Raw genomic sequence first — 111,724 nt, 5'->3', positions numbered from 1 at the left:
CGGTCGGCCGGTGCGTCGGCAGCGGCACCACGATCCTGCCCTGCACGCCGGCGACGTCGGGGCCCGCCACCGCCAGGTCCTGCTCCAGGGCGGCGGCCCAGCGCTCTGGCACCACCACGTCGTCGTCGAGGAAGGCGACCCACTCCGTCCGCACGCTCCGCCAGCCCACGTTGCGGGCGGCGGCGGGGCCGCGGCCGCCGGTCCTGAGCACGCGCACTCCCGGTACCGGGTCGGTTCCGAGGTCGAGGGCCGGGTTCGGTTCGTGACCGGGCCCGGGGAACGGGCGGTCGTCGACCACGACGACGTCGACCGGCTCCGGGCCGCCGGCGCAGGCGATACGCAGCGAACCGAGCAGTGCGGGCAGCTCCGGGCGGCCGACGGTCGGGACCACTATGGAGTAGGACGGAATCACGCGGCACCTCCCGACGGCCGCGGGGACGCGAACAGGTCCGCCCGCCGGACCAGGTGCGGCCCGAGCACCAGGAGGTCGACGGGCGCTGAGCCGAAGAGCTCGAGCGCGTGGCGAGGGCTGTCCACCATGGGGCGGCCGGCGGTGTTGAGGCTGGTGTTGACCACTACCGGCAGCCCGGTGCGGGTCCGGAACGCCCGGAGCATCGCCTGGAGCCGCGGCTGCGTGTCGTCCACCGTCTGGACGCGGGCCGTGCCGTCGACGTGGACCGTCGCGGGGATCCGGTCCCGCCACGCAGGTGCCACCTCGTGGACGAACAGCATGTAGGGGCTGGGGATCGGGCCGCCCGAGAAGATGTCCGCCGCGTCCTCGAGGAGCACCATCGGCGCCACGGGCCGGAACTGTTCGCGGCCCTTGACCACGTTGAGACGCTCGGTGTTGGAGCGGGGGCCCGGGTTGGCCAGGAGGGACCGCTGCCCCAGCGCTCTCGGCCCGAACTCCGACCGGCCGTCGAACCAGGCCACCATCCCGTCGTCGGCCAGCACGCCGGCCACCTGCTCCGGCAGGTCGGCAGGTGTCGTGAACGGCACGCGCGCTGTCCGCAGCGCCTCGGCCAGCTCGTCGTCCGACCACGAGCGCCCCAGGGCGGCCGAGGCCATCGGCACGGTCCGCACACCGGCCTCCGCGGTGAGCTGCAGCGCCGCGCCGAGAGCGGTGCCTGAGTCGCCGGCGGCGGGCTGGACCCAGACGTGCTCGAACGGGGTTTCACGCCACAGCCGGGAGTTGGCCACGCAGTTCAGCGCGGTGCCGCCGGCCATGGTCAGCGTGCTGTCGCCGGTCTGCTCGTACAGCCCCGTCGCGAGGTCGACGAGCAGCTCCTCCAGCCGCACCTGGACGGACGCGGCGAGGTCGGCCTGGCCGGGCGGCAGACCACCGGAGCCGCCGGGCTCCTGCAACGTCCCTGGCCTGGCGGGCTCCGTCCAGCGCGACCAGTCGGGTGCCTCGGCCACGAACCCGCCGTCGGGCGTGGTGTGCAGCAGCTCGCGCAGCTCGGGCAGGAACCGCGGGGTGCCGTACGACGCGAGCGCCATCACCTTGTACTCGTCGCTGGACCGCAGGAAGCCGAGGTGCTCGGTGAGCGACTCGTAGACGAGGCCGAGCGAGTGCGGCAGCTCCTGGCTCGCGAGCACCTCCAGGCGGCCGTCGGTGTACCGGCCGGCGAGGTACGAGGAGCGTTCGCCCCGGCCGTCGAGCGACATGACGCTGCACGTGCGGTAGGGGGAGGCCAGGGCCGCCGACGCGGCATGGGCGACCTCGTGGGGCACGAAGCGCACGGTGGCAGGGTCGAGCCCGGGGAGCGCGGTGGCGATGAACTGCGGGGCGCGCTCGGCGTACCGCCGCCGCAGCCAGTCCCACGGGTCCGGCAGCCCCATCTCGTCGGCCGGTTTGGCGAGCGCCGGGTCGAACGAGTACGCGACGGCGTCCAGGTCCTCCGGCGCCAGCCCGCCGACGTCGAGGCACCAGCGCATCGACTGTTCCGGTAGCTCCCAGGCCGCGAACGGGACGGGACGCTTGCCGTGCTTGCGCCGGGTGAACCGTTCTTCCTCGGCTGCGGCGAGCACGTGACCGTCGACGACGAGTGCCGCGGACGGGTCATGAAAGAGGGCGTTCACGCCGAGAACTCGCACAGTGACCTCCACGCGTGGTCGTCACCGGGCTTCTTCCGGTCCTCCTACGTTCTCCGGCCGGATGAGCACTCGCATCTCGAACCGCTGCTCGGCGGACCTGCCCGTGCCCACGGGGCATCTGCGCAGGTCAGCGCCGTGCGAGGTCTTCCGTCGCAGGGCCCTCGAGCAGGGCGCCGTCCGCCGCGAACCGGGAGCCGTGCACGGGGCAGTCCCAGGACCGCTCCTGGTCGTTCCACCGCACGACACCGCCGAGATGCGGACAGATCCTGGACACGTGCACGGTCCCCGGCCGGCCGCCCGACGGGCGGACCGCCGCACAGGCCCAGCCGGCGGTCTGCTCGCCGAAGGTCGCGGCGGTGCGGGCCGTCGGCCTGGCCGGGCGAGCCAACGGTTCGAGCGTCGGGCCCCACTCCACCGGGTCGTCGAGGAGGCGACCGGCGAGCGCAAGGGCGGCCGCGGCGCCGCTGGTGAGCCCCCACTTGCCGTACCCCGTCGCGACGAGCACCCGGTCGTCTCCCGGCACCACGGGGCCGACGAGCGGCAGGCCGGTGTCGCTGGTGTAGTCCTGCGCCGCCCACGCGTGCCGTGGCGCGCCGACGGGCAGATGGGCGCGGGTCCACTCTTCGAGCGCCGCCAGCCGTCGGTCGGGGTGGGCTTCCCTGCCGACGGTGTAGCCCTCGCCGCCCACCATGAGCAGCCCGTCGGCCATGCGCAGCGAACGCACCGGCGATCCGGCCGTGATCGACATGGTGTCGGCGAAGCCGGGCGGCAGCGCACCGGGGTCCGCCACGTCCCAGGTGGTGAGCAGGCTGCGACCGGCCTCCAGCCGCAGGAACAGGCCGCCCAGGCGGCCGGGCGGGGTGCCGGTGGCCAGCACGACGCGGTCGGCGAGCACGGTGCCACGGTTCGTGCGCAGCGCGACGCCCGAGCGGAGCCTGCGCACCTGCCGGACCCGGACGCCGTCGTGCACCGGTACGCCGCGGGACCGCAGACGGGAGCTGAGCGCCGAGAGCATGCGCAGGGGGTCGACCTGGGCCTGGCCCGGCAGGCGCACCGCGCCGTAGGACCGCACGGGGTACGGCGGGTCCTCCTCCCACTGCACCCCTGCGAGACCCTGGCGCGCGCAGATCGCGAGCACCGCATCGATGTCGGCCGCCTGTTCGGGTGCGGTCGCCACGGTCAGGTCATCGCGGTTGTCGACGGGCACGGCGAGGTCCTCGAGAGTGCGGCGCAGCCACCCGAGGCCCGCGAAGCCCGCAGCGAGGAAGTCCCGCACGACGTCGTCCCCGTACCGCGCGATCTGCGCGAGCCGGGTGCCCTGCAGCACCGACAGCTTGCCGGTCGAACGGGCGGTGGTGGTGGTGCGCGCGGAGCCGGCGTGGAGGACCGCGACGTTCGCTCCGCCCTCGGCGAGCAGCTGGGCCGTCAGGACGCCGGTGAGCCCGGCGCCCACGACGGCGACGTCGGTGCGCAGAGGGCCGGGGGCCAGGATGTTCGGTGCGCCTCCGCGTGCGGTGCCCGGCTCCGTCGTCATGTCGTGGGGAGTCTCGCTCACGGTGCACCTCCGGTGCCGGTGGTCGGTCGCAGTGGGCGATCTCAGGCTGGCACGAGGGCTTGGCACTCGCAGCGCGCCGACACCACGGGATGTCCCCGCCGGGCTGTCGAAGCAGGAGAACCGCTCTACAATTGACGGCGCGGAGTCATGAAGCGGCTCCCAGTCCACATCGGATCTGGGAGGTTGAGATGTCCTCTTTCAAACAGCCCGCGCTCAGTGTTGTGGACGGTGCCGGGGGAGATGTCGCGACGGAACCACCGAGCTTCTCGGCGGGCGACCTGGCACATGCTCTGGGCCTCGGCACCAACCTGCTGGTCGGCCGTTTCCGCGTCGACCTCTCGTCGGGTAGCTGGTGGTGGTCCGACGAGATCTACACCATGCACGGTTGGAAGCGGCACGAGGTGGAACCAGGCCTCGAGGCGCTCAGTTCCCGAAAACATCCGGACGATCGGAGCCGGGTGGTCCGCGCCGCCACCGAGGCGTTGCGGCTCGGCCGGCCGTTCGCCTGCTCACACCGGATCGTGGACCGCAAGGGTCGGACACGGTCGGTGGTCGTCATCGGTCAGGGCTCGCGGGGTGGCTCCGGCCACTCGCCGGAGCTGATCGGGTACGTCGTGGATGCCACGCCGGTCCAGAAGGAGGCGCTGGCCCGGCGATCGTCCGCCGTGGTGACGAGGGCCTTCGTGAGCCAGGCCGTGATCGAGCAGGCCAAGGGCGTCATCATGGCCGTTCGCGGGGTCTCCGAGGAGACCGCGGAGCGCCTGCTGCTCGAGGCCGCGGGCCGGGCGGATATCCCGCTGCGCCTGGCGGCGGACCAGGTCATGACCAGGCTGCGGGTCGACCGCGAGCCGGCAGGCGTGACGCAGGCAGTGCTGGCGCGCGTGCTCGACGGGGTCGAGCCAGTGGGCAGGCCACGCGGGCACGACCCGCTGCTCACCCGGCGGCCGCGCAAGGCGGCGCGCTGAGCGAGGATCCGGGGCTGGGCCGGTCAGTGCGCTGAGCGGCGGGCGGCGAGCCGCAGGGCTGCCTTCGACGCGCCCTTCGCCGCCAGGCGCTTCGCGAACACCGCTGTCCCTGCGGCGACCGCAGCGAACACGGTGGCCTGCACCAGGTCCAGCTCCGGGTCGTCCGGCTTGTTGGGGGCGTCGTTGCCGGTCACGCCCTTCCAGATCATGCTGACTGCCTTCTGCGCGGCCCAGCCGGCCGCGAGCGTCAGGGCAAGAGTGCCGAGCTTCTCGGCGAGTGTCTGTTCCGTCTCAATCTGGGCCACCTTCACACCGTAGCCCCCGATGGGCCAGTAGGCTGCCTGGAAACGACAGGGGAGCGCCCGACAGCGCTGAGAGTGCGGAAAACCGCAGACCCTTGAACCTGATCCGGGTCACACCGGCGGAGGAAGTCGAGGCATGATGTTGCGTCTTTCCGGTGCCCACGGGGGCACCATCCATGCTGGACCGGTCGCCGGAGCGCTCTCCGTGGCGCTGCTGCTCGCCGGCTGCGGTGGTGGCGGCTCCGGGAGCGACGCGGGTGACCCGTCGGCGTCGGGCACCGTGACCCTCGTGACCCACGACTCCTGGGCCCTCGACGAGAAGCTGGTCGACCGGTTCGAGCAGGAGTCCGGACTGACCGTAGAGGTCAGCGCGGCGGGCGACGCCGGAACGCTGGTGAACCAGCTGGTGCTCACCAAGGACGCCCCGCTCGGCGACGCCGTGTTCGGCATCGACAACTCGTTCGCCTCCCGCGCGCTGGAGGAGGGCGTGGTCGAGGAGTACACGCCGGAGGGCCTGCCCGACGGCGCGGAGCAGCTCGGCGCGGCGCTCACCCCGATCGACCAGGGCGACGTCTGCGTGAACGCAGACGAGGCCTGGTTCGAGAAGTCCGGCCTCGAGGTCCCGAAGACCCTGGACGACCTGGCCGACCCGAAGTACCGCGACCTGCTCGTGGTGACCAACCCTGCGACGTCGTCCCCGGGGCTCGCGTTCCTGCTGGCGACGATCGGGGCGTTCGGCGAGGACGGGTTCGAGGACTACTGGACGTCCCTCGCGGACAACGGCGTCAAGGTCGCCGACTCGTGGGAGGACGCGTACTACGTGGACTTCTCGGGTGCGGGCGAGGGCGGCGAACGTCCGCTCGCGCTGTCGTACGCGACGTCGCCGGCGTTCACGGTGAACGAGGACGGGTCCGAGTCGACCACGAGCGCCCTGCTGGAGACGTGCTTCCGGCAGGTCGAGTACGCGGGCGTGCTCGCAGGGTCCGACAACCCCGAGGGCGCGCGGGAGCTCGTCGACTTCCTGCTGACGGAGGACGTCCAGTCCGCGCTGCCCGAGTCGATGTACATGTACCCGGCCGACTCCTCGGTGGAGCTGCCCGCCGACTGGCAGAAGTTCGCGCCGCAGGCCGACGCGCCGTTCGAGGTGGACCCCACCGAGGTGAGTGAGCACCGCGACGAGTGGATAGAGCGGTGGACCGAGACAGTGCTCGGCTGAGCCGGCGCGGGGCGGCGCCGCTGCTGTGGGCGGCGGCGGTCGCCGTTCCGCTCGGCTTCCTTGCCATCTTCTTCGCCTGGCCCGTTGCCTCGCTCGTCGTCCGCGGCTTCGTGCCCGACGGCGTGGTCGACCTCACCGGCTTCACCGAGGTGGTCCTCCGTCCGCGCACCTGGCGGCTCGTCGGGTTCACCCTGGCGCAGGCCGTGCTCGGCACCGCGTTCTCCGTGCTGCTCGGCCTGCCGCTCGCCTACCTGCTGTACCGGCGGTCGTTCCCCGGCCGCAGCCTGGTGCGCGGGCTCGTGACCGTGCCGTTCGTGCTGCCTGCCGTCGTGGTCGGCGTCGCGTTCCGCACCCTGTTCGCGCCCGGCGGCATCCTCGGGTTCCTCGGGCTGGAGGAGTCGCTGGCCGGCATCGTCGTCGCGCTCGTCTTCTTCAACGTGTCCGTGGTGGTGCGCACCGTGGGCGGGCTCTGGGAGCGCCTCGACCCGCGGACCGAGCAGGCCGCCGCCTCCCTCGGCGCGAGTCCCGCGCGGGTGTTCCGGACGGTGGTCCTGCCGTCCCTCGCCCCGGCCGTTGCGTCAGCGGCCTCGGTGGTGTTCCTGTTCTGCGCCACGGCATTCGGAGTTGTCCTGGTGCTCGGCGGTGCGCGGTACGGGACCATCGAGACCGAGATCTGGACCCGCACCACCCAGTTCCTCGACCTGCGGTCGGCCTCGGTGCTCTCGATCATGCAGCTCGTCGTCATCTCGGCTGCCCTCGCCATGTCGGCAAGGGCCCGCAGCCGCCGCGAGGCCGCGTTGCGCCTCGTGTCCGCAAAGGGCTCGGCCAAGCGGCTGTCCTGGCGGTCGCCACGGGACGTGACGATGGCGCTGGTGGGCGCGGCGATCGTCGTCGGGCTCATGGTGCTGCCGCTGGCCGGACTGGTGGCCCGGTCCTTCCGCGAGCCGGACGGGTCACTCGGCCTGGGGAACTACGTGGCCCTCGGGACCACGGGAGAGCGGAACGCGCTGGTGGTGACCGTCTGGGAGGCCACGGCGACGTCGCTGCGAGTTGCGCTGACCGCGACGGTGATCTCCCTGGTCGTCGGAGGGCTCGTGGCGCTCGTGGTGTCCCGGCGACCACGGTCCCTCGGCGCGCGCCGCGCCGTCGGGACGCTCGACGGGCTGTTCATGCTCCCGCTGGGCGTGTCCGCCGTGACCGTCGGCTTCGGGTTCCTCATCACCATGGACCAGCCAGTGCTCGGTGTCGACCTGCGGACCTCCGGGCTGCTCGTCCCGGTGGCACAGGCGGTCGTCGCCGTCCCGCTCGTCGTGCGTACCGTGCTGCCCGTGCTCCGGGCGATCGACCCGCGGCTGCGCGAGGTCGCCGCGGTGCTCGGGTCCGGGCCGGGCCGCGTGCTGCGGACGGTGGACCTGCCGATCGCCCTGCGGTCGGTCGGGCTGGCCACCGGGTTCGCGTTCGCGGTGTCGCTCGGTGAGTTCGGCGCGACGTCGTTCCTCGCGCGGCCCGACGGCGCCACCCTGCCCGTCGTGATCTACCGCCTCATCGGACGGCCAGGGGCGGAGAACTACGGGATGGCGCTCGCCGCGTCGGTGGTGCTCGCAGTCCTGACCGCGACGGTGATGATGGTGGCGGAGCGGCTGCGCGACGAGCGCGCCGGAGGGGAGTTCTGATGGCAGGGCTGGACGTCCGGGACCTCTCGGTCCGGTACGGGGTCACGACCGCGGTGGACCGGGTGTCGCTGACCGTCGCGCCCGGCGAGGTGGTCGCGCTGCTCGGACCCAGCGGGTGCGGCAAGTCGTCGCTGCTGCGCGCGGTCGCGGGGCTGGAGCCGCTGGCGGAGGGCCGCGTCGCCTACGACGGCGAGGACCTCGCCGGGGTGCCGGTGCACAGGCGCCGGTTCGGGCTGATGTTCCAGGAGGGCCAGCTGTTCCCGCACCGGGACGTGGGGCGGAACGTCGCCTACGGGCTGGAGACCCAGGAGCTGTCCCGGGCGGACCGGGAGGCCCGGGTGGCCGCACTGCTCGACCTGGTGGGGCTCGCCGGCTACGAGCGGCGGTCCGTGCTCACCCTGTCCGGCGGGGAGCAGCAGCGGGTGGCCCTTGCCAGGGCCCTGGCCCCGCGCCCCCGGCTGCTCCTGCTCGACGAGCCGCTGTCCGCGCTCGACCGCCGGCTCAGGGAACGGCTCGCGGGCGAGGTGCGCGCGGCGCTCGTCGAGACCGGGACGACGGCGGTGTTCGTCACGCACGACCACGCCGAGGCGTCGGCGGTGGCCGACCGGGTCGGTGTGATGGACAGGGGGCGGCTGCTCCAGGTGGCCGCGCCGGACGAGCTGCGGACCGCCCCGGCGTCGGACCGGGTGGCGGAGTTCCTGGGGCTGCGCGGGTAGGTGTACCCGGCCGTGACGTTGGTGACGTTCGGGGACGGGGTGCTTCTTTCGTAGGCCGCTCTCCGGGAATACAGCGGCTCCGCGGAGTGCGTTGCGCTGGGTAGACGTTGTCTACTCTCGGCAACGCACTTCGCCCGCGAGATCTTATCCCCGGCCCCGCGCGGTCCTCCCGCCCCCACCGGCGGATACCGTGCGTCCATGGCTTTCCACGAGACTCCCACCCGGCCCGACATCGATCCGCTGCTCGCCGACCTGCGGACGCTGGTCGAGTGCGAGTCGCCGTCGTCGGACCCGGTCGCGCTGGGCCGGTCCGCGGACCTGGTGGCCCGGCTCGGCACGGCGCACCTGGGCGTCGAGCCCGAGCGGCTCGGCATCCACCTGCGCTGGCGCCTGGGCGGACCCACACGCGTGCTCGTGCTGGCACACCACGACACGGTCTGGCCCCTCGGCACGCTGCGCACGCACCCGTTCGGCATCGCGGACGGCGTGCTGCGCGGCCCTGGCAGCTTCGACATGAAGACCGGCCTGGCCATGGCGCTGCACGTGCTGGGCTCCCTCGACGACCGGACCGGGGTCACCCTCCTGGTGACCGGCGACGAGGAGCTCGGCTCGCCGTCGTCCCAGACCCTCATCGAGGACGAGGCACGCGGCGCGGACGCCGCGCTCGTGCTGGAGGCCTCGGCCGACGGCGGTGCGCTCAAGCTGGAGCGCAAGGGCACCTCCATCTACCGCGTGCTGGTGAAGGGCCGGGCCGCGCACGCGGGTCTGGAGCCCGAGAAGGGCGTGAACGCGTCGGTCGAGCTGGCGCACCAGGTGCTGGCGGTCGCCGCGCTGGGTGACCCTGCGGTCGGCACCACCGTGACGCCGACGGACGCCACGGCGGGCACCACGCGCAACACCGTCCCGGCCGAGGCGTCGTTCGCCGTCGACGTCCGCGCGCGCACGGTCGCCGAGCAGCAGCGGGTCGACGCCGCCCTGCGTGCCCTCGCACCCGTGCTGCCCGACGCGGTGGTCGAGATCGAGGGCGGCATCAACCGGCCGCCGCTCGAGGGCGCGCTGTCCGCCGACCTCTTCGCCCGCGCGTCGCGGATCGCCGCGGCGGCAGGGCTGCCCGCGCTCACCGGCGTAGCGGTGGGCGGGGCGTCCGACGGCAACTTCACCGCGGGCGTCGGCACGCCGACGCTGGACGGGCTCGGCGCGGTCGGCGGTGGTGCGCACGCCGACGACGAGCACGTCCTCGTCGACCGGATCGCCGACCGGACGGCACTGCTCCGCGCACTGCTGACAGATCTGCTCTCACCCCGCTGACTCAACGGTGCGTCAGGGGCGGCCAGGCGGGCCGAAGCCCGTCGTGCCCCACGGGCTGGCCGGCGGGCGGGGCTGCCGGGCCACGAACGTGGCCCGCGCCTGCTGCATGAGCCACACCAGGTACTGCCGCTGCTGCTCCAGGCCGTGCGGGTCGAGGTCACGCTGCGCGCCGGCCCGCTGATGCAGCAGGGCGAGCTCGGTAGCGGCCTGCTGGTAGTCGGTCATGGCGCGCTCGGACCTCTTGCCGCCCACCGACCTGGCCCACCGGCGGGCCGCCCGGCGTCCGGGCAGGGTCGACAGCATCCGCAGGTCGTCCGGCGTCACGATGCCGACCGGCCCGTACAGCGGCAGGTAGTGCCCGATGAGCTGGACGATCCGACGGCGGTCTCGCGCGAGGACCACGATGACCCCGATCAGTACGGCGAACCCCACGAGGTACGCGCCGGCGAGACCGATCAGGCCGAACTTCGTCGAGCCGTTCCACAGGCTGTGGAGAGCCATCGCGCCGAGCAGCCCGTACAGCGGCGCGGTCCGGCGGATCCGGCCCGGACCGGCCAGGGCCGCCACCGCCACGCCGATACCCGTCATGGCCGTGCACAGCGGGTGCAGCAGCGGAGAGACGATGGCCCGCAGCACGAACACGTAGCCGAGCTGGTCCACCTCCACGGCGTCGATGAAGTACTGGATGTTCTCGGTCGCGGCGAAGCCGAGGCCCACCATCGCGGCGTAGATGACGCCGTCGGTGGGCCCGTTCAGCTCCTGCCGCCGCCACCACAGCATGCTGAACAGCACCGCGCCCTTCAGCAGCTCCTCGACCACCGGCGCGCCGAACGTCGCGACGACGTACCAGCCCTCCTGCTCACCCGTGAGCTCCGTCTCGGTGAGCAGCGACAGCCCGAGCGTGTTCAGGATGCTCGCGAACAGCGCTGCGACGCCCGCACCCCACAGGAACGCGAAGATCAGCGCGTTCGGCGGCTCCGGCTCCAGCCGGTCCAGCGCGAGCACCAGCGGGAGCCATACGGCCACCGGCAGGACGGCGAGCAGCAGTCCGACGACGAACGACGCGCCGCCCGTCACGGCGTCGAACGTCAGGATGACGAGCAGGCAGACGGAGGCGAAGACGATCCCGAGGATCACTCCGATCGAAGCCCGCCCGGGCGCGCGCCCCTGGAGGATCGCACTGGGATCGATGGCCATGCCAGGGACCCTACCGACTCGGCCGCCGACGCGACGGGCGACAGACTGCCACCGCGCACGGTTACGCTGGCGCCCGTGCCCCAACGTGTCGCTCTCGAGCTCGCTGTCCAGGATCCGGCCGGGGCGGTGATCGCTGCCGACGTCGGTGCCCGGCGCGTCGAGCTCTGCTCCGCGCTCGGTGCCACCGGTGGCATCACCCCGAGCGCCGCGCTCGTCGAGGCGGTGGTCGAGGCGGCGGCGGTGGTGCCGTCGTCGGACGCCGCGCCGATCCTCGAGGTGCACGTGCTGGTGCGGCCCCGGCCCGGCGGGTTCGTCTACTCGCCCGCCGAGATCGACCTGATGCTCCGCGAGATCACCCTGGCGGGCGACGCGGGGGCCGACGGCGTGGTGCTGGGCGCGCTGACGCCGTCCGGCGCGGTCGACGAGGCGCGGATGCGCGACCTGATCGCCGCGGCCGAGGACGCAGAGGTGACGTTCCACCGGGCACTCGACGTGATCGCCGACCCGCTGGCCGCCCTGGACACGCTGGCCGAGCTCGGCGTCGCGCGGGTGCTCACCTCGGGCGGCGCGGCTCGTGCGAGCGCAGGGCTGGACCGGCTGGCCGCCCTCGTGGAGCGCAGCGCGGAGCTGGGCATCGAGATCATGGCGGGCGGCGGCGTGACGCCGGCGGACATCCCGGCCCTGCTGGGCACCGGTGTGGACGCGGTGCACCTCTCGGCGAAGCGCTCGGTGGTCGACGCAGGTGGACCCGGCGGCGGGGGCGCCGCGGGCTACGAGGTGACCGACCCCGAGCTCGCCAGGGCCGCCGCCGTCGCGCTCGGTCTGCCGGCCGCGACCTAGCCCGGGCGACCGGGCGGGTGTGATACGTCTCGCACCTGCCCGGCGACCCGGTCCCGTTGGGCCACACCGCACTACGGTTGTCCTATGACCTCAGAGCCAGCCCGTCTGCCTGTCGATGCCACCACCACCACTGCCTGGGGCTCGCTCACCGAGCTCTCCAAGAACCTCCAGCCGGATCTGCGTGGCTGGTTCGCCACGGACCCGGCCCGGGCCGGCCGCCTGACCCACCAAGCCGCAGACCTGCACGTGGACCTGTCGAAGAACCTGGTCACCGACGAGGTGCTCGCCTCGCTGCTCGCGCTGGCCGACGAGGTAGGGCTCACCGAGCGCCGCGACGCGATGTTCGCGGGTGAGCACATCAACGTCACAGAGGACCGCGCGGTGCTGCACACCGCGCTGCGCCGCCCGTCCGACGAGCCGCTGACCGTCGACGGCCAGGACATCACGGCCGACGTCCAGGACGAGCTCGCCAAGGTGTACGCCTTCGCGGAGAAGGTCCGCTCGGGGGAGTGGACCGGCGTGACCGGCGAGCCCGTCCGGACGATCGTGAACATCGGCATCGGCGGCTCCGACCTCGGGCCCGTCATGGCCTATGAGGCGCTCGAGCCGTTCGTGCAGGACGGCCTGGAGGTCCGGTTCGTCTCCAACATCGACCCCACCGACGTCGCGCAGAAGACCGCCGACCTCGACCCCACCACCACGCTGTTCATCGTCGCGTCGAAGACCTTCGGCACGCTGGAGACCCTCACCAACGCGCGGCTCGCCCGCGACTGGCTGTGGCGCTCGCTCGTCGCCGTCGGTGCCATCGAGGACTCGGAGGAGGGCCGCGCCGACGCCGTCGCGAAGCACTTCGTCGCGGTGTCGACCGCCCTGGACAAGGTGGAGTCGTTCGGGATCGACCCCGAGAACGCGTTCGGGTTCTGGGACTGGGTGGGCGGCCGGTACTCCGTCGACTCGGCGATCGGCACGTCGCTCGCCGTGGCGATCGGGCCGGACGCGTTCGCCGAGCTGCTGGCCGGCTTCCACGCGATGGACGAGCACTTCCGCACGGAGCCGCTCGAGAAGAACGTGCCCGTCCTGATGGGCCTCCTCAACGTCTGGTACGTGAACTTCCGCGATGCGCACACGCACGCGGTGCTCCCGTACGCGCAGCAGCTGCACCGGTTCCCGGCGTACCTGCAGCAGCTCACCATGGAGTCCAACGGCAAGTCGGTCCGCTGGGACGGCACGCCCGTCACGTCCGACACCGGCGAGGTCTTCTGGGGCGAGCCGGGCACGAACGGGCAGCACGCGTTCTACCAGCTCATCCACCAGGGCACGCGGCTCATCCCTGCCGACTTCATCGCGGTCGCCAACCCCGCGTACCCGCTGACCGACGCGGTCGGCGACGGCGGCGCCGTCGCAGCGGGCGCCGACGTGCACGGCCTGTTCCTCGCCAACTTCTTCGCGCAGACCAAGGCCCTCGCGTTCGGCAAGACGGCGGACGAGGTGCGGGCAGAGGGCGTCGCCGAGGAGCTCGTCTCGGCGAAGGTGTTCGGCGGCAACCGGCCGACGACGTCGATCCTCGCCCCCGCCCTGACCCCGGCCGTGCTGGGCCAGCTGATCGCGCTCTACGAGCACATCACGTTCGTGCAGGGGGTCGTGTGGGGCATCGACTCGTTCGACCAGTGGGGCGTGGAGCTCGGCAAGAAGCTCGCCATGGAGATCGCCCCTGCCGTTGCCGGTGACGAGGCTGCTCTCCAGGCGCAGGACCCGTCGACCGCGGCCCTGATCGCGAAGTACCGCGAGCTGCGCGTCTGAGGTTCGGTCGTGCGGGTGATGGGCGGGACGCCGGGGGGAGTCCTGCCCATCACACGTTGCCGGGAGCTGACGGGCGCCGAACCGCAAGTTGCTCGTCACCGGCGGCGGTCTGGGGGGTGCCGAACCGCAGGTTGGTGGTCGTCGGGTGGTCTGGGGGGTGCCGAACCGCAGGTTGGTGGTCGTCGGGTGGTCTGGGGGGGTGCCGAACCGCAGGTTGGTGGTCGTCGGGTGGTCTGGGGGGTGCCGAACCGCAGGTTGGTGGTCGTCGGGTGGTCTGGGGGGGTGCCGAACCGCAAGTTGGTGGTCAACGGGTGGCCCGGGGGGTGCCGAACCGCAAGTTCCGCTTCTTTCTCAATGCCGAGCCGAACGAAGATGGTCGATCCGGGCGCTGATCGACACCTGACTTGCGGTTCGGCGCGGTCGGTGACGGGCAACTTGCGGTTCGGCACCGAGTTGGCCGTTTGAAGACAGGCAACTTGCGGTTCGGCCCGGTCGATGACGGGCAACTTGCGGTTCGGCATCCCCGGAACCGCATAGCCGCAGTGCCCGGCCCGGGCACCGGATGGAGCCGCCCAGCAGGCCTGAAGAGGTCACGTCGCCGCCCGGGTTGTCGGCGGGTTAGAGGATTCTCATCCCGATCAGGGGGCTTTGGTGGGTGGCGGCTGCGAGGATTGCCGGGTGAGCACGCACCTCGACCTGTTGACCGGTGACGCCGCCGCGGGGCTTCTCGATGCCGCCGTGGCGACGGCCGGTGGCGAGCTCGTGGACTGGCGGGTGCGTCAGGTGGACCATCGCCCGGGTTCGACCACCACCGTGGCGTACCGCGCGACCGTGCGCTGGGACGGCGTGGAGCGCTCCGAGACCCTTGGCGCCAGCGTCGGTCGCGCCAGGGACGGCCGCAAGCCCGGCGTGGTCACGCTGTCCGACGGCGACGCGACGGTCGCGGTATGGCGGTTCCCCGGCGACCCGGCACTGCCCGCGCTGCCCCGCGCGTTCAACCCGTCCGCCGTGGAGCAGCTCCTGGCCGGCCTGGGAGTCGGCCCGGCGGAGCGCGCGCACCCAGAGCTCAAGGTGCGGGCCTATCGTCCGACCCGCCGCGCGGTGATCGAGGCACGGGCCGAGGCGGCCCGCGTGTTCCTCAAGGTGCTGCGGCCCCGCAAGGTCGCGGACCTGCACCAGCGCCACACGCTGCTGTCGCGGGCAGGCCTGCCCGTCCCGCGCCCGCTCGGCTGGTCCGACGACGGGCTCCTCGTGCTGTCGCCGCTGCACGGCACCGAGATGCGTGCCGCCGTCCGGGACGGGGGGCCCATCCCGTCGCCGCTCGAGGTGCTGGACCTGCTCGACCGGTTGCCTGCCGAGGTGCGTGACCTGCCGAGGCGCCCGGCCTGGAGCGAGTCGGCCGAGCACTACGCGGGCGTCATCGGGGCGGCGCTGCCCGCGGAGGCCGGCCGGGCCGCCGACCTGGCCGGCGGCATCCGGGCACGTCTCGCGGAGCGCGGCACCGGCGCGGACCCCACGCACGGCGACCTGTACGAGGCGCAGATCATGCTCACCGACGGCCGGATCACCGGGCTGCTCGACGTCGACTCCGCCGGTCCCGGCCACCGTGCCGACGACCTCGCGTGCCTCGTCGCGCACCTGGACGTGCTGTCCCTCGTGCACGGGTCGGACTCGGCACAGGCCAGGTACGCGGCGCGCATGCGCAGGCTCGCCGCGGACTACGCGGAGGGGTTCGTCGCCGCGCCGGGCGGCAGGGGAGCGGACCGGAGCGACCTGGCCGCACGCGTCGCCGGCGTCCTGCTCTCCCTGGCAACGGGTCCCCACCGTGTGCAGGAACGCGGGTGGCAGGCCGCGACCTCACGCCGGCTGGACGTCGTGGCCGGCTGGCTCGACGGGTCGCGGCTCGCGCCGTCCGGCTCGGGTCGCGCATGAGCCTGCGCAGACCGTCGGTCCGGGCAAAGGTGGTGACGGTGGTCGTGGCGGTGACGGCCATCGGGCTGCTCGCCACGGGCCTGCTCACCCACGCCATCCAGTCGCAGCAGATCATGGACGACATCTCCGAGGACTTCGACCAGGAGATCCGCGAGCTGCAGCAGCTCGCGGAGAACGGCGTGGACCCGGAGACGGGCGCCGAGTTCCACGGTGCCGGGCGCCTCATGAGCGTCGCCATGGAGCGGAACGTGCCCGGTACCAACGAGATGTTCGTGAGCTATCTGGACGGCAGGCACCAGCAGTCGAACCCGCCCGCGATGGGCCGGTTCGTCGAGGAGAGCGCGGAGGTCCAGGCGGCTGTCGAGAGCCTCACACCGCAGTCGGAACGGACCGTCCAGCGTGAGATCGACACGGAGATCGGCCGGGTGTGGTTCGTCGTCGTGCCGGTGACGGTGCCCGACCGGGACGAGGTGGGCGCGTACGTCATGGCGTCCGCCCTGGACCGGGCGCTCAGGGCGGAGACCGACGTCATGCGGACCTACGCGATCGTCTGCAGCGTCGCGCTGGTGCTGCTGGGGGTGTTCGCGTGGCTCGTGGTGAGCCGGCTGCTGCGCCCGCTGCGGCAGCTCAGCTCCACCGCGACCCGCGTGACCGAGACCGACCTGTCCCAGCGCGTCCCCGTGGCCACCGACGACGACCTCGGCGAGCTCGCCGGCGCGTTCAACACCATGCTCGACCGCCTGTCCACGGCCATCGAGACGCAGCGCCAGTTCCTGGACGACGCCGGGCACGAGCTCCGCACGCCGCTGACCGTCCTGCGCGGCCACCTGGAGGTGCTCGACCCGGACGACCCGGCGGACGTGCGCGAGACCAGGGACCTCCTGCTCGACGAGACGTCCAGGATGGGGCAGATCGTCGAGGAGCTGGTCCTGCTCGCGAAGGCGGAGCGGGCCGACTTCGTGACGCCGGTCCCGATGGACCTGGGCCGGCTCACCGACGACGTGCACGACAAGGCGCGCGCGCTGGGCGCGCGGCGCTGGGTGGTGGACGCCCGGGCCGACGCAGAGGTCGTCGCCGACGCGCACCGGCTCACCCAGGCGGTGCTGCAGCTCGGCGACAACGCGGTGAAGTTCACGGGCCCCGACGACGAGGTGGGTATCGGCACGCAGGTGGTCGACGGTCCGTCCGGCCGCCAGGTGCGGCTCTGGGTGCGCGACACCGGGCCAGGCGTGCCGCCCGACGAGGCCGACCGCATCTTCGACCGGTTCGCGCGCGGCAGCACGACGGGCGGCGCGCCCGGATCAGGCCTCGGCCTGGCGATCGTCCAGGCCATCGCGCAGGGCCATGGCGGCGACGTAGCGGTCGAGCGGTCGGACGGCGGCGGGGCGCGCTTCGTGATGACGTGGCCCGCCGACGGCGGAGCGTCGCCGGGCACGCAACCCGCGGCCAGGAGTGCGGCGACGGAGGAGGCAGGTTGAACCAGATCCTGATCGCGGAGGACGAGGAGCGCATCGCGCAGTTCGTCCGCAAGGGGCTCAAGGCCCACGGGTTCCAGCCCACCGTGGTGTCCGACGGCGCGTCGGCACTCGCCCACGCCATGTCCGGCGGCTACGACCTGATGGTCCTGGACATCGGGCTGCCCGTGCTGGACGGGTTCACGGTGCTGCAGCGCCTGCGCGACGTCGGCTCCACGCTGCCCGTGGTGATCCTCACGGCACGGGACTCGCTGTCCGACCGGGTGGCCGGCCTGGAGGGCGGAGCCGACGACTACATGTCCAAGCCCTTCGGCTTCGACGAGCTGCTCGCCCGGATCCGGCTGAGGCTGCGGCGTGCCACGGGGGAGGCTGCGCCGTCCGACCGGCTGGAGCACGGCGACGTCGGGCTCGACCTGCGCACGCGCACCGCCACCGTGGCGGGGCGCGAGGTGGAGCTGTCGGCGCGGGAGTTCGCGCTCGCGGAGGTGTTCCTCCAGCACCCGGGCCAGGTCATGTCGCGGGAGCAGCTGCTGTCACGCGTCTGGGGCTACGACTTCGACCCGGGCTCCAACGTGGTGGACGTGTACGTGCGCTACCTGCGCAAGAAGCTCGGGGTGGACCGGATCGAGACGGTGCGCGGGGCGGGCTACCGGTTCAAGGGCTGACGCGCAGCCGGGGGCCCGGGCGGCCCCCGAGTACATGAGAGGCGTCTCATCCAGATCTCCTCGTCACCTCATGCTGGCGTCGCAGACTGATCTCAGGAGGCACCCGGAGGGGGTGCCGCGAGACCGGAGGTCACAGAGATGAACCCCTCGACCATGAAGAAGCGCTGGGCCATCGTCGGGGCAGCCGCAGTGATCGGAGTCGCAGGTGCGACCACCGCAGCGGCGCTCAACGACCCGGCCCCGCGTGCCGAGTCCTCCGCGGCGGTCGCGCTGGACAGTGGGGCGCCGTCCGACGGCGGTGCGGACGCGACCACCGCTGACCCCTCGCCGGAGTCGGCTGACTCGCCGAACGAGTCAGCCCGCGACACCCCCGGCTCAGCCCAGTCGGCGGACTCGCCGGGCGATGCGAACTACGACCCCTCGCCGGAGTCGGCGGACTCGCCGAACGAGTCGGCGCACGACACCCCGGGCTCGGCCCAGTCGGCGGACTCGCCGGACGACTCGAACTACGTCGGCGACCAGGACGACGACACCCCGAACGACGCGGACGACGACCAGGACGACGACCAGGACGACGACGCGGACGACGACGGCCGGGACGACTGACCGCTGTGGGACACCCCCGCGACCCGCACGAGGCCAGGTGGCCGGCAGCTCCACTGCCGACCACCTGGTCTTTTGCTGTGGAATGCGTACAAAGTCGTAACCCGTCCCGCCTACACTGCGCGCGTGACCCGTACCCACCATCGTCCGCGGATCGCGATCTGCGGCATGGCCATCGAGTCCAGCACGTTCTCCCCGCACCGCTCGGGCTGGGAGGCGTTCACCCTGCTGCGCGGCAACGAGCTGGTCCGGCGGTACCCGTTCCTCCGGGACGGCGCTCCCCTGCGCCGGGAGGCGGAATGGGTGGGCATCCTGCGGGCAGGCGCCCTTCCGGGCGGCGCGGTCCCTGCCGACGTGTACGAGACGATCCGCACCGAGATCGGCCTGGCGCTGGAGGCGCAGGGCCCGTTCGACGGCGTGCTGCTCGACATCCACGGGGCCATGGCCGTGCTCGGGTACACCGACGCGGAGGCGGACCTCGCGCGGGCGGTGCGCACCGCCGTCGGGCCGGGCTGCCTGGTCTCCGCCTCCATGGACCTGCACGGCAACGTGTCGCGGGAGCTCGCCGAGATCGTCGACCTCATCGCCTGCCACCGCATGTCGCCGCACGAGGACGACGACGAGGCACGCGAGCGCGCGGCCACCACCCTGCTGCACCGGATCGACGGGGCGGGCCGGCCGCGCAAGGCCTGGGTGCCGATCCCGGTGCTGCTGCCGGGGGAGAAGACGAGCACACGGCTCGAGCCCGCACAGGGCATCTACGAGGACGTGGCGCGGGTCGGCGCGCTGGACGGCGTGCTGGACGCCTCCGTATGGGTCGGCTACGCCTGGGCGGACGAACCGCGCTGCCGGGCCACCGTGGTCGTCATGGGCGACGACGACGCGCTCATCTCCCGCGAGGCCGAACGGCTGGCCCGCCGGTACTGGGACGCCCGCGACGAGTTCGAGTTCGTCACCCCTGCCGGTACCTACGAGGAGTGCCTGGCAGCGGTGCTGGCGAGCGACGCGCGGCCGTTCGTCCTGTCGGACTCGGGAGACAACCCCATGGCCGGCGGCGCTGGCGACGTCACCTGGACGCTGGCGCGGCTCCTGGCGGAGCCGGTCTTCGCCGTTCCGGCAGAGGCCGGCGGCCGGAGCGCGATCTACGCGTCCCTGCCCGACCCCGAGGCGGCCCGCGCGGTGGCCGACGCCGGGGTGGGCTCGGTCGTCGAGGTGACGGCCGGCGCCAGGGTCGACGACGGCCCGCACGGCCCCGTGACGCTGCGGGGCGTCGTCGAGCACGTACGCACCGACGACCCGCTGGCAGGGAAGGTGTGCGTCGTGGCGGCCGGCGGGCTGAAGGTCGTCCTGACCGAGCGCCGTCGGCCCTATCACCTGGAGTCGGACTTCACGGCGATCGGCCTGGACCCGCGCGGCACCGACGTCGTGATCGTGAAGATCGGCACCCTCGAGACCGAGCTGTACGACATGGCCGAGGACTGGATGCTCATGCTCACCCCTGGCGGCGTCGACCAGGACCTGCTCCGGCTGCGGCACACCAGCCTTGGCGGACCGGTGCACCCGTTCGACGACGACGAGGCGTTCGGCGAGGGCCCTGACCTGACCCCGACGCTCCTCTGACGAAGGAACGGGTCAGAGCGCGCCCTGGAACGTCGCGCAGCCGCCGGCAGGGACGAACCCGAGCGCGACGTTGATCGCCAGCATGTGCGGGTTCTCCTCGTTGTTCCAGGTGTAGATGCGCCGGGACCCGGGCCGCAGCCGAGCGTGCTCGCGCAGGTTCACCGCCTTGACCAGCATCCCGAGCCGGTGCCCGCGGTGCGCCTTGAGCACGACCGTCGCCTGCTGGTCGGAGTGGTCGGGCTTGAGATCGTTCCACTGCAGCATCGTCATCGCGACGAGCTGCCCGGTGGCGACGTGCTCAGCGGCCGTCACCACGTACTGGTCGCCCTTCGCGGCGATCGCCGCCTCCTCGCCGCGGATGCGCTCGGCGTCCCAGACGTCGGCCTCCATGTCGAGCCCGCCGCGGGGCTCGTCGTCCGCCAGGGCCTGCTCCAGCGCGGCGTACTGCTCGATCCACTCCTCCGGCGTCGGCGCGGTCCAGGTATGGACCCGGTACGCGTCGCCGGCCGCGGCGCTGGACTCGGCCTCGAACCGCGCCACCGCCTCGGGCGCGACCGGCAGGTCGACGCGCGAGCGGCGTTCCACGATCTGCAGGTCCAGGCCCTGCTTCCGAGCCAGGTGAACACCCGGCAGGCCGGCGGAGACGTGCCCGTTGCCCGACTCAGGGGTCAGCACCTCACCCTCGGGCGGCTCGGCGCCGAAGTCGACCGGCGCGAGGACCGACGTCCGGCCCTCCGCCCGAGCCGTGGTGCGGAGCCACTCCGCCAGCGCCGTGCCGATGCCCTGCCTGCGGTGCTCCGGATGCACGACGATCAGACCGATCGCGAGCTCCGGGTTCGAGCGGACCTGGAGATTCAGGACGGCGTTCCCCACCACCTGCGGGCCGTCGGGCGCGTCCACGACGGCGAGCCGGCGCAGCTTGCGCACGTAGCTCTGGTTGTTCAGCGCGACCATGATCCCGACCGGGGTCGGCGCGGCGTCCGCGTTGCCGAGATCGGCCAGCTCCGCAGCGGCGTGCAGCTGGGCCATGCCTTGGTATGCCCACGCCTCGGGGTCGTCGAGGGAGGAGATGCGGGGCGCATCCATCAGCCGCCACGTCGACGTCGTCGGGGCGGGTACTGCGGAGGGTGCGGTCATGGACCAAGGGTGCTCGCGGGGATCGCGGGGCGCACGGTTTTTTCGCGCGACCCCCGATACCGTGACCGCATGACGAAGAGGGCGGACCCCGGCATCCCGGCGGCACCGGCGGCGGTCGTCCGGAAGCTCACCCTCGAGCAGAAGGCACGGCTCTTGTCCGGCGCCTCCTTCTGGACCACGGCGGAGGTCCCGGGCGTTCCTTCGGCGTTCCTCGCGGACGGTCCCCACGGCGTCCGTCGGCTCGCCCCCGACGTCGGCGACATCGAGGGCGCCGTGCCCGCCACCTGCTTCCCGCCGGCGGTGGCGCTCGGCAGCACGTTCGACGTCGGCCTGGTCCGGCGCGTGGGCGAGGCGGTGGCGGAGGAGGCGAAGCAGCGCGGGGTCGACGTCGTGCTCGGTCCCGGCATCAACATCAAGCGCAGCCCGCTGTGCGGCCGCAACTTCGAGTACGTCGCCGAGGACCCGCTGCTCGCCGGCGAGATCGGTGCGGCGCTCGTCACCGGCATCCAGGGTGGCAGCGTCGCCACGAGCCTCAAGCACTTCGCCGCGAACAACCAGGAGACGGAGCGCATGCGCGTCTCCGCCGACATCGACGAGCGCACCCTCCGCGAGATCTACCTGCGCGGCTTCCAGCGCGTGGTCACCACCGCACGGCCCGCCACGCTCATGTCGTCGTACAACCGCATCAACGGCACCCACACCGGCGAGGACCGCCGCATCACCACCGACATCCTGCGCGGCGAATGGGGCTTCGACGGTCTCGTCATGTCCGACTGGGGCGCCGTCCACGACCGCATCGCGGGCATTCGTGCGGGCCTGGACCTGGAGATGCCCGCCGCGGGGGAGGACCGGGTCAAGGAGATCGTCAGGGCCGTGGGGTCAGGTGCCCTCGACCTCGCCGACGTCGACCGCTCGGCAACCCGGGTGGTCACCCTGGCGCTCGCGGCGCAGACGGCGCGTGGTGAGGCAGGACCAGGTGAGGCAGCCCCTGGTGAGGGAGCGCCGCCCGCCGAACGTGGGCACGAGCCCGAGGCCTGGCACGACGCCGCGCACCACGCCCTGGCGCGCGAGGCGGCGAGCCGCGCGGTGGTGCTGCTCAAGAACGACGGCGGCCTGCTGCCGCTGACCCCGCGGACACGCATCGCGGTGGTCGGCGAGCTCGCCCGCACGCCGCGCTACCAGGGCTCCGGCTCGTCCCAGATCGTCCCGACCCGGCTCGACGACGCCCTCGCTGCGATCGAGGACTCGGCCACCGAGGTCGTCTTCGCGCCGGGCTACGAGCTCGACCCCACCGGCACGACCCGCCGGAGGCGTGCGGTCGGGAGGTTCTGGAAGCGATCGGCCGACGCCGCCGAGGCCCTGGCCGCCGACGCGGTGGCGGCCGCCCGCGACGCGGCAGTGGTGATCTTCTTCGCGGGGCTCCCGCAGTCGGCCGAGGCGGAGGGCCGCGACCGCCCGGACCTCGAGCTCCCGGCCGTCCAGCTCGACCTGCTGGACCGGTTGCTGGAGGTCAACCCGCACGTGGTCGTGGTGCTGTCGAACGGATCGGTGGTTCGCCTCTCGGGGTTCGCGGACCGGGTGCCCGCGATCGTGGAGGGCTGGCTGCTGGGCCAGGCCGGTGGCGGTGCGCTGGCCGACGTGCTGTTCGGGCGCGTCAACCCGTCCGGCCGGCTCGCCGAGACCATCCCGCTCCGGATCGAGGACACCCCGGCGTGGACCAGCTTTCCTGGCACGGGCCTGCACGTCACCTATGGCGAGGGCATCTACGTGGGCTACCGCTGGTACGACGCGCGCGACCTCGCGGTGCAGTACCCGTTCGGCCACGGCCTCTCGTACACGACGTTCGCGTACTCGGGTCTGGCGGTCTCCGGAGACAAGTCCTCGGCCGACGGCGGCGGCCTCACCGCCCGCGTGACCGTCACCAACACCGGCGAGGTCGCCGGCCGTGAGGTGGTGCAGTGCTACGTGTCCCTGCCGGGCTCCGCCGTCCCGCGGGCCCCGCGTGCCCTCGCCGCCTTCGCCGTCGTCGACCTGGCGCCCGGCGAGTCCCGGGAGGTCGAGCTGCCGGTGGCCCGGGACGACCTCGCGTACTGGGACGTCCGCACCGACCGGTGGCGGGTCGAGGGCGGCGCCTACCGCGTCGAGGTGGGCGCCTCGAGCCGCGACCTCCGGGCGACCGCCGAGGTCGAGGTTCCGCCGGACGGCTTCGTCGCGCCGCTCACGGCCGAGTCCTCGCTGGGCGAGGCGATGGCGCACCCCGTCATCGGCCCGACCGTCACGGGGATGCTGCACGGAGCCGGCCTGTCCGACGACGTCATGATCATGACCAGGGCGATGCCCCTGGACCGTCTCCCGTACCAGCCCGGATCGGGCGTGACGCACAAGCAGGTACGGCAGCTGCTCGACGTCGCGAACGGCACCGGCGGCCTCGTGAACCGTGCGGCCGCGAAGGTGCTGGGCCTGGTCGGACGCCGACGGAGGACCGGCCGACCGAGGTAGGGCCGTGTCGAGACCGGTCGCCCGCTGCAAGTTCGGTCGGTTGCAAGGTGCGGCAATTGAGATCGGTCGCATGACCTGAGATCGGTCCAACGATGGACCGATCTCAGGTCAAGCGACCGAAGCAAGCAACGCGTCATGACGGAGGACCGAACTCAGAGTCGCGACGACCGGTGGGGCTCTCCGCGCTTGGGCTCTGCCTGCATGATCTGGAGCGTAGAACTTGCAGGGTCTGGAGCGTGGACCGGGCAGGGCTCGTAGGGTGGAGAGGCGGGCCACCTGCGCAGGCGGGGGTCATAGGCGCTTCTGGAGGGCCGCCTCCGCGCCCGACGGGCGGAAGCCCAGTGCGACGTTGATGCCCAGCATGTGCGCGTTCTCCTCGGCGTTGAACGTGTGCACGCGCTCCGTCTGCGGGTACCGTGCGGCGAGCTCGCGCAGGTTGACCGCCTTGACCAGCATGCCGAGCCGGTGTCCGCGGTGGGACCGCACCGCGATCGTCTCCTCCTGGAACACGAACGCCGGCTTGCCGTCCTGCAGCAGGAACGACGTGCCGGCCGCGATCTCGCCCGTCGGGACGTGCTCGACGAGGGTGACCAGCAGGCGCTGGCCGCTGTCGGCCCTGTCCTGGAGGTAGACCCGCACCCGCTCGGCGTCCCACGCCTCCTCGCCGAAGTCGAGCTCGCCCTGCGGCACGTCCGTCGACATCCGGGCCATGAGCTGGGCGTATCCCTCGTGCCACTCCTCGGGGATGCCCTCCCAGGTGTGCGTCCGGTAATCGTCGCCGGCCTTCGCACGCGCCTCCGCCTCGAACTCCGCCAGCGTGTCGGGGTCCACCGGCAGGTCGAGCCGCGACATCCGCTCCACCTGCTCGATGGTGTACCCACGGCCGAGCGCGAACCGGACCCCGGCGGTGTCGGCGGGCAGCCGTCCGGCGCCGGTGGCCGGCACCAGCGCTTCCTCGTCGGCGGCAGCCTCCCGCGGCGACAGCGACCAGCTGAAGAACGTGGTCCGTCCGGAGTCGGCGGCAGCATCTTCGGCCCGCGCCGCGAGGGCCGTGCCGATACCTTGCCGCCGGTGGTCCGGATGGACCCCCACGTAGATGTCGGCGGTGTGCGTGTTGTCCTTGAGCGCCATCGCGAGGAACGCGAAGCCGACGACGTCGTCAGCGGTCGGCGCTCCACCGCCGGGGCGGTCGAGGACCGCGACGAACCGATGCTTGCGCGAGTACTCCTGGTGCAGCATCCCGCTGACCATCTGCTGCGCCGGGCGGGCGAGGTCGTCGTAGCCAAGGGTCGCGGTCTCCACCGCCCGGTCGACGGCGGCCATCCCGTGGTACGCCCAGGCGTCCGGGTGGTCGGCGGACGGTACCGCCGCCACCTCGAGGACGTGCCACGTCATCGGCGCCGGCGTGTGTCCGGTGGGGGAGGTCATGCCACCAGGGTGCCCCCGGCCCGCCGTCGGCGGCGAGGTAATTTCGGCGGCCGGGGCACCCGGGTCAGGCGGCTACGGAGATCGCCTGTCCGACGGCGGTGCGGTCCGTCAGTGCGTCGAGCATCGCCAGGGCGAGGTCGGGGCGGGCGATCGTCCAGGCCCAGCGCACGTTGCCGTCCCGCCGTGCCTTGTAGCTCCCTGTGCCCGGCCGGTCCTGGAGACGCGGCGGTCGCATGATCGTCCAGTCGACGTCGCTCGCCCGGATCACCTGCTCCATCGCCTCCAGGTCCAGGTTCACCTCCGCGAGGGCCCGCATCAGGATCGGTTTGGCGACGTAGCGGGAGAGCGGGTCGTCGCCGTCGATCAGCCAGCCGCTGGCGCTGATCGCGACCAGCCGGCGCACACCGGCACCGTCCATGGCCGCGAGGACGGCGGTGATGCCGTCCCGCAGGACGTGCGCCGACTCGCCGGGCACCGGCCCGAGGCAGCTCGCGACGGCGTCGACACCCTCGAAGGCGGAGGTGAGCGCGGCGACGTCGGACGCGTCGGCGACGCGGACCTCACCGGGCGGGTCGGGCAGCCGGGCCGGGTCACGCACGACGGCGACGACCTCGTGCCCGGCCGCCGCGGCGGCGCGGACGAGCTCGCGGCCGGTGCGGCCGCTCGCTCCGACGACAGCGATCTTCATGACATCTCCTTGGTCCGGGTGGTGCGACGGAAGGGGGTGAGTGAATACTTACTAACACAGTGTCACCCGGCAGGAGCACTGGTCAAGGGAACGGGGCGAGAATGTCTGGCATGAGCACACGGGAGCGGATCCTCGACGCGGCGGCGCTGGTGATGCGCGAGCAGGGCGTCGCGCACGCCACGACCAAGGAGATCGCGCGGGCGGCCGGCTGCTCCGAAGCGCTGCTGTACCGCCACTTCGACGACAAGCAAGGGCTGTTCATGGCGGTCCTGCAGGAACGGCTGCCTGGCTTCGCCCTGCCCGACTCCGCTGTCGGTACGGGAACCGTCGAGGCGAACCTCGCGCGGCTCGTCGCCGGGCTGCTCGACTTCTACGTCGACAGCTTTCCGATCTCGGCCTCGATCTTCTCCAGCAGCACGCTCCTGGCGCGGCACCGGGAGGCGATAGCCGCGCACGGCGCAGGGCCGCAGATCCCGCAGCTGCGGGTGCAGGCCTACCTGGAGGCGGAGCGTGGAGCCGGCCGGGTGCGCGCCGACGCGGACCTCGAGGCTGTCTCGCGCCTGCTGGTCGGTGCCGCGCTGCACCAGGCTTTCCTCGCCGTGTTCTGGGACGACGGGAGCGCAGGCGAGCCCGGCCTGGGCCGCCGCCTGGTGGCGCCGGTCCTCCCGGGGCTGCTGACGGCCTGACTACGCGGCGGGCGGGGGAGCCGTGCTCGCGCGCTCGACCAGCCGGGTGGGCAGGCGGGTGTGCTTGCTCGCCGTGGTGCCGGACTCGAGCATCGCGATGACCATGCGGAGCGCCTCGGCGCCCATCTCGTGCAGGGACTGGGCGATGGTCGTCAGCGGCGGGGTCGATGCGGCGGCCTCGGGGATGTTGTCGAACCCGATGACCGACAGGTCCTCGGGAACGCGCAGCCCCAGCTCCTGGGCCACCTCGATGACGTGGATGGCCGACAGGTCGTTCGCTGCGAAGACGGCGGTCGGCCGGTCGGCCCGTTCGAGCAGGTCGTGCGTGGGGCGGTCGGACCGGTCCGGGCGGTAGCCGCCCTCGAGCACCAGGGTCGGGTCGGGCGTGAGGCCTGCGGCGGTCATCGCCTCGACGAAGCCCAGCTCGCGCAGGCGGGCCGACTCCAGGTCGGCGCGCCCGCCCAGGTAGCCGATGCGGGTGTGGCCGAGGGCGATGAGGTGCTCGGTGGCGGTGCGTGCACCGCCCAGGTTGTCGGAGTCCACGGTGGCAGGTCCGGTGGGGCCGGTGTGCGGGTCGATCGCGACGATGGGGACGCCCTCGTGCACCGGGAGCGCGAGCGTGGGCGTGACGATCACCACGCCGTCGATCAGGGTGCCTGCGAGGCGCGACAGCGAGCGGCGTTCCCAGCCCACGTGGTCCGAGCGTCCGGCGTCACCGCAGTAGGCGAGCAGCTCGTAGCCCGTGCCGTTGATGGCGGCGGAGATGCCCTTGAGGAGCTCCGTGCTGAACGGCTCGAACTCCGCGACGAGCACGCCGATCACGTTGGTCTGCCGGCGGCGCAGGCTGCGTGCGACGAGGGACGACTCGTATCCGAGGTCGGCGACGACGCCGAGCACCCGCTCCGCGGTGGCCGCCGCCACGCCGTACCGGCCGTTGACGACCTTTGACACGGTGGCGACGGAGACGCCGGCGACCCGGGCGACGTCGGTGATGGTGGCGCGGCCGGTCGCACGTTCCTGGGTGGCGAAGGGGGCCGGGGTCTCCGGACCGCTCGTCACGCTGTCACCCGGTCCGGCGGTGGACCCGGGTGAGCCTGTCCCACTGTGCACGGAAGCGAGAGTACCCCGGGCAACCACGTGTGTCTGGTGGTGGCGACCGTTTCGAAATCGATATCGAAACCGATTGACGAAACCCGCGGCCGACTGCCACAGTCCTGACTGACGGACCTGTCGTCCGTCAAACGGCAGCCTCCTGCCGACCGTCGATGACGACTTACAAGGGGTTCCACAATGATGAGGAAGATGCGCGGAGCAGCGCTCGTCGCGCTCGGCAGCACCGTCGCACTGCTCGTGTCCGGCTGCGTCGGCGCCGGCTCCGAACCGGACGGCGGCGACTCCAGCGAGAACGCCGATGCCCAGGAGTTCACCTGGTGGCACAACTCGAACGGTGGTGACGGCGAGGAGTACTACGCCCAGGTCGCCGCTGACTTCGAGGCGGAGACCGGTGCCACGGTGAACATCCAGGCCATGGAGCACCAGGACATGCTGACCAAGCTCCAGGCGGCGTTCCAGTCCGGCGACGACGACCAGATCCCGGACGTCTACATGAGTCGCGGTGGCGGCGAGCTCGCCGCAGAGGTCGAGGCAGGCCTCGTCCGCGACCTCACCGAGGACTCCGCCGACACGATCAGCACGATCTCGAACTTCACCGACCAGTACACGCTGGACGACAAGGTCTACGCGCTGCCCTACTCCATCGGCCTCGTCGGCTTCTGGTACAACAAGGAGATCTTCGAGGAGGCCGGCATCACCGAGGTGTCGCCGAGCCCGACCATCGAGGAGTTCAACGGCTACGTCGACAAGCTGAAGGACTCCGGGGAGACCCCGCTGGCCGTCGGTGCCGGCGACAAGTGGCCGGCCGCGCACTACTGGTACTACGGCGTGGTCCGGGAGTGCCCGTACGAGACCGTCGAGGCGGCCATCGACAGCGCCGACTACTCCGACCCGTGCTTCCTCAAGGCGGGCGAGCACGTCGAGGACATCATCGCGAAGGAGCCGTTCAACAGGGGCTTCCTCACCACCCCGGCGCAGACCGGCCCGACGTCGGCCTCCGGCCTGCTCGCTACCGGCAAGGTCGGGATGGAGCTCGCCGGTCACTGGGAGCCCACCACCGCGAGCGACCTCACCGCGGACGGCAAGGTGCCCGACTTCCTCGGCTGGTTCGCGTTCCCGACGTTCGAGGGCCAGGCGGGCGACCCCGTCGACCAGATGGGCGGCGGTGACGCGTGGTCGGTCTCGTCCGCAGCGCCCGACGTGGCGGTCGAGTTCGCCAACTACCTCCTCACGGACGAGGTCCAGCAGGGCTTCGCCGAGCGCGACATGGGCCTGCCGACCAACCCCGCCGCGACCGGCTCGCTCACGAACGAGACCCTCGCGCAGCTCATCCCGGTGCGTGACGGCGGTGGCGTGACCCAGCTCTACCTGGACACCCGCCTCGGTCAGTCCGTCGGCGGTGCCATGAACGACGAGATCGCTCTCCTGTTCGCCGGTGAGTCGGGTCCGCAGGACGTCGTCGACGCCATCCAGACCGCTGCTGAAGCGGAGCAGTGAGCCGGTGACGTCAACAGCCCGGGGCGGGCGCGACAGGGTGAACCGTGCGAGGGTGAGCTCGGCGTGGCGCAAGCGCCTCGAGATCGCATTCTTCGTCACGCCTGCCCTGGCGCTGTTCGCACTCTTCGTGATCTGGCCGATCATCACGGCGGTCCAGCTGTCGGTGTTCCGCTGGAAGGGCTTCGGCCCGCTGGTCGACTTCGTCGGCCTACGGAACTACCTGACGGTGCTGAACGACGACGTCTTCGTCGACGCGGTGGTCCACAACCTGATCATCGTCGGCGGCTCCATCGCCATACAGCTCCCGCTGGGCCTGGCCATCGCGTTGCTGCTCAACCGCAAGATGTGGGGCCAGGGTCTCCTGCGCACGATCATCTTCGTGCCGTACGTGCTGGCAGAGGTCATCGCCGGCGTGGTCTGGTTCCAGCTGCTGCAGCCGCAGTACGGCGTCATCGACAACCTGCTCGGCTCGATCGGGCTGGAAGCCCCCGAGCAGGGCTGGCTCGGTGACCCGGACCTCGCGCTGTGGACCGTGCTGGTCGTGCTCACCTGGAAGTACCTCGGCCTGGCCGTGATCCTGTTCCTCGCGGGCCTGCAGAGCGTTCCGGAGGAGCTCTACGAGGCGGCCCAGCTCGACGGCGCCACGTGGTGGCAGGTGCAGCGCAGGATCACCGTCCCGCTGCTCGGCCCGACCATGCGCACCTGGGCGTTCCTGTCGATGATCGGGTCGCTCCAGCTCTTCGACATGGTGTGGATCCTGACCGGCGGCGGCCCCGCCAACTCGACGACCACGATGGCGACCTACCTCATCAACCAGGGCACCCAGAGCCAGAACTTCGGTATCGCGGGGGCCGCCTCCGTGATCCTGTTCGTCATCGCGCTCATCATGGCCGTCCTCTACCAGCAGCTCGTCCTGAGCCGGGACACGCGGCCCGACGTGGTGACGCGGAAGAAGCGGCCCGACGTCGTGACGCGGACGAAGAAGACGAAAAAGGTGATCCGGTGAGCGCTCCGAACGCGCACGTCCTGATGCGCGCCCCCAGTACCCGTGGCCGGACCCGGAAGGGTCGTTCCTTCGGGGGTGGGAGCCCGCTCGTCTACGCGATCTCCCTCGTGGTCGTGGCCCTCACCCTCGGGCCGGTGCTCTACGGCGTGCTGGGCGGTTTCCGCACCAACGCGCAGATCGCCGAGGACCCGTCCGGACTGCCGAGCCCCTGGGTGCTCGACAACTACGTCGGTGTCCTGACCGGCGCCAGCTTCTGGCAGTACGCGCTCAACTCCACGGTCGTCGCGGTGCTGACCACTGCGATCACCGTGGTGTTCGGGGTGATGGCCGCCTACCCGCTCGCCCGGTACGAGTTCAAGGGCCGCGAGGGACTGTTCATGGTCTTCGTCGTCGGCCTGCTCTTCCCCGCCACCGTGGCGATCGTCCCGCTGTTCATCCTCATCACGCAGAACCTCCAGCTGGGGAACACGTGGATCGGCGTGGCGCTGCCGCAGGCGGCGTTCGCCCTGCCCGTGACCGTCGTGATCCTGCGGCCGTTCCTTGCGGCGCTCCCGAAGGAGCTCGAGGAGGCGGCGCAGCTCGACGGCACGTCCCGGATCGGCTTCTTCTGGCGCATCCTGCTGCCGCTGTCCGGTCCAGGGATGGTGACGGTCGGCGTGCTCGCCTTCGTCGGGTCGTGGAACGCCTACCTGCTGCCGCTGCTCCTGCTGCAGTCGGACATGCGGACGCTCCCGCTCGGTGTCGCCGACTTCTCGTCGGAGCACGCGTCGGACACCGCGGGCGTGTTCGCCTTCACGACCCTCGCGATGATCCCGGCCCTGGTGTTCTTCCTCGCCATGCAGAAGCGGATCGTCGGCGGCCTCACGGGAGCCGTCAAGGGTTGAGCGGGCGGAGCCGCCGCGCAGGCAGGTCACGCTCCGGGCGGACCACGTTTCAAGCAGGGCTGACACAAGCAGGTCTAGAAAGGAAATCGATGACGGAGCTGCCGGTGGCACTTCAGGGGATGCCCGAGGTGTCGGAGCGCGTGCGCGCGCTGCACGCACAGATGACTCTCGAGGAGAAGCTGGCACAGCTGGTCGGGTACTGGCTGGACCAGGGCGGCAACGTCGTGGCACCGATGCAGGGCGAGATGGCCGGTGTCCGCGCCTCCTCCTCGCTCCCGGAGATCACGAAGAACGGCCTTGGTCACTACACCCGCGTGTACGGCACGCGGCCGGTCGACCCGGTCGAGCGGGCCGCGTGGCTGTGGGGCGAGCAGCGGAGGCTGAAGCGCGAGACGCGTCTCGGGATCCCTGCCCTGGTCCACGAGGAGTGCCTCACGGGTCTGGCCGCCTGGCAGGCGGCGACCTTCCCGACGCCGCTGGCGTGGGGAGCGTCGTTCGACCCGGACCTCGTGGCCGACATGGGCAGGGTCATCGGTGAGTCCATGCGCGAGCTGGGCATCCACCAGGGCCTGGCTCCCGTCCTCGACGTCGTCCGTGACCCCCGCTGGGGCCGCGTCGACGAGTGCATCGGCGAGGACCCGTACCTCGTCGGCACGGTCGGCACCGCGTACGTCCGCGGGATCCAGGGCGCCGGGGTGCACGCGACGCTCAAGCACTTCGTCGCCTACTCCGGGTCCAAGGCGGGACGCAACCACGCCCCGGTGAGCGCGGGCCCCCGCGAGATCGCCGACATCTACCTGCCGCCGTTCGAGATGGCTGTGCTCGACGGCGGGGTACGCAGCGTCATGGCGTCGTACAACGACGTCGACGGCGTGCCCATGCACTCGTCGCGCGAGTACCTCACGGACCTGCTCCGCGAGCAGTGGGGGTTCGACGGCGTGGTGGTCGCCGACTACTTCGGCGTCGCGTTCCTGAGCGTCATGCATGCCATAGCGGCCGACCGGGGCGCTGCTGCCGCAGCGGCTCTCGAAGCGGGTGTCGACGTCGAGCTGCCGTCGGGCGACGCGTACCTCGAGCCGCTCGCCGCGCTCGTCATGGACGGGACGGTGCCGGTAGAGGTCGTGGACCGGTCGGTGCTGCGCGCGCTCAAGCAGAAGGAGGAGCTCGGTCTCCTCGAGCCCGACGCGTTCGAGGACGCGCCGCCCGCCGTCGTCGACCTGGACTCGCCCGAGCACCGCGACGTCGCCAGGCGTCTCGCCGAGGAGTCGGTGGTGCTGCTCTCGAACGACGGCGTGCTGCCGCTCGGCGGGTGGGACGACAAGCCGGCCCGCGTGGCGGTGATCGGCCCCAACGCCGCCCGTCCGGAGGCGCTGATGGGCTGCTACTCGTTCGCGAACCATGTGCTCGCGCACTTCCCGGGAGTTCCGGCAGGGTTCGACATCCCGTCCGTCGCCGACGCCCTGGCCGAGGAGTTCGACCGCGCGGGCCTGCCGGCTCCCGAGCTCACGTTCGCGGAGGGCTGCGCCGTCGAGGGTGACGACACGTCAGGGTTCGCCGAGGCCGTCGCCGCGGCCGAGGCTGCCGACGTGGCGGTGGTCGTCGTGGGTGACCAGGCCGGGTTGTTCGGCCGCGGCACCGTGGGCGAGGGCAACGACAGCGAGTCGCTGGAGCTGCCCGGGGTCCAGCGCGAGCTCGTCGAGGCGGTGCTCGCAGCGGGCAAGCCCGTCGTCATGGTGATGATCACCGGCCGTCCCTACGCGGTGGGCTGGGCGCTCGATCCCTCGGCCGACGAGGCAGGGGGCAGGCGGCCGGGCGCTGTGCTCCAGTCGTTCTTCCCTGGCGAGGAGGGCGGCACAGCGCTCGCGGGTGTCATCTCCGGCCGGGTGAACCCCTCCGGGCGGCTGCCCGTGTCGCTCCCGCGCTCCACCGGCTCCCAGCCGTACTCGTACCTGCACCCGATCCTCGGCGGGGCGTCGGAGGTGACGGCCACCGACTCGACGCCGGTGCGCGCCTTCGGGTTCGGCCTGTCGTACACGACGTTCGCGCGCGAGCTGGTCTCCGTCGACCCGGCCGTCGAGGCGGGCGGCAGGTTCAGCGCCGTCGTGACGGTCACGAACACCGGTCCGGTGGCCGGGTCCGACGTCGTGCAGCTCTACGGCCACGACGTGGTGGGGTCTGTCGCGCGACCCACGGCGCAGCTGCTCGGCTACCACCGGGTCACGCTGGAGCCGGGGGAGTCCACGACCCTCACGTTCGACGTGCCGACCGCTCGGTTCGCGTTCACCGACCGCAGGATGGTGCGCGTGGTCGAGCCCGGTGACGTCGAGGTGTGGGTCGGCGCGCACGCGGCCGACAGCGTTGTCAGGGTGGTGGCAGAGGGTATCGCCGACCTGAACGAGCCGAACGACGCACCGGTCGTGGACCCGGTCGCAGGCACGGTCGTCGCACCACCGGCGGCCCGCAGGGTGGTCACGATCACGGGCGACGTCCACGAGGTCACCACGTCCGACCCCAGATGGGTCGTCACGACGACCGACTGACCGTCCCGCTCGCTGAGTGCTGGGTATGTGCGGGTCTCGCGGCCGCTACGGCACAGATACCCAGCACTCAACGAGCTGGTGCGGTGGGAGGATGGCCCGATGCGCATCGATGTCTGGCTGTGGGCGGTGCGACTGACCAAGAGCCGGTCGGTCGCCGCCGACCTGTGCCGCAGCGGCAAGGTCCGCATCAACGGCAAGGTCGCCAAGGCCTCTGCGTCCGTCGCCGTCGGTGATCGGGTGACGTGGCGCGACCCCCTGCGAGACCGCGACATCGAGGTCGTGGAGCTCCTTCCCAAGCGGGTCGGCGCGCCGATCGCGGCCAAGGCCTACCTGGACCACAGCCCTGCGCTGCCGACGCGCGTCGAGCGGGAGGCGGTGGGCCTGCGTGACCGCGGGGCCGGGCGCCCCACCAAGCGTGAGCGGCGCGAGATCGACCGGTTGCGCGGTCGGCAAGAACCCTGAAAATCACCCGGGTGAGTTCTCGGCACTTTCGGACATTTTCCTGAGCACTGGCGATACCTTCACGGCATATTCCCTGCCTCGTGCAGGTCCAGTGCGCTCTGGTCCGCCGGGCGCCCCAGCCTGGAGAACCTATGCATCCTCGCGCCCCACGTCGTACCGGGACCCTGGCCGCGGCCACCGTCCTGGCCCTCCTGGCAGTACCGAGCGCGGCCGTCGCCGCCCCGGATCCCGGCACCGATCCGGCCGCGGGCGGCCCGCGCAGCAGCCACGCCCCGCAGGCGCGCCCCGGCGTCGACCCGGTCGACAAGATCACCCCAGCGGCCACGAAGGCCTTCCGCGCCCGGGGTACCACCGACTTCTGGCTGCGGTTCGCCGACGAACCGGACCTGACGGCGGCCAAGGCGATCACGAGCTGGAGCGAGCGCGGCGAGTACGTCTACGAGACTCTCGTCGCGACGGCGGACGCCGCGCAGGAGCAGGCGATCGCCGAGCTGGAGAGGTCCGGCGCCGAGTACACCTCCTACTGGGGGACCAACGCGATCCTGGTCGAGAACGGTTCGCTCGACCAGGCGGTGGAGCTCGCGGCGGACGCGGAGGTCCTGGAGGTGCGGCCGACGACACTGCACGCGCTGGACGAGCCGGAGGCCACGGACGTCGCGGCGCCGGACGCGGCCGCGCGGTCGACCTACGGCATCAAAGCGATCAACGCGGACGAGGTGTGGAACCTTGGCTTCACCGGTGACGGCATCGTCGTGGCGGGCCTGGACTCCGGCGTGGACCGCACCCACCCAGCACTGTCCGCGCAGTACCGCGGCGCCTCGTCGGGCAGCAACTACAACTGGTTCGACGCCGCGGGGGCCGGTGAGGCCGTCCCGCTCGACGACGACGGGCACGGCACCCACACGATGGGCACCATGGTCGGCACCGACGACGGCGCGATGAACATCGGCGTCGCGCCTGGCGCGCAGTGGATCGCGACCAACGGCTGCGCCGACCAGTGCGCGGACGCGGCGCTCATCGCGTCGGGGGAGTGGCTCCTCGCGCCCACCCGCACCGACGGCACCGGTGCCGACCCGGCCCAGCGGCCGCACATCGTGAACAACTCGTGGGGCCTGTCCCTGTCGAGCGACCCGTTCATGGAGGACGTGATCGGCGCCTGGGAGGCGGCGGGCATGTTCAGCACCTGGGCGAACGGCAACGAGGGCGAGTTCGGCTGCGAGTCGTCCGGCTCGCCGGGCTCGCGGCAGGCGTCCTACTCGGTGGGCGCGTTCACCGTCGACGGTGAGATCGCCGACTTCTCCTCCCGCGGACCGGGGCAGAGCGGCACCGTGAAGCCCGACATCGCAGCACCTGGCGCGGGCGTCCGGTCAGCCGTTCCCGGTGGTGGCTTCGCACAGTGGTCCGGTACGTCCATGGCGGCGCCGCACGTCGCGGGCGCCGTCGCGCTCCTGTGGGAAGCTGTGCCGGAGCTCGTGGGCGACGTCGCCCGCACCCGCGCCATCCTTGACGGCTCCGCGCAGGACGTGGCTGACACGTCCTGCGGCGGCAGCACCGACGACAACAACGTGTGGGGCGAGGGCAAGCTCGACGTCCTCGCGGCTTACGAGCTGGCGCAGGACGAGCGCTTCACCGAGACGCCGGCCCCGGAGATCGGTGAGCTCGCCCCGCAGGTGGGGGGCATGCTGGCCGTCGAGCCGGACCCGGTCTGGAACCCCGCCGCCACGTTCACCTACCAGTGGCGTCGTGACGGCAAGATGATCTCGGGTGCGGACAGGTTCGTGTACCAGCCGCAGCCCGCGGACGCCGGAGCCCGGATCACCGTCACCGTCGTCGGCTCGGCCGACGGCTACATCCCGACCGCGGTGACGAGCGAGCCGACCGGGCCGATCGCCAAGGGGGCACTGAGGACCAGCGCCCCGACGATCTCGCCGACGGCCCGCGTGGGCGAGACGCTCTACGGGCGTTCGGGCACGTGGACCTCCGGCACCACGTTCACCTACCAGTGGCTGGCGAACGGGACACCGATCGCTGGGGCCACCGGCTTCACGTTCGTCCCCACGAGCGCGCACCGGGGCAAGCAGCTCACCGTCACCCTCACGGGCAAGCGGGCGGGCTACGTGTCCGACACCCGCACGAGCCCCGCCGTCACGGTGGGCTACGGGGCGTTCTCCACGAGGTACCCCCGCATCATCGGGGACACCACTCCCGGCCGGACCGTGAAGGCCTCGACTCCCCAGTGGGCGCCCTCGCGGAGCACGACCAGCTACACGTGGAAGATCGACGGCAACGTGATCCGAGGGGCGACGGGGTCGTCGTTCACGGTCCCGTCGAGGTACGCGACCGGTCGCGTGCTCACCGTCTCGGTCAAGGGCCAGCGCGCCGGATACACCGCCAAGTCGCTCGAGTCGATCGGCTACAAGGTCGGCAAGCCGTTCACGAAGAGGCCGTACCCCAAGCTCAGCGGCTCCGCGCGGGTCGGGTCCACGCTGACCCTGAGCCCGGGTAGCTGGAGCCCCTCCGCCTCCCTGTCCTACCGCTGGTACGCCTCTGGCGAACCGATCAACGGCGTGACCGGGAAGACCTACCGGCTCAAGGGCAGCGACTACGGCAAGAAGATCGTGGCGACCGTGACCGCCCGCAAGCCGGGTTACGCGACCACCTCGCGCACCAGCAGCCAGACCGTGGCCGTCGGCAAACCGAGCGCGACCATCCCACCGGACGGCGGGTACCTGGTGGGCAGCAACAGCGTCCCCGCGGGCACCTACGTGGCCGCCGCGGGATCGCGGATGTGCACCTGGGAGCGAGGCTCCCGGTCGACCATCTGGGGCCTGGACTTCGGCTCCGGCCAGCGCATCGCGACGGTGAAGCCCACCGACTACTACTTCTGGTCCGACAGCTGCGGTAGCTGGGCCAAGTACTACTCGGGCATGACGGAGCCGAGGACGCGCACGTCCAACGACGGCGTGTACGTGCTCGGTGACCAGCTCCAGCGCGGCACGTACGTGACGACGGGCCCCGCCGACGAGGACGCGGGCTCCTGCTACTACGCGATCATCGAGGAGTTCATCGGCAAGCCGAACGGCAGCCACCTCGCCGAGTCGGGCAGCGTGACCGACGCGCAGACCATCACGCTGCCGGCCGGCGTGAAGGGCTTCGAGACCGCCAACTGCGCCTGGCAGCGAGTGAGCTGACCTGAGCCGACCCCCGCTGGCGTCAGGCGTGCAGACCACCTCGGTGGTCCGCACGCCTGACGCGTCAGGACGGCCGGTAGCCTCGCCCGCATGACGACCGCAGACCGCCTCACCGCACTCCTCGAGAAGCACCCCGTCTGGGACGGCCACAACGACCTCCCGTGGGAGCTGCGTCAGCAGTCGTCCTACGACCTGGATGCCGTCGACATCGCGCAGCGCCTCACGACCACCCACACCGACCTGCCACGCCTGCGCGACGGCGGCGTCGGCGCCCAGTTCTGGTCCGTGTACGTGCCGTCCAGCCTCGTCGGCGGCGCGGCGGTCACCGCGACGCTCGAACAGATCGACTGCGTGCACCGCATGGTGCGGAAGTACCCGGAGACGCTACGGCTCGCCCGGACCGCCGCCGACGTCGAGCAGGCGTGGAGCGACGGCCGGATCGCCTCGCTCATGGGCGCGGAGGGCGGGCACTCCATCGACGAGTCCCTCGCTGTGCTGCGCATGCTGTACGCGCTCGGCGTCCGGTACATGACGCTCACGCACAACGACAACGTGCCGTGGGCCGACTCCGGCACCGACGAGGAGGTGCTGGGCGGGCTCTCCCCGTTCGGTGAGGACGTGGTGCGCGAGATGAACCGCCTCGGCATGCTCGTCGACCTCTCGCACACCTCGGCGGGCACCATGCGGCACGCGCTGCGCGTCACCTCGGCCCCGGTCATCTTCAGCCACTCGAGCGCGCGCGCCGTCTGCGACGTCCCCCGCAACGTGCCCGACGACGTCCTGCGCGACCTCGCCACCAACGGCGGCGTCTGCATGGTGACGTTCGTGCCGCAGTTCGTGTCGCCCGCCGTTGCCGAGTGGCGAGCGGCCGGCGCGGAGGAGGCCGCCGCCCAGGGCATCAAGAACACCGACATCGGGGCGTTCGAGCCGTTCATGGCGCGGTGGCGGGCCGCGCACCCCCAGCCGCGCACCACGCTGTCCGACGTCGTCGCGCACGTCGAGCACGTCCGCGAGGTCGCGGGCGTCGACCACGTGGGCCTGGGCGGGGACTACGACGGCACGCCCACGCTGCCGGAAGGCCTCGAGGACGTGACGGGCTACCCCACCCTGCTGGCGGCGCTCGCGGAGAACGGCTGGTCCGACGCCGACCTCGGCAAGCTGGCCAGCGCGAACATGCTGCGCGTGCTCAGGGACGCCGAGCTGGTGGCTGCGCCGACCGAACGCTGACTCAGCCGGGGAGCTGGACCACCTTGCGCTGGAAGCCCAGGGCCACCTTCTGCAGGGACTCGAGCGGTTCCTGCTCGTTGTGGTAGCTGATCTGCCGCAGCATCGAGCCGGACGAGGCGAGCAGCGCGACGATCACGTCGCGTGCGTCCTCGCGCGTCTCGAGGGCCTCCTGCAGCAGGTCCTGGACGTGAGGTGATCTGAGGCCGTCTTCCTCCGGATCGAGCAGAGCTGTCAGGAGCGCAATCGACAACGAGCTTCCGTGGATGCTTGCCATGGTGGTCTCCCCCCGTCGGGGCCCGGGGTTCCCGGGCATCAGGCCCCCGCGGGCAGGCCCGCGGGGTACTCGTCCGATGCCCCACCCCCTGTGGCCTCGGTCGTGCACCCTTGTGTACCGCAGGTCAGAGCGTCGCGCCTGTTGACAGGGGCGAAACAGGGTCGACGACGGCGTGTCGTGCCGCAGGGGTGTCGCAGCCCCACGGGCCGCCCCTCGTCGACCGGGTCCGCTCAGCCGTGCAGGATCAGCTGGAACAGGACGTGGTCCTGCCACTGCCCGCCGATCTTGAGATAGCTGGGCGCGAAGCCGATCCTCTCGAAGCCGAGCCGAGCCAGCACCGCCTGCGACGCCTCGTTGTGCGGGAGCGTCGCCGCCTGCAGGCGATGCAGACCGAGCTCGTCACGTGCGTGGACCACCAGCGCCTCGATGGCGCCCGTCATCAGGCCCCGGCCGGTGAACCGGGCGTCGAGCCAGTAGCCGACGTGCCCGTTCTGGAAGGCGCCGCGCACGATGTCGGTGAGGTTCAGCCGGCCGACGATCTCGCCGTCCGCCTCCAGCACCGTGTGCAGCGCGCGGCCCGTCGAGTTCTCCAGGACCTGCGCCCAGAGGCGGTCCTTGTGCCACTCCTCCGTGTAGAACTCCTCGGGCCGCGCGGGGTCCCACGGCGCCAGGTGCTCACGGTTGCGGGCGTAGCCGTGGGCGAGGGCCGCTGCGTCGTCCTTGGTCAGCTCGCGCAGCGTGACGTCGTCGGTCAGGGCGATCTCGAAGGGCATGGCGAACACCATAATCCGGCGCCGGTCGCCCTTCCGTCGCGGGAACCATCCGAGCCCGGTGGAGGTTGAGTGAAGCAGGCTCAACTTTGCGGGTCCGGGCTTGCTTCTTCGCGATCTCCGGCTTAAGTTGAGTGCAGAAGACTCAACCTGTCGTAGGAAGGTAGCAATATGGCACGCGCAGTAGGTATCGACCTCGGCACCACGAACTCGGTGGTGTCGGTCCTCGAAGGCGGAGAGCCCACCGTCATCGCCAACGCGGAGGGCTCGCGGACCACCCCGTCGGTGGTCGCGTTCTCCAAGACCGGCGAGGTCCTCGTGGGCGAGGTCGCCAAGCGTCAGGCGGTCACGAACGTGGACCGCACCATCTCGTCGGTCAAGCGCCACATGGGCACCGACTGGTCCCAGGACATCGACGACAAGAAGTACACGCCGCAGGAGATCTCCGCGCGCATCCTCGGCAAGCTCAAGCGCGACGCCGAGGAGTACCTGGGCGAGCCCGTCACGGAGGCCGTGATCACGGTCCCCGCGTACTTCAACGACGCCGAGCGCCAGGCCACGAAGGACGCCGGCCAGATCGCCGGCCTCGACGTCAAGCGCATCGTCAACGAGCCCACCGCCGCCGCCCTCGCCTACGGCCTCGACAAGGGCAAGGAGGACGAGCTCATCCTGGTCTTCGACCTGGGTGGTGGCACGTTCGACGTCTCCCTGCTCGAGGTGGGCAAGGACGAGGACGACTTCTCGACCATCCAGGTGCGCGCCACGTCCGGTGACAACCGGCTCGGCGGCGACGACTGGGACTTCCGCGTCGTCGAGCACCTCATCAAGCAGGTGAAGAACTCCTCCGGTGTCGACCTGTCGAAGGACAAGATCGCGCTGCAGCGCCTCCGCGAGGCCTCGGAGCAGGCCAAGAAGGAGCTCTCGTCCGCGACGAGCACCAACATCTCGATGCAGTACCTCTCGATGAGCGAGAACGGCCCCATCCACCTGGACGAGAAGCTCACACGCGCTCAGTTCCAGCAGATGACCCAGGACCTCATCGACCGCACCAAGGCCCCGTTCCACGCGGTCATCCGCGACGCGGGCATCTCGGTCTCCGACATCGACCACGTCGTGCTCGTGGGTGGCTCCACCCGGATGCCCGCCGTGACCGAGGTCATCAAGGAGCTCACGGGCGGCCGCGAGCCGAACAAGGGCGTGAACCCGGACGAGGTCGTCGCCGTCGGTGCAGCCCTCCAGGCCGGCGTCATCTCCGGCGACCGCAAGGACGTCCTGCTGATCGACGTCACTCCGCTGTCCCTCGGCATCGAGACCAAGGGTGGCGTGATGACCAAGCTCATCGAGCGCAACACGGCCATCCCGACCAAGCGCAGCGAGGTCTTCTCCACGGCCGACGACAACCAGCCGTCCGTGGCGATCCAGGTGTTCCAGGGCGAGCGCGAGTTCACGCGTGACAACAAGCCGCTGGGCGTCTTCGAGCTCACCGGTATCGCACCGGCCCCGCGCGGCGTGCCGCAGATCGAGGTCACGTTCGACATCGACGCGAACGGCATCGTGCACGTGTCCGCAAAGGACCGCGGCACGGGCATGGAGCAGTCGATGAAGATCACCGGCGGTTCGGCCCTCCCCAAGGAGGACATCGACCGCATGGTCAAGGACGCCGAGACGCACGCCGAGGAGGACAAGAAGCGTCGCGAGGACGCGGACACCCGCAACCAGGCGGAGACCTTCGCGTACTCCATGGAGAAGCAGATCGCGGACAACCGCGACAAGCTCCCGGCCGAGGTCGTCACCGAGGTCGAGGCGGACATCGCCGCGGTGAAGTCCGCGCTCGAGGGCGAGGACGCCGAGGCCGTGAAGACCTCGTACGAGAAGCTCGGCGCGTCGTCGCAGAAGATCGGCGAGGCGCTGTACTCCGCCGAGCAGCCTGCGGCGCAGGGTGCAGACGGCGGCCCGCAGACGGCGAACGCTCAGTCGGCTCCTGAGGAGGACGTCGTCGACGCCGAGATCGTGGACGATGAGGACGAGCGCAAGTGACCGAAGAGAACCCGCAGGGAACCCCTGAGCCGGATGGCTCGGGGGAGCACCCCTTCCAGTTCAGGGACAAGCGCAAGGTGAACAACTCCGGCGAGCAGAGCCGGCCGGCCGAGCCTGTCGCGTCGGACGACGCAGCGGGCGAGCCCGCGTCGACGGACGAGGCAGCCTCGGCGGCCGAGTCCGCAGAGGCCGAGCAGCAGGCCTCCGGCGACCCGCTGGAGGGGCTCGACTTCGAGCCGTCCGGTGACGCGGCCGAGGCTGCGGCCGTGCTCAAGGCTCAGGCCGAGGCCGCTGAGCACCTCGACGCGCTGCAGCGTGAGCGAGCCAGCTTCACGAACTACCGCAACCGTGCGCTGCGCGACCAGGAGGCGGCACGGAACCGCGGCGTGCAGGACGTGCTGGCGGCGCTGCTGCCCGTTCTCGACGACATCGAGCGCGCCAAGCAGCACGGTGAGCTGAGCGGCGCCATGGCGGCGATCGCGGAGAAGCTCGACCAGAACCTGCAGAAGTTCGGCGTCGAGCGGTTCGGCAAGGTGGGGGAGGAGTTCGACCCCAACCTGCACGAGGCCCTCATGCACTCGACCTCCGCTGACGCGACGTCCGCCACGGTGAACCTCGTGGTGGAGCCGGGCTACAAGATCGGCGACAAGGTGGTCCGGGCGGCACGAGTGGGCGTCGTCGGACCGGAGTGATCTCCCGGTGGCCGAGCTCGTCGAGGCCCAGGCCTCGACGAGCTCGGCCACCGGTAATCGACGCGGAAGGAGGTGCCATGACCGGTCAGGACTGGATGGAGAAGGACTTCTACGCCGTGCTGGGCGTGCCGAAGGACGCCGACGACGCGGCCATCAAGAAGGCCTACCGCAAGCTGGCGCGCCAGTATCACCCCGACCAGAACCAGGGCAACGCGTCTGCTGAGACCAGGTTCAAGGAGATCGGCGAGGCCTACGCGGTGCTGTCCGACCCGGAGCAGCGCCGCCAGTACGACGCCGTGCGTGCCATGGCGGGTGGCGCACGCTTCTCCGCGGGCCCCGGCGGCGCCGGTGCGGGCGGCTTCGAGGACATCATGGGCGCCATGTTCGGTGGCGGCCAGGGGGCGGCCGGGCGGGGCGGACCACGTGTCCGTTACACGCAGGGCGGGAACGCGGGGCCGGGCTTCGAGGACATCCTCGGCTCCATGTTCGGTGGAGCAAGGCCCGGCTACGGTTCGGCGGGCCCCACGGGGTTCACCGCGCCGACCCAGGGCGCCGACATCGTCGCGCAGGTCACCCTGCCGTTCCGCGCGGCGGTGGAGGGCACGACCGCCGAGCTGGAGGTCAACGGCCGCACCATCACGGCCCGGGTCCCTGCGGGCATCAACGACGGCAAGAAGCTTCGTCTCCGTGGCAAGGGCAAGCCGGGTGTCGGCGGGGGCACGCCAGGCGACCTGGTGGTCACCGTGCACGTGGCGCCCCATCCGGTCTGGACGCTGGACGGGCTCGACCTGCGCATGACCGTGCCCGTCACGTTCGCGGAGGCAGCCCTCGGCACCACCCTGAAGGTGCCGACCCTCGACGGTGCGACCGTACGGCTGAAGGTGCCCGCTGGGACACCGTCGGGCAGAGTGCTCCGCGTCAAGGGGCGTGGTGTGCAGACGGCGACCGCGAACGGCGACCTGCTCGTGAGCGTTCAGGTGGTCGTCCCGCAAAAGCTCAGCAAGAAGGCGAGACAGGCGCTCGAGACGTTTGCCGCAGAGAGCGACGGCGAGGACGTACGCGCAGGGCTGGCCGAACGGGCGGCGGAATGACTGTCGGCGCGGTGGGGCATATGTCCCACCGCGCCGAGGTCGGTTAGCCTGCCCGCACGTATAAGCAGAGCGAACGAGACAGGGGGAGGAGTGCATGGTTGACGACGACGCACCCGTGCTCACCGTCTCCAAGGCCGCCAGCCTCGCGGGCATGCACCCGCAGACGCTGCGGCAGTACGACCGCCTCGGCCTGGTGGTGCCCCGGCGCACCCGCGGCAGGGGCCGCCGGTACTCGCGCCGGGACGTGGCGCGTCTGCTCCAGGTGCAGCGGCTCGCGCAGGTCGAGGGCATCAACCTCGCAGGGATCAAGCGCATCCTCGACCTGGAGGCGCACGTCTCGGTGTTGGAGGAGCGCCTGAGTGACCTGCTGATGCGGGTCCAGGAGGAAGGCCGCGTGTTCGCTGCCGGCCCGGACGCCGGCGACGTCGTAGTGGTGCAGCGCGGGCAGCGGGTTCGCAGCACGGCGATGCGGGTCGACCTCGAGCACCGCGCCGTCGGCGGCGGCGCGGTAGTGCTCTGGCGGCCGTCTCCGCGCCGCGAGGGTTGAGCGTCCTCGCTGCGGACCGTAATTTCGGCAACGCAATTCTTTCGTTAATCGAGAAATACGGGCAGAATAGGTAAGGCATTCCTTGCTCTACGGGTTCTGCATTTCCGGAATAGGATCGGCCTATCGGAGATGTCTCAGCGCACCACGCGAGGAGTGAGCCATGAGCACGCTGATGGAAATGCCCGAGGTAGCCGAGTGCTCGATCGACGGATGCGGCTACAACCACGACCACGGCTGCCACGCAGGCGCCGTGACCATCGCCGGGCACAGGGGCGACGCCTCCTGCGCCACGTTCATCCCGCTGAGCACCAAGGGCGGTCTCGAAAAGGTCATCGCCCACGTCGGTGCCTGCCAGCGCGGTGAGTGCACGCACAACGACAACCTGGAGTGCAGCGCCCCGTCGATCCGGGTGGGTGCGGGTCCGGACGACCCGGGGCACGCCGACTGCCTCACCTTCCAGGAGGGTTGACGGGACTTTTTCCGGAAGCCCGTCCTGGAGGGCTGACCGGCCCGGTACGAAGCAGAGCGCCTGCTCGACGTTGAGCAGGCGCTCTTGCTGGGTGAGTTCGGAGGCCTCAGCGGGTTCGGAAACCTCAGCGAGCCAGGTGGTCGAGCAGCAACAGCGCGTCGTCGTGCGTGCCGGGCAGGCGTTCCACCCATACCCGGGTCGGCCTGCGTACCTCTGTGGTGAGGCCGAGCACCTCGGCGTTGCGCTCCACGACGCGGCGCAGCGACTGGCCCAGCTCCGCGGTCGTCGGGCCGCGCTCGCACAGCACCACGAAGGTGCCGTCGTCGACAGCGGCCATTGGATGGCCCTCGCCGAAGACCTGGTGCAGGGTGCGGCCGATCGCCGCGGAGCGCGCGAGCCGTTGCCACGTGTCGAGGCTGTCGAGGCCGACGTCGAGCACGAGCAGGCAGTGGGAGGCTCCAGCGGTCGTACCGCTGCGCTGCGCCGTGCCGTAGGTCTCGCGCAACCGCTCGCCCAGGTACTCGCCCGTCGGTAGGCCGGTCGACGGATCGTGCGTGGCCACCTGGTACGGGACGCGCTCGCGTGCGCCGACCCAGCCGATCGCCGCTGCGCGCAACGCCCCCACGTCGGTAGGGCGGCCGAACGCGGCGTAGAGGCACGCCACGTCGTCCAGCGCCTCGGTGATGCCCGCGCCCACGTCCGCCCGGGCAGCTCCCAGACGTTCTGCGGGCGCGATCACTCCACGGCCCTCTGCCAGTGCTTCGGCAAGCGCTTCCGCGGCTGGGTGCTCCCAGTCGTTCGGCCGGATCCAGACGGACGCCAGACTGGTAGCGCGCCACCGCTCACGCAGGTCATGCACACGCACCCGCGCCTCCTGCTGTGACTCGCTCATGATGAAGGAACCCTCACGGGGATCAATCATGACGCACCTTCAGGGGTGGTGTACCGCACTTCACCCGACGGTCACCCAGGAAATGTTTTTTTCAGCCCCTAGAATCGCGGTGTGGCTCTATAGTCTTTGGCAGGACACGGCCGAGAGTCTGGGTAGACGTGAAGCAAGCCGAGAGCAGCACGGGGGGAACCCCAAGCGACGCGGAACTGATCCTGCAGGTCAGATCAGGTGACCGCGACGCTTTTGGCGTGCTCTACGAGCGCCACGCAGGGGCAGCACGAGCGCTCGCGCGGCAGTACGTCTCACCAGCGGACGCCGACGATGTCGTCGCGGACGCCTTCAGCAAGCTGTTCGAGATGCTCCGTCGTGGCGCCGGGCCCGACACCGGGTTCCGTCCGTACCTGTACACCGTGGTGCGCCACCGGTCGTTCGACGTGTCCCGCGGCGCTGCGCGCACCCGCCCCAGCACGGACGACGAGATCGAGTCGGTGCTCGGCCGGGTCGCGTCGGAGGAGGACCCGGCGCTCGCCGGCTTCGAGCGCAGCGTGGTCTCCAAGGCCTACTTCGACCTCCCCGAGCGGTGGCGCGAGGTGCTCTGGTACGTCCTGGTCGACGACCTGAAGCCTGCGCAGGTCGCGCCGGTGCTGGGGCTCAGCCCCAACGGTGTCTCCGCCCTGCTCTACCGGGCCAAGGAGGCCCTGCGAGCCGGGTACCTGCAGCAGCACCTGACGCACGCGCCGTCGGACACCTGCCGCACGGTGAACCCCCTGCTCGGCGGCTACGTGCGTGACAGCCTGTCCAAGCGGGAGACCGCGAAGATCGACGAGCACCTCGCGACCTGCGGTACCTGCAGCGCCCTCGTGCTCGAGCTGCACGACGTCGCGCACGGCATGAAGACCGTCATCGCCCCGCTGGTGCTCGGTGCGGGCGGCCTCGCCCTCGTCGGGGCCGGTGCGCCGATCGGCGGCCTGTTCGCCGCGGCCAAGGCGGGCGCCGCGGCCACCAGTGCGCCGACGGCTACCGCGACGGTGGGCGCTGCCTCGACCGGCACGTTCTCTGGCGCGGTGTCGTCAGCGGTCTCGGCCACCGCCGGTGCCGTCTCAGCGACCGCCGGTGCGGTCGCATCCGCCGCTGCGGCCGCTTCGGGCGGCAGCATGGCGGCCGGAGCGCTGGCCGTCGCCGCCGTCACCATGGTCGCGGCGCTGCAGATCACCGCGCCGGCCGACGCGGAGCCGGTGCTCGCGGACAAGGTGATCACGACGCCGGACGGTCGGGAGCTGCCGGGCGTGGAGGACATCAACGGCAAGCCGGTCCTGCCGACCGACATCGAGCCCGGCGAGACCACGAGCACGTACCTCGTCGTCGAGTACGCGGACACCTCGAAGCCGCTGGCCGCACGGCAGCCCCAGCAGCTTGCACTCACCGTCAAGAACACCGGCGACACCCCGACGACGGGTACGCAGCTGGAGATCACGCTCCCCACCGGACTCACCGTGACGCGGCCGGACGGGCCGTTCGGCACGGGTGTCGGCGGCCGGCTGGCCGGCTCGGTGGAGCCGACCGAGGGTACGGAGGCGGGTGCTACCCCGCCTGCCGCTGCCACCGGAGCAGGCCCGGGCACGGCAGGCACGAGCGAGCCACGGTCCGACGTCGACGGCAGCACCGAAGCCGGCGCCGCCTCCGACGGCGAGACACAGGCCACGCCGAGCTCGTCGCCCAGCGCACCTGCCACCGTGGGGCAGATTCCGGACGACGGACCGGCCGCCTGCACGCCGACGGAGCAGGCGAACGTGCTGCACTGCTCGCTCGGCGAGGTAGCTCCGGGCCAGCACCACCACGTCGACGTGACCGTGCAGGCCAACTCCGGCGGCGACTACCCGGTCGGAACCGCGGTCTGGGCCGACGGCGTGGAGCGCCGCACGACCAACCTTCCGGGCCGCACGGTGGCGCCGTTCGGACCCGAGCTGTCCGCGGCGAGCGACGATGTCTCGCTCGCGAGTCCCGGTGTTGCCGCGCTCCCCATCCGGGTCACCAGCACGGGTGACCGGGCGGTGCCCGCCGGCTGGTCGGTCGAGGTGACGTTGCCCGAAGGCGTGAGGCCCACCGCCTGGCAGCACGAGCTGTCCTGCACCCCCGGGGATTCGTCGAACGTCTGGCGCTGCACGCCGCTCCCCGGGTCGGCCGCGGGCGCGACCGTGCTGGAGCCGGAAGTCACCCTGGACACCATGCTGAACATCACGACGGCGGCCGCCGCGCCGTCGGCGGGGCCCACCGTGCTGGGCGCCGCGAACCTGCGCCCGCTCGTCCCTGAGGGCAACTCGTACTCCGCCACGGCCACGCTGGCCGCGACGTCCGCCTGGGCGAATGCCAGTGCCGGCGTCAAGGACGTCGCCGCCTCCTGCCTCGCCAAGGGGGGAGCCGGCACCGCCAAGGCCGTCGTGACCGGTACCTATACCAACACGACGCAGCGCACGGTGCGCGTCGCGCTCGAGGCGGCCGGTGGCAGCGATTCCTCGGGCAAGGACGTGCCGCCTGGTGCGTCCACCCAGCTCACCGTGCCCGACGGTATGCGGGTCCCGTCCGGCCAGGCGGCCTTCGTGCTCGCCACGGTGGTGGACGGGCAGACCTACACGACCAGGGTGCCGGCCGGTGACCACAAGGGAGCGGACTGCTACTCGCCGTCGTGGACCACCGAGACGAGTGCGAAGACCTACAACGCGGGCGGCACCGTGGGCGTTGAAGGCACGGTGACCAACACGTCGGACGAGTCGATGACCGCCGTGATGGTCGTCCCGGTGGGTGACACCACCATGGAGTCCCCGGGTATTCCGGTGGCAGCCAATGGCACTGTGAGCTTCACGGTGAACACGAACCGCAAGCAGCTGGACGCAGGCGACGTCACCTTCCGGCTCTCGCGAGACGGGGTGGACTCCGACGGCGACCAGCCCGCCGACCCGGTCGTGCCCAAGGTCAACCCGAAGGCGCCCCACGGCGGGGCAAAGATCGCCCCGATGGCCGGCGAGGCTCCGGTGAATGCCGGGGTCTGTGAGTTCGACGTCGAGCAGGACCACTCGGTGCAGACCTTCGCCTTCACCGCTGACAACTCCGGATCGACCCTGCCCGTGAAGTTCCACGTGGGCGATCTGACCAAGACCGTGGCCGCCGGAGCGGTCGAGGAGATCCGGTTCCCGGTCGTGTGGGGTACCGAGACCGCCACCCTGGAAGCGGCGGGCAAGCAGCTGAGGACGATGCCCGTCTCGTTCGAGTCGTGCGCCCAGGTCTCCTGGCCGGAGTCCGTCACGGTCGACACGGCGGCGCAGTGCGCCGACCAGCGCGTCCTGCTCACCGCTACGGTGGCCAACGGGAGCGGTCGCGACTGGCTGGGCGTGCTGACCCGCGAGAGCAGCGGCGAGGTCGGGCCTGAGCAGCTGGTCGTTGCGGGACAGGCCACGACGCTCGAGCTCACGCGCGAGACCGCGATCAGCCGCGAGGGCAACGTCACCGTGCGGCTCACCCGTCAGCTCGAAGGTCGCGGGTACACGGTGGAGCGCTCGTTCTTCGTCGACGGCAAGGTGTGCGTCGGCAACGTGTGCGAGCCGAAGCCGGCGGCGAGCGCTGCCGCAGTGGCCGGGGCGCAGCTGCCGCGCTGGCCGTGGTTCGGGGAGTGCACCGACCCCACCGCCGACGAGGCGTGACGCCCTCGGCTCAGGCGATCCCCAGAGCGCCTGAGCCAGCGGCTCAGACGATGCCGTACAGGCGGTCGCCCGCGTCGCCGAGACCGGGCACGATGTAGGCCTTCTCGTTGAGTCGCTCGTCCACCGCTGCGACGACGACCGACAGGTTCAGACGGTCACCCACGTGCTCCTCGAGCGCCTTGATGCCCTCAGGGGCGGCCAGCAGGCAGACCGCCGTCACCTCGCGGGCGCCGCGCTCCAGCACGTAGTCGATCGCCGCGACCAGCGTGCCGCCGGTGGCGAGCATCGGGTCGATGAGGAAGACGTGCCGCCCGGTGAGGTCGTCGGGCAGGCGGTTGGCGTACGTGACGGCCTTGAACGTCTCCTCGTCACGTACCAGGCCCAGGAACCCGACCTCCGCCGTCGGCAGCAGCCTGCTCATGCCGTCGAGCATGCCGAGGCCGGCGCGCAGGATCGGCACCACGAGCGGCGGCGGGGACGCGAGACGGGTGCCCGTCATGGTGGTGACCGGCGTCTTGACCTCGTGCGGCTCGGTAGCGATGTCACGCGTGGCCTCGTAGGCCAGGAGCGTGACGAGCTCGTCGACCAGGAGACGGAAGGTGGGCGAGGCTGTGGTCTCGTCCCGCAGGACGGTCAGCTTGTGGGCGACCAGGGGGTGGTCGACGACGTGGAGGCGCATGGGCCCCACGCTACCGGGCACTGCCGGGCCGAGGCCGCGAGGCGCCTCGAAACGTTGCCAGTCCCACACCGTCGTCCCTCACCGAGTTGTCGGGCGTGTGGGTCACTAGGGTGACCTGTGTGTCTGACTGGTCAGCGGGACTGAGCGCCCTGAGCGTCGCCGAGCGCCGTGCGCACTGGGAGAGCTGGATGGACGCGGCCCTCGACGAGGCTCGCCGTGCCCTCGACACCGGCGACGTCCCGGTCGGCGCGCTGGTGCTCGACGAGGCGGGCCGGGTGATCGGCGTCGGGCACAACGAACGGGAGGCGACGGGGGACCCGACCGCCCACGCGGAGGTGCTCGCGATGCGGGCCGCCGCGGCGACCCGCGGCGAGTGGCGCCTGACCGGCTGCACTCTCGTGGTGACCCTTGAGCCGTGCCCGATGTGCGCGGGGGCGCTGGTGCAGGCTCGCGTCCAGCGGCTCGTCCTCGGCGCGTGGGACCCGAAGGCGGGCGCCACCGGGTCCGTCTGGGATCTGGTGCGCGACCAGCGTGCGCTCCACGAGGTCGAGGTGCTCGGCGGCCTGCGCGAAGCGGAGTGCGGGGCGCTGCTCCGGCAGTTCTTCGAGGTCCGGCGAGGCTGAGCCGAACCCGTCAGACCTGCGGCAGCGCGGAGTGCAGCTGGTCGAGCAGGGTACGCAGGCGGAGCAGGTACAGCCGTTCGTTCGCCAGGCTGGACAGGTTCGCGCCGGCGTCCTCGTTGTCCTGGTACTTGATGAGCATGAGCTCGAACTCCGTGAGGTCGCGGCGCCAGTTGTACCCCTGCACCTGCTCCCGCCAGCGGTGCAGCTGCCCGACGAGGGGGCTGTCGGGAGTCCTGCTGAGCACGCCCGAGGCGAGCGCTGCATCGACGGCGGACAGGGCGAGCCGAGGGCTGACCGAGAGCGCACGCCGGCCGCCGGTCCGCAGCCCGGCGAGGCGGCGTTCGACGATGGCACGGTTCTGCTGCAGCTCGAAGACCACGGAGGCGACCACCTCGGAGCGCCGCTCGGTCTCAGCGTTCTGCCGCTCCACGATCAGCCCGGTGACGCCGGCGAGCAGGGTCAGGGAGTTGACCCAGGGCTCCCACTCCGGGCCGACGCCGAGTATCCACAGGATGCCGAGCACGAAGGCGATGCCGAGCAGGGCATAGGTGGTCGCGGCGACGACGACGCGCCGTCGGCGGGCCCAGCGGCGGCTCGACCAGGCGACGCGAACCTGTCGCCGCAGCAGGCGCAGCCGCGGCCGCACTAGTTCCACACGTCGAACGTCGGCAGCTCGACGGGTGCGCTCTCGTCGTGGGCAAGGAGGCGTAGCTCCAGGCCGAAAGGGTTGTGGCGCTGGGTGTGCCGATACCGCTCGCGCTGTACGTGCGTGGTGCGCAGGCCGGCGCCGGCGACGAGCTGGTCGATGCGCTCCGTCGTGTACTTGCGGGTCGTGTACAGCCGGATGGTGTCCTGCGGCTTGAGGCGGATAGGACGGCTGCCTGGGATGAGCATCCGGATGGCCTCCGTGCCGACGTTCTGCCAGTACACCTTCAGCAGGATGCTCTCGTCCTCGACAGAGCCGGTGAACCGGATCTGCTCGAGGTCGATCTTGAGGTCCGTGTTGTAGCGGACGGCGCTCGCGACGAACTCGACGAACCCACGGGTCTGGCGGTACTCGGCCTCGGCGTCGTGCACGGCGGTGGGGGACAGGCTCTCCGTGGTCGCGAACTCCACGAGCATCCGGTCCTGGGGCCGCAGCACCCGGGCCACGCCCTTCAGGAACTCCATGTCGTCGTCGAAGTTGGCGACGGTGTTGCCGACCAGCGAGTAGAGGATCGACTCGTCGCCGACGAGGCGGTCGAGGAACAGCTTGAGCTCCTCGAGGTTGCCGTCCAGCGAGAGGTCGATCTGCAGGCCGAGGGAGCGGTCGAGGGGGAAGTGCGCGTCCCGGACCGCCGTGCGCGAGCCGGTCCGGAGCATCTCTGCGCTCATGTCGACGGGGATGTAGAGCATCGACGGGTGGGCGCGCCGCATCGTCTCGAGGAACATCCCGTCCTTGGCGCCGGTGCCGACGCCGAGGCTGACCAGGTGCACACACTCGTCCGTGACGAGCGGTGAGATGGTGCGCCACTGCCTGCGGAACATCTCGGTGCCGACCTTGATGACCATGTAGGTCGGGTCGTTCGAGGCGTTGAACCACGCGATGGTGGGGCCGATCCCCCAGTAGGCGTATCCAGAGGGGACGCGTTTGCCGTCGCCGGTGCTCGAGTGACCGTCGTCGAGGTACTGCGCCAGGGTGGCCAGCTTGTCGGACTGGTCCTCGCCGACGAGGGTCACGGACCACGCGAAGTCATCGCCGGCCAGGGTGCTGTCGATCCTTGATATCGCTGAGTCGCCCACGCGCTCCCCTTGTGCGTCGATGCAAAGAGATCCCAGGTTAGCGGGATGCCGCCTTGTGCGAAATGGAACACACAGCGGGGCCGACGGGCCACCGGCGACATACCCTCGTAAGCGTGTTCCCTCAAGCCCGACCCACCACGTGGAACCCTGAACCCGTCGACGTCGCCCGCACCACCGTGGACGACGCCGTCGAGGTGCTCACCGGTCTGCGGTTCACGGCGCTCACGGGCGCCGGGATCTCGACCGACTCCGGCATCCCCGACTACCGCGGACCCGACTCCCCGCCCCGCAGCCCGATGACCTATCAGCAGTTCGTGGGGGACGCGGAGTTCCGCAGGCACTACTGGGCCCGCAACCACGTGGGCTGGCAGCACGTGAACCGGTCGGTGCCGAACGCGGGGCACCGGGCGCTCGTCCGGCTCGAGGAGCGCGACATCCTCGCCGGGATCATCACGCAGAACGTGGACCTGCTGCACGAGGACGCGGGCTCGCGCAACGTCATCGACCTGCACGGACGCTATGACCGCGTGATCTGCCTCTCCTGTGGCCGGGTCATCTCGCGTACCCACCTCGCCGAGCGGCTCGACGCGCTCAACCCGGGCTTCCTCGAGTCGGTCGGCGATGTCGCGGACATCGAGATCGCGCCCGACGCCGACGCCGTGATCGAGTCCACCGCGCACTTCCGGCCGGCGCCCTGCGAGTTCTGCGGGGGAGTGCTCAAGCCGGAGATCGTGTACTTCGGCGAGAACGTGCCCCGCGAGCGGGTGGAGCGGGCGTTCGAGCTGGTGGACTCCGCAGACGCGCTGCTCGTCGCCGGCTCGTCCCTGACCGTGATGAGCGGCCTGCGGTTCGTGCGGCACGCCGCCACCGCCGGCAAGCCCGTGGTCATCGTGAACCGCGGGATCACCCGGGGCGACAGGTACGCGACGGTGAAGATCGAGTCGGGCACGAGCGACGTCCTGGAGGAGCTGGACCACCGCCTGTAGTCGGCTGTGGGCGCGATCGTTGTGCCTAAATCGGGCAGGTAGTCGCAACGATCACGCCCACGACGAACGACGGCGGGCGGCGGCAGGTGTCAGTGGGCGGCGAGGTCCGTGATGCCGGCGTGCCCCGTGGGGGACAGTGTCAGGACGCGTTCGCCCGGATGCAGCCGCACGTCCTCGCGGTACAGCTCGGCGAGCTGGTCGGCTGCCTCGTCGTCCCCGGCGTCGGCGGCGACGAGCAGGTAGGCGAGCTCGTCGGCGACCGCGTCGAACTCGGCGTCGGACGTATCGGTCCCCGGGAGGCCCGACTCACGGATCCAGGTGCCGACCTGCCGGCCGCCCGCCTCCTGGAGGTCCGGAGCGCCGAGCTGTGGCCCCCAGATGTCCCAGAGCAGCAGCTCGTCGCGGTGCCGGTGCGCCACCTCGAGCAGCACGTACTGCCGGACGAAGTCCTTGCCGGACAGGTGCGGCGCGTCCGGTCCGACACCGTACCTGTCCGCGTCGGCGGTACCGGCGCGGATCGCCAGCCACGCCTCGGCCGCCGTCTGGAACGGCGACTCGGGCCCGGTGGGCATGTCGTGGACGTCGAAGTCGAAGTCCTCCTGGCCGAGCTCCGGGTCGAACCGCACCCAGCGCTCGCCGTCCCAGCGTTCACCCACCACGTGGTCGCTGTTCCAGCCGGGCGTGAAGTACGTGGCGAACCCGATCCGGGACCGTGCGGGAATGCCGTGCGTGCGCAGCACACCGAGCGAGATCAGGGTGTGGTCGCGGCAGCATCCTGCGACCTGCTGCGCGAGCGTGCGCGGCCCGTCGAGCGGGGCACGCGCCTCGGCGGCGTCCAGGATCGACGTCAGCCAGCGCCGGTCCGGGTCGGCCTTCTGCGCTTCGGTGAGCGCTGGACCGTCGGCCCGGTAGTGCACGACGGCGGAGCACGCGAACCGGTGCAGCGCATCCGGTTCGGTGCTCAGCTCGCTGAAGAATCCAGCGTGGGTTCCTGGGTTCGAGTACGGACTGTGGTCCGAGTAGTCGAAGAGCGTGGGCGCGGGCATCGGTGTCCTCCCTCGGCGGTGTCGGAACACTACCGCGCGTTCGGCGGTATTCGACAGGTTAGTCGGGGCCGGGGCGTCGAGCTCCGTTCAAGGAGCGGGGAAACACCGATAGCGATCGCCTCTTGACGTGCCAATTCACCCGGATCACACTGTTCTACAACCTTGTAGAAGCCGGAGCGACGACGGTCCGGCCCCGAAATGTGAGCGCTCACAATCGGGCCCCGTCGCTGTGGCACGTACCGGACGGAGGCAACGATGCACCAGTTCCGAGCACGACCCACCCGCAGCACCCGGCGCCGACAGGCGACCATCGCGCTCCTCGTCGCCGCGGGGCTCGCGATCAGCCCGGCGGCGTCGGGCAGCACGGTCGCGGCAGGCGGCCCGGCCAGCGCTGCGGCGACTGCGACCGCGACCGCGGCGACCGCGCAGGCGGACTATCCCAACCCGGGTGTCGTCACCGGAAGCACCGGTGTGCACGACCCGGAGGTCGCCAAGTCACCCGCCGGCAACTACCTGCTCGCCCACACGGGCGACGGGATCACCCTGAAGACGTCCGCGGACCGCACCCAGTGGAACAACGCCGGCGCCGCCTTCCCGAACGGTGTCCCCTGGGCGCACACGTACACGAACGGCAGCAACCACGTCTGGGCGCCCGACATCACCTACGTCAATGGCCGCTACTACCTGTACTACTCGGCCTCGACGTTCGGCTCGAACCGCTCGGCGATCTTCCTTGCCACCAGCACGACGGGCGCCCAGGGCTCGTGGACGAACCAGGGACTCGTCATCGAGTCGCGGACGTCGGACAACTGGAACGCCATCGACCCGAACCTCGTCATCGACCAGTCCGGCCGCTGGTACCTCAGCTTCGGCTCGTTCTGGTCGGGCATCAAGATGATCAGGCTCGACTCCTCGACGGGCAAGCGGTCCGGGACCGAGTTCCACAGCATCGCGAGCCGGGGCGGCGGTGCCGTCGAGGCGCCGACCATCCACTACCGGAACGGTTACTACTACCAGTTCGTCTCGTTCGACACCTGCTGCCAGGGCGCGAACAGCACCTACCGCGTGATGGTGGGCCGCTCGACGTCGGTCACCGGTCCCTACGTCGACCGCGCCGGGACCCCCATGAACTCCGGCGGTGGCACGGAGATCCTCGCGAGCCACGGGAGCATCAACGGCCCTGGCCATCAGGCGGTGTTCGCCGACAGTGACGCCGACGCGCTGTTCTACCACTACTACACGGACAGCGGGGCGTCGCGGCTGGGCATCAACCTGCTGGCCTATGACTCCGCAGGCTGGCCGTACGTCTACTGACCGACGGAGCTCTGACGGCTGAGTGCTGGGCACGCGCGGGTTCTTGCCGCTGGTGCCCAGCACTCAGTTCGCTGGGAGTTGTTCAACAACCTAGATAGTTCTGTCGGACACCGCTAGCCTGGTTGTGCAGCGAGATCTGCCCGCCCGCGCCGGAGGATGACCGACATGGCCGAACCGACAGTGCAGCAGCAGCCCGTGGGGCACCGCCTCGGCCTGCTGGTCCGAGCGGTTCCCCGGCTCCGGCGGAAGGCCCGCACGGAGGTGGGGCCGCGTGATCACGCGCCTGACCTGGATCAGGCGCCGGTCCGAGCGGGGGTCCTCTCCCTGCACCTGGACCTCGTGGTCGTGGACGACGACGGCGCCGCTGCCGTCCTTGAGCGCGTCCTCGACGTCCTCCGCCCCGGCGACCGTGTCTACGTCGTGGGCCCTCCGGCGCCCGCGGAGCCGCGGGTGGACGACCGGCCCTTCACCATCTGGGCCTGATCGTGCCCGGCCCCGGCTGGATGCTGGACCGGCACGTGACCGTCGCGCGCGCAACCGTCGCTGCCGTCACCTACGGGCTGCTGGCCGCCGCGTTCGTGCTCGGCGTCCTGTGGTTCGTGCTGCCGGGGGAGCCGCGCTGGGAGCCGGCGGTCAACTCGCTGACGCTCGTGGCGGGCATGACCGGGCTCGTCGTGGAGCGGCTGAGCAGCGAGGCGGAACGACACGCTCAGGTGCTCGCCGCGATTCGCCGCGAGCTGGAGCGCAACCGGTCCGTCCTCGCGGACAACGAGTTCGCTCGGGCCGAGGACCACCGTCCACGGGCCGTCTTCGCGCGGCTCGCGGTCTCCGCCGTCGATGCGGCGCTCGTCTCGGGCGCGCTCGACCGGCGCAAGGACACCACGCTCGTGATCGGGCTGCACCGTTGGCGCGACACCGTCCAGGGATTCAACCGGCGACTGGACCTCACCGAGAACATGAGTGTGCTGGAACGGCAGTCGTCCGGGGACCGAGAGATCTGGGACGCGGCGATGCGCCTGCGGGGCGGGTACGTCTCGAACACAAGGCAGCAGCTGGACGAGCTGTTGGCGGTGCTGCCCGTGCGGTGAGCCTCGGGGTGGCGGTTGGAGCTGCGGCTGCGGCTGCGGCGCCGGGCGGGTGGGGGCGGGATGCGGTGCCCGGTGCCCGATGCCCGGTGCGGCGTCGGCCAGGCCCCCCTCCGCGGAGAAGGGTGCTCCGCGGGCTGTGTCACGCACCGTAGACAATGTGCACTGTCAGCAACACTGCACGTCGCCGAACTGTCAGGCAGGGTCGCCCGGTGTGCGTCGGGAGTACGCGGCTGCGACCGTCCGCTCCGACTGGACGAGGTACTCGTCGAGCTCCGCGGCGGCCGCCGCGCTGTCTCCGGCGAGGGTCATCTCCAGGATCCGCGCGTTGCGGGCCACGTAGGGGGCGTGCAGATACTCCGGGTTGGCGAGCAGGCCGAACGCGAGGCGCAGCTCCGCCGAGACGGTGGCATAGAGCCGGTCGAGGTGCTCGCTGTCGCAGAGGGCGACGATCCCGCGATGGAACTCCATGTTGGCCGTTCCGGCGGCCCGCCAGTCCTGCTCGTCGCGAGCCCGTTCGGCGCTCTCGACGGCCTTGCGCATGATGTCGGTCGCGGGATGACCGGGTATCGCGCCGCGCAGGGCCTGCCCCTCGATCATGCGGCGCACGCGGTAGATGTCCAGGATCGACGCGAGCGTCGGGACGGCCACCATCACGCCGGCGTGCGGACGCCGGACGAGCAGGTTCTCGTGCGTCAGTACCCGGAACGACTCACGGAGCGTGTTGCGCGAGACCGCCAGGGTCTCGGCGACGGCCTTCTCCGAGAGCCGCTCGCCCGGCCTGGCCTTGCCCGTGATGATCCACGAGCGGATCGAGGCCGCGGTGCGCTCGACGAGATCGCCGACCTTGGCCTCAGCGTTCTCTGCCGCAGTGTCGGAAACGGGTTCTGCGTCAGCGGTCGTCGCCATGAGGTCACTCTACGGTCGGGTGCGCGTCGCCGGATGAAGTGGCGCGGCCGGAGGATCTAGCAGGTCCGGTCGTCGGACAGCAGTCGGGCAAGGGGGCGCTCGCGGCCGTGCGACGGCGCCTTGGCGGTCGATTCGTGGAACCGGGCTTCGACCAGGTATCCTGCTACGGCCCGCTGCTGTTGTGGTGGGCAAAGGTAGCGTGTCCGAGCGGCCTAAGGAGCACGCCTCGAAAGCGTGTGTGGGTGAAAGTCCACCGTGGGTTCAAATCCCACCGCTACCGCACCCCGAGTGATGAACGAGCCCCCGACCAGCGCAAACGTTGGTCGGGGGCTCGTTCGTGGGTGCGCGCCCCCATTAACTCCCGTCTCCCTGGTTGGCGTCGGCCACACTGGCAGTCCGGACGTGCCGGCGATCACGCATCTGGCGCATCATCGTCGTGGGAGATGACTCGCGCAGGCAGCGTCGGGAACAGCACCGAGGGCCGTGGGATCGGGGCGTCAACCTCCAGTTTGGGCGGATCGACGACGAAGTCTTTAACGGTCCCGACCCGTCCTGCAGCCCAGCCCCACAGTTCCACGCCTACCACGGTCGGCCGGGCTTCGATGATGTATTTAAATGGAAGTTCCTGACGTTTCAGATCTGCGGTAGACCCATACTGGAATTTCGCGATCAGCCCGTGTTCGGTCAGTCCCCATACGGCATGGGACAGGAGTTCGTTCTTTGGGAGCGGTTCGGCTTCGTCCTGTACAGTGTCGATGAATTCCTCGAGGTCGAGCACCATTCGAGCATTGTCCCGCTGGTCAACGTCGCCGAGATTGATGTCGTCGCGCCCAGCGAGTTTGATCGCCCATTCCCGATAGAGAACGTAGTGAGCACGCAGTTGCAGTGAACTCATGCGCCCGATCAGGCTCGACCAGGTCACAGCCCGATCGTCGCGGCCACTGGGGGTACGGCTGCTAGCCAGAACGCCGCTGAGGTACTCCGCCATCAGTTCGTCATCGCTCAGCGTGCCGTCCTCCAGAACGCGATAGGCGACCCGCGGCGGCACCGATCCAGTGCGCCCTCGAGATTTGGCCTCCGCCTTGGAGAGTATTCGCGCGGCACGTGTGGCGCGCTGGCGCCCAACGGCCTGGCGGAGTTGCTCGCCATACTCGTCGGCGGCCGGTCCAAGTAGCCGGATCAGCAGATTGCTTGCGACTTTGGCCGACTCGTTCGCGTTCGCGTCAGCAGCTTTAGCGAGGCCACCAGCAATGATCGGGTCCATCTCGTCTCCTCGTCCGTTATGGCCGATTGTCCCTGGTTGGGTGCTCAAGCGCTCGGCCTGGAGGGAATCCGGCCGAGCGCTTGAGGTGGCTGGCGTCGGCCGCGAGCGGGCCCACCACCGGCCGCACCTGGTCTTGTCGAACGTTCGCCAACACCGCGCAATGCGACTGGCGATCGTGGTGCTGATGACCAGCACCGACAAGCCCTGGCCGACCCGCGTCGGGTAGCACCCGGCTCCTACGCGATCTGCGAGCAGCCACGCACCGTTTCCCTGGAACGTGTTACCCGCCACGACCCGACAGGACACGACACCACCGCCGTTGCTTCCATCCTCCGCACCCTGATCGACCCCACATAGCCTGAACTGACGATGCCAGCGGACCCGGCCTGGCGGGGATGTGCCTGGACATCCGCTTGACGATCTCTCTCCTGGGCAAGAACTCGCGCAGGCCCAGGTAAGGTCCCGCGCATGTCGCGACTCCCGCAGACTCGGTCCGACCTCTCCCGACCACAGAAGCTCGAGCCCGACGACGTGGTCGCGCTCGTCTCACCGGCCAGCTGGAGCGAGGAGTCGTGGCTCGAGGAGAGCATCGCGACCATCGAGTCGTGGGGGTTCAGGGCGCGCGTCGGACGGCACGCCACCGACCGGCTCGGGTACCTCGCCGGTGGCGACCGTGAGCGCGCCGCAGACCTCAACGCCGCGATCCAGGACCCGGAGGTCAGGGCCATCCTGTGCCTCCGAGGCGGTTGTGGAAGCCTCCGACTGCTCGCAGACGTCGACGCCGATGCACTCCGGGCGGACCCCAAACCGATCATCGGGTTCAGCGACATCACCGCGCTGCACCAGGTGTGGCACCGGGCCGGCGTGCCGTCGGTCCACGGCGCCGTTGCCGGGACTCGTAGGGACACCGTCCGGCAGCTGCTGGTCGGCGAGCGTTGCGAACCGGTGCGCAGCGACCGCGGCCAGTTCGGCGCTGAGCTCACCACCACCGGCACGGCCGCCGGGCCGTTGTTCGGTGGCAACCTCGACATGCTGGCCCGCGGCGTCGGCGTCGTCGACAACGACCTCGAGGGCCATGTGCTGCTTCTCGAGACTCACCGGGAGGTCGGGCTTGGGATGGTCGACCGCGCAGTGACCCAGCTGCTGCTGTCGGGCACGCTCGCGGGAGTCTCGGGTGTCGCGGTGGGGACGCTGGAGGGTTTCGAGGACTACCGGGACCGGGAGTGGACCGTCCTGGACGTCCTGCACGAGCGCCTTGGCGTGCTCGGAGTGCCTGTCCTCGGCGGGCTGCCGCTCGGGCATCTCGAGAGCCCGGTGTCCGTACCGCTCGGCGTCGACTGCGTGCTCGACGCGGACGCGGGGACGTTGACCGTCGCCCAGCTGACCGCCTGACCTGCGGTCGAGGGGTCTGGCGTGCCGGCTGTCCACAGGACCACCGACACCCTGTGCACCGCGCCGAACCAGCTCAGCCCTGAGGGGTGCGCCAGAGCCACCGCAGCGCGTCCGGCAGGAGGACGCCGGCGTGGTTGGGACTGTGCCCGCCGTCGCCGAGGACGAGCCGGAGGTCGTAGCCGGCTTCGGTGAGGGCTGCGGCGACCCGCAGGTTCTCCGCGAGCCAGTTGTGATCGGGCTCGTTCCAGCGCAGATCACGGTGACCGGCCTGCATGAAGATCCGGAGCGGTTTGCGCAGCGTCGTGTGGATCAGTGCGGGGTAGTTGTTGCCGCCTGGCAGCTGAGTGAAGCTGGACAGAAAGCCGGCCACCCGACGAAACCGGTCCGGGTGGTGCCAGGCGACGGTCAGGGCGCAGTTTCCGCCGCTGCTGCCGCCGACGATGCCCCAGCGTTCCGGGTCGTCGCTGACGGCGAAGCGCCGTCGGACCTCGGGGATGATCTCCTCGAGGAGGAAGGCGCCGTACCGGCCGTCGAACGCGTCGTACTCGGCGCTGCGGTTCGTGCGGCCGGTGGGATCCTCGATGCTCTCGAAGACGCCAGGATCGACGAACACACCGATCGTGACCGGGATGTCGCCGTGGTGGACGAGGTTGTCCAGGACTATCCCGCCGCGCACGTCGCCGTCGGGGTCGAGGTACCACCAGCCGTCCTGGAAGAGCACCAGCCCGGCAGGTTCGGCCGGGTTGTAGGCGGCAGGCACGTGGATCCAGACCTTCCGGGTCGTCCCGGGGTACACCGTGCTGTCCCAGCACAGCTCGACCGTGAAGCCGCGCAGGACACCGGGCCGGCGGGCCGAGTCGGGCCCGTACTCGTACCGGACGTCCTCCTGATCCAGCGGGAGCGGCACAAAGGGAACGTATGCGGGCACACGGCAAGCGTAGGCCGGTCGTCGTCCGCGGGGGAATAACCCATGGTGACCTGCGTAGATGTCTTGCGCGCGCACCCGGTCATGGGCTGGACTTGGACCGCGCCCACCGGCGCTTGCTCCTGCGTCACTGATCGAGCACCACACCCCATGCCGGCAGCTCAGAAGGAGAACCACGATGACGGAGAACGAGACCCTGCGCGCGGAACGATTCGCATTGGGCCAGGCGGTCCTGGATACCGTGCACGGGGACGCCGGCCACGGGGTCATCGACTCCCTCGCCGACATCGCCCCAGAGCTCGGCCACCAGATCGTCGCGTGGGGCTACGGGGACATCTACTCCCGACCCGAGCTGGAGCCGCAGCAGCGTCAGCTCGTGACCCTCGGGATGCTCACCGCGCTCGGCGGGTGCGAGCCGCAGCTCGAGGTGCACGTCGACGCATCGCTCAACGTGGGCCTGACCCCGCAGCAGATCATCGAGACGTTCCTCCAGAGCGCCGTCTACTGCGGTATCCCGCGGGCCCTGAACGCCGTAGCGATCGCCAAGAAGGTGTTCGCCGAGCGCGGTCTGCTGCCCCTGGCCTGACTCGTGCCCCGCGGCCCTGGCGTCCCGTCGATCCGGGTCAGGGCCGCGGGAGAGCCGCCGCGTCGCGGTGCTCGACCAGGTCCGAGCGCTCCCGCCGGAGCCGGTCGACACCCCAGGCGCCGAGCGGTGCCAGAGCGGTGTTGAGGGTGTGGCCGTGCTCCGTGAGCGAGTACTCGACGCGCGGCGGCACCTCGGCGTGCACCTGACGATGCACGAGGCCGTCCGCCTCCATCTCGCGCAGGTGCTGGGTCAGCATCTTCTCGCTGACGCCGGGGAGCCCGCGCCGCAGCTCCGCGAACCGGCGCACGCCGTGCTCGTCGAGCTCCCAGAGGATCAGGCCCTTCCACTTGCCGCTGACGACGTCGAGCGCGGCGTCGATGCCGCAGATGTACGGGCCGCTGCGGGGTGCCTTCGTCATCATGCTCCTCCCACGTACCAATTGGTAAGTACCCCAGTAATTAGTGGGTACTTCCCTGATGCTACGTCGCCCGCAGAGCATGGGGAGGTACCCACCTACCGAGGAGTTCTTGATGACCCAGCCCGAAGGCACCGGCGTCACGGTGCTGGGCCTGGGCGCGATGGGTAGCGCCCTCGCCGCCACCCTGCTCGACGCCGGTCACGCCGTGACCGTCTGGAACCGCACCCCCGACCGGGCCGCCGAGCTGAGCGCGCGGGGCGCCGAGGCGGCCTCGGCCGTAGGCGCTGCCGTCGACGCCCACCGCCTGGTCGTCGCCTGTCTCCTTGACCACGCCTCCGTGCACGAGACCCTCGACCCGGTGATCGCAGGAATGCGGGGCAGCTCGCTGGTCAACCTGACGACCACCACACCGAACGAGGCGCGTGAGCTGGCCGCGTGGGCGGCAGGGCACGGCGTCGGCTACCTCGACGGCGCGATCATGGCCACCCCGCCGATGATCGGCGCCCCGGAGGCCTCGATCCTGTACAGCGGCTCCCGGCCTGTCTTCGACGCCGCACGTCCGGTGCTCGACCGCTGGGCGACGAGCACCTACGACGGCGAGGACAGCGGTCTGGCCTCGCTCTTCGACCTGGCGATGCTCTCGGGCATGTACACCATGTTCGCCGGCTTCCTCCACGGTGCCGCGATGGCCGGCACCGGCGGCATGAGCGCCACCGATTTCGCGGCGCGTGCCACACCGTTCCTCAGCGCGATGACCATGGGGTTCGCGCTCGACGCCACGGTGATCGACGGCGGCGACTACACCGTCCCCGGTCAGCAGAGCCTGGAGTTCACCGACCTCAGCCACAGCCACATCGTTCGGGCGAGCGAGGAGCAGGGCGTCAACCCCGCCCTGATCGCCGCGGTGCGGGAGCTGATCAGCAAGCAGATCGCCGCGGGACGCGGGGCCGAGGGCTCCGCAAGGCTCTACGAGAGCTTCCGGGCCGACAGCACCGACAGCACCGACAGCACCGACAGCACCGACCGAGTGGAGATCCTTCGATGAGCACACCAGTCACCCTCATGGGCCTCGGCCCGATGGGCCAGGCCATGGTCCACTCCCTGCTGCGCGAGGGGCACCCGGTCACCGTCTGGAACCGGACACCGAGCCGCGCCGCCGACGTCGTCGCGGCGGGCGCGACCCTCGCCACCACACCCGCCGAGGCCCTCGCCGCGAGCAAGCTCGTGATCCTGAGCCTCACCGACTACCAGGCGATGTACGACATCCTCGGCCCGGCAACCGAGGCGCTCGCGGGCCGCACGCTCGTGAACCTCAGCTCGGACTCCCCGGACCGTACCCGTGCGGGCGCCGCGTGGGCCGAGGAGCACGGCGCCGGCTTCCTCACCGGCGGCGTCATGACGCCCGCGCCGATGGTGGGCACCGAGGCGGCGTACGTCTACTACAGCGGCCCTGCGGAGCTGCTGGAGGCCGACCGGGAGACCCTGGCGGTGATCGGCACACCGCAGTATCTCGGCGAGGACCCCGGGCTGGCTCAGCTCATGTACCAGGCCAACCTCGACGTGTTCCTCACCTCGCTCGCATCCCTCCTGCACGCCACAGCGCTGCTCGAGTCGGGCGGGATCAGGGCGACGAGCGCGATGCCCGAGCTGATGCGGACCTTGGCCGGGATCTCCGAGATGCTCGAGGTGGGTGGGAACCCCGGCGTCGAGATCGAGGCCGGGGAGTATCCCGGCGATCTCAGCACGGTCACCATGATGGGCGCGACCGCCGACCACGTCGTCGCCGCCAGCGACGCGGCGGGTGTGGACAGCGGCCTGCCCGCCGCGGTCCAGGCGTACTACACCTGGGCCCGGGACAACGGGCACGGGAGCGACAACTGGACCCGGATCATCGACGCCATGCGGCCGCAGGGCGGCTCCGGCGCAACGTCGGCGGCCTGAGGCGTCGCGAACGCGGGCCCGGCGCACCGGGCCCCGCGGCGCGCGCCACGGTGTGACCGCCGGACGATCCGGTCAGCCCCTGCCGATCCGACGGCGGGGGTCCAGGCCGGAGTCGGCGAGGCTCGTCACCATGCCGCCGGGCGTGAACGCCCGTTCCGCCCGCAGGTCGTGGACGACGGCCCGGAGCAGGCCAGGGAGGAAGTCCCGCCCCCTGCGTACGCACCAGGGCAGCCCTGCCCTGAGGAGCCAGACCAGCCGTTCCGAGGCCGACGGCGGGTCGGGCGCCGCGGGAAGCCGGGCGGCGAAGGCTTCGACCCGCGCCGCGCCGTCGGTCCCGGCCGCGCCCTCGGCAGGTGAGGACGGGGCTGTGTCCGTGACAGAGGTGGTCACGGACACAACCCCGTTCTCGTGCTCCGGAGACAGCCGAGCGAGGGCGCTCGCAGCGGCCAGCGCCAGTCCGCGGTGCCCGGCCGGCGACGGGTGCACGCGGTCGATGTGCCAGGCCTTGGCACCGGACGGGGCGATCGCTCGTGCGGCGTCCACCACGACCACCCGCCCGGACGTCGGGCTCGGTCGATCGCTCCAGCTCCGCGCCGATGCCGGTCCCGCGCCTCGAGACCGGTCCAGCGGTGGACCGGCCGGCGAGCATCCGGCCGGTCCCGGTGCCATCTCGTCGCACGGGACCGACGTCGTGGCCGGCTCACCCGACCGGACGGCTGCAGCGACCTCGTCGACCGCCGCGTTGACCAACGCGACCCGACGCCGCATGACGTGCCGCACGAGGCGCGGGCTGATCTCGAACAGGCCGATCAGGGGGAGCCGGACGAGCACGACGTCGGCGCCGGCGCGGCACAGCTCGGTGACGCACCGCTGCAGGTCCATGAGCGTGAGCCGGGCGTCGAAGTCGCTGCGCAGGACGTCGTTGCCGCCGACGAGCACGGTCGCCAGCCGCGGCCGCAGTGCCAGCGCGGCATCGAGCTGCTGACCGACGACGTCGTGGGAGCGGGCGCCGCTGCTGGCGAGGTTCGTGAACGCCTCCACCCCGAGCACGGCGGCGAGGTGCGCCGCCCAGCCGGAACCGTGCACGGCGTCGGGCCCGACGGTGTCCCCAACGCCCACGGTGATCGAGTCGCCGAGGGCAACCAGTCCGAAGGAGCGCTCACGTCCCGCCGGCGGCGTCATCTCACCGTCGCCCCACAGGGCCCACGTGGATCGGGTCCGTCGGGTCGGCGGCTACCGGGGCGGGTCGTGGGCGTTCGAGGCGGGCCAGCTCCGGGAGCACGGGGTCGGGGGTCAGGTCGAAGGCCTTGCGGGAGTGCAGCTCGATCATCGCGTCGCCGGTGGCGCTCCAGGGGAAGAGCTCGGCCCGGGCCCGGGCAGCCTTGCGGCGCCCGTCCACGTCCCGGTCCAGCACCTCGTGCAGCGCCAGGGCGAGCGCCGCGGCGTCCGGCGCGGCGGCGGCGCCGGCTGTGCCGACCACCTCGGGCAGGGCGCTCGACGAACTGCAGACGACCGGTGTCCCGGACGCCAGCGCCTCGAGCGCCGCGAGCCCGAACGTCTCGATCGGCCCGGGCGCGACCACGACGTCGGCGCAGGTCAGCAGGGTTGCGAGGCGGTCACGGTCCGGGATGAACGAGAGGAACCGGTGCGGCAGGCCCGCGACCTCCGCCCGATGGCGCATCTTCTGCAGGAGCGGTCCCGAGCCCGCGACGACGAGGCGCACGGGGCGCCCGTCTCGCATGAGCTGCGCTGCTGCGTCGACGGCGAGGTCCGGCCGCTTCTCGGCGGACTGACGGCTCGCGAGCACGATGAGTGCCGTGCCGGGCGGCGCGTACTGGGCGCGGGCCGCGTCCGAGTACCGGTCGGGGCGGAACCGCTCCAGGTCCACGCCCAGCGGCACGCGGTACAGCGGCGGGAGCGTGGCCGCCCGGGTGCGGGCGGCCAGGCGCTCCACCTCGCCCGCTGCGAACTGGGTGGTGGCCACGAGGCGGTCGAACCGGGTGAGCGTTGCGAGGTTGTACCGGTCGGCGAGTGCCGGCGCCACCGCGGCGCCGAGCGCCGCCGCCTGACCGCCCGCCGCCGCGCCGGGGATCCAGGACCGCAGCACGCCGTCCACGCGCTCGTGCAGCATCATGAGCGACGGGATGCCTGACTCGCGGGCCCAGTCGCCAAGGCCTGCGAGGGTGGTGCGGTCGCTCACCTCGAGCCGGTCCGGCGCGAGCGTCTCGAGCAGGCCGCGCATCTTGCCCGGCTGGACCACCGCGCGGTACCCGCCGGAGAACGGCACGAGCGGCGCCGCGAGGCTGACGACCCGGACGCCGTCCACGAGCGCTACCCCGTCCCGCTTGCTGGGCACGACGAGCACAGGTTCGTGCCCCCGGGACAGGTACTGCCCGGCCATGGCGTGCATCGCGGTTCGGATACCCCCGGAGCGAGGGCTGTAGAAGTTCGCGACGTGGACGATTCGCAAGTTATACCTCCGCTGAGCCGGCTCTCGCGTGCACCCGGATCGCGTCGTCGTAGTGCCCCATGAGCTCGGAGCAGATGTCGTGCCACGTGCGGCCCTCGGCTCGCTCGCGTGCCGAGGTGCCGAAGGCGCGCCGCTTGCGTTCGTCGCCCACCAGGTCGGCGACGCGGGCGCGGAGCGCTTCGTGGTCACCTGGAGAGTACAGCCAGCCGTCGTGGGAGTGCCTGACGATGTCCAGCGGGCCGCCGGCCGCCGGCGCCACCACCGGAACCCCGCTGGCATGGGCCTCCTGCAGCGTCTGACCGAAGGTCTCCAGCTCGCCCGGGTGGACGAACACGTCGAGGCTCGCCATCGCACGCGACAGCTCGGGTCCGCGCAGCAGCCCGGTGAAGTGGGCGGCAGGAAGGATCTGCCGCAGGTCCTCCCGCTCGGGTCCGTCGCCGACGATCACGAGGCGCACGCCCGGCAGGTTCTGCACCACGCGCAGCGCCTCGACCTGCTTCTCGGCCGCGAGGCGGCCCACGTAGCCGACGAGGATGTCGCGGCCTGCGCCGACCTTGCGGCGCCACGCCTCGTCCCGGAACCGCGGGTGGAACACCTGCGTGTCGACCCCCCGCCCCCACAGCCGCAGGTTGGGGATGCCGTGCTGCTCGAGCTGGCGCATGGTCGCGCTGGACGGCGCGAGCGTCATCGTCGCCCGTTCGTGGATGTCCTTGACCCGCTTCCACAGCAGCGGTTCGAAACCGCCCAGGCCGTAGCGCGCGGCGTAGCCGGGTACCTCGGTCTGGTAGACCGCGACGCTCGGCAGCCCCAGCCGCTCGGCGGCGAGGATGCCGCGCCAGCCGAGGATGAACGGCGATGCCAGGTGGACGACGTCGGGCGCGAACGTCGCAAGGGTCCGCTCGGTGCGCCACTTCTTGCCCACGACGAGCCGGACGTCCGGGTAGCCGGGAAAACCGATCGAGCCGAGCTCGACGACCGGGGCGCCGCTGACGAAGGGCGGGACATGACCGATGGAGGCGTCGGCATCGGGCGCGAGGACCATGGCCTGGTCCCCTCGCTCATGCAGGTGCTCGAGAACCCGCAGGACGGAATTGGTGACCCCGTTGACCTGCGGGAGGAAACTCTCCGCAACGATGGCTACTCGCACGTTACGAACCTGCCGGTCGTCGATGTCCGGACGAAGTCTTCCGTGCGGCGAGTCGGGGAACGGGTGGCGTCGAGACGGTTACCGCTACACACGATGTCACGTTCCTGACCGTAGCGGAGCCACCAGGTCCCTGGCATGGGGAACACCCCTGAACAGACCCTTAGTCTGCGCTGTGGACCGGCTGACGGCTCCGGACCACCTGGACGAGCCGTATGACCGCTCCGACGAGCAGTGCCACGAGCAGCGCGTTGCGCACGGCGCCCACTGTCGTGGCCAGCGGCCAGCCGCCGAGGAACTCGCCGTACCGGAGCGGATAGAGCTCCATGGTGAGGCGTGCGACGAGGAGGGTGCCGAGAGCGGGCAGGAACCAGGTGCGGCGGGTGCCCTGGCTGCGGCTGCCGAGGGCGATCGCAGCGGCCATCGGCGGCCCGATCCATGCGATGAACTGCGGCGATCCCACCTTGTTGAAGACGATGAGGGCCAGCAGCTCCGCCGCGGCCCCGAGGAGGAGGACGTCGCCGACACGGTCCGGCCGGCGCCGGGCGGCCCACCAGGTGAGCGCCGCGAGCAGGACCGCGGCCACGGGGAGCGCGACGTCGAGCGCCTGCGCGACGGCGTCGGCACCCTCGCCGAGCACCTCGTAGGTGTAGATGACGTCGTCGTACTCGACCTGGACCGAGGAGTCCCAGAGCCTGGCCACGGTGAACGGGGTGGCGGCGACGGCCTCGACCTGCAGCTGGCGGTCGCCCTGCTCGCCGAACACGTCGAGCACGTTGTCCTGCCCGCCGCCCGCGAAGGCGACGCCGACGACCACCGCGCACACCGCGGCGCCGGGTAGTACGACGTTGCGCAGGAACGTCTTGGCGTTCGACGCCGTCGCGGCCAGCGCGAGAGCTACCGCGCCAGGGGCGATCTTGATCCACGCGCCCACGGTGGCCAGCGTCATCGCGAGCGCGGGCCGGCGGGACGCGACGAGGAGCGCGACGAGGATGATCGGTGCGAGCAGGCCGTCCAGCCGGCCGATCCAGATGGGCCCGAGCGACACGAGGAAGGCCAGCCAGAACCAGACGGCGGCGCGGCCGTGGGGGCGGGCCCGGCCGAGCAGCAGCACCGCGATGGCGTTGGCGGCCGTCACGAGGCCCATCCAGACCCAGTAGTAGCCGTGCGTCGAGTCGGCGAACAGTGCAGGGATCGCCATGGGCGCGAGGGCGCCGATCGGGTACACCCAGTCGTAGTTGAAGACGGGCCACCACCCGACGTCCATGCCGTTGCGGACCCACCACTCGTACAGGTTCACGTCGCCGAAGATCTGCTGCTCGAAGACCCAGGCCTGCAGGATGATCCAGGCGTGAGCCAGGACGAACCCGAACCACAGGGCCGGCCAGGAGGAGAGCACACGGGTGACGGACCGCAGGATGTCCTTGCCCACGGCCTTGGGCGTTGTCGAAATGTCTGACGCGCTCGGCACGGCCACATCCTTGCACTGATCCGGGACAGCGTCGGCGACCGGGCGGCAAGCGTGCGAATTCGGGCGTCCGCGCGCTAGAGTTCGGGTACCCGAACTTTCTGGAGAACAGATGACCCGCACCGTCGCAGGGCCTCGTGCCGGCCGCACCCGCCTCATCGTCCTGCTGGGCCCGGCCTTCGTCGCGGCCATCGCCTACGTGGACCCGGGCAACGTGGCCGCGAACCTCACGGCAGGGGCCCGGTTCGGCTACCTGCTGGTCTGGGTGCTCGTCGCGGCCAACGCGATGGCAGTGCTCGTGCAGTACCTGTCGGCCAAGCTCGGCGTGGTGACCGGCAGGTCGCTGCCGGAGGTGCTGGGGGAGCGGCTGTCCCGCCCTGCCCGCCTCGCGTACTGGGTGCAGGCCGAGATCGTGGCGGCGGCGACCGACCTCGCGGAGGTGATCGGCGGTGCCATCGCGCTCCACCTGCTGTTCGGCGTGCCGCTGGTGCTGGGCGGGATCATCACGGGAGTGGTCTCGCTCCTGGTCCTGGCGGTGCAGCAGCAGCGAGGGCAGCGGGCCTTCGAAGGCGTCGTCACGACGATGCTCGCGGTGCTCACCGTCGGTTTCTGCGCGGGGCTGTTCTTCTCCCCGCCCGACCCGGCGGCCATGCTGGCCGGCCTGGTGCCCCGTCTGGCCGGTGCGGACTCGGTGCTCCTGGCGGCCTCCATGCTCGGCGCCACGGTGATGCCGCACGCCATCTACCTGCATTCCTCGCTCGCCAGGGACCACCTGCACGCTCCGGCGACGTCGACGCCACGGATCCTGCGCGCCACGCGGATCGACGTCGTCCTGGCGCTGATCCTGGCCGGGAGCGTGAACATCGCGATGCTCCTGCTCGCGGCAGCCAACCTGCCAGGCAGGGAGGGGACGGACACCATCGAGGGTGCGCACGCCGCCATCGCGGGTGCGCTCGGGCCCGTGGTGGGCGTGCTGTTCGCCGTCGGGCTGCTGGCCTCGGGGCTCGCATCGACGTCCGTCGGCGCGTACGCGGGGGCGGAGATCATGTCCGGCCTGCTGCGGGTCCGCGTCTCGCTGCTCACCCGCCGCGTGGTCACGCTGCTGCCTGCGATCATCCTGCTGATGACCGGGATCTCGCCCACCTGGCTCCTCGTGGTCAGCCAGGTGGTGCTGAGCTTCGGCATCCCGTTCGCGATGATCCCGCTCGTGCGGCTCACGCGGGACCGCGAGCTGCTCGGCGAGCACCGCAACGCGCTGACCACCCAGGCGCTGGCCTGGGTGGTCGCGGGGGTGATCGTCGCGCTGAACGTCACGCTGCTCTACCTCACCTTCGCGAGGTAGGGGCTGGCTACCGGTCGAGGTACGCGACGTCGCCGTTCGAGCTGCGGACCTCGACCGTACGCTCGGCACCCGGGTCGGTCGGGCCCTCGATCGTCTCGTCGCCGTTCGACGTGCCCATCGTCAGGGCAACGGGTTCGCCGTCGCCGATCACTGTGATGTCGCCGTTGCTGGTCTCTGCGGCGATGTTGCCGCCGACCGCCGAGAGCTCGACGGACCCGTTGCTGGTGTTCGCCGAGGCGTCCCCGGTCACCGAGTCGACGGTGATCCGGCCGCTGCTGCTCTCCGCGGTGACGGTGCCGTCCACGCCGACCACGGAGACCTCGCCGTTCGACGTCCAGGCCTCGACGTCGGCCTGCGAGGACGCGATGTCGATGTCGCCGTTGCTGGAGCGCGCGGACAGCGGCCCGGTGAGGTCGGCCGTCTCGATGTCGCCGTTGCTCGTGTCCAGGGAGAGGCCGCCGGCCAGGCCGCTCGCGACGACGTCGCCGTTCTCCGTCCGGATCACGACCTCGGTGCCGGCGGGCAGGGTCACGTCGAGCTCGCCGGAGCAGCGGGGCAGCGCGATGGACCATCCGCACCGGTGCGTGAGCTCGAGGCGGCTCGCGGACTCGTCCGCAGAGTACGCGGGTCCGCGGAGGCCGCTGTGCGCTATGGCGTCCACCTCGATGTCCCCTTCGGCGGCATGGACGGTGACGTCGCCGTCGGCCACGAGCTCCACGGAGTCCACCCACTCGTACGACCGGTGGGTCGTGGTCGTCTCGGACATCGTCAGGTCGACGAGGAACAGGGCGCCGAGGCCGACCACCACGACGGCGATGACCACACCGACCGCGGTCAGGACGCGCCCGGTCACGCTCCGGCGCCGCGGGTCCTGCGGGTAGGCGGCGTCCTGGGTGTAGGGCCCTGGCTGGGCGTTCGGCCCGGGCGGCCCGATGGCGTCAGCGGGTACCGGGGTGCTCTGGGGCTGTGGCTGGTTCATCAGCGGGATCCGTTCTGGTCGAGCCAGCGCAGCACGGCGAGCACCCTGCGGTGGTCGTCGGTGGCCGGCGGGAGGCCGAGCTTGTTCAGGATGTTGGTGACGTGCTTCTCCACGGCGGCCAGCCCCACGACGAGGCGGTCCGCGATGGCGGCGTTGGAACGGCCTTCTGCCATGAGCGCGAGCACCTCGTGCTCACGCCGGGTCAGGACGTCGAGGTCGGAGCCGGGGTGCCTGGCGATGATCTGGGTGACGACCTCCGGGTCCACGACGGTCCCGCCGCCGGACACCCGGGTGACGGCGTCGAGGAACTCGTCGACGTCGGCCACGCGGTCCTTCAGCACGTAGCCGAGGGCGCGTGCGCCACGGGCGAACAGCTCGGTCGCGTAGCTCTGCTCCACGTACTGCGACAGCACGAGGACCGGCAGGTCCTGGTGCAGGCTGCGCAGGTGCACCGCGGCGCGCAGCCCCTCGTCGGTGTGCGACGGCGGCATCCGGACGTCGGTGATCAGCAGGTCGGGCAGCTCGGTGTCGGGCATCGAGAGCGCCCGGACGAGCGCGTCCGCCGTGCCGTGCCCTGTCACGGTGTGCCCCTCGGCGACCAGCAGCCGGGTGAGGCCGTCCAGGAGGAGGACCGAGTCCTCCGCGATCACGATGCGCACGGTACCTCCACGGTCAGACGGGTGCCCTTGCCGGGCGGGCTGTCGAGCTCGAACGTGCCGTCGAGGGCGGCGACGCGGCCGCGCAGACCCTCGAGCCCGCTGCCGGGCGACAGCTCTGCGCCGCCCCTGCCGTCGTCGAACACCGTGATGCGCAGGCGGGACGGACGGTCCTCCGGCACCAGGCTCGCCTGCACCCCCGCGGAGTCCGCCCCGGCGTGCTTGGCGACGTTGGTCAGGGCCTCGGCGACCACGAAGTACGCGGCGGCCTGTGCGGCGGATCCGGCCGGGGTGAGGTCACCGGTCACCTCCACGCGGACCGGGACCGGGCTGCGGCCCGCGAGCGCGGAGAGCGCTGCGTCCAGACCACGGTCGGCCAGCACGGCGGGGTGGATGCCACGGACCAGGTCGCGCAGCTCCGCGAGGGTCTCCTTGATCTCGCGGTGCGCGACCTCGAGGGCGGCGACGGCGTGCTCGGGGTCCTTGTCGGCCAGCCGGCGGGCCACCCCCAGCTCGACCCCGAGGGCGACGAGGCGCTGCTGCGCGCCGTCGTGCAGGTCGCGTTCGATGCGGCGCCGCTCGGTGTCGGCGGCCGAGACCGCCGCCGTGCGGGACTCCGTGAGGACCACCGCCCGTTCGCGGGCGGTGTGCGCGGCGGCCTCGGCGAGGCGTGTCTCCTGCTCGGCGACGGCGGCCCTGGCGCGGGCGACGTCGGCGGCGGACGGGCCGAGCAGGTTCGCCGCGAGCCGCACCACGAGGTACGACCCGTACTGCGCGAGCGCGGCACCCGACCACACGAGCACGACAGCGCCGGAGAGCGCTCCGGCAACCGTGAGCGGCCACGAGAGGCCGGACCATTCCGCGAGGGCGCTGCCCTGGCCCAGCGGCACGAACACCACCGCGGCGACGGCTGCCGCGAGGAGGGCCGTCGCGACCGGGAAGAACACGGTGCTGACGAGCATCGCCAGGAAGGCGTAGAGCGTGGCGGCCCAGCCGCGGCCGTCGCGGATCGGTGCCGAGAGCCTCGACCAGAAGCCGCGCCGTGCGCGGACCGGGGGCAGCGGGGCGGGGATGGTGACCCCGGTCTGGTTGGCGAGCCGGGCACGTTCGGCCGTGCCGAACCAGCGCGCGGCGACCAGGAAGAAGGCCAGCAGCGGCACCCCGATGCCGAGGGCCGGGACCAGGCCGGACGAGACCACGACCATGATCCACAGGATCAGGCCGCCCGTGAGGTGCCACATCCAGCCGACGGCAAGGGCCGCGAACGCGCGGCCGGTGGCGGCGTCGTACGGGGCTCGGAAGAACGCCCGGCCCGAGACGAGCGCGGGCGCGACCCGGTCCTCGATGGAAAAGGGCTTGGGTGGAGGTGTCGGGCCGTCGTCGCTGGTCATGGTCATGACACTAGGCCGACGCGTGACCCGGCAACATGTTGTGGCCCCACGGGCACGGGGTGGGGTTTCCCCTACCTCGTGCCCGCCGCGGTGGGTGGGTCAGGCGAACGCGCTGGTGCCCGTGATCTCGCGACCGATGATCAGGGCCTGCATGCTCTCGGTGCCCTCGTAGGTGTGCAGGGCCTCGATGTCGGCGAAGTGCCGCGCCACGCGGTTCTCCAGCAGGATGCCGTTGCCGCCGAGCAGGTCGCGGGCGATCGCGGCGACCTCGCGCGCGCCGCGCGTGCAGGTGTACTTGGCGAGCGAGGCCTGCGGGCCGGTGAGCTGCTCCGCCTCGTCGAGGCGCGTCATCTGCTTCACCAGCAGCTGCATCTGCGTGAGGATCGACAGCATCTTGGTGAGCCGCTCCTGCACCATCTGGCTCGCCGCGAGCGGCCGGCCGAACTGCGTGCGCTGCTTCGAGTAGGCCACGGCCGTCTCGTAGCAGGCGATGGCCTGGCCGACGGCGCCCCACGCGACCCCCAGGCGGGTCGCGAACAGGACGCGGCCGGTGTCCTTGAAGGAGCGGGCCTTCGGCAGGAGGTTCTCGGCCGGGACGAACACGTCGTTCAGCACGATGTGCGCCTGGTGGATGGCGCGCAGCGAGATCTTGCCCTCGATGGTCTTCGCGTCGTACCCGGGGGTGTCCTGCGGCACGATGTAGCCGTGCACCTGGCCGTCCTCGCCGCGCGCCCACACCACCGAGATGTCGCCGATCGAGCCGAAGCCGATCCACTTCTTCTCGCCGTTGATGACGTAGCCGTCGACGCCGTCGCGGGTCTCCTTGACGGCGGAGGTCTCCAGTCCCACGGAGTCCGAGCCGTGCGTGGGCTCGGTCAGCGCGAAGGCGCCGAGGATCTCGCCGCGGGCCATGGGGCCCGCGTACTTCTCGATCTGCTCGTCGGAGCCGAGCATCACGATCGAGCGCAGGGCGAGGCCACCCTGGACGCCGCAGATGGTCGTGACCGAGCCGTCGCCGCGCGACATCTCCATCGCGGCAAGGCCCTCGGCCATCTTGGAGATCTTCGGGTAGCCGGGCACGTCCACGCCGTCGCGCAGGAAGTCCAGCTCGGCCATGCGCTTGACCAGGTCCATCGGGACCTCGTAGCGCTCCCAGTAGCCGTCGATGACGGGCAGCACCTCGTCCTGCACGAACTGGCGGACGGCGAGCTGCCACGCCCGCTCGTCGTCGCTCACGTCGGCGAAGGCGCCGGCGAAGTCGATGTCGAGCGGTTGCGAGAGGTCGTAGTCGGGCGCCGTCACCCCGGGAGTCTGAGTCATGCCTCCCATGGTGCGCCGGTACCGGATCTCAGGTCAAGCGATACTACGTCTCACGCGGGCCCGGTCCCGGCGTGGCGGCAGACACGCCCGTCGGTCCACGGCTGCGGCCTGGTGCGCACCCGTTCGCCCGACGCAGCGGCGCGGCGCACCTCGAGCTGGAGGTACTGGTCCTGCGCGGCCTCCGCCACCGAGTACGGCGACGGCGCCCCGCGCAGCACGTGGTCGGCCATGTCGGCGACGATGCGGGCGATCGAGAGCTCGTCGTCGGGCAGCCGGGCCGGGCGGAACGCGTTGCGGTACAGCCACTCGCCGTCGAGCGTGTAGCCCCGCAGGAACATCCCCTCGTGGCTGCCGGCCCCGCCGGCCGACACCCGCTCCAGCGTGGAGCGCCGGGGCTGTCCGTCCGCACCCACGTGGCGCACGACGTCGTCCCGCAGCTCGCCGTGCTCGCCGCGGACCAGGAACGCGGGGGAGCGCACCCAGGAGCGGTACTGCGCGTCGTCGAACTCGTAGGTGCCCAACCGGTCGCCGAAGTCCAGCCACGCGGTGGCGTGGACGGTGTCGACGAGGGCCAGGTCCTCGGGGTCGCCTGCGCGGCTCGGGCTGGGCAGCACCCTGCGCGCGTCGCGCCGGGCGGTGATCTCGGCGTCCTCGAACGTCACGCCCAGTGCCCGGCGCAGCACGCTGAGGCCGTGATAGTCGTGCGCCACCGCGACGTGCGCGTCCGTGACCCGGCCGAGCAGCCCTGACCCGGCGACCGCGAGCTGTGCGCCGACCAGCGGTTCCAGGTGGTACTGCTCGGCGACGTGCACGCAGGCGCCGTCGTCCACGAGCCGCTGCAGGGCCGCCAGCTCCTCGACCGTGCCGGCAGCGGGCGTCTCCGTCAGCACGGGGACGCCCGCTGCGGCGAGGTCACGGATCACCGGCTGAGCGGCACCGGCGGGCAGGGGCAGCAGGACGACGTCGGGCCGGCCGCCGGCGAGCAGCTCGGGCACCGAGGAGTAGGCGGGCGCCGGACGGCCAGGCAGGCCGGCGGCAGGCAGGCCGCGCGCCGCCAGTTCCACGCGGTCCTCCGCGTTGCGGGTGGCGACGCCGGCCACCTCGAAGTGGTCAGGCAGCGCCTGCAGCACGCGCAGCATGGTGCGGGCGCGGAAGCCCGAGCCGACGATCCCGATCCTGGCGGTGCGGTCCTGTGACGTCACGAGGGCCGACGGTACGCGATCAGGCCGCTGCGGCTACCGGGCCAGGCTGGTCGTGACCAGCGCTCTCGCGGCGGCTGATGCGCCACCACGCGAAGAACCCGAACAGCGTGAACAGGCCGTAGACCAGGTACATCATGGCGGTCGCCCAGTATCCCGCCGAGAACAGCAGGGGAACGCCGACCAGGTCGACGGCCACCCAGACCAGCCAGAACTCGACCCAGCCCTTTGCCATGCCGTACGTGGCGAGCACGGAGCCCATGAAGATCCACGCGTCGGCCCAGACCGGCTCGTACGAGCCGAGGGTCCGGAAGAGCGGAGTGAGGAGCAGCGTGCCCGCCAGCATCCCGGTGACGATGCCGACCCGGGCACGCCACGACGCCCAGCGGGGGTGCACCGCGACCGTGCCGACGCCGCCCAGCCGCTGCGTCTGGCGCCAGCGGTACCAGCCGTAGATCGAGACCGCGATGAACATGATCTGGCGGCCGGCCTGGCCCAGCATGTCGGCTCGCGAGGTCTCGCCGAACCATGAGCCCATGAAGACCGTGAAGAGCAGGATGTTCCCGACGATGCCCACGGGCCACGCCCACACCTTGCGGCGCAGACCGCCCAGCGCGGACGCCAGCCCGAACAGGTTGCCGATGACCTCACGCCAGTAGATCTGCTGGTCGCCGACCAGGAACGTCGCATCGTAGGCGGCGCGGAACCAGTCCATGTCTCTATCCCTCTCCGAAAGTCCGCACACGGGGACTCCGGGGTGAGGGTCGGCGCGCCACAAGGCGCCGACGACGGCGTGGTGCCGGCATCCCGAGGGCTGCCGGCGCGCGCCGCACGTGCTTCCTCCCATCCGGACTTTAACCGTCGGTCCTGGAATCTCACCAGGTCAACCGGGCTCCTCTACGAGGAGACCCGGGTCGCGGACTATCACCGCCGGCTCGGAATTTCACCGACCCCGGAGCACGTGTGCATCTGCTGCACGTTGACTATCGGAACACAGGATGCCATGGGCTCATTCCCACCCGGACACCGGCCAGGACACCCGCCACGCGGCATGCCGTATCCACAGGCCAGCACGTGACCTGTGGATCGCACGCATGGCTTCAGACGAGCGCGTCCCGGACGGCCCGGGCCACCTCGTCGGGCCCCGCACCGCCCTCGACGACGGTGACGACCACGCGGCGGCCGGCCCGGTTGCCGTCGTCGGCCAGGGGGTGGGCGGCGGTACCGAGCACGGCAGCCCGCCGCAGGTCGGCGAACGCCTCCTCGAGCTCGGGCCGCAGCTCGAGCGAGGGGGTGCGCAGCCAGCGCCGCAGGATCGCGTTGTGCACCGCGACGACGGAGGCGGCGAATGCTATCGACGCCGTGGACGCCGAGCGCTCCGGCGGCAGCGTGTCGCGCAGGTAGTGCGTGAACGCCCGCTCGTAGCGGTGCGTGGTGATCAGCTCCCGGTCGCGCAGGGCGGGGACCTGCTGCAGCAGGGCGTACCGGGCGAGCGACGTGTCGCGCTGGCCCACATGGTGGTCGAACACCATGCGTGCGGCGCGGCACACCTCGAGGTACGGGTCGACGTCGGGGTCCCAGGCGCGGCCGAGGTCGTGCCCGGACTCCTCGCTGGCGCGGGCGTCGGGCCGGGTGGCGGCGAGCATCACCACCACCTCCTCGAGCAGCAGCTCGTGGTCGGCGAACACCACGTCTTCCTTCGAGCGGAACCGGCGGAAGAACGTGGCCCGGCTGACCTTGGCGGCGTCGGCGATCTCCTCGACAGTGGTTCCCTCGTACCCCTGCCGGGTGAACAGGTCCACCGCAGCGTCTACTGCCTGCGCGTGCGTGTGGGTACGGACGGCGGTCATGCCAGGCAGGCTACCCCGTGCGCGCCGGACTGCGTGAAGAGTCCTTGAGCGATACATGGTGTTCATGGCGCTAATTTTCTCGTCCGGCGATCTTCCCGGATCGCAGTCTGCGCAGATAGCGCACCTCGCGCACGGCCATCAGCAGGGCGAGACCACCGGGTACCGCCGACCACGGATGGCCGAGCACGACGCCCACCAGGCACACCAGAAAGATCACCCCGCCGCCGACGACGGTGGCGAGACTTGCCCAACGGATCCCGGTCACGCAGTGAGCGTAGTCTGCTGGGCGTGACCGAGACCGCTGCCAAGCCCGTCGTCGACGTCTACGTCGACCCCATGTGCCCGTTCGCCTGGATCACGTCCCGCTGGGCGCTCGAGGTGGCCCAGCACCGCGACGTCGAGCTGACCTTCAAGCTCATGAGCCTGTACCTGCTCAACAAGGACAGGGACATCCCCGCGGACTACCGCGCGAAGATCGAGCGCTCCCGCGGCATCGGCCGCGTCGCCGCGGCGGTCCAGACGGACCACGGCCCCGAGGCGTTCTCCGCGTTCTACACCGCGGCAGGCACCCGGATCCACAACCAGCAGAACAAGGACTTCGACGCCGTGGCGGCCGAGGCCCTCGCCGAGGCCGGGCTGCCTGCCGCCCTCGCCGAGGCAGCGACGTCCGAGGACTACGACGCGGCGCTCGCGGCCTCCCACGAGTCCGGTATGAAGCCCGTCGGCGACGACGTCGGCACGCCCACCATCCACGTCGACGGTGTCGCGTTCTTCGGCCCGGTGCTCACGCGCATCCCGCGCGGCGAGGAGGCGGCCGCCCTGTTCGACGCCGCGGTGACGCTGGCGCGGTACCCCTACTTCTACGAGATCAAGCGCTCCCGCACCACAGACCCGGCCTTCGACTGACCTCACCTTGGCTGTGGGCGTGATCATTGCGCCTAAGACGGGCGTGGCGTCGCAACGATCACGCCCACAACCAAGGTCGAATCGCGTGGCATCGTTGGGGTCATGACTCTCGACCTGCGTATCTTCACCGAGCCCCAGCAGGGCGCGACGTACGACGACCAGCTCGCCGTCGCCCAGACGACCGAGCAGCTCGGGTTCAGTGCGTTCTTCCGGTCCGACCACTACCTCGCGATGGGCGGAGAGGGCCTGCCCGGCCCCACCGACGCGTGGACCACGCTGGCCGGCCTCGCCCGTGACACCTCGACGGTGCGGCTCGGCACGCTCGTGTCCTCTGCGACGTTCCGGCACCCCGGCGTGCTCGCCATCCAGGTGGCGCAGGTGGACCAGATGTCCGGCGGCCGCGTCGAGCTGGGCCTCGGAACCGGCTGGTTCCAGGCCGAGCACAGCGCCTACGGCATCCCGTTCCCCGACAAGCGGTTCGGCATCCTCGAGGAGCAGCTCGCGATCATCACGGGCCTCTGGGAGACCCCGGTAGGGGAGAAGTTCTCCTTCGCCGGCGAGCACTACCAGCTCACCGACTCGCCGGCCCTGCCGAAGCCCACCCAGTCGGCGATCCCCGTGCTCGTCGGTGGCGGCGGCCCGCGCCGGACGCCCGCCCTGGCGGCGAGGTACGGCACCGAGTACAACCAGGCGTTCCCGGAGATCGACGCGATCGGCCCGCGTGTGAAGGTGATCGAGAAGGCACTGTCCGACGTCGGGCGTGCGCCCGAGTCGATGGTGCAGTCGGTGGCGCTCGTGGCCGCCGTCGGGCAGGACGAGGCCGAGTTCACCAGGCGTGCCGCGGCGATCGGCCGTGAGCCCGGTGAGCTGCGCGAGCACGGTATCGCCGGGACCGTCACCGAGGTGGTGGACCGGCTCAAGGCCCTGGAGGCCGACGGGATCCAGCGGGTCTACCTGCAGATCCTCGACCTGGCGGACCTCGACCACCTCGACCTCGTCGCGCGCGAGGTGCGTCCGCAGCTCGGCTGACGGCCGGGGCTGAGGCGATCGAGAACGGGGTTGTGGTCGATAGGGGTCTCCTGCCGACCACAACCCCGTTCTCGTCGAGAAATGACACCCAGCGCAGGCCACGTGGAGGGATCTTTCCTATGGTCGTGTCGGCCGCTTCTTGCGACACCCCCAGGAGAACTCCATGCAGAGCTTTTCTCGTGCCCTCCGCGCCTCTCTCGCGGCGACCGCGCTCACTGCGGGGACGCTCGTCGCGGTCCCTGCCGCTGCCGCCGGCGACGGCTTCCAGCGGGGCCCCGATCCGACCGAGGAGAGCATCGAGGCTCCTCGCGGCACGTTCGAGATCGGGGTCGCCGTCGTCACGCGCGCCGGCGCGGAGGGTTTCGGCGGCGGCACCGTCTACTACCCGACCGACACCTCCGAGGGCACCTTCGGCGCGGTAGCGGTCTCCCCGGGCTACCGGTCCTCGCAGGCGGCCATCGCCTGGCTCGGGCCGCGGCTGGCCTCCCAGGGCTTCGTCGTGTTCACCATCGACACGATGCGGCCCGCCGACTCGCCGCCTCGCCGGGGTGACCAGCTCCTTGCGGCCCTTGACCATCTGCAGGGCACGGAGCTGGCCGACCGGATCGACCCCGATCGGCTCGCCGTGATGGGCCACTCGATGGGCGGCGGAGGGAGCCTCGAGGCAGCAAAGGACTACCCGGCGATGCAGGCGGTCATCCCGATGACCCCGTGGAGCTCGGACAAGACCTTCCCGGAGGTCTCCGCCCCGACCCTGATCGTCGGCGCAGAGGACGACAGGGTGGCGCGGGTGGTGTCGCACGCCGAGCCGCTCTACGAGTCGCTGCCCGCGGACGGCGACAAGGCCTACCTGGAGCTGCGCGACGCGTCACACTCCGCGCCGAGCGCACCCAACACCGCCATCGCCAAGTACAGCCTGTCCTGGCTGAAGCGCTACGTGGACGACGACGAGCGGTACGCGCAGTTCCTCTGCCCGGCGCCGGCCGTGGACAGCGAGCTGAGCGAGGTCCGCACCACCTGCAGCTAGGATCCGCACGGCCTTCCCGTTGCGAGATCAAGGACAGACACATGCGAATCGGCTGGCAGCTGCACGGTGACGGTGCGCGCATCACCCCCGGTGAGGTAGTCGCCCCCGACGAGCGGCTGAGCTGGCCGCGCACCGTCGGGATCGGCCTGCAGCACATCGTCGCGATGTTCGGGGCCACGTTCCTGGTGCCGATCCTCACGGGTTTCGACCCGGCGACCACGCTGTTCTTCTCGGCGCTCGGCACGATCGCCTTCCTGCTGATCACGGGCAACAAGCTGCCGAGCTACCTGGGGTCGAGCTTCGCGTTCATCGCGCCGATCCTCGCCGCCACGGCGTCGGGCGGGCAGTCGGTGGCGATCGGTGGCATCCTGGCGACCGGCGTGCTCCTCGCCCTGGTCGGCGTGGCGGTGCACTTCGCAGGGCCGCGCTGGATCCAGATCGCGATGCCGCCGGTGGTCACGGGCGTGATCGTGGCGCTGATCGGCCTCAACCTCGCGCCGGTGGCGTGGGGCACGTGCGACGACAGCGGCGTCTGCTCCGGCTTCCAGAGCTCACCGGTGACGGCTGTGGTCACGCTCGCGTCGATCATCCTGATCCAGGTGCTGTTCCGGGGTCTCATCGGCCGGCTCGCGATCCTGCTCGGGGTCGCGATCGGCTACGCGTTCGCCGCCGTCCGCGGCGAGGTCGACTTCTCGACGGCCGAGCAGGCCGACTGGGTGGGCCTGCCGCACTTCGTCGCGCCGTCGTTCGACCCGGGCGTGCTCGGCCTGTTCCTCCCCGTGGTGCTGGTGCTCGTCGCGGAGAACGTGGGGCACGTGAAGTCGGTGGCCGCGATGACCGGACGCAGCTACGACCGGCTGACCGGCCGGGCCCTCATCGCCGACGGCGTGGCGACCACGTTCGCCGGTCTCGGTGGCGGCTCCGGCACCACCACCTACGCCGAGAACATCGGGGTCATGGCCGCGTCCCGGGTGTACTCGACCGCGGCGTACTGGGTGGCGGCGTTCGGCGCACTGGTGCTCAGCCTCTCGCCCAAGTTCGGTGCACTGATCGCTACCGTCCCCCAAGGGGTGCTCGGCGGAGCCACGACCATGCTCTACGGGATGATCGGCATCCTGGGCGCGCGCATCTGGGTGCAGGGCAAGGTCAACTTCTCTGACCCGGTGAACCTGACGACTGCCGCCGTTCCGCTCATCATCGGCATCGCCGACTTCACGTGGACGGCCGGAGACCTGCAGTTCGGCGGTATCGCCCTCGGCACCGCGGCCGCCCTGGTGATCTACCACGTCATGGGCGCGATCGGCCGCTGGCGCGGCACCGCAGAGGCCTGACCGACGTCTGTCCAAGACCCGCAGGTCGCCGGTGCGACCTGCGGGTCCTGCGCGAGTATGGACACCGGGCTGAACGCGTGGTTAGCATATTGAACATGCGTTCAGCCAGCGGTCCGGAAGGGCGGACGGGGGCCACCCCGCCGTCGGGCAACGGCGTACCTGCCGACGCCGACCGCACCGCGCGGGCCCGGATCCGCGACGCTGCGGTCCACCGGTTCGCGGTGGAGGGGTTCGGCGCCTCGGTGCGCGCCATCGCGGCCGACGCCGGGGTGAGTGCAGGCCTCGTGATGCACCACTTCGGGTCGAAGGAGAAGCTGCGCGCCGAGTGTGACGCGCACCTGCTGGCCGCGATCCGCCGGCTCAAGCGGGAGAACGTCGCCGACGCCGCAGCGGGCCAGAGCTTCTTCCACAAGTTCGCCGCCGCCGAGGAGAACGCGCCCATCGTCGGGTACGTCCTGCGGTCGATGCAGGACGGCAGCGCGCTCGCCCGCGAGTTCATCGACCACATGGTCGTCGACGCGGTGGACTACACGCGGGACGGCGTCGCTGCGGGCGTCATCGTGCCCAGCCGGGACGAAGCCGCGCGCGCCCGCTACCTCACGCTCTCCGCGCTCGGTGCGCTGCTCCTCGAGGTGACGCTCAGCCCGCCGTCGGACCCGAGCGACCTCGTGACCATCGTCCGCGACTACCTCGCGAACAGCTATCTGCCGATGATGGAGCTGTTCTCGGAGGGCTTCCTCACCTCCCGGCGCATGCTGGACGACTACCTCCTGTACGTGTCGGACCCGCCGCCGGACGAGGCAGTGCCCGCGCCTGCTCCAGGCTGACCGGCACCCGCCGGTCCGACGAGCGCTGCCCTGCAACGTCCCCTTCCGACGTCAGAGAGCGAGCGAGCCATGACCGCGACACCAGCGATCGAGATCCACGACCTGTACAAGTCCTTTGGCAGCGTCCAGGCCCTCGACGGCCTGCACCTGACCGTCCGGCCCGGCGAGGTCGCCGGGTTCCTCGGACCCAACGGGGCCGGCAAGTCCACGGCCATCCGTGTCCTGCTCGGGCTGCTGCGTGCCGACTCGGGCACGGCCCGCCTGTTCGGCGGGGAGGCCTGGCGCGACGCCGTCGCCCTGCACCGGCGCCTCGCCTACGTGCCTGGCGACGTCAGCCTGTGGCCCAACCTGGCCGGCGGCGAAGCCATCGACTTCCTGGGCCGGCTGCGCGGCAAGGTCGACAAGAAGCGCAAGGCCGACCTCCTGGAGCGGTTCGAGCTCGACCCCACCAAGAAGGCCCGCACCTACTCCAAGGGCAACCGGCAGAAGGTCGCCCTCGTCGCCGCGTTCGCCATGGACGTGGACCTGTTGATCCTCGACGAGCCCACCTCGGGCCTCGACCCCCTCATGGAGGCCGTGTTCACCGAGTACGTGCGCGAGGCCGCAGCGCAGGGCACGTCCGTCCTGCTCAGCAGCCACATCCTGCACGAGGTCGAGAAGGTGTGCGACACCGTGACGATCATCCGCAACGGGGTGTCGGTGGAGTCCGGCACGCTGGACGAGCTGCGGCACCTGACGCGGTCGAACGTGACGGCGGTGGTCGCGGGCGACCCGGCCGGCGTCGAGCGGGTCGCCGGCGTGCACAACCTCGTCGCCGCTCCGGCCGACGGTGGCACCCGTGTGACCTTCGACGTCGACAACGCCCAGGTCGGGGCGGCCATGTCCGAGCTGACTGCGCTCGGCCTGCACAGCCTCACTGCGGCGCCGCCGTCGCTCGAGGAGCTCTTCATGCGGCACTACGGCGACGTGCTGCCCGGAGCCCCGGCTACAGGGCCCGGCACCGAGCCGTCGGACGGCGCGGCCAAGGTGGCTCGCGGAACGGCGGGTGCACGGTGACCGCCGTCGCGGTGGCGCCGGCAGCCCTGCGGCCGGCGTCCGGGTCCACGCTGACGGGAACGGGCCGGCTGGTCCGGTTCATGCTGCGCCGCGACCGCGTGCGGCTCAGCGTGTGGACGCTGTCCGTCGTGGCCTTCTACGCGTACTTCGCCGTCGCGCTGGACGCGATGGGGCCACAGGCCCTCGCCGCGCGTGCGCTCGTGATGCAGACGCCGGCGGGCATCGTCATGGGTGGCCCCGGCTACGGCATCGAGGACTACACCGTTGGCGTCGCCATCGCCAACGAGGGAATCACCTGGGTGGTCCTCGCGCTGGGCATCATGAGCGTGCTGCACGTGGTGCGACACACCCGTGCCGAGGAGGAGAGCAGCAGGTCCGAGCTGGTGCGAGCAGCCCCGGTCGGGCGCCACGCACCAGCGGTGGCTGCCATCGTCACGCTGCTCGTCGTGAACGCCGTCATCGCGGTGGTCTCGGCGCTCGCGCTCACCGGCGCGAGCGGGGGAGAGCTGCCGCTCGCGGACTCGTTCGGTCTCACGGTCGGGTCCGGCCTCGCCGCGATGGTGTTCGGGGCCGTCGCCGTCGTGGCCTGCCAGGTGACCGAGCACGGCCGCGGCGCGACGGGCATCGGCCTCGCTGCGTACGGCCTGGCCCTCGTGCTCCGGTCCGCCGGTGACATCCAGGAGCCGCATGGCAGTCTCCTGTCCTGGCTCTCGCCCATCGGTTGGGCGCAGCAGATGCGAGCCTTCGTCGACCTGCGCTGGTGGCCCACCGCCCTCTCGGTCGTGGCGATCCTCCTCCTGCTCGCGCTCGCCGCCTTCCTCGCGTCGCGTCGCGACTTCGGCGGCGGCCTCGTCGCCACCCGCGGCGGACGCGCGGAGGCCTCGCCGAGCCTGCGGAGCCCGCTCGCCCTCGCGTGGCGGCAGCAGCGGTCGGCCTTCCTGTGGACGGCGCTGGGGATGGCGGTGATGTGGTACGCCTCCGGCACCCTCCTGCCCGAGATCCTGGAGATGGGAGCCTCCGGCGCAGCGGACAACGAGCTGTTCGAGGCGGTGTTCGGTGGCACGGACCCCGCGGTGTTCCGCGACGGCTTCCTGGGCGCCATGATGCTGTTCGCCGCGCTGACCTGTGCCGCGTACGCGATCGTCCTGTCGGGCCGTGCCAAGGCGGAGGAAGCGGCAGGGCGGGCCGAGGTGGTGCTCGCGCTGTCGGTGTCCCGCTCGCGCTGGTTCGGCGCGCACCTCCTCGTCGTGGGGCTGAGCACGGTGGCCCTCGTGGCGGTGAGCGTCTACGCGATGTGGGCGGGAGCCGCTCAGGTCGGCATGGGAGAACCAGGGTTGGGCGCGTACACCGACGTGTTCTGGACCTATTCCGTGGCGCTCCTGGTGTACCTGGGCCTCGCCGCGGTGCTGTACGCGTGGGTGCCGCGCCTCGCGTCCGCCGCGTGGCTGCTGCTCGTGTACTCGTTCGTGGTCGGCATGTTCGGTGCGGTCTTCGACCTGCCAGAGGGGGCCGAGGCGGTCTCACCGCTGGACTGGCTCCCCGCGGGGTTCGGCGAGGCGCCGGAGGCGGCGAACATGGCCGGCCTCGCCGGGGTGACCGTCGTGCTGCTGGTGCTCGCGTTCCTCGGGTTCCGGCGGCGAGACCTGCAGAGCAACTGACGACGCCGGGCGGAGGGTGTGGCTGTCATCCGCACTCTCCGTCCGGTAGGGTTCGGGGCGCCGTTCGGTGCCAGCAGGCAGGGTTCTCACCGCCGCCCCCGACCGCGCCCCGCCGAGTCCAGTGAGGATGGACCGATGATCTTCAAGGCCGTAGGAGACGGCCGCCCGTACCCCGAGCACGGGCGTTCACGCACCCGCGACTGGGTCGACGTGCCCCCGCGCCAGGTGCGCCTGGACGAGCTCGTGACCACCAAGCGCACGCTCGACCTCGATACGCTTCTCGCGGAGGACTCGACGTTCTACGGCGACCTGTTCGCCCACGTCGTCGAGTACGAGGGCATCCTGTACCTCGAGGACGGTCTGCACCGTGCCGTCCGCGCCGCCCTGCAACAACGTCCAGTGCTGCACGCTCGCGTGCTCATCATCCGCTGACCTCAGGTAGGTTCGACGAGTGACAACCCCCGGGTACGACCAGGCGCGTGTAGAGCGCCGTCGCCGAGAGCACGAGCGCCAGGCCGTGGTCTTCGGTGTGCTCATCGCGTTCCTGGCGGTCTGTGGCATCTTCGCGCTCGCGGTGTACTCGGGTGCCATCAGCTCGCCGTTCAACCGGCCGTTCACGACGGTCGGCGCGTCGGCGCAGAAGACCTATCCGGTGCCCTGCCTTCCCGCGGTGGAGGGGCAGCCGGACGGCGCCCTCCCGGTCGCGTACACGCAGGTCGACGTCCGGCTGCTCAACGCTTCGGCGGAGCCGGGACTGGCCGGCGCGCACGAGACGGTCCTTGCGGAGCGCGGCTTCAGCATCATGGAGAAGGGCAACGTGCCCGACCCGCTCCAGGAGTCCGAGATCCGGTTCGGCGCGAAGGGGATCGTGCAGGCGTACACGCTCGCCGCCCAGTTCCCGACGATGCGGCTGGTGCTCGACGACCGGACCGGTTCGGCGATCGACCTGCTCATCGGCGAGGACTTCGACCCGCCCCTCGACATCGAAGACGTCGACGTGGCCGCTGACCAGCCGTTGCCGAACGCCGAGGGCTGTGTGCCGGTGGACACGATCGAGCCGGAGCCGCGGATCAAGCCGGCCTCGGATGACGCCGACACGGTACGGCCGGCCAAGTAACGAGGGCTAGGGTCGGTGCTGTGCTGACCCCGTCCTCAGGAGCTGTGGGCCTCGGCCGCGCGCTCCTGTGGGCAGTGGTCGTGCTCGCGCTCGCCCTGACCGCGCACTTCGAGGCCGGCGGCCACCTCCCGCCACCCGGGGTGGTCACGCTGCTCGGAGCACTGCTGCTCGTGGTGACCACGCTGGCCGTGCGGCGGCAGATCCGCTGGCCCGGCGGTCTCGCCCTCGCCGGCCTCGGGCAGTACGCCCTGCACCAGGTCTTCTCGTTCCTCGGCGGCGCCTGCGCGCCGGCCACGCTGCCCGACGGCGGAGCGCACGCCCACCCGGCCGAACCACTCACCGCTGCGCTGGCGGCCGACGCCTGCGCGGGCGGGAGCCCCGCGGGTATCGACCCGGGGATGCTGGCCTGGCACACCCTGGCGACGGTGGTGTCCGTCGGGCTGCTCGTCGGGGTGGAGCGCGGTGTCTGGCTGCTCGCGTCGTGGCTGGTCCGGCCGCTCGCCGTGCGGCCGCTGTGGCTCCCGGTGGTCCGGCGGGTCCCGGTGTTCGTGGGGTCGGAGACCCCGGTGCGTCCGGTGGACGTGCACGTCGCACCGGAGCGCGGGCCGCCGTCATCGGCACTGGCGATGGACCTCGCGGCCTGACGGCCCCACCCCATGAAGCTCCTCGCTCCGCTGCGTGGTGCACGGGGACCCAGGGAGTCGGGCGGGAGGTGCGTTGCCGTACGCCCTCACCGCTCCCCCTACCGAAGGACCGAGTACATGACTCGCTTCAGCCTGCCCGCCCGCCGCGCCCTCGCGGCCGTTCCCGCAACCGCCGTCCTGGTGGTGCTGCTGCCCACCGTCGCCTCCGCACACGTCACGGTGAACCCCGACACGACGGCCGCCGAGAGCTACGCGAGCCTCACGTTCCGCGTGCCGACCGAGTCGGAGTCGGCGTCGACGGAGAAGCTCGTGGTGGACCTGCCCGCCGACACCCCGTTCCTCAGCGTCACCCCGCGCGCCCTGCCCGGCTGGGACGTGGAGGTGGAGGTGGAACAGCTCGACGAGCCGTTCGAGGTCGAGGGTGCGACCGTCTCCGAGGCGCCGGCACGCGTGACCTGGACCGCGGAGAAGGGGCACGAGGTCCCGCCGCACGAATACCAGGAGTTCGCGGTCCGGGTCGGGGCGCTGCCGGAGGAGGGCACCACCGTCGTGCTCCCCGCCCATCAGACGTACACCGACGGGACCGTCGTCGACTGGGACGACCTCGCCACCGACGACGGCAAGGAGCCCGAGGCTCCTGCACCTGTGTTCATGACCACCGCCGGCGAGCCGGGTGAGGGGCACCACGGTGCCGCGGCGTCGGACGGCGCCGCCGGTGCCGGTGCTGAGGCCGGTGCCGCCGCCGGTGCCGAGGCCGCCGCAGCGGACCCGGCCGTGGACCCGGCCGTGGACCCCGTGGGCCGCTGGCTCGGCGGTGCCGGGCTGGTGCTCGGCGCTGTGGCGATCGGCGCGGTGCTGGTCACCCGCCGTCGTGCCTGAGATCCGCTGAGCGGTCACCCGTGAGTGCAGACTTCGGTGCGGCCCGACTCGCCGAGTGCAGACTTCGCTGCGGTGAGAGGGCGGCTAGCCGCGCCGAAGTCTGCACTCGCTGAATCGGCATGCAACGAAGTCTGCACTCGGCGAATCGGGGCGCCGGGCGTCAGATCTTCAGCAGCGCCTGGACCGGGGTGTGATCGCTCGGGAAGCGGCCGTCCTTGGTCCAGGTGTTGATCGCCGCCGAGCGGACCTCGACACCGGGCGTGGCGAGGATCCAGTCGATCCGGGTCCCGTTCGGGTCCGGCGTCCCGTAACCGGGGAACGTCCCTGCGTACGGGGTGAGCTGCCGGTCGGCGGCGAGCCAGGTGTCCTGGAGGCCGCCCTCGGTGACCAGGGCGTCGTACGGCGCCGAGCTCTCGGCTGCCGCGTTGACGTCTGCGGTGAAGACGACGGGGAGGCCGGCCTCCGCCGCCAGGTCCTGGACGACCCGGGCGCTCCGCAGGCGCGCGTTCTCCGACTGGTGGTCGAAGTGCGAGTTGATGTGGACGAAGTCGCGACCCGTCACGGTGTCGTGCAGCTCGGCCCAGGTGACGATCCGGGTGACCGAGTTGCCCCAGGTCGCAGAGCCCATGACCTTCGGGGTGTCGGACAGCCAGAGCTGGTCCCACCACTTCACGGTCAGGCGGCGGGCGTCGTAGAAGATGCCGGAGTACTCGCCGCCCGCACCGCCGTCACGCCCGAAGCCCACCATCTTGTAGTGCCGGCCCAGACCCTCCTCGACCGCGGAGAGCTGGTGGAACAGGACCTCCTGGACACCCAGGACGGTCGGCTGCTCCAGCCGCAGGAACTCGATGGTGAGCGGCGCGCGCTCCGGCCAGTAGTCGGGCTCTCCCGGGTGCGTCTGGCCCACCCGGTCGTAGCGGATGTTGAAGCTCATGGCGTGCAGCAGCTCGCCCCGCGCACGACCGATCACCGGCTTTCCGGCTCGGGGGCTCTCGGCGGCGGCAGGAGTCGCCAGCGCGGCCGACGCACCGAGCGCACCCATGGCGCCTGCCGCCGTGAGCATGGTGCGGCGAGAGATGCCGGGGGTGCTGCCGGGGGTGATGGACATGGGTTCTCCTCCAGGTCAGGGAACTGATGCCCGTTCACCCGACCAGAGCGAGGTGAGCGTGTCCATAACGCTGTGTGACGTATGGGCGAATTGCCGGGCTCAGGCCGCCGACGTCGCCTGCGCACGGCGTGCCGTGAGCGTGCGTCCGACCAGGTGGTCGACGCTCCACGCGCCCGGCCCGGTGGCCGCGAGGACGAGCGCGCCGGCGCCGAGCGCTGCGACGAGCTCGAAGCCACCCTGGTCGACGAACACGCCGTTGCCGAGGTGCACCAGCACGAGCGCCCCGAGCATGTTCAGCATGACCAGGAGGCCGACGACGGGGGTGGCGGCGCCGAGGACCAGTGCGGCGCCACCGACCAGCTCGACCACCGCGGCGAAGAGCGCGGCGGCCTGCGGGACGGGGATGCCCATGCCGGCGAACGAGTCGATGGTTCCGGCTATCCCGAACGTGAAGAACTTCTGGGCACCGTGCGCGATGAGTACCGCCCCGATCGCGACACGGGCGACGAGCACTGCGAGGTCCTTGGTCCACGGAAACTTCATGGGTATCTCCAGGGGTTGTTCTGGCTGGTGAAGGGCAGTGCTGGGGGTGAATCAAGTTGTCGCTTCAACTTTCGCGGGCACGCTAGCACGGGTGAATTGAAGCTTCAACCGTCACGTGGGAACCTGGCGAGATGAACGACACCCCGTGGCTCGACCGTCGCCAGATGGCGGCGTGGGTTCGCTTCGTGGCCGTGCTCGAGCTGCTCCCCGGGGTTCTCGACAGCCAGCTGCGGCGCGACTCCGGCATGACTCACTTCGAGTACTTCGTCATGGCGGTGCTGTCCGAGACGTCCGGCGGGACCCTGCGGATGGCCGAGCTGGCCGCGGCGACGAACGCGACCTTGTCGCGGCTCTCGCACGTCGTGCAGCGCCTGGAGGAGCGCGGGTTCGTCGAGCGCGTGCCCTCCCGGGAGAACGGCAGGGTCACCAACGCGCAGCTCACCGCCGACGGGCGGGCGAAGATGCGCGTCGCGGCACCTGGGCACGTCGCAACGGTGCGTCGGCACGTCGTCGACGCGCTCACCCCGGAGCAGACCGAGCAGCTCGCGGCGATCAGCGAGGCCATCCTGCAGAGCATCGACCCGTCCGGGCCGATGGCTGCGGGCTACCGGCGTTATGACGAACCGTCTGACGGGTGAAGCGGTACATCAAGGGCATACTGGGCGGTCCGGGTGCCAGAGGGGCGCCGCAGGTCTCGATGACAACCCCGCCGACGCACGAGGCGCGCGGGGTGACGAAAGGAACGCGATGAGCACGACGTGCTACGTCCTCGACGGGAAGCACCTGAAGGTCGTCGACGGCGACAAGTTCGTGAACGAGGGGGTGCCGGTGCACCGGATCGTCCTGCCGAACGGTGACGTGCACCTGGTCGAGCGTCGGGAGATCCAGGTGTCCGGCCAGAAGGACGGCGTCCTGGAGCTGTCGAACGGCGGCGAATGGCTGCGCGCGTACGGGTCGTGGGTCTACGTGGACGGCGTGCCGTACTCGCGTACCGGGTCGTTCACCGTCTGAGCTGACGAACGACAAGAGGCCCGGAACTGGTGGAATTCCAACGGTTCCGGGCCTCTGGCAACTGCGCGGCGCTGATTTCAGGCCCGTCGGGCCCTGGCCACCAACACCATCGACCCGGTCCGCACGCCATTCTCTGCGTGCCACGCCATCTTCCACCGAAGAGCCGGTCGAACCGCGGAAGATGGCATGGCGCGCGGAAGATCGCGTGGTGCGGCGACGACTCCGGTCCCGGCCGCGGTCCACGTCGTCACAAAGCAATGAGCCGGGACATCTATGAACGATGTCCCGACTCATCACACTGCGGAGGATGGGGGATTCGAACCCCCGAGGGCGTTAACCCAACACGCTTTCCAAGCGTGCGCCATAGGCCACTAGGCGAATCCTCCTCGCGCACCACACACGGCGGGCGCGCGGCCGCTGGACCGTAGTCTGGCGCGGCCTGACGAGGATACCGGACGCCGCGCTCGGACAACGAATCGGAGCGCGGAACGGCGCTGTGAGGTGTCGTACAGCGGGTCCGGCGTGGTTGGGCCAGGGTGTCCGGATCGGTTAGGCTTGGGGCAGACCCCTCGTGCGGCACCACCTCGCCGAACTCCCCCAGGGCCGGAAGGCAGCAAGGGTAAGTGAGCTCTGGTGGGTGTGCGGGGGGTCCTTTATTTCCCGGATTTCGGCTCCTCTCCACCATGTGGACAGGTTTTCGTCCAGATCGTGGGATTTTCCCCGAGGCGATTCGCTTCGACGTCGTGCAGTGCCGCACGATGTCCGTATGACCCGCACCTGGACCGCAGCCACGACGTCGCGCACCTGCCGCGACGCCATGTGTGGCGGCCGCGTGCGCGGCGGGCGAATGTGCGAGCGCTGACAGCGCCGCACGTTCCCGCGATCCGCTGAGGACCGCCCCGCACCGTCCCGCGAGCTCGCCACGTTGCTGATGGCCGTGGCCCGCCGCCGTCATACCTCGGTCTACGCCAGACGTAGCCCCACAGCCCTGAGCACCGGCATTCCCCTGCCCGTGCGTCCCGAGAGGACCCCCATGTCTCGCTTCACCGCTGCCCTGTCCGCCGGCCTCGCCGTCGTCACCACCCTCTCGCTGAGCGCCTGCGGCGCCGGCGACGTCACGGCCGCCGCCGGTACCAGCGAGGACCCGGTCCGGATCGGCGTCGTCAACACCGGCGACGCCTACTGGGACACGTTCACCGACCTGGCCGAGCAGGAGGGCATCACCGTCGAGCTGGTGAACTTCAGCGACTACCAGCTGCCCAACCAGGGCCTGACCGACGGCGACCTCGACCTGAACCAGTTCCAGCACCTCCAGTTCCTCGCCGGCTACAACACGGCCTCCGGGCAGGACCTCACGCCGATCGCCGCGACCGCCGTCTACCCGCTGGGCCTCTACTCGCAGGCGCACGACAGCATCGAGGACATCCCGGAGGGCGGGGAGATCGCCATCCCCAACGACGACACCAACCAGGCCCGCGCGCTCCTCGTGCTGCAGGAGGCCGGCCTGATCGCCCTGCGCGACGGCGGGACCGCGTTCTCCACGCCGGCCGACGTGCTCGAGGACGAGTCGCGCGTGAGCGTGACCCCGGTCGACGCCGCCCAGACGGCGCTCGCCCTCCAGGACGTCGATGCCTCGATCATCAACAACGACTTCGTGGGCGACGCCGGTCTGACCTCCGACGACGCGATCTACTCGGACGACCCGGACTCCGCCGCGGCCGCGCCGTACATCAACGTGTGGGCCGCCCGCTCGGACGACGCCGACAACGAGGTGTTCCAGCAGCTCGTCGAGATCTACCACTCCCCGGAGGTCGAGAAGGGCGTGCTGGAGGCCTCGGGCGACACCGGCGTCATCAAGGACAACTCGGCCGCGGAGCTGCAGGAGATCCTGGCCGGCATTCAGGCGGACGCGTCCTGATGTCTGCCGCGACAGGAGCTGCGACGAGCAGCATCGTGCGGTTCGAGGGCGCCTCCAAGGTGTTCCCGGGCCGGCGGCGTGGTGCGGAGGTGCGTGCCGTCTCCGATGTCACCCTCGACATCCATGAGGGCGAGATCTTCGGCGTCATCGGGCACTCGGGTGCCGGGAAGTCCACCCTGGTCCGCCTGATCAACGCGCTGGAGCGCACCACCGGCGGGGACGTGATCGTCGACGGGGTCGCGCTCGCCGCCCTCAACGAGTCCCGGCTGCGCCCGGTGCGCGCGGGGATCGGGATGGTCTTCCAGCAGTTCAACCTGCTCGCCTCACGGACGGTCGCCGGGAACGTCGCCTACCCGCTCGAGGTGGCCGGCTGGTCGCGCTCGCGGCGGGAGGCGCGCGTGGTCGAGCTGCTCGACTTCGTCGGCCTGTCGGAGAAGGCCGGCGTCCACCCGTCCGCGCTGTCGGGCGGGCAGAAGCAGCGCGTCGGCATCGCCCGCGCGCTCGCCACGAACCCGCGGATCCTGCTGGCGGACGAGGCGACGTCCGCCCTCGACCCCGAGACCACGCGCGACGTGCTGGATCTGCTCCAGCGGGTCAACCGCGAGCTCGGCGTCACGGTCGTCGTGATCACGCACGAGATGGACGTGGTCCGCTCGATCTGTCACCGCGTAGCGGTGATGGACCGGGGTCGTGTCGTGGAGGTGGGGCAGGCATACCAGGTGTTCAGCGCGCCCGCCCACGACGTCACCCGGCGGTTCGTCGCCACCGCGCTGCGCGACCGGCCGTCGCCGGAAGTGCTGGAGCGCCTGCGGGCCCGGCACACCGGGCACATCGTGACGGTGGGCGTGGACGAGGTGGCCGGGTCGTCGGCAGTGCTGACGCGCACGCTGCGCGAGCACGGCGTCGACGGGACCGTCGTCTTCGGTGGCATCACCGAGGTCGCCGAGCGGCCGTACGGGTCGCTGACCGTCGAGCTGGTCGGTGACCCGGCCGCCGTGGAGGCCTCGGTGGCGGCGCTGCGCGACGTCACCTGGGTGGACGACCACGGGAGGGCAGCCGCATGAGCGGGGACTGGGAGCGGCTCACGCCGCTGTTGTGGGGGGCCGCGGGTCAGACCGCCTTCATGGTGCTGATCACCCTGCTGGTGGGCGGGTTCCTCGGGCTCGCGCTCGGCCTCGGGCTGTACCTGACGCGGCCGGGGAACCTGCTCGGCCACCGGTTCGTGTTCGCGGTGCTGAACCTCGCGGTGAACGTGGTGCGGCCGGTGCCGTTCATCATCTTCCTGGTGGCGCTCGGCCCGCTGACCCGCGCCGTCATCGGCAAGACGATCGGCATCGAGGCGTTCACGTTCGCGATGTGCTTCATGGCGACGTTCGTCTTCGCGCGGCTCGTGGAGCAGAACCTCGTCTCCATCGACCCCGGCGTGGTCGAGGCCGCCCGGGCCATGGGCGCCTCACCCTTCCGGATCGTACGGACGGTGCTGGTCCCCGAGGCGCTCGCGCCCCTGATCCTCGGGTACACGTTCCTGTTCGTCGGCGTGCTCGACATGTCCGCGATCGGCGGCTACCTGGGCGCAGGCGGCTTGGGCGACTTCGCGATCGTGCACGGCTACCGGCAGTACGACTGGGCGGTGACCGCCGTCGTCGTGGTGATCATCGTGCTGATCGTCCAGGCGGTGCAGTGGCTGGGGAACTCGCTGGCGAGGCGTGCGCTGCGGCGATGAGCTGACTACACGTTCGTGAGGTGCCGCCAGGCGTGCCTGACCGCGAGGATCGCGGCGGGCGCGACGGCTGTGGCGAGCAGGAGGTGGGGCAGGCCGACGGCAGCCGCGGCCTCCGGCCCACCCATGCCCGCCCAGAGGGACGGCGCGGCGTAGGGGAACCATGAGCCGCCGCCGAGCAGCACCACGATCTGCGTGAGTGCGACGACGCCGACCAGCGCACCGACGGTGCCGAGCTGGCTTCGCGTCACGGTCGCCACCCAGGCGAACGGCAGGGCCAGGCCGCCGCCGAGAAGGCCGGCGGCGAGGGCTGTCGAGGCGCCCGCCCAGGCCCCCGGGCCGAAGGTCTCGCCGGAGGCGGCAGTGACAGCGGCCGACGCCGCGACCGTCACGGCGACGGTCAGCACCACGCACGCCGCGACCCACGCCAGCGCGACCAGGCACTTGGCCAGGGCGATCGTGCCCCGCGGCACGGCGAGGCCGAACAGCGCGCCCGCGGTGCCGGTCTCCAGCTCCCGGCCGAACGACCACGCGACGAAGAACCCGCCCGCTGCAAGCGCGGCGACGGACAGGACCTGGGCGCACACCAGCAGGTGCGTCGTGGCGAGGTCGCCGGTCGCATAGTCGGCGAGCTTGGCCGCCGTCGGGCCGACGGCCCGCGGTGAGCGGGCCAGCGCCACCATCCCGACACTCCCGAGCGGCACCAGCACCACCAGCAGCGCGGTCGCAAGGCGCGCCACGACGGAACGGCGCAGCTTGAGGGCCTCGACGGACAGGGCTGTCCTGAGGCGGGCGACGCCGGTCATGCTCGGCCTCCTGGGGTCTGGGCGTTGGTGTCGGTCGCGGCTCGGGTGTCGGCGTCGAGCACCATGGCGAAGAATCGCTGCTCCAGGTCGGTGCCGCCTGGCTCCAGGCGACCGACGTCGCAGCCGGCGTGCAGCACCACTATCTCGTCGGCGATCCGCGCGACCTCGTCGAGGTGGTGGCTCGAGACGAGGACCGCCGCGCCGACGTCGGCCAGGCCGCGGACCAGCTCACGCACCAGGACCACGCCCTGCGGGTCGAGCGCGCTGGTGGGCTCGTCGAGGATCAATGCGGTCGGCCCGTGGAGGGTCGCGCACGCGATCCCGAGGCGCTGGCGGTTGCCCATCGAGAGCGTTCCGGCCCGCGCGAGCCGCCAGGGATCCAGCCCCATCTGCCCGACGGCGGCACTCGCCGTCTGCCGGGCAGCGCGCGTCGGCAGGCCGTGCAGCCCTGCGGCGCAGCGGAGGTTCTCGGCGACGGTCAGCTCGGGGTAGACCAGGGGGGTCTCGACCACGTGGCCGAACCGCATCGCGACGTTGCTGGGCAGGTCAGCCGGGTTGTGACCCAGTACCCGGACCGTGCCACGGGTGGGCCGCAGACGGCCGGCCAGCGCACGGAGCGCCGTCGTCTTGCCGGCGCCGTTGAGGCCGATCAGGGCCGTGACCTGACCGGGTGCTACCGACAGTGTGAGGTGGTCGAGGGCGGTCCGGGCGCCGAAGGTGTGCGAGACGTCGTCGAGCAGGAGGGCGGTCATGGAGTGGCTCCTGCCGGCGCGAGCTGCGCGAGGGCGCGGCGGACGAGGACCGAGAGGTCGTCGGGCGCGGTACCCCAGGCGAGGAGGGCCGCGGTGGTGGCGGCCAGGCAGGCGGCGGTGGCGATGGCGGCGTTGAGGCGGTCGACGCCGTCGGCCACGAGCCGCTCGACGATCGCCTGCTGGGTGGCTTCGGTGCCGATCGCCGCTGCGGCGCGGAGCGAGGGGGACTGTGCGACGAGGGCGACGCGACGCTTCGCGGTGGCATCCTCGGTGGGCGTGATGTCGCCGAGGGCGGCGAGCAGGCCGAGCCGCACTCGTTCCAGAGGAGGAAGGCCGGCCGGCTGGGCGCCGACAGCCTCCGCGATGAGGGGATCGTAGGGGTCGGTGACCAGCACCGCGTCCTTGGTGGGGAAGTGCCGGAAGAACGTCATGGGGGTGATGCCGGCTGCGTCGGCGATCTGGTTCACCGTGGTGGCGTCGTAGCCCTGGCGCTCGAAGAGGTCGAGCGCGGCATCGAGGATGCGGGCCCGGGTGCGAAGGGTGCGGGGTGTGGGCACCCCAAAATGTTAGTCGATAACATTTACCGGAGGCAAGGCCCGCAGGCGCCGGGTGGGGACCACTGTGGATGGCCGTCCTCCGAGTGTGGGTGAGGCCGTCTATCGTTGCGGGGGTGAGCACCGCCCTATACCGCCGCTACAGGCCCGAGACGTTCGCCGAGGTGATCGGCCAGGACCATGTCACGGGCCCCCTCATGCAGGCCCTGCGCAGCGGGAGGGTCAACCACGCCTATCTCTTCAGCGGTCCACGAGGCTGCGGAAAGACGACGTCGGCACGCATCCTCGCCCGCACGCTCAACTGCGCGAAGAACACGCCCGAGTCGCCGATCGACACCCCGTGCGGTGAGTGCCCGTCGTGCGTCGAGCTGGCGCGTGGCGGTTCGGGGTCGCTCGACGTGGTGGAGATCGACGCGGCGTCGCACAACGGTGTGGACGACGCGCGCGACCTGCGCGAGCGGGCCACGTTCGCCCCGGCTCGCGACCGGTACAAGATCTTCATCCTCGACGAGGCGCACATGGTGACGCCGCAGGGCTTCAACGCTCTGCTGAAGATCGTCGAGGAGCCGCCGCCGCACATCAAGTTCATCTTCGCGACCACGGAGCCGGACAAGGTGATCGGCACCATCCGGTCGCGGACGCACCACTACCCGTTCCGGCTCGTGCCGCCGGACGTGCTGTCGCCGTACCTCGAGCTGCTGTGCGGCGCCGAGGGGGTCGAGGTGGGCGCTGGTGTGCTCCCGCTGGTCACCCGGGCGGGCGGCGGTTCGGTCCGCGACTCCCTGTCCGTGATGGACCAGCTCATCGCGGGCGCCAGCGGCGGCGTCGTCGACTACGACCTGGCCGTCGGCCTGCTCGGCTTCACGCACGCGACCCTGCTGGACGACGTCGTGGACGCGCTCGCCGCCCGTGACGGTGGCTCGATCTTCCGGGTCGTGGACCAGATCATCGCGACGGGGCACGAGCCGCGCCGGTTCGTCGAGGACGTGCTGGAGCGCCTGCGCGACCTCATCGTCATCGGCGTCTCGGGTGACGCCGCCAGCGCCGTGCTGCGGGGCATCCCCACAGATCAGCTCGACCGCATGCGGACCCAGGCCGGGCGGCTCGGGGTGGCGGAGCTGTCGAGGGCAGCCGATCTGGTGAACGCGGCGCTCACGGAGATGACCGGCGCCACGTCGCCGCGCCTGCACCTGGAGCTGTTGTGCGCTCGCCTGCTCCTGCCAGGGGCCGACGACGGCGCCGCGGGACTCGCCGCGCGCATCGACCGGCTCGAACGGGGCGGCGCGGTCGCTGCCGGCGGGTCCGCCCCGACCGCCACGGCGGTGCAGAGCCGGGACGCAGCTCCGGACCGCGAACCGGCAGGTGGGCCGACGACGGCCGGGCTCGCCGGCGCCGCCGCCGCACGTGCGGTGCTCGACGCGCGCAAGAATCGGGGCGAGCCGGGCCAGCCGCCGGCTACCCAGGAACAGGCTCCGGCCGCTCCGGCGCCGACTCCGGTGTCGGAGCCGGCTCCCGTGGCTCCTCCCGCCGCAGCGGAGCCGGCGCCCGAGGTCGCACCGGCGCCGTCGACAGCCGCCGAACCAGCACCCGTTGCCCCGGGGCCGGAGCCGGATCCGGCGCCGGTCAGCAAGCAGGCCGCACCAGCGCAGCAGGCTCCAGCGGCGTCGGCCCCGGAGGTACCCGCTTCGGCGGCTGTTCCGGCGGTTTCCCAGGACGTCGAGCCCGGGGTGACGACGGAGACGGTCCGGCGGCGTTGGCCCGAGGTGCTCGGCGCACTCGCCGCCGCCCGCGTGACGTGGTCGCTCGTTGGTCCGAACGCGCAGGTCGCAGCCCTCGAGGGCAACACGCTGAAGCTGGGCTTCGCGGCTCCCGGCCTGGCGCGCACCTTTTCGAACGCGCGGCACACCAGCGCTGTGGAAGAAGCGGTGTATCAGACGCTCGGCATCCGCGTCCGGGTCGAGGCGACGCTCGACGAAGGGCCGCCCGGAGGTGGTGGACCGTCCGCGGGCGGTGGCTCGGGCCGCGGCTCGGGCGGAGCGCCGGCGGGTGGCGCGCCGGCGGGTGGCGGCGCGGCCTCGTCGGCCGGCGAGCCTCGGCGGGAGACGCCGGCGCCCGCTGCCGCTCCGGCGTCCGACTGGCCTGAAGTCCCTCCGCCGGGCGGTGTCGCTACGGCCTCGGCGTCGGCCGCCACGGTCGACGAGCCCTCCGGCGCGGGCCCGGCAGCAGGCCCGGCAGCGATGACGGCCGCACCCAGCAGGCCACCTGCCGCGTCGTCGGCCTCGGCGATGGCACCGGCTCAGGGTGGTGTCGCCGTCGCTGAACGTCCTGAGCCCTCCAGGCCCGAGCCGTCTGGTCCCGAGCGTGGACGTCCGGAACCTTCTCGGCCTGCCGCCAGCCCGCCGTCCGCAGCGAGTGCTGCCGACGAGGCCTGGCTCTCTGGTGCTGCTGCGGCCGAGCCGCCCGCCGACTACGACATGCCGGAGCCCGAGCCCGTCTACGAGGACCAGGCTCCGGTTCCCGCGAGTGCCCCGATGTCGGGGGCAGGCGGTGCACGGGAGGCGCTACGACAGGCGAACGAGCGGCGTGCGCGCGCGGCGAACGGTGCCCCCGCCGAACCGCGTGGCGGTGCCTCGGCGCCCGCGAGTGCGAGCACGGCCGGCACGGCGCCGTCGGCGGACGGGCCCGACTTCTACGACGAGCCGTCTGCCGACGACCCGGACATCACGTCGGCCGGCATGGTGGGTGTGCCGCTCGTGGTGCAGGTGCTCGGTGGAACGGTGATCGAAGAGATCGTGGACCAGACGTGAGTGCGGCTGGCGCGGCGGGCCCGGTCACGACGCTCCGCATCGTCGCGGCCGTCGTGGAACGTTCGGACGGGCGGCATCTGCTCGTCCGCAAGCGGGGTACTCATGCCTTCATGCAGGTGGGCGGCAAGATCGAGCCCGGCGAAGAGCCGTTGGCGGCGCTGCTTCGGGAGTTCGAGGAGGAGGTCGGGGTGCGGCTCGAGCCGGCCGACGTGGAGACCCTCGGCCGGTTCGGGGCACCCGCCGCGAACGAGCCCGACCACGTCGTCGACGCGTACGCCTATCGTGTGCGCCTGCGGCCCGGCACCGAGATCGCCGTCCAGGCAGAGCTCGAGGAACTCGTGTGGATCGATCCTGCCGACCCGGTCACGAGCTACCCCCTCGCGCCGTTGTCGCGCGACCTGCTGACCGCCGCCGGGCACTGAACGTTCAGCGGTCCGCCTGCTCGGCCCGGTAGCGCGCAACGCGTGCGGCGCGCTCGCGTTCCATCCGGCGCCGGGGATCGGTGTCGTCGGCCTGCTCAGCGGGCCCTGCCACGTGCAGCAGCAGCCAGTTCAGCCGCCACTTGACGCGGTACCCCAGGGTCAGGCCGTCACTGTTCGGCATGCCGTTCCTCCATTTGCTTGGTGTACCAATAGTTTGCCTGCAAACTGTTAGCCTGGTCAACATCGAGAGGAGCCACATGACCGTCACATCCAGAACCGCCGCCCCGGTGACGCCCCGTGCGGAAGTCCCGGAGGGTGTCCCTGCCGACGGCGCCGCCGGGGCATCCGAGGACCTCCTGGCCCTCGACCGCCAGGTGTGCTTCGCTCTCGCCGTCGCCTCGCGCAGCGTCATCGCGCTGTACCGGCCGCTCCTCGAGCCGATGGGCATCACCCATCCGCAGTACCTGGTCATGCTTGCGCTCTGGGAGGGTTCGCCACTCTCGGTCAAGCAGCTCAGCGGACTGCTGCAGCTCGACCCCGGCACGCTGTCGCCCCTGCTCAAGCGGCTCGAGGCGATCGGCTACGTGACGCGACGCCGCGATCCGCGCGACGAACGGGCGCTCGCCGTCGAGCTCACGGGAGCCGGTCGCGCGCTGCGCGAGCAGGCGCTGCTCGTGCCGCCGGCGATCATGGCTCGACTGGGCATGTCTGCCGAGGAGCTCAAGGCGCTGCATCGCAGCCTCATGCGAGTCATCGCGGCGGCAGCCCCATGAGTCGTGGCCGTCTGCACCATGTCGAGCTGTGGGTCCCGTCCCTGGTGCGCGCGGAGCGGTCGTGGGGCTGGCTCCTCACCACGCTCGGCTACACCGAGCATCAGCGCTGGGGCGCAGGCGTGAGCTGGATCTGCGACGGCACGTACGTGGTCATCGAGCAGAGCCCCGCGCTTGCCGCCGACGCCCACGACCGCCTCGCACCCGGGCTCAACCACCTCGCGTTCCACGGCGGCACACGTGACGAGGTGGACGGGCTCGTCGGCGCAGCGCCTGCCCATGGCTGGGCGCTGCTGTTCCCCGACCGGCATCCGCACGCCGGTGGCCCGGACCACTACGCCGCCTACCTGGAGAACGCGGACGGCTACGAGGTAGAGGTCGTCGCGGACTGATCGTCCGGATGTCAGTGGTCTGGCTCTGACGGAGGCTCGTGAGCGGCTGCGTGGCCGATCGGCCGGACGGCGAGCAGCACGGTCATCCACACCATCGTGAACGGGATGACCGTGACGTTCTTGATGGCGAGCTCCCAGGACATCCAGGCGGACTCGCTGATGCCGGCCACCCGGCCGGCCAGGGCGTCGGGGATCGCCTTGAAGACGATGAGGAAGAGGAGCAGCAGACCGGCGCTGGCCAGCAGCGTGGCCCGGTGTCTCGAGGCCCATGCGGACCATCGTGCTCCGGCTCCCGCCCACTCGACCGGCCGATCGCGCAGGAGGGTCCGGGCGAGCCAGGCGACGAAGGCGAGTCGGGCAGCCGCAGTGAACAGCTCGCCACCCACCCCGCCGGCCCAGTCCGCGGTACCGCTCACGGCGAGAAAACGCTGGGCGGAGGCGAGGGCGCCGAAGGCAAGGATGATCGGGTAGTGCTGCACAAAGAAGCGCCAGGCGTCGGCGAGGATCTCGACGGCCTCGGCCCGGGCGCGGGGTGGTGCGGTCGTTGTGCGGGAAGCCATGGCGTCCTCCGTTTGATTGACTAAATGATTCAGCCCGCTAAACAGTATGGTGAGGTGCACAATGGGAGGATGTCAACACCTGACCACGCCCCGACGGCGGCCACCGACCCCGCCCCTGATGCCGACCCCGCTGCGGCCGGTGCCCGGCTCGGCGCCGAGCTGAGCGACGCCGTCGTGATGTTCCACGAGGCGCTCGGCGCACTGATGGGACTTTCCGCGGCGGACCACAAGGCGCTCGGTGTCATCCGCCGGGACGGGCCGATGTCCGCGAGGGAGCTCGCGGACCGGACAGGGCTCACGGCCGGCGCCGTGACGGGGCTCGTGGACCGGCTGGAGCAGGCGGGCTACGCCCGACGGGCACGGCACCAGACCGACCGGCGGCAGCTCGTGATCGAGGCGACGGCACCTGCATCCCCGCAGGTGAACAGGGCTGTGGCGGAGATGCAGGAGGCCATGGCGCTGGTCACGGAGCAGTTCTCCGGCGAGGAGCTGACGGTCGTCGCGCGCTGGGTGAGCCTGACGACCGCGACCATGCGGGAGCAGGCGGCGGAGGTCGCCGCGCGTGGGGGCCGGCGCACGGCGAGGCCGTAGGCGCGGGCCAATGGTGCAAGCGGGGACACACGCCGACCTCGCAGTGTCAGTGGCTCGTGGAAGGCTTCGGGTATGGCCAACCTGCAGCTAGCGGAACTCACCGTGGACAACCTTTCGGATGCACTCCGGCTGCCCCCTCAGGCGGACGACGTGGAACCGGTGTCACCGGTCGCCTGGTCGGTCGCCGAGGCCTACGTCAATCCCACCGCGTGGCCCCGAGTGATTCTCGACGGCGACGAGGTAGTCGGTTTCGTCATGGCGAACTGGAACCCTGACGAAGAGATCCCGGAGTTCCGGGCGGGTATCTGGCGCCTCAACGTGGCACGTGAAGCGCGCATGCGTGGGGTCGGCAGGTTCGCCGTGGAACAGGTGGCCGACGAGGCAAGGCGGCGCGGGCTCGACCGCATCACCGTGCTCTGGGTCCCGGGGCCGGACGGGCCCGAGGAGTTCTACCTGCGCTGCGGCTTCCGTAAGACGGGGAACATCGTGTTCGACGAGGTGGCGGGAGAGCTGCTGCTGGGCTGACCGCATGGCGGGCCCTGCTTTCGGCGTCGGACAGGGTGCGGAAGAATGTCGCGTCGCCGAGCGAAAGGACGTGTCTCGAGCATGTCGCGGATCCTGCCCCGCTCCACCCCAGAGGCCGAGGGGGTCGACCCTGCTGCGGTGCGGCGCCTGGTCGACCGCCTGGATCGTCTTGAGGACGTGCACAGCATGCTGGTGCTGCGGCACGGTCAGGTGATCGCGGAGAGCTGGTGGCACCCGCACACCGTCGACCGCCCGCACACGATGTTCTCGGTGAGCAAGAGCTTCACGGCGACAGCCGTCGGGTTGGCGGTCCATGAAGGGCTCCTCACGGTGGACGATCACGTGCTGGACCTCCTGCCGGACGACGCCCCGGCCGACCCGAGCGAGCTTCTCCGAGCGATGCGGGTGCGGGACCTGCTGACCATGACGACAGGCCACAGCGCCTCGACGATGGAGGGCATCGACCGCACGATCTCCCTGCCGGGCGCCCGCTGGGCCCGCGCGATCCTTGCGCAGCCCGTCGAGCACGAGCCGGGCACGCACTTCGTCTACAACACGGGCGCGACCTACCTCCTGTCCGCGATCCTGCACGGGCTCACGGGGGAGCGGCTGCTCGACTACCTGACACCGCGGCTGCTGGCGCCGCTCGGCATCACGCACGCCGCGTGGGAGCAGGACCCGGACGGCATCGACACGGGCGGCTTCGGGCTGTCGATCACCACGGAGGAGATGGCGGCGTTCGGGCAGCTCTACCTGCAGGGCGGGGTGTGGGAGGGGAAGCAGCTCGTCCCGGCCGAGTGGGTGGCGGCGGCAACGTCGAAGCAGGTCCCGAACGGCCCTCACGAATGGCCCGAGTGGAAGCAGGGCTACGGCTACCAGTTCTGGCAGTGCCGCCACGGTGCCTACCGGGCTGACGGCGCGTTCGGGCAGTACATCGTGGTCTGGCCGGAGAAGGACCTGGTCATCACCATGACCTCGGGCCTGACGAACCTGCAGTCGGTGCTCGACGCGGTGTGGGACACGCTCCTGCCCGACGACGCCTGGTCCCGCCAGGTGTCCACCGGGGGGCCGCCGCTCGACGGGCCGGGCACCGTGGAATCGTTCGAGCTCGCACTGTCCACGCCGGACGGGGCCGCGTCGACCCCGATCGAGCAGTCGCTGCGGGGCGTGACCTATGAGCTCGAGCCGAACCCGCGGGACGTCAGCGCGCTCACGCTGGGCCGCGACGCGTACGGCAGGACCGAGGTGGCCTTCACGATCGGTGGGCTGGACCACTTCGTGCGGTTCGGGCACGCGGATTGGAGCCAGGGAACCTGTTCGCTCCTTGGCGCGCCGGCCGATGTCGCGACCGCCGCCGCCTGGACCGACGAGTCGACGCTACGTGGCCGGATGGTGTTCCTCGGTACCCCGTTCGAGTGGCGCCTGGAGCTGCGGTTCTCCGGAGCGGAGGTCGACGTGACCATCGACCGGAACGTCGCCTTCGGCGAGCGGGCACTGCTGGACGTGCGAGGCAAGGCGCGTCGGGCCTGACCGCGCTACCTGCCGGTCATGCCGGGCGGAAGGCGATCAGCGGCAGCGTCTCGGCCAGCCGGCGGCGGTCCTCGTCCGTGCCCCGGTAGTCGAACCCGGCAAGCGGGCTGAGCAGCTTCCGCAGCACGGGTCGGAGAATCCCGTAGCCCTGCTCGTAGCGGGTCAGCACGGCGACGGCCTCGTCGGTGTCGAGCAGCCGGACCTCCGCACGGCGTGGGGAACGCCCGAAGCTGACGCGGGCGGCCCCGTTCGCCCGGAGGTTCAGCAGCCACTGTGCGCCCTCGCCGAGCCCGGAGATCACCACTGCCTCACCGGATTCCTTGTCGTAGCGGAGCACCTCCAGCACGACGGTGTGCTCGACCCCCGTCTTCCGGCCCACGTGCGTGAGCTGGAGGAACCGCCTGCCGAGCATCCCGCCCATCCCGTGCCGGTACAGGGCATTCGGTGCGGCGAACGCCTTCTTGAGCCATGGGGGCGTGTGGGCAGCCATGCGTCCAACCTAGGCGTGCCCGGCCTGACCTGCGACGCCATTTCCCGACCGGCAGCCAGGCCGCGCCCCAGTGCTGGCGCTCCGCGGCCGCAGGCCGCGCTAAGGTCCCGGGCATGACACCAGACGGTGGTATCCGCGCGCAGGGCGTGCGGCGTTCGTTCGGACCGGTGCACGCCGTGGCCGACGTCGACCTGGTTGCCACACCGGGTCGAGTCACCGCGCTCATCGGTCCCAACGGCTCAGGAAAGACGACCCTCCTGCTCATGCTCGCGGGGCTCCTGGCGCCCGACGCGGGCAGCATCCGGATCGGCGGTGCGGACCCGGTGACCCAGAACTACGTGGCCCGCTCGCGGACCGGCTGGATGCCGGACGTCTTCGGCACGTGGGACTCGCTCACGGCGCGCGAGGTGCTGACCACCGTCGCCGCGGCGTACCGGATGGACGCGGCCGCGGGACGGTCCCGTGCGAGCGAGCTGCTCGAGCTCGTGCACCTCTCCGAGCTGGCCGACCAGCCGGCGCACGTCCTGTCCCGCGGCCAGAAGCAGCGGCTCGGCCTGGCCCGCGCGCTGGTGCACGACCCGGACGTCCTGCTCCTCGACGAGCCGGCCTCGGGCCTTGACCCGCGATCCCGCGTGGACCTGCGCGTGCTCGTCCGTCGCCTCGCGGCCGAGGGCAAGACGATCCTGGTCTCCTCGCACGTGCTCACCGAGCTCGACGAGATGGCCGACGACGCGGTGTTCATCTCGGGCGGCCGCACGGTCGCCACCAGATCCGTCGCGGACGTCGACCGGCCCCGTGAGTGGCGCCTGACCGGGCTGGACCCCGTGGCCCTCGCGTCCTGGCTGGACGAGAACGGCCCCGGCTACCGCAAGGAGGTCGACGGCCCCGGCGTGCTCGTCGATCTGACCGGCGACGCGGCGGCCGCCGCGCTGCTGCGGTCCGCGATCGAGGCCGGCATCGACGTGTCGAGCCTCGCCCCGGCCGGTGGCGTACTGGAACAGGCCTACCTGGCCCTCGAGGAGGAGCGACGATGAGCGTTGACGTGGAAGTCGTCGAGCCGGCGCCGTCCCCCGGCGCGCCGCGCGGGCGCGGCACCTGGTCCCTGTCCTGGCACGGCCTGCGCACCGTGGCGGTGCTCGAGCTGCGGCAGCGCGTTCGGTCCACGCGGTGGAAGACCGCACTGATCGTCTGGTTCGTGGTGGTCGGCCTGATCACCCTGCTGACGACCGGGGCGTTCCGGATGCTCTCGGACGACCCGTACCTGTCCGGCCAGGACGCCTACGGCGGGACGATCTACAGCATCGTCGTCGGCTTCGTGCTGTTCCTCGGCCTGCTGGTGGCACCGACCCTGTCGTCGGGTGCGATCAACGGCGACCGGAACGCAGGGACGCTCGCGACGTTGCAGGTCACCCTGCTGTCACCGGCGGAGATCGTGCTCGGCAAGCTCGCAGCGTCCTGGATCGCGGCGCTCGCGTTCCTCGTGGCGAGCATCCCGTTCCTCGTGTGGGCGCTGGTCGGCGGCGGTGTGTACTGGCTCGCGCTGCTCACCACAGTGCTCATGCTGGCGCTGGTGCTCGGTGTCGTGTGCGCCATCGGGCTGGGTTTCTCGGCACTGGTGAGCAAGACGTCGGGGTCGGCGGTGCTGACGTACCTCACCATCGGCGCGATCACGGTGGCGCTGCCGATCCTGTTCGGCCTGCTCGTGCCCGCCACCAGCACCACGGAGGAGGTGCGCGTGTGGGACGTCGAGGCAGGCTACGGCTGGGAGGAGACCACGGCACCCGAGTGCGAGTGGCAGACGCACGAGATGCCCGTCTGGCACAGCGAACGCACCTGGTGGCTGCTGGCCCCGAACCCGTTCGTCGTGGTCGCCGACGCGCAGGCCGTCAACGGCGACGTGGAGCAGCTGGCGAACGACGGCAACATGCTCGCGATGCTGCAGTACGGCGTCCGTTACGCGCGCACGGGTGACACGGGGCCGCAGGACTGGTGCAGCGAGTTCGTGTACGAGGACGGGCGGGAGGTCCGGCCCGACTCCCCGGTCGAACCGGTCGAGGTCACCGACCAGCTGGTGTGGCCGTGGGGGCTCGGGTTCGACCTGCTGCTGGGCGCGGCAGGTGTCGTCGTCGCGGTGAATCGCCTACGGGTCCCGACCGCGGAGCTGCCGCAGGGCACCCGGGTCGCCTGACGGGTCAGGAGTGGAGGGCGTCGTACTCCGCCTCGGCGGCTACGTCGTCCTCCACGTCCAGGCGCACGTGCGCCAGCAGCCCCTGCAGCACCCGCAGCGCGGACGCAGCGCGCTCGCCCCACAGCGAGAAGTAGGAGAACTGCCACCACCACAGGGCCTCGAGCTCGTGGCCGCTGTCGAAGTGCTGCAGGCCCTTGGCGAGTGCCTCCGCGACGCAGGCGAGGTCACCGGACAGGGAGGCCTGGCCGACGTCATCGCTCAGCACCGGGTCCACGACCTCGGTGTAGTCGTCGAACCCGTCGAACATCTTGGACAGGGCCTCGCGCAGCGGGTCGAGGTCGGTGTCGGGGCCCGCGTCGGGCTCGTAGCGTTCCTTCGGCACGACATCCACGATCGCGGCGAGGCGGGCCCCCGCTGCCAGCAGGTCGGACGACGCGAGGACGAGGAGCGAGAGCTCAGCTCCAGGCATGCCTCCGGACGCCACCTGGGTCACCGTCGACAGAAACGTCCGTGCCTGTGCGGACACCTGGTCTGCGACCTCGCTGAGGTCCGACCCGGGGGTTATCTCACTCATCGTGATCCCACCTACTTGTCGTTGCCGATGCTCTAGTTGTTGGCGATGACGCGGCGGCCTTCGAACGCGCGGCCGAGCGTCACCTCGTCCGCGTACTCCAAGTCTCCACCCACGGGGAGACCCGAGGCCAGCCGCGAGACAGTGATACCCATGTGAGCCATCAGTCGGGAAAGATAGGTCGCCGTGGCCTCTCCCTCGACGTTCGGGTCGGTGGCGAGGATGACCTCCTGCACCGTCCCGTCGGCCAGCCGGGCCAGGAGCTCGCTGATGCGCAGGTCGTCCGGGCCGACGTTCTCGATGGGATTGATGGCCCCGCCGAGCACGTGGTAGCGACCGCGGAACTCACGGGTGCGCTCGATGGCGACCACGTCCTTCGGCTCCTCCACGACACAGATCACATCGTCGCTGCGCCGCGGGTCGAGGCAGACGCGGCAGCGCTCTGCCTCGGCGACGTTGCCGCAGAGCTCACAGAACTGGACACGCAGCTTCACCTCGGTGAGCGCATGGACCAGCCGCTTGACCTCGTCGTTGTCGGTCGCGAGCAGGTGGAACGCGATGCGTTGCGCGCTCTTGGGCCCGACGCCGGGTAGCCGGCCGAGCTCGTCGATCAGGTCTTGGACCGCGCCTTCGTACACAAGAGGCCACCCTACGGGGCGGCACCGACACGCGGGTTCCCGGGCTGGTACGTTCCCGGCGTGACAGGATCCGAGGCGCGGACCGGGACGTTCCTCTCGGCACGGTGGCGTCGCTTGGTGATGCTCAGCTACGAGGTCGACCCAGCGGTCCTGCGGCCGCTCGTCCCACGCGGTGTCGAGCTCGACACCTGGTCCGGCCGGCACGTCGTGAGCGTGGTCGGGTTCCAGTTCCTGGACACGCGCCTGCTCGGCGTCCCTGTCCCCTTCCACCGCGACTTCGACGAGATCAACCTGCGGTTCTACGTGCGACGCCGCGCGGACGACGGCTGGCGCCGCGGCGTCGTCTTCGTCAAGGAGATCGTGCCCCGCTGGGCCCTGGCCACCGTCGCGAGAGCCGTCTACGGCGAGAAGTACGTGGCGCGACCGATGCGGCACCGGATCGACCTGCGTGACGACCGCGAGACCCCCGACGGCGTCGTGGAGTACTCGTGGCGCGACGCCGGTGACTGGTACCACGTCCGGGCCACCACCGAGGGCAGTGCCCGGCTGCCCGAGGAGGGCTCGCAGGAGGAGTTCATCACCGAGCACTACTGGGGCTACGCAGCGCAACGCGACGGAGGCTCGGTCGAGTACCGCGTCGAGCACCCGGGCTGGCACGTCTGGCAGGCCGGCGACCCCGCTCTCGAGTGCGACGTCGAGCAGGTGTACGGCAGGCAGTTCGTCGAGAGCCTCGCCGCAGAACCGGTCTCGGCGTTCATCGCCGACGGCTCCCCGGTCACCGTCCGCCGCGGCACGCGGCTGTGAGCGCCGGGTCCGCCTGACCGAGACACGGCCCGCCGAACGGCGCGGTTCGCGCACAATACCTCCGTGCCCGAACTCGATCTGCTCACCATCGTCCTCCTCCTGCTCGCCGGCCTCGCCGCCGGGTGGGTCGACGCCGTCGTGGGCGGTGGCGGCCTGATCCAGCTGCCCGCACTGCTGCTCGTCCCGGGGATCAGCCCCGTGCAGGCCCTGGCGACCAACAAGCTCGGCAGCATCATGGGCACCTCCACCAGCGCCATCACCTACTACCGGCGGGTCCAGCCCGACCTGCGCACCGCGGGTCCGATGGCGCTCACGGCCCTTGTCGGGGCGTTCGGCGGCGCGATCGGCGCTTCCCACATCCCGGACCAGCTCTTCAAGCCGATCATCCTCGTCGTGCTCGTCGGTGTGCTGGCCTGGACACTGCTCAAGCGCAACGTCGGCGAGCACGACAACCTGCGCTGGGTCGGCAACGGCCACAAGCGGATCGCCGCCATGATCGGCCTGCTCATCGGTGCGTACGACGGGCTGCTCGGCCCGGGCACCGGCACGTTCCTGGTCATCAGCCTCGTGAGCGCCCTCGGGTACTCGTTCCTCCCGGCGTCGGCCATCGCGAAGATCGTGAACTTCGCGACCAACCTCGGCGCCCTGATCTTCTTCGTGCCGAGCGGCGCCGTCATCTGGACCATCGGCCTCGGGCTCGGTGTGGCCAACCTCATCGGCGCCTACATCGGCGCCCGGATGGCCGTGGCCAAGGGCTCGAAGTTCGTCCGCGTCGTGTTCGTCATCGTGGTCGGCGCCCTCATCGCCCGCCTGGCCTGGGACGTCCTGGCCTGAGCCCACGACGTGGGACGGACTACCCCTCGGATCACCATGCACGTACCATCAAGCCGCAAACCCAACCACCCGGCGGGCCGTTGAGACAGACGGAGGCCGGCAACGGAAGGCAGGCGCATGGCACTTGTCGTGCAGAAATACGGCGGGTCCTCGGTCGCGGACGCGCGCAGCGTGAAGCGCGTCGCGAAGCGGATCGCCGAATCAAAGCGGGCAGGTAACGACGTGGTCGTGGTGGTGAGCGCCATGGGCGACACCACCGACGAGCTCCTCGACCTCGCACAGCAGATCACCCCGCTCCCGCCCAAGAGGGAGCTCGACATCCTCCTCACCGCCGGCGAGCGCATCTCCATGTCGCTCCTCGCGATGGCGATCACCAACCTCGGCGTGAAGGCCAAGTCCTACACGGGCCAGCAGGCCGGCCTCATCACCGACGCGGTGCACGGCAGGGCACGGATCGTCGACGTCGTACCGCATCGCATCCGCGAGACCCTGAACAAGGGGCAGGTGGCGATCGTGGCCGGTTTCCAGGGGGTCACCCAGTCCACGAACGACGTCACCACCCTCGGACGCGGCGGCTCGGACACCACCGCGGTGGCGCTCGCGGCCGGCCTCGATGCCGACGTGTGCGAGATCTATACGGACGTCGACGGCGTGTTCACCGCCGACCCGCGCATCGTGCCCAACGCCCGGAAGATCGAGTGGGCCTCCTACGAGGAGATGCTCGAGCTCGCGGCCAGCGGTGCCAAGGTGCTCGCGCTGCGTAGCGTGGAGTATGCACGCCGGTACAACGTGCCGATGCACGTGCGCAGCTCGTTCAGCGCGCATGACGGCACGCGCGTGAGCTCCGAGGAAATGAAGCCCCAGAAGTTGAAGGAGAGCACCATGGAAGCCGCGATCATCTCCGGTGTGGCGCACGACCGCTCCGAGTCCAAGATCACCGTCGTCGACGTCCCGGACGTGCCGGGCTCGGCCTCTCGCATCTTCGAGGTCGTGGCCCGCACCGGCGCGAACATCGACATGATCGTGCAGAACGTGTCGGCGGCGTCCACCGGCCTGACCGACATCTCCTTCACCCTGCCCGGCTCCGACGGGCCGGCGACGATGGCTGCCCTCACCGCGGTGCAGGCGGAGCTCGGCTTCCACTCGCTGCAGTTCGACGACCAGATCGGCAAGCTGTCGCTGGTCGGCGCCGGCATGAAGTCGCACCCCGGCGTCTCGGCCCGGCTCTTCGCCGCGCTGCGGGACGCCGGGATCAACATCGAGATGATCTCTACCTCCGAGATCCGGATCTCGGTAGTGACCCGCGCGGACTCGCTGGACGACGCCGTGCGCGCCGTGCACACCGCGTTCGGGCTCGACGGTGTCGACGGCGAGGCCGTCGTCTACGCGGGAACGGGGCGCTGACATGGTCGAGATCTCTGATCAGGGCGTGCACGTCGCCGTCGTCGGCGCTACCGGCCAGGTCGGCGCCGTGATGCGCCGCCTGCTGGAGGAGCGGGAGTTCCCCCTGGCGTCGGTGCGGTTCTTCGCCTCTGCCCGTTCGGCGGGCACCACGCTGCCGTTCGCCGGGCTGGACGTCCCCGTGGAGGACGTCGCAGCTACCGCGACAGACGACCTCGCCGACATCGACATCGCCCTCTTCTCGGCGGGTGGCGGCACGTCGCGCGAGCACGCACCGCGATTCGCCGAGGCGGGCGCCGTCGTCGTCGACAACTCGTCGGCCTGGCGGCTCGACCCCGAGGTTCCGCTCGTCGTCTCCGAGGTGAACCCCGAGGCGGTCGAGGAGGCGGTCAAGGGCATCGTGGCGAACCCGAACTGCACCACGATGGCCGCCATGCCGGTGCTCTCGCCGCTGGCGAAGGCGGCGGGCCTCGAGCGGCTGCGCGTCGCGACCTACCAGGCGGTGTCCGGTTCCGGCCTGGCCGGGGTGGACGAGCTGGCCGGCCAGGTGCGCTCCGGCGCCGGGCAGGACCTCGAAGGTCTTGTGCACGACGGCCGGTCCGTCGACCTGCCCGACCCCAAGGCGTACGTGGCGCCCATCGCGTTCAACGTGGTCCCGCTGGCCGGCAACCTGGTCGACGACGGCTCGGGCGAGACCGACGAGGAGCAGAAGCTCCGCAACGAGTCCCGCAAGATCCTCGGCCTGCCCGACCTCGCG

The 111,724-nt window shown here is 71.3% G+C and carries 108 protein-coding genes, 2 tRNA genes, 1 other RNA gene and 2 riboswitches (2 of these 113 cut by a window edge); of the genes, 68 read left to right on the top strand and 43 right to left on the bottom strand.

Features of this window, described 5'->3' with window-relative positions; all coding sequences use genetic code 11:
* From ACFS27_RS09530 to ACFS27_RS09520, 3 genes are all read right to left on the bottom strand, one after another.
* On the bottom strand, window positions 1-412 hold the 5' portion of the coding sequence (locus tag ACFS27_RS09530; RefSeq protein WP_377182298.1) for an HAD-IIIA family hydrolase. 1,151 nt of this gene lie to the left of the window's left edge; only the first 412 of its 1,563 coding nucleotides appear in the window; the start codon lies at window positions 410-412; its stop codon lies off the left edge, out of view.
* Window positions 409-2,097: a carbamoyltransferase family protein gene (locus ACFS27_RS09525; protein WP_377182296.1), complete on the bottom strand. Its 1,689-nt coding sequence runs from the start codon at window positions 2,095-2,097 to the stop codon at window positions 409-411. The genes ACFS27_RS09530 and ACFS27_RS09525 overlap by 4 nt, the downstream gene beginning before the upstream one ends.
* A gap of 127 nt (window positions 2,098-2,224) precedes the next feature.
* Entirely contained in the window at window positions 2,225-3,652 is a 1,428-nt protein-coding gene (locus tag ACFS27_RS09520; protein ID WP_377182294.1) for an FAD-dependent oxidoreductase, read from the bottom strand.
* A 188-nt stretch (window positions 3,653-3,840) separates the two neighbouring features.
* Here ACFS27_RS09520 and ACFS27_RS09515 point away from each other — a divergent pair, with 188 nt between their 5' ends.
* Window positions 3,841-4,617, top strand: coding sequence for a PAS and ANTAR domain-containing protein (locus ACFS27_RS09515; RefSeq protein WP_377182292.1), 777 nt, complete (start codon window positions 3,841-3,843; stop codon window positions 4,615-4,617).
* A 23-nt stretch (window positions 4,618-4,640) separates the two neighbouring features.
* On the opposite strand, the gene ACFS27_RS09510 is transcribed toward ACFS27_RS09515, so the two are convergent.
* Window positions 4,641-4,922, bottom strand: coding sequence for a DUF4235 domain-containing protein (locus ACFS27_RS09510; protein WP_377182290.1), 282 nt, complete (start codon window positions 4,920-4,922; stop codon window positions 4,641-4,643).
* Between the two features lie 37 nt (window positions 4,923-4,959).
* Window positions 4,960-5,064, top strand: a riboswitch (TPP riboswitch).
* Here ACFS27_RS09510 and ACFS27_RS09505 point away from each other — a divergent pair.
* From ACFS27_RS09505 to ACFS27_RS09490, 4 genes are all read left to right on the top strand, one after another.
* The gene (locus ACFS27_RS09505) at window positions 5,056-6,135 is read left to right on the top strand and encodes a thiamine ABC transporter substrate-binding protein (protein ID WP_377182288.1); all 1,080 of its coding nucleotides are present in this window, start codon (window positions 5,056-5,058) and stop codon (window positions 6,133-6,135) included. (Overlaps the previous riboswitch by 9 nt.)
* On the top strand, window positions 6,111-7,808 hold the full coding sequence (locus tag ACFS27_RS09500) for an ABC transporter permease (RefSeq protein WP_377182286.1): 1,698 nt from the start codon (window positions 6,111-6,113) through the stop codon (window positions 7,806-7,808). Before ACFS27_RS09505 ends, ACFS27_RS09500 begins: the two co-directional genes overlap by 25 nt.
* Window positions 7,808-8,524, top strand: a complete 717-nt coding sequence (locus tag ACFS27_RS09495; RefSeq protein ID WP_377182284.1) for an ABC transporter ATP-binding protein — start codon at window positions 7,808-7,810, stop codon at window positions 8,522-8,524. Before ACFS27_RS09500 ends, ACFS27_RS09495 begins: the two co-directional genes overlap by 1 nt.
* 198 nt (window positions 8,525-8,722) lie before the next feature.
* Complete coding sequence (locus ACFS27_RS09490; RefSeq protein WP_377182282.1) at window positions 8,723-9,832, top strand: M20 family metallopeptidase; 1,110 nt, start codon at window positions 8,723-8,725, stop codon at window positions 9,830-9,832.
* Between the two features lie 12 nt (window positions 9,833-9,844).
* Here ACFS27_RS09490 and ACFS27_RS09485 read toward each other — a convergent pair whose 3' ends face one another.
* On the bottom strand, window positions 9,845-11,029 hold the full coding sequence (locus ACFS27_RS09485) for a PrsW family intramembrane metalloprotease (protein WP_377182280.1): 1,185 nt from the start codon (window positions 11,027-11,029) through the stop codon (window positions 9,845-9,847).
* A gap of 75 nt (window positions 11,030-11,104) precedes the next feature.
* Between ACFS27_RS09485 and ACFS27_RS09480 the strand changes: the two genes are divergently transcribed.
* The 7 genes from ACFS27_RS09480 (at window position 11,105) to ACFS27_RS09450 (ending at window position 19,964) form a co-directional block, all read left to right on the top strand.
* A complete protein-coding gene (locus tag ACFS27_RS09480) occupies window positions 11,105-11,869 on the top strand; it encodes a copper homeostasis protein CutC (protein WP_377182278.1) in 765 nt (254 codons plus the stop codon).
* An 84-nt stretch (window positions 11,870-11,953) separates the two neighbouring features.
* Window positions 11,954-13,669, top strand: coding sequence for a glucose-6-phosphate isomerase (gene pgi / locus ACFS27_RS09475; RefSeq protein ID WP_377182276.1), 1,716 nt, complete (start codon window positions 11,954-11,956; stop codon window positions 13,667-13,669).
* 678 nt (window positions 13,670-14,347) lie between these two features.
* The gene (locus ACFS27_RS09470; RefSeq protein WP_377182274.1) at window positions 14,348-15,601 is read left to right on the top strand and encodes a phosphotransferase; all 1,254 of its coding nucleotides are present in this window, start codon (window positions 14,348-14,350) and stop codon (window positions 15,599-15,601) included.
* Entirely contained in the window at window positions 15,598-17,079 is a 1,482-nt protein-coding gene (locus ACFS27_RS09465; protein WP_377182272.1) for a sensor histidine kinase, read from the top strand. Before ACFS27_RS09470 ends, ACFS27_RS09465 begins: the two co-directional genes overlap by 4 nt.
* Complete coding sequence (locus ACFS27_RS09460; protein WP_377182270.1) at window positions 17,076-17,741, top strand: response regulator transcription factor; 666 nt, start codon at window positions 17,076-17,078, stop codon at window positions 17,739-17,741. Before ACFS27_RS09465 ends, ACFS27_RS09460 begins: the two co-directional genes overlap by 4 nt.
* A gap of 138 nt (window positions 17,742-17,879) precedes the next feature.
* Complete coding sequence (locus ACFS27_RS09455) at window positions 17,880-18,347, top strand: hypothetical protein (protein WP_377182268.1); 468 nt, start codon at window positions 17,880-17,882, stop codon at window positions 18,345-18,347.
* A 123-nt stretch (window positions 18,348-18,470) separates the two neighbouring features.
* A complete protein-coding gene (locus ACFS27_RS09450) occupies window positions 18,471-19,964 on the top strand; it encodes a M81 family metallopeptidase (RefSeq protein ID WP_377182266.1) in 1,494 nt (497 codons plus the stop codon).
* A gap of 12 nt (window positions 19,965-19,976) precedes the next feature.
* Here the strand turns inward: ACFS27_RS09450 and ACFS27_RS09445 are convergent, their stop codons facing one another.
* A complete protein-coding gene (locus tag ACFS27_RS09445; protein WP_377182264.1) occupies window positions 19,977-21,101 on the bottom strand; it encodes a GNAT family N-acetyltransferase in 1,125 nt (374 codons plus the stop codon).
* Window positions 21,102-21,170: 69 nt separating this feature from the next.
* Here ACFS27_RS09445 and ACFS27_RS09440 point away from each other — a divergent pair, with 69 nt between their 5' ends.
* Entirely contained in the window at window positions 21,171-23,600 is a 2,430-nt protein-coding gene (locus tag ACFS27_RS09440) for a glycoside hydrolase family 3 C-terminal domain-containing protein (RefSeq protein WP_377182262.1), read from the top strand.
* Window positions 23,601-23,891: 291 nt separating this feature from the next.
* On the opposite strand, the gene ACFS27_RS09435 is transcribed toward ACFS27_RS09440, so the two are convergent.
* Window positions 23,892-25,028: a GNAT family N-acetyltransferase gene (locus ACFS27_RS09435; protein ID WP_377182260.1), complete on the bottom strand. Its 1,137-nt coding sequence runs from the start codon at window positions 25,026-25,028 to the stop codon at window positions 23,892-23,894.
* A gap of 64 nt (window positions 25,029-25,092) precedes the next feature.
* On the bottom strand, window positions 25,093-25,716 hold the full coding sequence (locus ACFS27_RS09430) for an NAD(P)-dependent oxidoreductase (protein WP_377182258.1): 624 nt from the start codon (window positions 25,714-25,716) through the stop codon (window positions 25,093-25,095).
* Window positions 25,717-25,826: 110 nt separating this feature from the next.
* Between ACFS27_RS09430 and ACFS27_RS09425 the strand changes: the two genes are divergently transcribed.
* Complete coding sequence (locus tag ACFS27_RS09425) at window positions 25,827-26,402, top strand: TetR/AcrR family transcriptional regulator (protein ID WP_377182256.1); 576 nt, start codon at window positions 25,827-25,829, stop codon at window positions 26,400-26,402.
* Here the strand turns inward: ACFS27_RS09425 and ACFS27_RS09420 are convergent, their stop codons facing one another.
* Window positions 26,403-27,512, bottom strand: a complete 1,110-nt coding sequence (locus ACFS27_RS09420) for a LacI family DNA-binding transcriptional regulator (protein WP_377182254.1) — start codon at window positions 27,510-27,512, stop codon at window positions 26,403-26,405. It abuts the gene before it with no gap.
* A gap of 192 nt (window positions 27,513-27,704) precedes the next feature.
* Between ACFS27_RS09420 and ACFS27_RS09415 the strand changes: the two genes are divergently transcribed.
* From ACFS27_RS09415 to ACFS27_RS09385, 7 genes are all read left to right on the top strand, one after another.
* Entirely contained in the window at window positions 27,705-29,012 is a 1,308-nt protein-coding gene (locus ACFS27_RS09415) for an ABC transporter substrate-binding protein (protein WP_377182252.1), read from the top strand.
* 4 nt (window positions 29,013-29,016) lie between these two features.
* Window positions 29,017-30,018 carry a carbohydrate ABC transporter permease gene (locus tag ACFS27_RS09410; RefSeq protein ID WP_377182250.1) on the top strand — a complete coding sequence of 334 codons (1,002 nt, stop codon included), beginning with the start codon at window positions 29,017-29,019 and terminating at the stop codon, window positions 30,016-30,018.
* Window positions 30,019-30,041: 23 nt separating this feature from the next.
* Window positions 30,042-30,902 carry a carbohydrate ABC transporter permease gene (locus ACFS27_RS09405; RefSeq protein WP_377183667.1) on the top strand — a complete coding sequence of 287 codons (861 nt, stop codon included), beginning with the start codon at window positions 30,042-30,044 and terminating at the stop codon, window positions 30,900-30,902.
* 89 nt (window positions 30,903-30,991) lie between these two features.
* Window positions 30,992-33,442 (top strand): beta-xylosidase/alpha-l-arabinosidase, encoded by a 2,451-nt coding sequence (locus ACFS27_RS09400; protein ID WP_377182248.1) that lies wholly within the window; start codon window positions 30,992-30,994, stop codon window positions 33,440-33,442.
* A gap of 99 nt (window positions 33,443-33,541) precedes the next feature.
* Window positions 33,542-33,904 (top strand): RNA-binding S4 domain-containing protein, encoded by a 363-nt coding sequence (locus ACFS27_RS09395; RefSeq protein ID WP_377182246.1) that lies wholly within the window; start codon window positions 33,542-33,544, stop codon window positions 33,902-33,904.
* A gap of 131 nt (window positions 33,905-34,035) precedes the next feature.
* Window positions 34,036-37,095: a S8 family serine peptidase gene (locus tag ACFS27_RS09390; protein ID WP_377182244.1), complete on the top strand. Its 3,060-nt coding sequence runs from the start codon at window positions 34,036-34,038 to the stop codon at window positions 37,093-37,095.
* Window positions 37,096-37,185: 90 nt separating this feature from the next.
* Window positions 37,186-38,322 (top strand): dipeptidase, encoded by a 1,137-nt coding sequence (locus ACFS27_RS09385; RefSeq protein WP_377182242.1) that lies wholly within the window; start codon window positions 37,186-37,188, stop codon window positions 38,320-38,322.
* A 1-nt stretch (window position 38,323) separates the two neighbouring features.
* Here the strand turns inward: ACFS27_RS09385 and ACFS27_RS09380 are convergent, their stop codons facing one another.
* Window positions 38,324-38,596, bottom strand: coding sequence for a hypothetical protein (locus ACFS27_RS09380; protein ID WP_253870913.1), 273 nt, complete (start codon window positions 38,594-38,596; stop codon window positions 38,324-38,326).
* 230 nt (window positions 38,597-38,826) lie between these two features.
* Complete coding sequence (locus ACFS27_RS09375) at window positions 38,827-39,369, bottom strand: GNAT family N-acetyltransferase (RefSeq protein WP_377182240.1); 543 nt, start codon at window positions 39,367-39,369, stop codon at window positions 38,827-38,829.
* 168 nt (window positions 39,370-39,537) lie between these two features.
* On the opposite strand from ACFS27_RS09375, the gene dnaK reads away from it, so the two are divergent.
* The 5 genes from dnaK (at window position 39,538) to ACFS27_RS09350 (ending at window position 44,202) form a co-directional block, all read left to right on the top strand.
* The gene (gene dnaK, locus ACFS27_RS09370; RefSeq protein WP_377182238.1) at window positions 39,538-41,403 is read left to right on the top strand and encodes a molecular chaperone DnaK; all 1,866 of its coding nucleotides are present in this window, start codon (window positions 39,538-39,540) and stop codon (window positions 41,401-41,403) included.
* A complete protein-coding gene (gene grpE / locus ACFS27_RS09365) occupies window positions 41,400-42,095 on the top strand; it encodes a nucleotide exchange factor GrpE (RefSeq protein ID WP_377182236.1) in 696 nt (231 codons plus the stop codon). Before dnaK ends, grpE begins: the two co-directional genes overlap by 4 nt.
* A 77-nt stretch (window positions 42,096-42,172) precedes the next feature.
* Window positions 42,173-43,186: a DnaJ C-terminal domain-containing protein gene (locus ACFS27_RS09360; protein WP_377182234.1), complete on the top strand. Its 1,014-nt coding sequence runs from the start codon at window positions 42,173-42,175 to the stop codon at window positions 43,184-43,186.
* A 94-nt stretch (window positions 43,187-43,280) separates the two neighbouring features.
* Window positions 43,281-43,733, top strand: a complete 453-nt coding sequence (locus tag ACFS27_RS09355) for a heat shock protein transcriptional repressor HspR (protein ID WP_377182232.1) — start codon at window positions 43,281-43,283, stop codon at window positions 43,731-43,733.
* Window positions 43,734-43,893: 160 nt separating this feature from the next.
* The gene (locus ACFS27_RS09350; RefSeq protein WP_377182230.1) at window positions 43,894-44,202 is read left to right on the top strand and encodes a DUF1540 domain-containing protein; all 309 of its coding nucleotides are present in this window, start codon (window positions 43,894-43,896) and stop codon (window positions 44,200-44,202) included.
* 124 nt (window positions 44,203-44,326) lie between these two features.
* Here ACFS27_RS09350 and ACFS27_RS09345 read toward each other — a convergent pair whose 3' ends face one another.
* Window positions 44,327-45,124: a hypothetical protein gene (locus tag ACFS27_RS09345; RefSeq protein ID WP_377182228.1), complete on the bottom strand. Its 798-nt coding sequence runs from the start codon at window positions 45,122-45,124 to the stop codon at window positions 44,327-44,329.
* A 218-nt stretch (window positions 45,125-45,342) separates the two neighbouring features.
* On the opposite strand from ACFS27_RS09345, the gene ACFS27_RS09340 reads away from it, so the two are divergent.
* Window positions 45,343-48,789, top strand: coding sequence for a sigma-70 family RNA polymerase sigma factor (locus tag ACFS27_RS09340; RefSeq protein WP_377182226.1), 3,447 nt, complete (start codon window positions 45,343-45,345; stop codon window positions 48,787-48,789).
* Between the two features lie 43 nt (window positions 48,790-48,832).
* On the opposite strand, the gene upp is transcribed toward ACFS27_RS09340, so the two are convergent.
* Entirely contained in the window at window positions 48,833-49,468 is a 636-nt protein-coding gene (gene upp / locus ACFS27_RS09335; protein ID WP_377182224.1) for a uracil phosphoribosyltransferase, read from the bottom strand.
* A gap of 188 nt (window positions 49,469-49,656) precedes the next feature.
* On the opposite strand from upp, the gene ACFS27_RS09330 reads away from it, so the two are divergent.
* The gene (locus tag ACFS27_RS09330; RefSeq protein WP_377183665.1) at window positions 49,657-50,091 is read left to right on the top strand and encodes a nucleoside deaminase; all 435 of its coding nucleotides are present in this window, start codon (window positions 49,657-49,659) and stop codon (window positions 50,089-50,091) included.
* Between the two features lie 10 nt (window positions 50,092-50,101).
* Here the strand turns inward: ACFS27_RS09330 and ACFS27_RS09325 are convergent, their stop codons facing one another.
* Window positions 50,102-50,746 (bottom strand): hypothetical protein, encoded by a 645-nt coding sequence (locus ACFS27_RS09325; protein ID WP_377182222.1) that lies wholly within the window; start codon window positions 50,744-50,746, stop codon window positions 50,102-50,104.
* A complete protein-coding gene (locus ACFS27_RS09320) occupies window positions 50,737-51,873 on the bottom strand; it encodes an L-histidine N(alpha)-methyltransferase (RefSeq protein ID WP_377182220.1) in 1,137 nt (378 codons plus the stop codon). The genes ACFS27_RS09325 and ACFS27_RS09320 overlap by 10 nt, the downstream gene beginning before the upstream one ends.
* Window positions 51,874-51,935: 62 nt before the next feature.
* Between ACFS27_RS09320 and ACFS27_RS09315 the strand changes: the two genes are divergently transcribed.
* Window positions 51,936-52,859, top strand: coding sequence for a Sir2 family NAD-dependent protein deacetylase (locus ACFS27_RS09315; RefSeq protein ID WP_377182217.1), 924 nt, complete (start codon window positions 51,936-51,938; stop codon window positions 52,857-52,859).
* 89 nt (window positions 52,860-52,948) lie between these two features.
* On the opposite strand, the gene ACFS27_RS09310 is transcribed toward ACFS27_RS09315, so the two are convergent.
* A complete protein-coding gene (locus tag ACFS27_RS09310) occupies window positions 52,949-53,905 on the bottom strand; it encodes a transglutaminase-like domain-containing protein (protein WP_377182215.1) in 957 nt (318 codons plus the stop codon).
* 255 nt (window positions 53,906-54,160) lie between these two features.
* Between ACFS27_RS09310 and ACFS27_RS09305 the strand changes: the two genes are divergently transcribed.
* From ACFS27_RS09305 to ACFS27_RS09295, 3 genes are all read left to right on the top strand, one after another.
* Complete coding sequence (locus ACFS27_RS09305; RefSeq protein ID WP_377182213.1) at window positions 54,161-55,219, top strand: arabinan endo-1,5-alpha-L-arabinosidase; 1,059 nt, start codon at window positions 54,161-54,163, stop codon at window positions 55,217-55,219.
* Window positions 55,220-55,384: 165 nt separating this feature from the next.
* Window positions 55,385-55,702, top strand: a complete 318-nt coding sequence (locus ACFS27_RS09300) for a hypothetical protein (protein ID WP_377182211.1) — start codon at window positions 55,385-55,387, stop codon at window positions 55,700-55,702.
* A gap of 2 nt (window positions 55,703-55,704) precedes the next feature.
* Window positions 55,705-56,307, top strand: a complete 603-nt coding sequence (locus tag ACFS27_RS09295) for a hypothetical protein (RefSeq protein ID WP_377182209.1) — start codon at window positions 55,705-55,707, stop codon at window positions 56,305-56,307.
* A 192-nt stretch (window positions 56,308-56,499) separates the two neighbouring features.
* Here ACFS27_RS09295 and ACFS27_RS09290 read toward each other — a convergent pair whose 3' ends face one another.
* Window positions 56,500-57,213, bottom strand: coding sequence for a GntR family transcriptional regulator (locus tag ACFS27_RS09290; RefSeq protein ID WP_377182207.1), 714 nt, complete (start codon window positions 57,211-57,213; stop codon window positions 56,500-56,502).
* 193 nt (window positions 57,214-57,406) lie between these two features.
* On the opposite strand from ACFS27_RS09290, the gene ACFS27_RS09285 reads away from it, so the two are divergent.
* Window positions 57,407-57,493: transfer RNA gene (locus ACFS27_RS09285), tRNA-Ser, on the top strand.
* Window positions 57,494-57,625: 132 nt separating this feature from the next.
* Here the strand turns inward: ACFS27_RS09285 and ACFS27_RS09280 are convergent.
* Window positions 57,626-58,477 carry a hypothetical protein gene (locus ACFS27_RS09280; RefSeq protein ID WP_377182205.1) on the bottom strand — a complete coding sequence of 284 codons (852 nt, stop codon included), beginning with the start codon at window positions 58,475-58,477 and terminating at the stop codon, window positions 57,626-57,628.
* A gap of 468 nt (window positions 58,478-58,945) precedes the next feature.
* On the opposite strand from ACFS27_RS09280, the gene ACFS27_RS09275 reads away from it, so the two are divergent.
* Entirely contained in the window at window positions 58,946-59,869 is a 924-nt protein-coding gene (locus tag ACFS27_RS09275; RefSeq protein WP_377182203.1) for a S66 peptidase family protein, read from the top strand.
* A gap of 73 nt (window positions 59,870-59,942) precedes the next feature.
* Here the strand turns inward: ACFS27_RS09275 and ACFS27_RS09270 are convergent, their stop codons facing one another.
* A complete protein-coding gene (locus ACFS27_RS09270) occupies window positions 59,943-60,797 on the bottom strand; it encodes an alpha/beta hydrolase (protein ID WP_377182201.1) in 855 nt (284 codons plus the stop codon).
* A gap of 175 nt (window positions 60,798-60,972) precedes the next feature.
* Between ACFS27_RS09270 and ACFS27_RS09265 the strand changes: the two genes are divergently transcribed.
* Complete coding sequence (locus ACFS27_RS09265) at window positions 60,973-61,380, top strand: carboxymuconolactone decarboxylase family protein (RefSeq protein WP_377182199.1); 408 nt, start codon at window positions 60,973-60,975, stop codon at window positions 61,378-61,380.
* 37 nt (window positions 61,381-61,417) lie between these two features.
* Here the strand turns inward: ACFS27_RS09265 and ACFS27_RS09260 are convergent, their stop codons facing one another.
* Window positions 61,418-61,798, bottom strand: coding sequence for a winged helix-turn-helix transcriptional regulator (locus tag ACFS27_RS09260; protein WP_377182197.1), 381 nt, complete (start codon window positions 61,796-61,798; stop codon window positions 61,418-61,420).
* Between the two features lie 58 nt (window positions 61,799-61,856).
* Between ACFS27_RS09260 and ACFS27_RS09255 the strand changes: the two genes are divergently transcribed.
* Window positions 61,857-62,843 carry an NAD(P)-dependent oxidoreductase gene (locus ACFS27_RS09255; RefSeq protein ID WP_377182195.1) on the top strand — a complete coding sequence of 329 codons (987 nt, stop codon included), beginning with the start codon at window positions 61,857-61,859 and terminating at the stop codon, window positions 62,841-62,843.
* Entirely contained in the window at window positions 62,840-63,739 is a 900-nt protein-coding gene (locus tag ACFS27_RS09250) for an NAD(P)-dependent oxidoreductase (RefSeq protein ID WP_377182192.1), read from the top strand. The genes ACFS27_RS09255 and ACFS27_RS09250 overlap by 4 nt, the downstream gene beginning before the upstream one ends.
* Before the next feature lie 72 nt (window positions 63,740-63,811).
* Here the strand turns inward: ACFS27_RS09250 and ACFS27_RS09245 are convergent, their stop codons facing one another.
* The 4 genes from ACFS27_RS09245 to ACFS27_RS09230 form a co-directional block, all read right to left on the bottom strand.
* Window positions 63,812-64,921, bottom strand: coding sequence for a GDSL-type esterase/lipase family protein (locus ACFS27_RS09245; RefSeq protein ID WP_377182190.1), 1,110 nt, complete (start codon window positions 64,919-64,921; stop codon window positions 63,812-63,814).
* A gap of 1 nt (window position 64,922) precedes the next feature.
* Window positions 64,923-66,209, bottom strand: a complete 1,287-nt coding sequence (locus ACFS27_RS09240; RefSeq protein WP_377182188.1) for a glycosyltransferase — start codon at window positions 66,207-66,209, stop codon at window positions 64,923-64,925.
* Between the two features lies 1 nt (window position 66,210).
* Window positions 66,211-67,356 carry a glycosyltransferase family 4 protein gene (locus tag ACFS27_RS09235; protein WP_377182186.1) on the bottom strand — a complete coding sequence of 382 codons (1,146 nt, stop codon included), beginning with the start codon at window positions 67,354-67,356 and terminating at the stop codon, window positions 66,211-66,213.
* A 160-nt stretch (window positions 67,357-67,516) separates the two neighbouring features.
* Entirely contained in the window at window positions 67,517-68,824 is a 1,308-nt protein-coding gene (locus ACFS27_RS09230) for a glycosyltransferase 87 family protein (protein ID WP_377182184.1), read from the bottom strand.
* Between the two features lie 109 nt (window positions 68,825-68,933).
* On the opposite strand from ACFS27_RS09230, the gene ACFS27_RS09225 reads away from it, so the two are divergent.
* Window positions 68,934-70,163 (top strand): Nramp family divalent metal transporter, encoded by a 1,230-nt coding sequence (locus ACFS27_RS09225; protein ID WP_377182182.1) that lies wholly within the window; start codon window positions 68,934-68,936, stop codon window positions 70,161-70,163.
* A gap of 7 nt (window positions 70,164-70,170) precedes the next feature.
* Here the strand turns inward: ACFS27_RS09225 and ACFS27_RS09220 are convergent, their stop codons facing one another.
* From ACFS27_RS09220 to ACFS27_RS09185, 8 genes are all read right to left on the bottom strand, one after another.
* A complete protein-coding gene (locus tag ACFS27_RS09220; RefSeq protein WP_377182180.1) occupies window positions 70,171-71,142 on the bottom strand; it encodes a DUF4097 family beta strand repeat-containing protein in 972 nt (323 codons plus the stop codon).
* Window positions 71,142-71,801: a response regulator gene (locus ACFS27_RS09215; RefSeq protein WP_377182178.1), complete on the bottom strand. Its 660-nt coding sequence runs from the start codon at window positions 71,799-71,801 to the stop codon at window positions 71,142-71,144. The genes ACFS27_RS09220 and ACFS27_RS09215 overlap by 1 nt, the downstream gene beginning before the upstream one ends.
* Complete coding sequence (locus ACFS27_RS09210) at window positions 71,789-73,189, bottom strand: sensor histidine kinase (protein ID WP_377182175.1); 1,401 nt, start codon at window positions 73,187-73,189, stop codon at window positions 71,789-71,791. The genes ACFS27_RS09215 and ACFS27_RS09210 overlap by 13 nt, the downstream gene beginning before the upstream one ends.
* A gap of 99 nt (window positions 73,190-73,288) precedes the next feature.
* Window positions 73,289-74,509: an acyl-CoA dehydrogenase family protein gene (locus ACFS27_RS09205; RefSeq protein ID WP_377182173.1), complete on the bottom strand. Its 1,221-nt coding sequence runs from the start codon at window positions 74,507-74,509 to the stop codon at window positions 73,289-73,291.
* A 50-nt stretch (window positions 74,510-74,559) separates the two neighbouring features.
* Complete coding sequence (locus tag ACFS27_RS09200; RefSeq protein WP_377182171.1) at window positions 74,560-75,711, bottom strand: Gfo/Idh/MocA family protein; 1,152 nt, start codon at window positions 75,709-75,711, stop codon at window positions 74,560-74,562.
* 19 nt (window positions 75,712-75,730) lie between these two features.
* On the bottom strand, window positions 75,731-76,423 hold the full coding sequence (pnuC, locus tag ACFS27_RS09195; protein WP_377182169.1) for a nicotinamide riboside transporter PnuC: 693 nt from the start codon (window positions 76,421-76,423) through the stop codon (window positions 75,731-75,733).
* A gap of 114 nt (window positions 76,424-76,537) precedes the next feature.
* Window positions 76,538-76,673: riboswitch (FMN riboswitch) on the bottom strand.
* A 135-nt stretch (window positions 76,674-76,808) separates the two neighbouring features.
* Window positions 76,809-77,558 carry a TetR/AcrR family transcriptional regulator gene (locus ACFS27_RS09190; RefSeq protein ID WP_377182166.1) on the bottom strand — a complete coding sequence of 250 codons (750 nt, stop codon included), beginning with the start codon at window positions 77,556-77,558 and terminating at the stop codon, window positions 76,809-76,811.
* 70 nt (window positions 77,559-77,628) lie between these two features.
* On the bottom strand, window positions 77,629-77,823 hold the full coding sequence (locus ACFS27_RS09185; protein WP_377182164.1) for a hypothetical protein: 195 nt from the start codon (window positions 77,821-77,823) through the stop codon (window positions 77,629-77,631).
* 23 nt (window positions 77,824-77,846) lie between these two features.
* Here ACFS27_RS09185 and ACFS27_RS09180 point away from each other — a divergent pair, with 23 nt between their 5' ends.
* From ACFS27_RS09180 to ACFS27_RS09130, 11 genes are all read left to right on the top strand, one after another.
* On the top strand, window positions 77,847-78,464 hold the full coding sequence (locus ACFS27_RS09180) for a DsbA family protein (protein ID WP_377182162.1): 618 nt from the start codon (window positions 77,847-77,849) through the stop codon (window positions 78,462-78,464).
* A 102-nt stretch (window positions 78,465-78,566) separates the two neighbouring features.
* Complete coding sequence (locus tag ACFS27_RS09175; RefSeq protein ID WP_377182160.1) at window positions 78,567-79,493, top strand: LLM class F420-dependent oxidoreductase; 927 nt, start codon at window positions 78,567-78,569, stop codon at window positions 79,491-79,493.
* 163 nt (window positions 79,494-79,656) lie between these two features.
* Complete coding sequence (locus ACFS27_RS09170; protein WP_377182158.1) at window positions 79,657-80,520, top strand: alpha/beta fold hydrolase; 864 nt, start codon at window positions 79,657-79,659, stop codon at window positions 80,518-80,520.
* A gap of 41 nt (window positions 80,521-80,561) precedes the next feature.
* Window positions 80,562-81,851, top strand: a complete 1,290-nt coding sequence (locus ACFS27_RS09165) for a uracil-xanthine permease family protein (RefSeq protein WP_377182156.1) — start codon at window positions 80,562-80,564, stop codon at window positions 81,849-81,851.
* A 95-nt stretch (window positions 81,852-81,946) separates the two neighbouring features.
* Window positions 81,947-82,678, top strand: coding sequence for a TetR/AcrR family transcriptional regulator (locus ACFS27_RS09160; RefSeq protein ID WP_377182154.1), 732 nt, complete (start codon window positions 81,947-81,949; stop codon window positions 82,676-82,678).
* A 69-nt stretch (window positions 82,679-82,747) separates the two neighbouring features.
* Complete coding sequence (locus ACFS27_RS09155) at window positions 82,748-83,734, top strand: ABC transporter ATP-binding protein (RefSeq protein ID WP_377182152.1); 987 nt, start codon at window positions 82,748-82,750, stop codon at window positions 83,732-83,734.
* Entirely contained in the window at window positions 83,731-85,392 is a 1,662-nt protein-coding gene (locus tag ACFS27_RS09150; RefSeq protein ID WP_377182150.1) for an ABC transporter permease, read from the top strand. Before ACFS27_RS09155 ends, ACFS27_RS09150 begins: the two co-directional genes overlap by 4 nt.
* A gap of 135 nt (window positions 85,393-85,527) precedes the next feature.
* On the top strand, window positions 85,528-85,824 hold the full coding sequence (locus tag ACFS27_RS09145) for a type II toxin-antitoxin system VapB family antitoxin (protein WP_377182148.1): 297 nt from the start codon (window positions 85,528-85,530) through the stop codon (window positions 85,822-85,824).
* Between the two features lie 19 nt (window positions 85,825-85,843).
* Window positions 85,844-86,509 (top strand): LytR C-terminal domain-containing protein, encoded by a 666-nt coding sequence (locus ACFS27_RS09140; RefSeq protein WP_377182146.1) that lies wholly within the window; start codon window positions 85,844-85,846, stop codon window positions 86,507-86,509.
* A gap of 20 nt (window positions 86,510-86,529) precedes the next feature.
* A complete protein-coding gene (locus tag ACFS27_RS09135) occupies window positions 86,530-87,153 on the top strand; it encodes a hypothetical protein (RefSeq protein WP_377182144.1) in 624 nt (207 codons plus the stop codon).
* A gap of 117 nt (window positions 87,154-87,270) precedes the next feature.
* On the top strand, window positions 87,271-88,032 hold the full coding sequence (locus ACFS27_RS09130) for a YcnI family copper-binding membrane protein (protein ID WP_377182142.1): 762 nt from the start codon (window positions 87,271-87,273) through the stop codon (window positions 88,030-88,032).
* A 160-nt stretch (window positions 88,033-88,192) separates the two neighbouring features.
* Here ACFS27_RS09130 and ACFS27_RS09125 read toward each other — a convergent pair whose 3' ends face one another.
* Both ACFS27_RS09125 and ACFS27_RS09120 read right to left on the bottom strand, forming a co-directional pair.
* Entirely contained in the window at window positions 88,193-89,140 is a 948-nt protein-coding gene (locus tag ACFS27_RS09125; protein WP_377182140.1) for an endonuclease/exonuclease/phosphatase family protein, read from the bottom strand.
* A gap of 99 nt (window positions 89,141-89,239) precedes the next feature.
* Complete coding sequence (locus tag ACFS27_RS09120) at window positions 89,240-89,683, bottom strand: DoxX family protein (RefSeq protein WP_377182138.1); 444 nt, start codon at window positions 89,681-89,683, stop codon at window positions 89,240-89,242.
* Between the two features lie 131 nt (window positions 89,684-89,814).
* Between ACFS27_RS09120 and ACFS27_RS09115 the strand changes: the two genes are divergently transcribed.
* A complete protein-coding gene (locus tag ACFS27_RS09115) occupies window positions 89,815-90,321 on the top strand; it encodes a MarR family winged helix-turn-helix transcriptional regulator (RefSeq protein WP_377182136.1) in 507 nt (168 codons plus the stop codon).
* Window positions 90,322-90,430: 109 nt separating this feature from the next.
* Window positions 90,431-90,694, top strand: coding sequence for a hypothetical protein (locus tag ACFS27_RS09110; RefSeq protein WP_377182134.1), 264 nt, complete (start codon window positions 90,431-90,433; stop codon window positions 90,692-90,694).
* A gap of 301 nt (window positions 90,695-90,995) precedes the next feature.
* On the opposite strand, the gene ACFS27_RS09105 is transcribed toward ACFS27_RS09110, so the two are convergent.
* A tRNA-Ser gene (locus tag ACFS27_RS09105) sits at window positions 90,996-91,080 on the bottom strand.
* A 174-nt stretch (window positions 91,081-91,254) separates the two neighbouring features.
* On the opposite strand from ACFS27_RS09105, the gene ffs reads away from it, so the two are divergent.
* The 4 genes from ffs to ACFS27_RS09085 all read left to right on the top strand — a co-directional run bounded on the left by ffs (window position 91,255) and on the right by ACFS27_RS09085 (window position 94,335).
* An RNA gene (ffs, locus tag ACFS27_RS09100) (signal recognition particle sRNA small type) lies at window positions 91,255-91,351 on the top strand.
* A 376-nt stretch (window positions 91,352-91,727) separates the two neighbouring features.
* Window positions 91,728-92,612, top strand: a complete 885-nt coding sequence (locus ACFS27_RS09095) for a MetQ/NlpA family ABC transporter substrate-binding protein (protein ID WP_377182132.1) — start codon at window positions 91,728-91,730, stop codon at window positions 92,610-92,612.
* Entirely contained in the window at window positions 92,612-93,676 is a 1,065-nt protein-coding gene (locus ACFS27_RS09090) for a methionine ABC transporter ATP-binding protein (protein ID WP_377182130.1), read from the top strand. Before ACFS27_RS09095 ends, ACFS27_RS09090 begins: the two co-directional genes overlap by 1 nt.
* Window positions 93,673-94,335, top strand: a complete 663-nt coding sequence (locus tag ACFS27_RS09085; RefSeq protein WP_377182128.1) for a methionine ABC transporter permease — start codon at window positions 93,673-93,675, stop codon at window positions 94,333-94,335. The genes ACFS27_RS09090 and ACFS27_RS09085 overlap by 4 nt, the downstream gene beginning before the upstream one ends.
* Window positions 94,336-94,340: 5 nt before the next feature.
* On the opposite strand, the gene ACFS27_RS09080 is transcribed toward ACFS27_RS09085, so the two are convergent.
* The 3 genes from ACFS27_RS09080 to ACFS27_RS09070 are packed head-to-tail and all read right to left on the bottom strand — an operon-like array spanning window position 94,341 to window position 96,447.
* Window positions 94,341-95,138, bottom strand: a complete 798-nt coding sequence (locus ACFS27_RS09080) for an ABC transporter permease (protein WP_377182126.1) — start codon at window positions 95,136-95,138, stop codon at window positions 94,341-94,343.
* Window positions 95,135-95,890 carry an ABC transporter ATP-binding protein gene (locus tag ACFS27_RS09075; protein WP_377182123.1) on the bottom strand — a complete coding sequence of 252 codons (756 nt, stop codon included), beginning with the start codon at window positions 95,888-95,890 and terminating at the stop codon, window positions 95,135-95,137. The genes ACFS27_RS09080 and ACFS27_RS09075 overlap by 4 nt, the downstream gene beginning before the upstream one ends.
* Complete coding sequence (locus tag ACFS27_RS09070; protein ID WP_377182121.1) at window positions 95,887-96,447, bottom strand: TetR/AcrR family transcriptional regulator; 561 nt, start codon at window positions 96,445-96,447, stop codon at window positions 95,887-95,889. Before ACFS27_RS09070 ends, ACFS27_RS09075 begins: the two co-directional genes overlap by 4 nt.
* A 113-nt stretch (window positions 96,448-96,560) precedes the next feature.
* Here ACFS27_RS09070 and ACFS27_RS09065 point away from each other — a divergent pair, with 113 nt between their 5' ends.
* On the top strand, window positions 96,561-99,251 hold the full coding sequence (locus ACFS27_RS09065) for a DNA polymerase III subunit gamma and tau (protein ID WP_377182119.1): 2,691 nt from the start codon (window positions 96,561-96,563) through the stop codon (window positions 99,249-99,251).
* Window positions 99,248-99,673 (top strand): NUDIX hydrolase, encoded by a 426-nt coding sequence (locus tag ACFS27_RS09060; RefSeq protein ID WP_377182117.1) that lies wholly within the window; start codon window positions 99,248-99,250, stop codon window positions 99,671-99,673. The genes ACFS27_RS09065 and ACFS27_RS09060 overlap by 4 nt, the downstream gene beginning before the upstream one ends.
* Window positions 99,674-99,677: 4 nt before the next feature.
* Here the strand turns inward: ACFS27_RS09060 and ACFS27_RS09055 are convergent, their stop codons facing one another.
* Window positions 99,678-99,854, bottom strand: a complete 177-nt coding sequence (locus ACFS27_RS09055; RefSeq protein ID WP_377182115.1) for a hypothetical protein — start codon at window positions 99,852-99,854, stop codon at window positions 99,678-99,680.
* Between the two features lie 76 nt (window positions 99,855-99,930).
* Here ACFS27_RS09055 and ACFS27_RS09050 point away from each other — a divergent pair, with 76 nt between their 5' ends.
* Entirely contained in the window at window positions 99,931-100,446 is a 516-nt protein-coding gene (locus tag ACFS27_RS09050) for a MarR family winged helix-turn-helix transcriptional regulator (protein ID WP_377182113.1), read from the top strand.
* Window positions 100,443-100,835 (top strand): VOC family protein, encoded by a 393-nt coding sequence (locus tag ACFS27_RS09045; protein ID WP_377182111.1) that lies wholly within the window; start codon window positions 100,443-100,445, stop codon window positions 100,833-100,835. The genes ACFS27_RS09050 and ACFS27_RS09045 overlap by 4 nt, the downstream gene beginning before the upstream one ends.
* 11 nt (window positions 100,836-100,846) lie before the next feature.
* Here ACFS27_RS09045 and ACFS27_RS09040 read toward each other — a convergent pair whose 3' ends face one another.
* A complete protein-coding gene (locus tag ACFS27_RS09040) occupies window positions 100,847-101,395 on the bottom strand; it encodes a hypothetical protein (RefSeq protein WP_377182109.1) in 549 nt (182 codons plus the stop codon).
* Window positions 101,396-101,464: 69 nt separating this feature from the next.
* Here ACFS27_RS09040 and ACFS27_RS09035 point away from each other — a divergent pair, with 69 nt between their 5' ends.
* The 3 genes from ACFS27_RS09035 (at window position 101,465) to ACFS27_RS09025 (ending at window position 104,041) form a co-directional block, all read left to right on the top strand.
* Window positions 101,465-101,986, top strand: coding sequence for a MarR family transcriptional regulator (locus ACFS27_RS09035; protein ID WP_377182107.1), 522 nt, complete (start codon window positions 101,465-101,467; stop codon window positions 101,984-101,986).
* Between the two features lie 72 nt (window positions 101,987-102,058).
* On the top strand, window positions 102,059-102,511 hold the full coding sequence (locus ACFS27_RS09030) for a GNAT family N-acetyltransferase (RefSeq protein ID WP_377182105.1): 453 nt from the start codon (window positions 102,059-102,061) through the stop codon (window positions 102,509-102,511).
* A gap of 81 nt (window positions 102,512-102,592) precedes the next feature.
* A complete protein-coding gene (locus tag ACFS27_RS09025) occupies window positions 102,593-104,041 on the top strand; it encodes a serine hydrolase domain-containing protein (protein WP_377182103.1) in 1,449 nt (482 codons plus the stop codon).
* A gap of 16 nt (window positions 104,042-104,057) precedes the next feature.
* Here ACFS27_RS09025 and ACFS27_RS09020 read toward each other — a convergent pair whose 3' ends face one another.
* The gene (locus ACFS27_RS09020) at window positions 104,058-104,531 is read right to left on the bottom strand and encodes a nitroreductase family deazaflavin-dependent oxidoreductase (protein ID WP_377182101.1); all 474 of its coding nucleotides are present in this window, start codon (window positions 104,529-104,531) and stop codon (window positions 104,058-104,060) included.
* Window positions 104,532-104,644: 113 nt separating this feature from the next.
* Here ACFS27_RS09020 and ACFS27_RS09015 point away from each other — a divergent pair, with 113 nt between their 5' ends.
* Both ACFS27_RS09015 and ACFS27_RS09010 read left to right on the top strand, forming a co-directional pair.
* Window positions 104,645-105,565 carry an ABC transporter ATP-binding protein gene (locus ACFS27_RS09015; RefSeq protein ID WP_377182099.1) on the top strand — a complete coding sequence of 307 codons (921 nt, stop codon included), beginning with the start codon at window positions 104,645-104,647 and terminating at the stop codon, window positions 105,563-105,565.
* Window positions 105,562-106,719, top strand: coding sequence for an ABC transporter permease (locus tag ACFS27_RS09010; protein ID WP_377182097.1), 1,158 nt, complete (start codon window positions 105,562-105,564; stop codon window positions 106,717-106,719). The genes ACFS27_RS09015 and ACFS27_RS09010 overlap by 4 nt, the downstream gene beginning before the upstream one ends.
* Before the next feature lie 4 nt (window positions 106,720-106,723).
* On the opposite strand, the gene ACFS27_RS09005 is transcribed toward ACFS27_RS09010, so the two are convergent.
* Together ACFS27_RS09005 and recR are read right to left on the bottom strand one after the other, a co-directional pair.
* Complete coding sequence (locus ACFS27_RS09005) at window positions 106,724-107,293, bottom strand: DUF5063 domain-containing protein (RefSeq protein WP_377182095.1); 570 nt, start codon at window positions 107,291-107,293, stop codon at window positions 106,724-106,726.
* A 32-nt stretch (window positions 107,294-107,325) separates the two neighbouring features.
* On the bottom strand, window positions 107,326-107,928 hold the full coding sequence (gene recR / locus ACFS27_RS09000; RefSeq protein ID WP_377182093.1) for a recombination mediator RecR: 603 nt from the start codon (window positions 107,926-107,928) through the stop codon (window positions 107,326-107,328).
* Between the two features lie 60 nt (window positions 107,929-107,988).
* Between recR and ACFS27_RS08995 the strand changes: the two genes are divergently transcribed.
* The 4 genes from ACFS27_RS08995 to ACFS27_RS08980 all read left to right on the top strand — a co-directional run.
* Window positions 107,989-108,732, top strand: coding sequence for a YqjF family protein (locus ACFS27_RS08995; RefSeq protein WP_377182091.1), 744 nt, complete (start codon window positions 107,989-107,991; stop codon window positions 108,730-108,732).
* Between the two features lie 63 nt (window positions 108,733-108,795).
* Complete coding sequence (locus ACFS27_RS08990; RefSeq protein ID WP_377182089.1) at window positions 108,796-109,566, top strand: TSUP family transporter; 771 nt, start codon at window positions 108,796-108,798, stop codon at window positions 109,564-109,566.
* A 117-nt stretch (window positions 109,567-109,683) separates the two neighbouring features.
* A complete protein-coding gene (locus tag ACFS27_RS08985; RefSeq protein ID WP_377182087.1) occupies window positions 109,684-110,970 on the top strand; it encodes an aspartate kinase in 1,287 nt (428 codons plus the stop codon).
* Window position 110,971: 1 nt separating this feature from the next.
* Window positions 110,972-111,724: the 5' portion of an aspartate-semialdehyde dehydrogenase gene (locus tag ACFS27_RS08980; RefSeq protein ID WP_377182085.1), read on the top strand. The gene runs 354 nt beyond the window's last position; the window shows 753 of its 1,107 coding nt (coding positions 1-753); it begins with the start codon at window positions 110,972-110,974; its stop codon lies beyond the right edge, outside the window.

Origin of the sequence: Promicromonospora vindobonensis, from assembly GCF_042685865.1 — a bacterium.
Lineage (GTDB): Bacteria > Actinomycetota > Actinomycetes > Actinomycetales > Cellulomonadaceae > Promicromonospora > Promicromonospora vindobonensis.
Note: the sequence above shows the minus strand (reverse complement) of the source record. Positions and strands in the feature narration are given on the sequence as shown.

What these genes read in the sequence shown, in the direction of transcription:
- ACFS27_RS09210 (WP_377182175.1), bottom strand. Translation starts at nt 73,189, where the DNA reads ATGACCAGCGACGACGGCCCGACACCTCCACCCAAGCCCTTTTCCATC.
- ACFS27_RS09055 (WP_377182115.1), bottom strand. Translation starts at nt 99,854, where the DNA reads ATGCCGAACAGTGACGGCCTGACCCTGGGGTACCGCGTCAAGTGGCGG.
- ACFS27_RS09435 (WP_377182260.1), bottom strand. Translation starts at nt 25,028, where the DNA reads ATGACCTCCCCCACCGGACACACGCCGGCGCCGATGACGTGGCACGTC.
- ACFS27_RS09050 (WP_377182113.1), top strand. Translation starts at nt 99,931, where the DNA reads ATGACCGTCACATCCAGAACCGCCGCCCCGGTGACGCCCCGTGCGGAA.
- ACFS27_RS09305 (WP_377182213.1), top strand. Translation starts at nt 54,161, where the DNA reads ATGCACCAGTTCCGAGCACGACCCACCCGCAGCACCCGGCGCCGACAG.
- ACFS27_RS09040 (WP_377182109.1), bottom strand. Translation starts at nt 101,395, where the DNA reads ATGGCTTCCCGCACAACGACCGCACCACCCCGCGCCCGGGCCGAGGCC.
- ACFS27_RS09250 (WP_377182192.1), top strand. Translation starts at nt 62,840, where the DNA reads ATGAGCACACCAGTCACCCTCATGGGCCTCGGCCCGATGGGCCAGGCC.
- ACFS27_RS09090 (WP_377182130.1), top strand. Translation starts at nt 92,612, where the DNA reads ATGTCTGCCGCGACAGGAGCTGCGACGAGCAGCATCGTGCGGTTCGAG.
- ACFS27_RS09175 (WP_377182160.1), top strand. Translation starts at nt 78,567, where the DNA reads ATGACTCTCGACCTGCGTATCTTCACCGAGCCCCAGCAGGGCGCGACG.
- ACFS27_RS09515 (WP_377182292.1), top strand. Translation starts at nt 3,841, where the DNA reads ATGTCCTCTTTCAAACAGCCCGCGCTCAGTGTTGTGGACGGTGCCGGG.
- ACFS27_RS09380 (WP_253870913.1), bottom strand. Translation starts at nt 38,596, where the DNA reads ATGGCAAGCATCCACGGAAGCTCGTTGTCGATTGCGCTCCTGACAGCT.
- ACFS27_RS09155 (WP_377182152.1), top strand. Translation starts at nt 82,748, where the DNA reads ATGACCGCGACACCAGCGATCGAGATCCACGACCTGTACAAGTCCTTT.
- pgi (WP_377182276.1), top strand. Translation starts at nt 11,954, where the DNA reads ATGACCTCAGAGCCAGCCCGTCTGCCTGTCGATGCCACCACCACCACT.
- ACFS27_RS09400 (WP_377182248.1), top strand. Translation starts at nt 30,992, where the DNA reads ATGACGGAGCTGCCGGTGGCACTTCAGGGGATGCCCGAGGTGTCGGAG.
- ACFS27_RS09280 (WP_377182205.1), bottom strand. Translation starts at nt 58,477, where the DNA reads ATGGACCCGATCATTGCTGGTGGCCTCGCTAAAGCTGCTGACGCGAAC.
- ACFS27_RS09275 (WP_377182203.1), top strand. Translation starts at nt 58,946, where the DNA reads ATGTCGCGACTCCCGCAGACTCGGTCCGACCTCTCCCGACCACAGAAG.
- ACFS27_RS09025 (WP_377182103.1), top strand. Translation starts at nt 102,593, where the DNA reads ATGTCGCGGATCCTGCCCCGCTCCACCCCAGAGGCCGAGGGGGTCGAC.
- ACFS27_RS09160 (WP_377182154.1), top strand. Translation starts at nt 81,947, where the DNA reads ATGCGTTCAGCCAGCGGTCCGGAAGGGCGGACGGGGGCCACCCCGCCG.
- ACFS27_RS09465 (WP_377182272.1), top strand. Translation starts at nt 15,598, where the DNA reads ATGAGCCTGCGCAGACCGTCGGTCCGGGCAAAGGTGGTGACGGTGGTC.
- ACFS27_RS09440 (WP_377182262.1), top strand. Translation starts at nt 21,171, where the DNA reads ATGACGAAGAGGGCGGACCCCGGCATCCCGGCGGCACCGGCGGCGGTC.
- ACFS27_RS09315 (WP_377182217.1), top strand. Translation starts at nt 51,936, where the DNA reads ATGGAACACACAGCGGGGCCGACGGGCCACCGGCGACATACCCTCGTA.
- ACFS27_RS09220 (WP_377182180.1), bottom strand. Translation starts at nt 71,142, where the DNA reads ATGAACCAGCCACAGCCCCAGAGCACCCCGGTACCCGCTGACGCCATC.
- ACFS27_RS09020 (WP_377182101.1), bottom strand. Translation starts at nt 104,531, where the DNA reads ATGGCTGCCCACACGCCCCCATGGCTCAAGAAGGCGTTCGCCGCACCG.
- ACFS27_RS09425 (WP_377182256.1), top strand. Translation starts at nt 25,827, where the DNA reads ATGAGCACACGGGAGCGGATCCTCGACGCGGCGGCGCTGGTGATGCGC.
- ACFS27_RS09310 (WP_377182215.1), bottom strand. Translation starts at nt 53,905, where the DNA reads ATGCCCGCGCCCACGCTCTTCGACTACTCGGACCACAGTCCGTACTCG.
- ACFS27_RS09205 (WP_377182173.1), bottom strand. Translation starts at nt 74,509, where the DNA reads ATGACTCAGACTCCCGGGGTGACGGCGCCCGACTACGACCTCTCGCAA.
- ACFS27_RS09390 (WP_377182244.1), top strand. Translation starts at nt 34,036, where the DNA reads ATGCATCCTCGCGCCCCACGTCGTACCGGGACCCTGGCCGCGGCCACC.
- dnaK (WP_377182238.1), top strand. Translation starts at nt 39,538, where the DNA reads ATGGCACGCGCAGTAGGTATCGACCTCGGCACCACGAACTCGGTGGTG.
- ACFS27_RS09015 (WP_377182099.1), top strand. Translation starts at nt 104,645, where the DNA reads ATGACACCAGACGGTGGTATCCGCGCGCAGGGCGTGCGGCGTTCGTTC.
- ACFS27_RS09505 (WP_377182288.1), top strand. Translation starts at nt 5,056, where the DNA reads ATGATGTTGCGTCTTTCCGGTGCCCACGGGGGCACCATCCATGCTGGA.
- ACFS27_RS09075 (WP_377182123.1), bottom strand. Translation starts at nt 95,890, where the DNA reads ATGACCGCCCTCCTGCTCGACGACGTCTCGCACACCTTCGGCGCCCGG.
- upp (WP_377182224.1), bottom strand. Translation starts at nt 49,468, where the DNA reads ATGCGCCTCCACGTCGTCGACCACCCCCTGGTCGCCCACAAGCTGACC.
- ACFS27_RS09355 (WP_377182232.1), top strand. Translation starts at nt 43,281, where the DNA reads ATGGTTGACGACGACGCACCCGTGCTCACCGTCTCCAAGGCCGCCAGC.
- ACFS27_RS09120 (WP_377182138.1), bottom strand. Translation starts at nt 89,683, where the DNA reads ATGAAGTTTCCGTGGACCAAGGACCTCGCAGTGCTCGTCGCCCGTGTC.
- ACFS27_RS09265 (WP_377182199.1), top strand. Translation starts at nt 60,973, where the DNA reads ATGACGGAGAACGAGACCCTGCGCGCGGAACGATTCGCATTGGGCCAG.
- ACFS27_RS09190 (WP_377182166.1), bottom strand. Translation starts at nt 77,558, where the DNA reads ATGACCGCCGTCCGTACCCACACGCACGCGCAGGCAGTAGACGCTGCG.
- ACFS27_RS09030 (WP_377182105.1), top strand. Translation starts at nt 102,059, where the DNA reads ATGGCCAACCTGCAGCTAGCGGAACTCACCGTGGACAACCTTTCGGAT.
- ACFS27_RS09255 (WP_377182195.1), top strand. Translation starts at nt 61,857, where the DNA reads ATGCTACGTCGCCCGCAGAGCATGGGGAGGTACCCACCTACCGAGGAG.
- ACFS27_RS09110 (WP_377182134.1), top strand. Translation starts at nt 90,431, where the DNA reads ATGAGCACGACGTGCTACGTCCTCGACGGGAAGCACCTGAAGGTCGTC.
- ACFS27_RS09095 (WP_377182132.1), top strand. Translation starts at nt 91,728, where the DNA reads ATGTCTCGCTTCACCGCTGCCCTGTCCGCCGGCCTCGCCGTCGTCACC.
- ACFS27_RS09035 (WP_377182107.1), top strand. Translation starts at nt 101,465, where the DNA reads ATGTCAACACCTGACCACGCCCCGACGGCGGCCACCGACCCCGCCCCT.
- ACFS27_RS09375 (WP_377182240.1), bottom strand. Translation starts at nt 39,369, where the DNA reads ATGCCCTTCGAGATCGCCCTGACCGACGACGTCACGCTGCGCGAGCTG.
- ACFS27_RS09495 (WP_377182284.1), top strand. Translation starts at nt 7,808, where the DNA reads ATGGCAGGGCTGGACGTCCGGGACCTCTCGGTCCGGTACGGGGTCACG.
- ACFS27_RS09125 (WP_377182140.1), bottom strand. Translation starts at nt 89,140, where the DNA reads ATGTCCATCACCCCCGGCAGCACCCCCGGCATCTCTCGCCGCACCATG.
- ACFS27_RS09300 (WP_377182211.1), top strand. Translation starts at nt 55,385, where the DNA reads ATGGCCGAACCGACAGTGCAGCAGCAGCCCGTGGGGCACCGCCTCGGC.
- ACFS27_RS09010 (WP_377182097.1), top strand. Translation starts at nt 105,562, where the DNA reads ATGAGCGTTGACGTGGAAGTCGTCGAGCCGGCGCCGTCCCCCGGCGCG.
- ACFS27_RS08985 (WP_377182087.1), top strand. Translation starts at nt 109,684, where the DNA reads ATGGCACTTGTCGTGCAGAAATACGGCGGGTCCTCGGTCGCGGACGCG.
- ACFS27_RS09005 (WP_377182095.1), bottom strand. Translation starts at nt 107,293, where the DNA reads ATGAGTGAGATAACCCCCGGGTCGGACCTCAGCGAGGTCGCAGACCAG.
- ACFS27_RS09045 (WP_377182111.1), top strand. Translation starts at nt 100,443, where the DNA reads ATGAGTCGTGGCCGTCTGCACCATGTCGAGCTGTGGGTCCCGTCCCTG.
- ACFS27_RS09455 (WP_377182268.1), top strand. Translation starts at nt 17,880, where the DNA reads ATGAACCCCTCGACCATGAAGAAGCGCTGGGCCATCGTCGGGGCAGCC.
- ACFS27_RS09145 (WP_377182148.1), top strand. Translation starts at nt 85,528, where the DNA reads ATGATCTTCAAGGCCGTAGGAGACGGCCGCCCGTACCCCGAGCACGGG.
- ACFS27_RS09225 (WP_377182182.1), top strand. Translation starts at nt 68,934, where the DNA reads ATGACCCGCACCGTCGCAGGGCCTCGTGCCGGCCGCACCCGCCTCATC.
- ACFS27_RS09170 (WP_377182158.1), top strand. Translation starts at nt 79,657, where the DNA reads ATGCAGAGCTTTTCTCGTGCCCTCCGCGCCTCTCTCGCGGCGACCGCG.
- ACFS27_RS09350 (WP_377182230.1), top strand. Translation starts at nt 43,894, where the DNA reads ATGAGCACGCTGATGGAAATGCCCGAGGTAGCCGAGTGCTCGATCGAC.
- ACFS27_RS09165 (WP_377182156.1), top strand. Translation starts at nt 80,562, where the DNA reads ATGCGAATCGGCTGGCAGCTGCACGGTGACGGTGCGCGCATCACCCCC.
- ACFS27_RS09245 (WP_377182190.1), bottom strand. Translation starts at nt 64,921, where the DNA reads ATGACGCCGCCGGCGGGACGTGAGCGCTCCTTCGGACTGGTTGCCCTC.
- ACFS27_RS09330 (WP_377183665.1), top strand. Translation starts at nt 49,657, where the DNA reads ATGGACGCGGCCCTCGACGAGGCTCGCCGTGCCCTCGACACCGGCGAC.
- ACFS27_RS09385 (WP_377182242.1), top strand. Translation starts at nt 37,186, where the DNA reads ATGACGACCGCAGACCGCCTCACCGCACTCCTCGAGAAGCACCCCGTC.
- ACFS27_RS09260 (WP_377182197.1), bottom strand. Translation starts at nt 61,798, where the DNA reads ATGACGAAGGCACCCCGCAGCGGCCCGTACATCTGCGGCATCGACGCC.
- ACFS27_RS09290 (WP_377182207.1), bottom strand. Translation starts at nt 57,213, where the DNA reads ATGGCGACGACCGCTGACGCAGAACCCGTTTCCGACACTGCGGCAGAG.
- ACFS27_RS09360 (WP_377182234.1), top strand. Translation starts at nt 42,173, where the DNA reads ATGACCGGTCAGGACTGGATGGAGAAGGACTTCTACGCCGTGCTGGGC.
- ACFS27_RS09430 (WP_377182258.1), bottom strand. Translation starts at nt 25,716, where the DNA reads ATGAAGATCGCTGTCGTCGGAGCGAGCGGCCGCACCGGCCGCGAGCTC.
- ACFS27_RS09085 (WP_377182128.1), top strand. Translation starts at nt 93,673, where the DNA reads ATGAGCGGGGACTGGGAGCGGCTCACGCCGCTGTTGTGGGGGGCCGCG.
- ACFS27_RS09080 (WP_377182126.1), bottom strand. Translation starts at nt 95,138, where the DNA reads ATGACCGGCGTCGCCCGCCTCAGGACAGCCCTGTCCGTCGAGGCCCTC.
- ACFS27_RS09115 (WP_377182136.1), top strand. Translation starts at nt 89,815, where the DNA reads ATGAACGACACCCCGTGGCTCGACCGTCGCCAGATGGCGGCGTGGGTT.
- ACFS27_RS09445 (WP_377182264.1), bottom strand. Translation starts at nt 21,101, where the DNA reads ATGACCGCACCCTCCGCAGTACCCGCCCCGACGACGTCGACGTGGCGG.
- ACFS27_RS09485 (WP_377182280.1), bottom strand. Translation starts at nt 11,029, where the DNA reads ATGGCCATCGATCCCAGTGCGATCCTCCAGGGGCGCGCGCCCGGGCGG.
- ACFS27_RS09490 (WP_377182282.1), top strand. Translation starts at nt 8,723, where the DNA reads ATGGCTTTCCACGAGACTCCCACCCGGCCCGACATCGATCCGCTGCTC.
- ACFS27_RS09415 (WP_377182252.1), top strand. Translation starts at nt 27,705, where the DNA reads ATGCGCGGAGCAGCGCTCGTCGCGCTCGGCAGCACCGTCGCACTGCTC.
- ACFS27_RS09345 (WP_377182228.1), bottom strand. Translation starts at nt 45,124, where the DNA reads ATGATTGATCCCCGTGAGGGTTCCTTCATCATGAGCGAGTCACAGCAG.
- ACFS27_RS09395 (WP_377182246.1), top strand. Translation starts at nt 33,542, where the DNA reads ATGCGCATCGATGTCTGGCTGTGGGCGGTGCGACTGACCAAGAGCCGG.
- ACFS27_RS09405 (WP_377183667.1), top strand. Translation starts at nt 30,042, where the DNA reads ATGCGCGCCCCCAGTACCCGTGGCCGGACCCGGAAGGGTCGTTCCTTC.
- pnuC (WP_377182169.1), bottom strand. Translation starts at nt 76,423, where the DNA reads ATGGACTGGTTCCGCGCCGCCTACGATGCGACGTTCCTGGTCGGCGAC.
- ACFS27_RS09130 (WP_377182142.1), top strand. Translation starts at nt 87,271, where the DNA reads ATGACTCGCTTCAGCCTGCCCGCCCGCCGCGCCCTCGCGGCCGTTCCC.